Source organism: Cytobacillus sp. FSL M8-0252, assembly GCF_038007345.1.
Classification (GTDB): Bacteria; Bacillota; Bacilli; order Bacillales; family Cytobacillaceae; genus Cytobacillus; species Cytobacillus kochii.
The window spans coordinates 1,843,655-1,958,997 of record NZ_JBBOWZ010000001.1; the positions used below are offsets into that span (position 1 = coordinate 1,843,655).

Annotated in this window: 122 protein-coding genes (2 of these 122 running past the window's edge); 88 read left to right on the forward strand and 34 right to left on the reverse strand. The window is 35.6% G+C overall.

Translation table 11 applies throughout. The annotated features are described in order from the left end of the window. A protein-coding gene (locus tag MKX83_RS09510) for an aspartyl-phosphate phosphatase Spo0E family protein (protein ID WP_095369720.1) crosses the window boundary here: on the forward strand, window positions 1-132 show its 3' portion. Its footprint begins 105 nt before the window's first position; the window shows 132 of its 237 coding nt (coding positions 106-237); its start codon lies beyond the left edge, outside the window; the stop codon is at window positions 130-132. Window positions 133-134: 2 nt separating this feature from the next. On the opposite strand, the gene MKX83_RS09515 is transcribed toward MKX83_RS09510, so the two are convergent. The 3 genes from MKX83_RS09515 to MKX83_RS09525 form a co-directional block, all read right to left on the reverse strand. Beyond that, on the reverse strand, window positions 135-869 hold the full coding sequence (locus MKX83_RS09515; RefSeq protein ID WP_095369719.1) for a ZIP family metal transporter: 735 nt from the start codon (window positions 867-869) through the stop codon (window positions 135-137). A gap of 154 nt (window positions 870-1,023) precedes the next feature. Then, entirely contained in the window at window positions 1,024-2,247 is a 1,224-nt protein-coding gene (locus tag MKX83_RS09520; protein ID WP_095369718.1) for an MFS transporter, read from the reverse strand. Between the two features lie 390 nt (window positions 2,248-2,637). Beyond that, window positions 2,638-4,134: an ATP-binding protein gene (locus tag MKX83_RS09525; RefSeq protein WP_328197224.1), complete on the reverse strand. Its 1,497-nt coding sequence runs from the start codon at window positions 4,132-4,134 to the stop codon at window positions 2,638-2,640. Window positions 4,135-4,274: 140 nt separating this feature from the next. On the opposite strand from MKX83_RS09525, the gene MKX83_RS09530 reads away from it, so the two are divergent. Together MKX83_RS09530 and MKX83_RS09535 are read left to right on the forward strand one after the other, a co-directional pair. Then, window positions 4,275-4,709: a MarR family winged helix-turn-helix transcriptional regulator gene (locus MKX83_RS09530; protein WP_095369716.1), complete on the forward strand. Its 435-nt coding sequence runs from the start codon at window positions 4,275-4,277 to the stop codon at window positions 4,707-4,709. A 254-nt stretch (window positions 4,710-4,963) separates the two neighbouring features. Next, the gene (locus MKX83_RS09535; RefSeq protein WP_095369715.1) at window positions 4,964-6,658 is read left to right on the forward strand and encodes a M3 family oligoendopeptidase; all 1,695 of its coding nucleotides are present in this window, start codon (window positions 4,964-4,966) and stop codon (window positions 6,656-6,658) included. A gap of 60 nt (window positions 6,659-6,718) precedes the next feature. On the opposite strand, the gene MKX83_RS09540 is transcribed toward MKX83_RS09535, so the two are convergent. Further along, window positions 6,719-8,860, reverse strand: a complete 2,142-nt coding sequence (locus MKX83_RS09540) for an ATP-dependent Clp protease ATP-binding subunit (RefSeq protein ID WP_341055195.1) — start codon at window positions 8,858-8,860, stop codon at window positions 6,719-6,721. Window positions 8,861-9,045: 185 nt separating this feature from the next. Here MKX83_RS09540 and MKX83_RS09545 point away from each other — a divergent pair, with 185 nt between their 5' ends. Continuing rightward, complete coding sequence (locus MKX83_RS09545) at window positions 9,046-10,089, forward strand: YkvI family membrane protein (protein WP_233435265.1); 1,044 nt, start codon at window positions 9,046-9,048, stop codon at window positions 10,087-10,089. A 17-nt stretch (window positions 10,090-10,106) separates the two neighbouring features. On the opposite strand, the gene MKX83_RS09550 is transcribed toward MKX83_RS09545, so the two are convergent. From MKX83_RS09550 to MKX83_RS09560, 3 genes are all read right to left on the reverse strand, one after another. Beyond that, window positions 10,107-10,763 carry a hypothetical protein gene (locus MKX83_RS09550; protein WP_307314705.1) on the reverse strand — a complete coding sequence of 219 codons (657 nt, stop codon included), beginning with the start codon at window positions 10,761-10,763 and terminating at the stop codon, window positions 10,107-10,109. A gap of 149 nt (window positions 10,764-10,912) precedes the next feature. After that, window positions 10,913-11,524: a CPBP family intramembrane glutamic endopeptidase gene (locus MKX83_RS09555; protein ID WP_307314702.1), complete on the reverse strand. Its 612-nt coding sequence runs from the start codon at window positions 11,522-11,524 to the stop codon at window positions 10,913-10,915. Window positions 11,525-11,866: 342 nt separating this feature from the next. Next, a complete protein-coding gene (locus MKX83_RS09560) occupies window positions 11,867-12,049 on the reverse strand; it encodes a YkvS family protein (RefSeq protein ID WP_095369711.1) in 183 nt (60 codons plus the stop codon). A 248-nt stretch (window positions 12,050-12,297) separates the two neighbouring features. Here MKX83_RS09560 and MKX83_RS09565 point away from each other — a divergent pair, with 248 nt between their 5' ends. The 3 genes from MKX83_RS09565 to ptsP all read left to right on the forward strand — a co-directional run bounded on the left by MKX83_RS09565 (window position 12,298) and on the right by ptsP (window position 14,588). Then, the gene (locus tag MKX83_RS09565) at window positions 12,298-12,492 is read left to right on the forward strand and encodes a hypothetical protein (protein ID WP_307314814.1); all 195 of its coding nucleotides are present in this window, start codon (window positions 12,298-12,300) and stop codon (window positions 12,490-12,492) included. Between the two features lie 111 nt (window positions 12,493-12,603). Continuing rightward, on the forward strand, window positions 12,604-12,870 hold the full coding sequence (locus MKX83_RS09570; RefSeq protein WP_095369710.1) for a phosphocarrier protein HPr: 267 nt from the start codon (window positions 12,604-12,606) through the stop codon (window positions 12,868-12,870). Then, on the forward strand, window positions 12,870-14,588 hold the full coding sequence (gene ptsP / locus MKX83_RS09575) for a phosphoenolpyruvate--protein phosphotransferase (protein ID WP_445293160.1): 1,719 nt from the start codon (window positions 12,870-12,872) through the stop codon (window positions 14,586-14,588). The genes MKX83_RS09570 and ptsP overlap by 1 nt, the downstream gene beginning before the upstream one ends. A 271-nt stretch (window positions 14,589-14,859) precedes the next feature. Here ptsP and MKX83_RS09580 read toward each other — a convergent pair whose 3' ends face one another. Continuing rightward, window positions 14,860-15,084 (reverse strand): sulfurtransferase TusA family protein, encoded by a 225-nt coding sequence (locus tag MKX83_RS09580; RefSeq protein ID WP_095369708.1) that lies wholly within the window; start codon window positions 15,082-15,084, stop codon window positions 14,860-14,862. A gap of 12 nt (window positions 15,085-15,096) precedes the next feature. After that, window positions 15,097-16,164 (reverse strand): YeeE/YedE family protein, encoded by a 1,068-nt coding sequence (locus MKX83_RS09585; protein WP_341055198.1) that lies wholly within the window; start codon window positions 16,162-16,164, stop codon window positions 15,097-15,099. 171 nt (window positions 16,165-16,335) lie between these two features. On the opposite strand from MKX83_RS09585, the gene MKX83_RS09590 reads away from it, so the two are divergent. Together MKX83_RS09590 and MKX83_RS09595 are read left to right on the forward strand one after the other, a co-directional pair. Beyond that, window positions 16,336-16,785, forward strand: coding sequence for a hypothetical protein (locus tag MKX83_RS09590; protein ID WP_341055200.1), 450 nt, complete (start codon window positions 16,336-16,338; stop codon window positions 16,783-16,785). 73 nt (window positions 16,786-16,858) lie between these two features. Further along, on the forward strand, window positions 16,859-17,734 hold the full coding sequence (locus tag MKX83_RS09595; RefSeq protein ID WP_307314695.1) for an NAD(P)-dependent oxidoreductase: 876 nt from the start codon (window positions 16,859-16,861) through the stop codon (window positions 17,732-17,734). A 53-nt stretch (window positions 17,735-17,787) separates the two neighbouring features. On the opposite strand, the gene MKX83_RS09600 is transcribed toward MKX83_RS09595, so the two are convergent. Then, window positions 17,788-18,936: an aminotransferase A gene (locus tag MKX83_RS09600; RefSeq protein ID WP_322909196.1), complete on the reverse strand. Its 1,149-nt coding sequence runs from the start codon at window positions 18,934-18,936 to the stop codon at window positions 17,788-17,790. 330 nt (window positions 18,937-19,266) lie between these two features. Here MKX83_RS09600 and MKX83_RS09605 point away from each other — a divergent pair, with 330 nt between their 5' ends. Continuing rightward, window positions 19,267-20,583, forward strand: a complete 1,317-nt coding sequence (locus tag MKX83_RS09605; protein ID WP_095369703.1) for an MFS transporter — start codon at window positions 19,267-19,269, stop codon at window positions 20,581-20,583. Window positions 20,584-20,667: 84 nt separating this feature from the next. Continuing rightward, a complete protein-coding gene (locus MKX83_RS09610) occupies window positions 20,668-21,561 on the forward strand; it encodes a chemotaxis protein CheV (RefSeq protein ID WP_095369702.1) in 894 nt (297 codons plus the stop codon). A gap of 284 nt (window positions 21,562-21,845) precedes the next feature. On the opposite strand, the gene MKX83_RS09615 is transcribed toward MKX83_RS09610, so the two are convergent. From MKX83_RS09615 to MKX83_RS09625, 3 genes are all read right to left on the reverse strand, one after another. Next, complete coding sequence (locus MKX83_RS09615; RefSeq protein WP_180316977.1) at window positions 21,846-22,337, reverse strand: YkyB family protein; 492 nt, start codon at window positions 22,335-22,337, stop codon at window positions 21,846-21,848. Window positions 22,338-22,423: 86 nt separating this feature from the next. Next, complete coding sequence (locus tag MKX83_RS09620) at window positions 22,424-22,918, reverse strand: L,D-transpeptidase family protein (RefSeq protein ID WP_307314687.1); 495 nt, start codon at window positions 22,916-22,918, stop codon at window positions 22,424-22,426. A gap of 156 nt (window positions 22,919-23,074) precedes the next feature. Then, a complete protein-coding gene (locus tag MKX83_RS09625) occupies window positions 23,075-23,941 on the reverse strand; it encodes a metallophosphoesterase (protein WP_445293182.1) in 867 nt (288 codons plus the stop codon). Window positions 23,942-24,201: 260 nt separating this feature from the next. Between MKX83_RS09625 and MKX83_RS09630 the strand changes: the two genes are divergently transcribed. Further along, window positions 24,202-25,419, forward strand: a complete 1,218-nt coding sequence (locus tag MKX83_RS09630) for an EAL domain-containing protein (protein WP_322909197.1) — start codon at window positions 24,202-24,204, stop codon at window positions 25,417-25,419. Between the two features lie 86 nt (window positions 25,420-25,505). Next, complete coding sequence (locus MKX83_RS09635) at window positions 25,506-25,736, forward strand: hypothetical protein (protein WP_095369698.1); 231 nt, start codon at window positions 25,506-25,508, stop codon at window positions 25,734-25,736. Between the two features lie 53 nt (window positions 25,737-25,789). Here the strand turns inward: MKX83_RS09635 and MKX83_RS09640 are convergent, their stop codons facing one another. Next, window positions 25,790-26,029 (reverse strand): glutaredoxin family protein, encoded by a 240-nt coding sequence (locus MKX83_RS09640; protein ID WP_095369697.1) that lies wholly within the window; start codon window positions 26,027-26,029, stop codon window positions 25,790-25,792. A gap of 208 nt (window positions 26,030-26,237) precedes the next feature. Here MKX83_RS09640 and MKX83_RS09645 point away from each other — a divergent pair, with 208 nt between their 5' ends. From MKX83_RS09645 to MKX83_RS09680, 8 genes are all read left to right on the forward strand, one after another. Continuing rightward, window positions 26,238-26,474: a YkuJ family protein gene (locus tag MKX83_RS09645; RefSeq protein WP_095369696.1), complete on the forward strand. Its 237-nt coding sequence runs from the start codon at window positions 26,238-26,240 to the stop codon at window positions 26,472-26,474. A 553-nt stretch (window positions 26,475-27,027) separates the two neighbouring features. After that, entirely contained in the window at window positions 27,028-27,477 is a 450-nt protein-coding gene (cbpB, locus tag MKX83_RS09650; protein ID WP_095369694.1) for a cyclic-di-AMP-binding protein CbpB, read from the forward strand. 106 nt (window positions 27,478-27,583) lie between these two features. Then, window positions 27,584-28,468 carry a LysR family transcriptional regulator gene (locus MKX83_RS09655; protein WP_341055207.1) on the forward strand — a complete coding sequence of 295 codons (885 nt, stop codon included), beginning with the start codon at window positions 27,584-27,586 and terminating at the stop codon, window positions 28,466-28,468. A gap of 85 nt (window positions 28,469-28,553) precedes the next feature. After that, window positions 28,554-29,264, forward strand: a complete 711-nt coding sequence (gene dapD, locus MKX83_RS09660) for a 2,3,4,5-tetrahydropyridine-2,6-dicarboxylate N-acetyltransferase (RefSeq protein ID WP_095369692.1) — start codon at window positions 28,554-28,556, stop codon at window positions 29,262-29,264. A 74-nt stretch (window positions 29,265-29,338) separates the two neighbouring features. Further along, a complete protein-coding gene (locus MKX83_RS09665; RefSeq protein ID WP_341055209.1) occupies window positions 29,339-30,469 on the forward strand; it encodes an N-acetyldiaminopimelate deacetylase in 1,131 nt (376 codons plus the stop codon). Window positions 30,470-30,705: 236 nt separating this feature from the next. Beyond that, window positions 30,706-31,248 carry a peroxiredoxin gene (locus MKX83_RS09670; protein WP_095369690.1) on the forward strand — a complete coding sequence of 181 codons (543 nt, stop codon included), beginning with the start codon at window positions 30,706-30,708 and terminating at the stop codon, window positions 31,246-31,248. A 114-nt stretch (window positions 31,249-31,362) separates the two neighbouring features. Next, window positions 31,363-31,818 carry a TlpA disulfide reductase family protein gene (locus tag MKX83_RS09675; RefSeq protein WP_095369689.1) on the forward strand — a complete coding sequence of 152 codons (456 nt, stop codon included), beginning with the start codon at window positions 31,363-31,365 and terminating at the stop codon, window positions 31,816-31,818. A gap of 147 nt (window positions 31,819-31,965) precedes the next feature. After that, on the forward strand, window positions 31,966-32,625 hold the full coding sequence (locus MKX83_RS09680) for a potassium channel family protein (protein WP_095369688.1): 660 nt from the start codon (window positions 31,966-31,968) through the stop codon (window positions 32,623-32,625). Between the two features lie 35 nt (window positions 32,626-32,660). Here the strand turns inward: MKX83_RS09680 and rnjA are convergent, their stop codons facing one another. Together rnjA and MKX83_RS09690 are read right to left on the reverse strand one after the other, a co-directional pair. Continuing rightward, complete coding sequence (gene rnjA, locus MKX83_RS09685) at window positions 32,661-34,328, reverse strand: ribonuclease J1 (RefSeq protein ID WP_307314671.1); 1,668 nt, start codon at window positions 34,326-34,328, stop codon at window positions 32,661-32,663. A gap of 3 nt (window positions 34,329-34,331) precedes the next feature. Next, on the reverse strand, window positions 34,332-34,544 hold the full coding sequence (locus tag MKX83_RS09690; protein WP_095369686.1) for a DNA-dependent RNA polymerase subunit epsilon: 213 nt from the start codon (window positions 34,542-34,544) through the stop codon (window positions 34,332-34,334). Between the two features lie 731 nt (window positions 34,545-35,275). On the opposite strand from MKX83_RS09690, the gene MKX83_RS09695 reads away from it, so the two are divergent. After that, entirely contained in the window at window positions 35,276-36,043 is a 768-nt protein-coding gene (locus MKX83_RS09695) for a Cof-type HAD-IIB family hydrolase (protein ID WP_307314667.1), read from the forward strand. A gap of 66 nt (window positions 36,044-36,109) precedes the next feature. Here the strand turns inward: MKX83_RS09695 and def are convergent, their stop codons facing one another. Both def and MKX83_RS09705 read right to left on the reverse strand, forming a co-directional pair. After that, complete coding sequence (gene def / locus MKX83_RS09700; RefSeq protein ID WP_095369684.1) at window positions 36,110-36,667, reverse strand: peptide deformylase; 558 nt, start codon at window positions 36,665-36,667, stop codon at window positions 36,110-36,112. A gap of 213 nt (window positions 36,668-36,880) precedes the next feature. Beyond that, on the reverse strand, window positions 36,881-37,021 hold the full coding sequence (locus MKX83_RS09705) for a YjcZ family sporulation protein (protein ID WP_341055211.1): 141 nt from the start codon (window positions 37,019-37,021) through the stop codon (window positions 36,881-36,883). A gap of 262 nt (window positions 37,022-37,283) precedes the next feature. Between MKX83_RS09705 and MKX83_RS09710 the strand changes: the two genes are divergently transcribed. The 7 genes from MKX83_RS09710 (at window position 37,284) to MKX83_RS09740 (ending at window position 44,993) form a co-directional block, all read left to right on the forward strand. Continuing rightward, window positions 37,284-37,946 carry a YkyA family protein gene (locus MKX83_RS09710; RefSeq protein WP_095369682.1) on the forward strand — a complete coding sequence of 221 codons (663 nt, stop codon included), beginning with the start codon at window positions 37,284-37,286 and terminating at the stop codon, window positions 37,944-37,946. A gap of 621 nt (window positions 37,947-38,567) precedes the next feature. Beyond that, on the forward strand, window positions 38,568-39,683 hold the full coding sequence (pdhA, locus tag MKX83_RS09715; RefSeq protein WP_095369681.1) for a pyruvate dehydrogenase (acetyl-transferring) E1 component subunit alpha: 1,116 nt from the start codon (window positions 38,568-38,570) through the stop codon (window positions 39,681-39,683). Window positions 39,684-39,686: 3 nt separating this feature from the next. Further along, on the forward strand, window positions 39,687-40,664 hold the full coding sequence (locus tag MKX83_RS09720) for an alpha-ketoacid dehydrogenase subunit beta (RefSeq protein WP_095369680.1): 978 nt from the start codon (window positions 39,687-39,689) through the stop codon (window positions 40,662-40,664). A 65-nt stretch (window positions 40,665-40,729) separates the two neighbouring features. Then, window positions 40,730-42,085, forward strand: coding sequence for a dihydrolipoamide acetyltransferase family protein (locus MKX83_RS09725; RefSeq protein WP_095369679.1), 1,356 nt, complete (start codon window positions 40,730-40,732; stop codon window positions 42,083-42,085). Between the two features lie 3 nt (window positions 42,086-42,088). Then, complete coding sequence (lpdA, locus tag MKX83_RS09730; protein ID WP_095369678.1) at window positions 42,089-43,498, forward strand: dihydrolipoyl dehydrogenase; 1,410 nt, start codon at window positions 42,089-42,091, stop codon at window positions 43,496-43,498. 342 nt (window positions 43,499-43,840) lie between these two features. Continuing rightward, window positions 43,841-44,092: a hypothetical protein gene (locus tag MKX83_RS09735; RefSeq protein ID WP_307314655.1), complete on the forward strand. Its 252-nt coding sequence runs from the start codon at window positions 43,841-43,843 to the stop codon at window positions 44,090-44,092. A gap of 34 nt (window positions 44,093-44,126) precedes the next feature. Further along, window positions 44,127-44,993 carry a polysaccharide deacetylase family protein gene (locus tag MKX83_RS09740; RefSeq protein ID WP_341055214.1) on the forward strand — a complete coding sequence of 289 codons (867 nt, stop codon included), beginning with the start codon at window positions 44,127-44,129 and terminating at the stop codon, window positions 44,991-44,993. On the opposite strand, the gene MKX83_RS09745 is transcribed toward MKX83_RS09740, so the two are convergent. Together MKX83_RS09745 and MKX83_RS09750 are read right to left on the reverse strand one after the other, a co-directional pair. Further along, window positions 44,990-45,340: a hypothetical protein gene (locus MKX83_RS09745; RefSeq protein WP_095369676.1), complete on the reverse strand. Its 351-nt coding sequence runs from the start codon at window positions 45,338-45,340 to the stop codon at window positions 44,990-44,992. The genes MKX83_RS09740 and MKX83_RS09745 overlap by 4 nt on opposite strands. A 34-nt stretch (window positions 45,341-45,374) precedes the next feature. After that, window positions 45,375-45,815 carry a DUF1885 family protein gene (locus MKX83_RS09750; protein ID WP_307314650.1) on the reverse strand — a complete coding sequence of 147 codons (441 nt, stop codon included), beginning with the start codon at window positions 45,813-45,815 and terminating at the stop codon, window positions 45,375-45,377. 143 nt (window positions 45,816-45,958) lie between these two features. Between MKX83_RS09750 and MKX83_RS09755 the strand changes: the two genes are divergently transcribed. Next, window positions 45,959-46,231 (forward strand): SAV0927 family protein, encoded by a 273-nt coding sequence (locus tag MKX83_RS09755; protein ID WP_095369675.1) that lies wholly within the window; start codon window positions 45,959-45,961, stop codon window positions 46,229-46,231. Window positions 46,232-46,426: 195 nt separating this feature from the next. Further along, window positions 46,427-46,552 carry a GapA-binding peptide SR1P gene (locus tag MKX83_RS09760; RefSeq protein ID WP_095369674.1) on the forward strand — a complete coding sequence of 42 codons (126 nt, stop codon included), beginning with the start codon at window positions 46,427-46,429 and terminating at the stop codon, window positions 46,550-46,552. A 180-nt stretch (window positions 46,553-46,732) separates the two neighbouring features. Here the strand turns inward: MKX83_RS09760 and MKX83_RS09765 are convergent, their stop codons facing one another. Further along, window positions 46,733-48,202, reverse strand: coding sequence for an aminotransferase class I/II-fold pyridoxal phosphate-dependent enzyme (locus MKX83_RS09765; protein ID WP_095369673.1), 1,470 nt, complete (start codon window positions 48,200-48,202; stop codon window positions 46,733-46,735). A 337-nt stretch (window positions 48,203-48,539) separates the two neighbouring features. On the opposite strand from MKX83_RS09765, the gene MKX83_RS09770 reads away from it, so the two are divergent. After that, window positions 48,540-48,809, forward strand: a complete 270-nt coding sequence (locus MKX83_RS09770) for a UPF0223 family protein (RefSeq protein WP_095369672.1) — start codon at window positions 48,540-48,542, stop codon at window positions 48,807-48,809. 84 nt (window positions 48,810-48,893) lie between these two features. Here MKX83_RS09770 and MKX83_RS09775 read toward each other — a convergent pair whose 3' ends face one another. Next, a complete protein-coding gene (locus MKX83_RS09775) occupies window positions 48,894-49,511 on the reverse strand; it encodes a YktB family protein (protein WP_341055215.1) in 618 nt (205 codons plus the stop codon). A 230-nt stretch (window positions 49,512-49,741) separates the two neighbouring features. Here MKX83_RS09775 and MKX83_RS09780 point away from each other — a divergent pair, with 230 nt between their 5' ends. Both MKX83_RS09780 and MKX83_RS09785 read left to right on the forward strand, forming a co-directional pair. Continuing rightward, the gene (locus MKX83_RS09780) at window positions 49,742-49,936 is read left to right on the forward strand and encodes a hypothetical protein (protein ID WP_095369670.1); all 195 of its coding nucleotides are present in this window, start codon (window positions 49,742-49,744) and stop codon (window positions 49,934-49,936) included. A gap of 148 nt (window positions 49,937-50,084) precedes the next feature. Beyond that, complete coding sequence (locus MKX83_RS09785; protein ID WP_341055216.1) at window positions 50,085-50,885, forward strand: inositol monophosphatase family protein; 801 nt, start codon at window positions 50,085-50,087, stop codon at window positions 50,883-50,885. Between the two features lie 76 nt (window positions 50,886-50,961). Here MKX83_RS09785 and MKX83_RS09790 read toward each other — a convergent pair whose 3' ends face one another. Further along, complete coding sequence (locus tag MKX83_RS09790; RefSeq protein WP_095369668.1) at window positions 50,962-51,147, reverse strand: YlaF family protein; 186 nt, start codon at window positions 51,145-51,147, stop codon at window positions 50,962-50,964. A gap of 217 nt (window positions 51,148-51,364) precedes the next feature. On the opposite strand from MKX83_RS09790, the gene typA reads away from it, so the two are divergent. From typA to MKX83_RS09810, 4 genes are all read left to right on the forward strand, one after another. Further along, window positions 51,365-53,200, forward strand: a complete 1,836-nt coding sequence (typA, locus tag MKX83_RS09795) for a translational GTPase TypA (RefSeq protein WP_095369667.1) — start codon at window positions 51,365-51,367, stop codon at window positions 53,198-53,200. A 78-nt stretch (window positions 53,201-53,278) separates the two neighbouring features. Next, the gene (locus MKX83_RS09800; protein WP_095369666.1) at window positions 53,279-53,593 is read left to right on the forward strand and encodes a YlaH-like family protein; all 315 of its coding nucleotides are present in this window, start codon (window positions 53,279-53,281) and stop codon (window positions 53,591-53,593) included. A 28-nt stretch (window positions 53,594-53,621) separates the two neighbouring features. Continuing rightward, complete coding sequence (locus tag MKX83_RS09805; RefSeq protein WP_307314810.1) at window positions 53,622-53,903, forward strand: hypothetical protein; 282 nt, start codon at window positions 53,622-53,624, stop codon at window positions 53,901-53,903. Window positions 53,904-54,442: 539 nt separating this feature from the next. After that, window positions 54,443-54,997: a nucleotidyltransferase family protein gene (locus tag MKX83_RS09810; protein ID WP_095369664.1), complete on the forward strand. Its 555-nt coding sequence runs from the start codon at window positions 54,443-54,445 to the stop codon at window positions 54,995-54,997. A 42-nt stretch (window positions 54,998-55,039) separates the two neighbouring features. On the opposite strand, the gene MKX83_RS09815 is transcribed toward MKX83_RS09810, so the two are convergent. Then, window positions 55,040-55,240 carry a YlaI family protein gene (locus MKX83_RS09815; protein WP_095369663.1) on the reverse strand — a complete coding sequence of 67 codons (201 nt, stop codon included), beginning with the start codon at window positions 55,238-55,240 and terminating at the stop codon, window positions 55,040-55,042. Between the two features lie 82 nt (window positions 55,241-55,322). Next, a complete protein-coding gene (locus MKX83_RS09820; RefSeq protein WP_095369662.1) occupies window positions 55,323-55,925 on the reverse strand; it encodes a YhcN/YlaJ family sporulation lipoprotein in 603 nt (200 codons plus the stop codon). 181 nt (window positions 55,926-56,106) lie between these two features. On the opposite strand from MKX83_RS09820, the gene MKX83_RS09825 reads away from it, so the two are divergent. Beyond that, window positions 56,107-57,453 (forward strand): PhoH family protein, encoded by a 1,347-nt coding sequence (locus tag MKX83_RS09825; RefSeq protein WP_380043141.1) that lies wholly within the window; start codon window positions 56,107-56,109, stop codon window positions 57,451-57,453. A gap of 70 nt (window positions 57,454-57,523) precedes the next feature. On the opposite strand, the gene MKX83_RS09830 is transcribed toward MKX83_RS09825, so the two are convergent. Then, window positions 57,524-58,021 (reverse strand): hypothetical protein, encoded by a 498-nt coding sequence (locus tag MKX83_RS09830; protein ID WP_095369660.1) that lies wholly within the window; start codon window positions 58,019-58,021, stop codon window positions 57,524-57,526. A 145-nt stretch (window positions 58,022-58,166) separates the two neighbouring features. On the opposite strand from MKX83_RS09830, the gene glsA reads away from it, so the two are divergent. The 4 genes from glsA to pyc all read left to right on the forward strand — a co-directional run bounded on the left by glsA (window position 58,167) and on the right by pyc (window position 64,536). After that, window positions 58,167-59,105: a glutaminase A gene (gene glsA, locus MKX83_RS09835; RefSeq protein ID WP_095369659.1), complete on the forward strand. Its 939-nt coding sequence runs from the start codon at window positions 58,167-58,169 to the stop codon at window positions 59,103-59,105. 94 nt (window positions 59,106-59,199) lie between these two features. Further along, window positions 59,200-59,481 carry a YlaN family protein gene (locus tag MKX83_RS09840; protein WP_095369658.1) on the forward strand — a complete coding sequence of 94 codons (282 nt, stop codon included), beginning with the start codon at window positions 59,200-59,202 and terminating at the stop codon, window positions 59,479-59,481. Between the two features lie 377 nt (window positions 59,482-59,858). After that, window positions 59,859-61,073, forward strand: coding sequence for an FtsW/RodA/SpoVE family cell cycle protein (locus MKX83_RS09845; RefSeq protein ID WP_095369657.1), 1,215 nt, complete (start codon window positions 59,859-59,861; stop codon window positions 61,071-61,073). A 19-nt stretch (window positions 61,074-61,092) separates the two neighbouring features. Then, window positions 61,093-64,536, forward strand: a complete 3,444-nt coding sequence (gene pyc / locus MKX83_RS09850; protein ID WP_341055218.1) for a pyruvate carboxylase — start codon at window positions 61,093-61,095, stop codon at window positions 64,534-64,536. A gap of 64 nt (window positions 64,537-64,600) precedes the next feature. On the opposite strand, the gene MKX83_RS09855 is transcribed toward pyc, so the two are convergent. Then, complete coding sequence (locus MKX83_RS09855; protein WP_322909200.1) at window positions 64,601-65,560, reverse strand: COX15/CtaA family protein; 960 nt, start codon at window positions 65,558-65,560, stop codon at window positions 64,601-64,603. 1,055 nt (window positions 65,561-66,615) lie between these two features. Between MKX83_RS09855 and coxB the strand changes: the two genes are divergently transcribed. The 7 genes from coxB (at window position 66,616) to MKX83_RS09890 (ending at window position 73,001) form a co-directional block, all read left to right on the forward strand. Further along, a complete protein-coding gene (coxB, locus tag MKX83_RS09860) occupies window positions 66,616-67,674 on the forward strand; it encodes a cytochrome c oxidase subunit II (RefSeq protein ID WP_095369654.1) in 1,059 nt (352 codons plus the stop codon). 34 nt (window positions 67,675-67,708) lie between these two features. Next, window positions 67,709-69,574 carry a cytochrome c oxidase subunit I gene (gene ctaD, locus MKX83_RS09865; protein WP_095369653.1) on the forward strand — a complete coding sequence of 622 codons (1,866 nt, stop codon included), beginning with the start codon at window positions 67,709-67,711 and terminating at the stop codon, window positions 69,572-69,574. Continuing rightward, window positions 69,574-70,203: a cytochrome (ubi)quinol oxidase subunit III gene (locus tag MKX83_RS09870; protein WP_095369652.1), complete on the forward strand. Its 630-nt coding sequence runs from the start codon at window positions 69,574-69,576 to the stop codon at window positions 70,201-70,203. The genes ctaD and MKX83_RS09870 overlap by 1 nt, the downstream gene beginning before the upstream one ends. A 3-nt stretch (window positions 70,204-70,206) precedes the next feature. Then, window positions 70,207-70,539 carry a cytochrome c oxidase subunit IVB gene (gene ctaF, locus MKX83_RS09875; RefSeq protein ID WP_095369651.1) on the forward strand — a complete coding sequence of 111 codons (333 nt, stop codon included), beginning with the start codon at window positions 70,207-70,209 and terminating at the stop codon, window positions 70,537-70,539. A 268-nt stretch (window positions 70,540-70,807) separates the two neighbouring features. Further along, window positions 70,808-71,710 carry a cytochrome c oxidase assembly factor CtaG gene (gene ctaG, locus MKX83_RS09880; RefSeq protein ID WP_095369650.1) on the forward strand — a complete coding sequence of 301 codons (903 nt, stop codon included), beginning with the start codon at window positions 70,808-70,810 and terminating at the stop codon, window positions 71,708-71,710. Window positions 71,711-71,894: 184 nt separating this feature from the next. After that, window positions 71,895-72,362 (forward strand): DUF420 domain-containing protein, encoded by a 468-nt coding sequence (locus tag MKX83_RS09885; RefSeq protein WP_095369649.1) that lies wholly within the window; start codon window positions 71,895-71,897, stop codon window positions 72,360-72,362. A 309-nt stretch (window positions 72,363-72,671) separates the two neighbouring features. After that, the gene (locus MKX83_RS09890; protein WP_095369648.1) at window positions 72,672-73,001 is read left to right on the forward strand and encodes a hypothetical protein; all 330 of its coding nucleotides are present in this window, start codon (window positions 72,672-72,674) and stop codon (window positions 72,999-73,001) included. 26 nt (window positions 73,002-73,027) lie between these two features. Here MKX83_RS09890 and MKX83_RS09895 read toward each other — a convergent pair whose 3' ends face one another. Beyond that, entirely contained in the window at window positions 73,028-73,387 is a 360-nt protein-coding gene (locus tag MKX83_RS09895) for a YugN family protein (RefSeq protein ID WP_095369647.1), read from the reverse strand. Window positions 73,388-73,882: 495 nt separating this feature from the next. On the opposite strand from MKX83_RS09895, the gene MKX83_RS09900 reads away from it, so the two are divergent. Further along, the gene (locus MKX83_RS09900) at window positions 73,883-74,965 is read left to right on the forward strand and encodes a CAP domain-containing protein (protein WP_095369646.1); all 1,083 of its coding nucleotides are present in this window, start codon (window positions 73,883-73,885) and stop codon (window positions 74,963-74,965) included. 46 nt (window positions 74,966-75,011) lie between these two features. Here MKX83_RS09900 and MKX83_RS09905 read toward each other — a convergent pair whose 3' ends face one another. After that, on the reverse strand, window positions 75,012-75,500 hold the full coding sequence (locus tag MKX83_RS09905) for a PaaI family thioesterase (RefSeq protein WP_095369645.1): 489 nt from the start codon (window positions 75,498-75,500) through the stop codon (window positions 75,012-75,014). 201 nt (window positions 75,501-75,701) lie between these two features. Here MKX83_RS09905 and MKX83_RS09910 point away from each other — a divergent pair, with 201 nt between their 5' ends. The 5 genes from MKX83_RS09910 (at window position 75,702) to MKX83_RS09930 (ending at window position 77,787) form a co-directional block, all read left to right on the forward strand. Then, window positions 75,702-76,106, forward strand: a complete 405-nt coding sequence (locus tag MKX83_RS09910; RefSeq protein ID WP_095369644.1) for a YlbD family protein — start codon at window positions 75,702-75,704, stop codon at window positions 76,104-76,106. 16 nt (window positions 76,107-76,122) lie between these two features. Continuing rightward, entirely contained in the window at window positions 76,123-76,362 is a 240-nt protein-coding gene (locus MKX83_RS09915) for a YlbE-like family protein (RefSeq protein ID WP_191812444.1), read from the forward strand. An 89-nt stretch (window positions 76,363-76,451) separates the two neighbouring features. Further along, the gene (locus MKX83_RS09920) at window positions 76,452-76,883 is read left to right on the forward strand and encodes a hypothetical protein (RefSeq protein ID WP_095369643.1); all 432 of its coding nucleotides are present in this window, start codon (window positions 76,452-76,454) and stop codon (window positions 76,881-76,883) included. Between the two features lie 65 nt (window positions 76,884-76,948). Next, window positions 76,949-77,389: a YlbF family regulator gene (locus MKX83_RS09925; RefSeq protein WP_095369642.1), complete on the forward strand. Its 441-nt coding sequence runs from the start codon at window positions 76,949-76,951 to the stop codon at window positions 77,387-77,389. A gap of 122 nt (window positions 77,390-77,511) precedes the next feature. After that, a complete protein-coding gene (locus MKX83_RS09930; RefSeq protein ID WP_095369641.1) occupies window positions 77,512-77,787 on the forward strand; it encodes a YlbG family protein in 276 nt (91 codons plus the stop codon). 50 nt (window positions 77,788-77,837) lie between these two features. On the opposite strand, the gene MKX83_RS09935 is transcribed toward MKX83_RS09930, so the two are convergent. After that, a complete protein-coding gene (locus MKX83_RS09935; protein WP_095369640.1) occupies window positions 77,838-78,227 on the reverse strand; it encodes a DUF7147 family protein in 390 nt (129 codons plus the stop codon). 131 nt (window positions 78,228-78,358) lie between these two features. Between MKX83_RS09935 and MKX83_RS09940 the strand changes: the two genes are divergently transcribed. The 3 genes from MKX83_RS09940 (at window position 78,359) to coaD (ending at window position 81,168) form a co-directional block, all read left to right on the forward strand. Further along, window positions 78,359-79,741, forward strand: a complete 1,383-nt coding sequence (locus MKX83_RS09940; RefSeq protein WP_341055219.1) for a hypothetical protein — start codon at window positions 78,359-78,361, stop codon at window positions 79,739-79,741. A 357-nt stretch (window positions 79,742-80,098) separates the two neighbouring features. Continuing rightward, a complete protein-coding gene (gene rsmD, locus MKX83_RS09945; protein WP_095369638.1) occupies window positions 80,099-80,662 on the forward strand; it encodes a 16S rRNA (guanine(966)-N(2))-methyltransferase RsmD in 564 nt (187 codons plus the stop codon). Window positions 80,663-80,685: 23 nt separating this feature from the next. Then, the gene (coaD, locus tag MKX83_RS09950) at window positions 80,686-81,168 is read left to right on the forward strand and encodes a pantetheine-phosphate adenylyltransferase (protein WP_095369637.1); all 483 of its coding nucleotides are present in this window, start codon (window positions 80,686-80,688) and stop codon (window positions 81,166-81,168) included. Between the two features lie 71 nt (window positions 81,169-81,239). On the opposite strand, the gene ylbJ is transcribed toward coaD, so the two are convergent. Continuing rightward, complete coding sequence (gene ylbJ, locus MKX83_RS09955) at window positions 81,240-82,454, reverse strand: sporulation integral membrane protein YlbJ (RefSeq protein ID WP_095369636.1); 1,215 nt, start codon at window positions 82,452-82,454, stop codon at window positions 81,240-81,242. Between the two features lie 311 nt (window positions 82,455-82,765). On the opposite strand from ylbJ, the gene MKX83_RS09960 reads away from it, so the two are divergent. The 3 genes from MKX83_RS09960 to MKX83_RS09970 all read left to right on the forward strand — a co-directional run bounded on the left by MKX83_RS09960 (window position 82,766) and on the right by MKX83_RS09970 (window position 84,977). After that, window positions 82,766-83,554, forward strand: a complete 789-nt coding sequence (locus MKX83_RS09960; protein ID WP_307314603.1) for a patatin-like phospholipase family protein — start codon at window positions 82,766-82,768, stop codon at window positions 83,552-83,554. Beyond that, window positions 83,551-84,570, forward strand: a complete 1,020-nt coding sequence (locus tag MKX83_RS09965) for a SepM family pheromone-processing serine protease (protein WP_095369634.1) — start codon at window positions 83,551-83,553, stop codon at window positions 84,568-84,570. The genes MKX83_RS09960 and MKX83_RS09965 overlap by 4 nt, the downstream gene beginning before the upstream one ends. 173 nt (window positions 84,571-84,743) lie before the next feature. Then, window positions 84,744-84,977 (forward strand): hypothetical protein, encoded by a 234-nt coding sequence (locus MKX83_RS09970; RefSeq protein ID WP_095369633.1) that lies wholly within the window; start codon window positions 84,744-84,746, stop codon window positions 84,975-84,977. A gap of 89 nt (window positions 84,978-85,066) precedes the next feature. Here MKX83_RS09970 and MKX83_RS09975 read toward each other — a convergent pair whose 3' ends face one another. Beyond that, window positions 85,067-86,281 (reverse strand): nucleotidyltransferase, encoded by a 1,215-nt coding sequence (locus MKX83_RS09975; RefSeq protein ID WP_341055221.1) that lies wholly within the window; start codon window positions 86,279-86,281, stop codon window positions 85,067-85,069. 230 nt (window positions 86,282-86,511) lie between these two features. On the opposite strand from MKX83_RS09975, the gene MKX83_RS09980 reads away from it, so the two are divergent. The 4 genes from MKX83_RS09980 to MKX83_RS09995 all read left to right on the forward strand — a co-directional run bounded on the left by MKX83_RS09980 (window position 86,512) and on the right by MKX83_RS09995 (window position 89,142). After that, window positions 86,512-87,033 (forward strand): YceD family protein, encoded by a 522-nt coding sequence (locus tag MKX83_RS09980; RefSeq protein WP_341055223.1) that lies wholly within the window; start codon window positions 86,512-86,514, stop codon window positions 87,031-87,033. A 149-nt stretch (window positions 87,034-87,182) separates the two neighbouring features. Continuing rightward, window positions 87,183-87,356: a 50S ribosomal protein L32 gene (gene rpmF / locus MKX83_RS09985; RefSeq protein ID WP_095369631.1), complete on the forward strand. Its 174-nt coding sequence runs from the start codon at window positions 87,183-87,185 to the stop codon at window positions 87,354-87,356. A 347-nt stretch (window positions 87,357-87,703) separates the two neighbouring features. Beyond that, window positions 87,704-88,465, forward strand: coding sequence for an enoyl-CoA hydratase/isomerase family protein (locus MKX83_RS09990; RefSeq protein ID WP_095369630.1), 762 nt, complete (start codon window positions 87,704-87,706; stop codon window positions 88,463-88,465). A 92-nt stretch (window positions 88,466-88,557) separates the two neighbouring features. After that, window positions 88,558-89,142: an RsfA family transcriptional regulator gene (locus MKX83_RS09995; protein ID WP_095369629.1), complete on the forward strand. Its 585-nt coding sequence runs from the start codon at window positions 88,558-88,560 to the stop codon at window positions 89,140-89,142. 112 nt (window positions 89,143-89,254) lie between these two features. Here MKX83_RS09995 and MKX83_RS10000 read toward each other — a convergent pair whose 3' ends face one another. Continuing rightward, window positions 89,255-89,740: an N-acetyltransferase gene (locus MKX83_RS10000; RefSeq protein WP_095369628.1), complete on the reverse strand. Its 486-nt coding sequence runs from the start codon at window positions 89,738-89,740 to the stop codon at window positions 89,255-89,257. A 264-nt stretch (window positions 89,741-90,004) separates the two neighbouring features. On the opposite strand from MKX83_RS10000, the gene MKX83_RS10005 reads away from it, so the two are divergent. From MKX83_RS10005 to MKX83_RS10015, 3 genes are read left to right on the forward strand one after another with little or no spacing between them, the layout of a single operon-like run. Next, window positions 90,005-91,351 (forward strand): acetyl-CoA carboxylase biotin carboxylase subunit, encoded by a 1,347-nt coding sequence (locus tag MKX83_RS10005; RefSeq protein WP_341055231.1) that lies wholly within the window; start codon window positions 90,005-90,007, stop codon window positions 91,349-91,351. 23 nt (window positions 91,352-91,374) lie between these two features. Beyond that, window positions 91,375-91,587, forward strand: coding sequence for a biotin/lipoyl-binding carrier protein (locus tag MKX83_RS10010; RefSeq protein ID WP_095369626.1), 213 nt, complete (start codon window positions 91,375-91,377; stop codon window positions 91,585-91,587). A gap of 13 nt (window positions 91,588-91,600) precedes the next feature. After that, a complete protein-coding gene (locus MKX83_RS10015; protein WP_307314581.1) occupies window positions 91,601-93,142 on the forward strand; it encodes an acyl-CoA carboxylase subunit beta in 1,542 nt (513 codons plus the stop codon). Between the two features lie 87 nt (window positions 93,143-93,229). On the opposite strand, the gene MKX83_RS10020 is transcribed toward MKX83_RS10015, so the two are convergent. Beyond that, window positions 93,230-93,676 (reverse strand): PH domain-containing protein, encoded by a 447-nt coding sequence (locus MKX83_RS10020; protein WP_095369625.1) that lies wholly within the window; start codon window positions 93,674-93,676, stop codon window positions 93,230-93,232. A 287-nt stretch (window positions 93,677-93,963) separates the two neighbouring features. Between MKX83_RS10020 and MKX83_RS10025 the strand changes: the two genes are divergently transcribed. The 19 genes from MKX83_RS10025 to ftsA form a co-directional block, all read left to right on the forward strand. Beyond that, entirely contained in the window at window positions 93,964-94,878 is a 915-nt protein-coding gene (locus tag MKX83_RS10025; RefSeq protein ID WP_341055233.1) for a 2-dehydropantoate 2-reductase, read from the forward strand. Then, window positions 94,875-95,264 (forward strand): DUF3397 domain-containing protein, encoded by a 390-nt coding sequence (locus tag MKX83_RS10030; RefSeq protein WP_095369623.1) that lies wholly within the window; start codon window positions 94,875-94,877, stop codon window positions 95,262-95,264. The genes MKX83_RS10025 and MKX83_RS10030 overlap by 4 nt, the downstream gene beginning before the upstream one ends. 165 nt (window positions 95,265-95,429) lie before the next feature. After that, window positions 95,430-97,064 carry a bacillithiol biosynthesis cysteine-adding enzyme BshC gene (bshC, locus tag MKX83_RS10035; protein WP_341055235.1) on the forward strand — a complete coding sequence of 545 codons (1,635 nt, stop codon included), beginning with the start codon at window positions 95,430-95,432 and terminating at the stop codon, window positions 97,062-97,064. A 394-nt stretch (window positions 97,065-97,458) separates the two neighbouring features. Beyond that, window positions 97,459-97,890 (forward strand): division/cell wall cluster transcriptional repressor MraZ, encoded by a 432-nt coding sequence (gene mraZ, locus MKX83_RS10040; protein WP_095373480.1) that lies wholly within the window; start codon window positions 97,459-97,461, stop codon window positions 97,888-97,890. A gap of 72 nt (window positions 97,891-97,962) precedes the next feature. Continuing rightward, window positions 97,963-98,895, forward strand: coding sequence for a 16S rRNA (cytosine(1402)-N(4))-methyltransferase RsmH (rsmH, locus tag MKX83_RS10045; protein ID WP_095369621.1), 933 nt, complete (start codon window positions 97,963-97,965; stop codon window positions 98,893-98,895). 30 nt (window positions 98,896-98,925) lie between these two features. Next, window positions 98,926-99,288, forward strand: coding sequence for a cell division protein FtsL (ftsL, locus tag MKX83_RS10050; protein ID WP_095369620.1), 363 nt, complete (start codon window positions 98,926-98,928; stop codon window positions 99,286-99,288). Then, on the forward strand, window positions 99,288-101,525 hold the full coding sequence (locus MKX83_RS10055; protein WP_095369619.1) for a penicillin-binding protein: 2,238 nt from the start codon (window positions 99,288-99,290) through the stop codon (window positions 101,523-101,525). The genes ftsL and MKX83_RS10055 overlap by 1 nt, the downstream gene beginning before the upstream one ends. An 86-nt stretch (window positions 101,526-101,611) precedes the next feature. After that, on the forward strand, window positions 101,612-103,558 hold the full coding sequence (locus MKX83_RS10060) for a stage V sporulation protein D (protein ID WP_095369618.1): 1,947 nt from the start codon (window positions 101,612-101,614) through the stop codon (window positions 103,556-103,558). 305 nt (window positions 103,559-103,863) lie between these two features. Beyond that, the gene (locus MKX83_RS10065; RefSeq protein ID WP_307314562.1) at window positions 103,864-105,342 is read left to right on the forward strand and encodes a UDP-N-acetylmuramoyl-L-alanyl-D-glutamate--2,6-diaminopimelate ligase; all 1,479 of its coding nucleotides are present in this window, start codon (window positions 103,864-103,866) and stop codon (window positions 105,340-105,342) included. Window positions 105,343-105,455: 113 nt separating this feature from the next. Further along, window positions 105,456-106,430 carry a phospho-N-acetylmuramoyl-pentapeptide-transferase gene (mraY, locus tag MKX83_RS10070; RefSeq protein WP_095369616.1) on the forward strand — a complete coding sequence of 325 codons (975 nt, stop codon included), beginning with the start codon at window positions 105,456-105,458 and terminating at the stop codon, window positions 106,428-106,430. Next, a complete protein-coding gene (murD, locus tag MKX83_RS10075; RefSeq protein WP_341055238.1) occupies window positions 106,430-107,782 on the forward strand; it encodes a UDP-N-acetylmuramoyl-L-alanine--D-glutamate ligase in 1,353 nt (450 codons plus the stop codon). Before mraY ends, murD begins: the two co-directional genes overlap by 1 nt. 110 nt (window positions 107,783-107,892) lie before the next feature. After that, window positions 107,893-108,993 (forward strand): stage V sporulation protein E, encoded by a 1,101-nt coding sequence (gene spoVE, locus MKX83_RS10080; protein WP_095369615.1) that lies wholly within the window; start codon window positions 107,893-107,895, stop codon window positions 108,991-108,993. Window positions 108,994-109,269: 276 nt separating this feature from the next. Continuing rightward, entirely contained in the window at window positions 109,270-110,367 is a 1,098-nt protein-coding gene (gene murG, locus MKX83_RS10085; RefSeq protein WP_095369614.1) for an undecaprenyldiphospho-muramoylpentapeptide beta-N-acetylglucosaminyltransferase, read from the forward strand. 65 nt (window positions 110,368-110,432) lie between these two features. Then, window positions 110,433-111,341: a UDP-N-acetylmuramate dehydrogenase gene (murB, locus tag MKX83_RS10090; RefSeq protein WP_095369613.1), complete on the forward strand. Its 909-nt coding sequence runs from the start codon at window positions 110,433-110,435 to the stop codon at window positions 111,339-111,341. A 162-nt stretch (window positions 111,342-111,503) separates the two neighbouring features. Continuing rightward, window positions 111,504-112,304 carry a cell division protein FtsQ/DivIB gene (locus tag MKX83_RS10095; protein ID WP_341055241.1) on the forward strand — a complete coding sequence of 267 codons (801 nt, stop codon included), beginning with the start codon at window positions 111,504-111,506 and terminating at the stop codon, window positions 112,302-112,304. Then, the gene (locus MKX83_RS10100) at window positions 112,270-112,983 is read left to right on the forward strand and encodes a DUF881 domain-containing protein (RefSeq protein ID WP_095373479.1); all 714 of its coding nucleotides are present in this window, start codon (window positions 112,270-112,272) and stop codon (window positions 112,981-112,983) included. Before MKX83_RS10095 ends, MKX83_RS10100 begins: the two co-directional genes overlap by 35 nt. 57 nt (window positions 112,984-113,040) lie before the next feature. Beyond that, entirely contained in the window at window positions 113,041-113,772 is a 732-nt protein-coding gene (locus MKX83_RS10105) for a DUF881 domain-containing protein (protein WP_307314552.1), read from the forward strand. Beyond that, a complete protein-coding gene (locus MKX83_RS10110; RefSeq protein ID WP_095369611.1) occupies window positions 113,772-114,134 on the forward strand; it encodes a small basic family protein in 363 nt (120 codons plus the stop codon). Before MKX83_RS10105 ends, MKX83_RS10110 begins: the two co-directional genes overlap by 1 nt. A gap of 148 nt (window positions 114,135-114,282) precedes the next feature. Beyond that, window positions 114,283-115,343, forward strand: the 5' portion of a protein-coding gene (gene ftsA / locus MKX83_RS10115) for a cell division protein FtsA (RefSeq protein WP_095369610.1). The gene runs 223 nt beyond the window's last position; only the first 1,061 of its 1,284 coding nucleotides appear in the window; its start codon is at window positions 114,283-114,285; its stop codon lies beyond the right edge, outside the window.

Here is a 115,343-nt window from a genome sequence, read left to right on the forward strand (position 1 = left end):
CATAGTCAGGAACTAGACATGCTTATATATGAATATCAGAAGGCAAAAATAAACTCCGAGCCCCGTAGGACCCGAGAATTTAAGTTAAATATTAAACAATACCATGTAAATATAAAAACAAAAGCTGTATGAAATTAAAAAAGGTCAATTAATAAGATCATGAAAAGTAAACCAATGATAAAAGAATAGGTAGATGTTCTTTCATGACCATCTCCATGGCTCTCTGGGATTAATTCCTTATAAATAATAAATAGCATGGCTCCTGCGGCAAATGAGAGCCCATAAGGGACAAGTGAAGCAACATAAGAGGTTAAATAAAATCCTAATAAGCCTGTGAAAATTTCAATTGTACCTGTTAAAGTGGCAACAATAAATGCTTTAAGTCTACTAATTTTTTGGTTGACCAAAAATAAAGCAACTAAGAATCCTTCAGGTGCATTTTGCAAACCAATGGCAAATGCAATTAAATTACCAGTGTCTCCTCCGTTTTCGGACGCATAACTAACACCAACAGAAAGTCCTTCTGGAATGTTATGAAGTGTAATAGCAGCAACAATTAACATCGCTTTTTCATCAAATTCAATCCCTTTTTTGTTATGAGCGATGTCAATATGTGGAATGTTTTTTTCTAGCAATGTTAAAGTTAAAACCCCTAGAAAAATTCCTACGACTAATGGTAAAAACCCTCCTGCATTTAATGCCTCTGGAATAAGACTCATTGTTGAAGCAGCCATCATAATACCTGCAGTAAATGCGAGTAATATATCACGCCATTTATGTGTCATCGATTGGCCAATAAACAAAATAATCAATGCACCAAGTCCTGTAGACATAGCTGAAAGGATTGTTCCATATAGCACTTCTGTCATTTTATAAATCACCTCTTTAGAATCATCCCTGATTTTTATCAATAAGATGCAGTAATCATTTAGCCTAGTATATGCATAATTAAGGAAAGAGGTCATATAAAAAATGTGACCTCTTCTTTAATGTCAATTATGAATAGTAACTAACATTCATTAATCATTCATTCCATTCAGCAATTTTTTGATCTGATGGTAATGATAGGGTGAGGAACCCGATTAAAGGAAGTAACCCAGTGAACATCATCGTCTGGTTTATACCAACCCAGTCACTTAAATAACCTAATGCAATCGATCCAATTGCACCCATTCCAAATGCAAATCCAACTGTTAAGCCAGACATCATACCGATTTTACCAGGTACTAATTCTTGTGCATAGACAACTGTTACAGAAAAGCTAAGCATCAGTATAAAGCCTGTAAGTGCCAAAAATACAAACGCAATACTAGCTGGCACAAATGGAATGAGTATGGAAAATGGACAAGATAGGGCCAATGATAAAAATATAACTGTCTTACGTCCAAATTTATCTGCTAAAGGTCCTCCGAAGAAGGTACCAATAGCACCAGCTAATAAAAATACAAATAGCATTGTTTGTGCGCCGCTGATAGAGAATTCATAATTCTCAATTGCGTAAAAGGCATAAAAGTTTGTCATCCCAGAAACATACCAAGATCGGGCAAAAATAAGAATGAGCACAATAGCTAATGCTATTTTTACTGATTTAGTAAGTGGTTTATGTGCAGCTACCTTTTTCTTTGCCTTTTTATTAGCTGCTTGCAATCTTAGATTTTTAGCATACCAAATGGCAATATAGGCGAGAAAACAAACAGCTAAAAAAGCGGCAATAGTAAACCATAAAGCTCCTTTTTGTCCAAAAGGAACGAGTACCAAGGCGGTAATTAATGGGGCTAGCGATTGACCGCTATTTCCACCAACTTGATAAATGGATTGGGCTAATCCTCTTCTTGGACCAGCGGCCATGTAAGCAACTCTTGAGCCCTCAGGATGAAAAATAGCAGATCCTAATCCTATAAATATGACGGAAATGATAATCCATTCATACTTAGGCGCAAAAGCCAATCCAATGATACCGAATAAAGTAATGGTTAACCCAATGGGTAAGGCAAAAGGCATTGGTTTTTTGTCTGTCATGTTGCCAATAACAGGTTGAAGAACAGACGAAACAATATTTAATGCAAATGCAATCATCCCTAATTGGGTGAAACTTAGTCCCATTGATCTTTCTAAAATAGGGAACATTGCGGGGATTATCGCCTGAATGGCGTCATTTAGCAAATGACAAAGCCCAATAATAAATAAAATACGATAGCTAGTATTTCCTTGTTTAGGAAGGGCTTTAAGAGAAATAGCTTGGCTCATTGGAAGGACTCCTTTTATGTAATAATAATTCAATATACGAAATAATTATTGGAGTTAAATGAACAAAAATCAAGTCTTTCTTTAAAAAAATTGAAATATTCTAAAAGACATCCTTTTCAGTTACCATTTGTACTTCTATCCTCAAACATTAGTTGTATGTGAAATTACAACTATTTTTCATCCTTTTTTATTTCTTATTGCTTGAAAGACTACGTATGTTAGAACTTAGTCGAATCCTATGACATTTAGCTATCATATAAAAAACAAAAAGTAGGAAATGGAAAAAATATAGGTTAATTCCTTTTTTATTAGCCTTTCCAGCAGAAGGAAACATATCCATCTTATAAGGGAAGCAAATCTTTTATAAGGCTTCCCTTATGATTGATATGTTTATGAATCAAATGAATGAGAATCTAGCGGTAAAATGATCGTCACAACTGTACCGTTAGAAGCACTACTTTCGATTGTGATTTCTCCCTTATTTGCTTCGACAATCCTTTTGCATACAACAAGTCCAAGACCTGTACCATAATCTTTAGAAGTGTAAAAAGGTTCAAAGATTCTGTCCATCTCTTTCTTTGGTATACCTACTCCAGTATCCTTAATGGTGAGATAACAATGATGAGCGCTTGTTGTGAGAGATATAGACAAATATCCATTACTACTCATTGACTCAAGAGCATTTTTGGCGATATTTAAAAACACTTGCTTCATTTGATCTTTGTTGCAATATATTCCTACGGGTTCTTCTGGTAAAGAATCTTCATAGTGGATATTGGCTAAGTTGGCTTCAGATTTAATAAGTGGTTCTAGTTCACGTATAATGTCTTGTACATAAATATGTTCTTTCTTTTCAATTGTCGGTTTCCCAAGAATAAGAAACTCACTAACGATTTCATTGATACGACTGATTTCATTATTTATAATAGAGAAATAATACTGATCTTCTTCTTGTTTATGTTTCTCTGATAATAATTGGATCAAACCTTTCACACCAGTAAGTGGATTCCTGATTTCATGGGCTGTACTTGCAGCTAAATTTCCCACTAGCTCTAGTTTCTGTATTTCATTTTCTTTCTCAGCATTTTTGGCATGTTTTTTTAACATGAAATATTTTATAAAGAAAAAGAAAATATGAAGTAATATAAAAAGGGGAAAGAAGAAGATTGCTGTACGCTTAAGTAAATTACCGCTAGCGACATCTGAAACACTCACTTCAATATTCCAAGGCAGACGATCAATTGGTAAAGTATAAACTTGATCATTCTTACCTATACCACCATTCATATTCATTATTTGCTTACCACTAGAGTTCGTAATGGAGATGGAAGCATCAGGAGTAAGCATCCTCATAATATTTTGCATGTAATCTACTCTTAAATGTGCACCTACAATTCTTTCTAGTTGGAAATTAACATCGAGAATAGGGTTTGCAATCCCGATGACCTGTTGTTCAGGTGTTAATGTTTCCACTTCTTCGGATATAATTAAATCATTCGTGCGCATAATTTCTTGGATATACGGATCATTATTAAAGTCATGATCCTTTAATAATTCTGATGTTCCTGTTTCGAAGGTACCTGTTGCGTCAAGGAGAAACATGCTGCCATATCTCATGTCAGTTAATTGTGTGCTTCTTACTACTTCTCGAACAGTTTCCATATCATTTTGAGCGTCAATTGATAATGCTAAAATATCTAATGTGGTAACTGTTTCAGAGATGAATTGATCCCAGTTTTTTTGATGAATGGTTGCAATCCACTTTGCGTCATTTAATCTTTCTGTTTCATCACGGTCTGTTACATAATGATAAATAGTAAGCATTCCTAGAATAGACGGCATAATAACTATAATTACATATAGGAAAAAATTATTCTTTCTTTTCATTTTCTTTTTCTTCTCCATAAAATCGGATCCATGAGTATTTTTAGTAAAAATATAGAAATTGACAGTATGCTGTTCGTTACTTATAATTAGTTTGAATTCAATAATCTCTATTTTAAATTATTTTTAGGAGGATTGGAGACATGACAGAATCTAGCCAATCACTCAAACTATATATTGTGCTTTCAAGAGCGAATAGAGCGATTAATGAAATTGTTAATCGTAAAATTCAAACCTATGGATTAAATCCAACTGAATTTGCTGTACTAGAATTACTATATCATAAAGGTAATCAACCTTTACAGCAAATAGGTGGTAAAATTTTGCTTGCTAGTGGAAGTATTACGTATGTAGTTGACAAATTAGAAAGTAAAGGGTATTTGCGAAGAGTTGCATGCCCGAATGATCGAAGAGTGACTTATGCTGAAATATCGGAAGATGGTAAGGCGTTTATTGAAGACGTATTTCCAGGCCACGAAGAGTATATTCATGAATTAATGAGTGAATTAGATGCAGAAGAAAAAGAGACAGCTATAAAATTAATAAAAAAACTCGGGTTATCTATTAGTAATCGATAAAAACGGTTCATACAGAATCGTTTTTTTCTTTTATTATAGAGTTTTGAACTTTAGTGAAGTAATTCTATGTTAAAAGAAAATTGAAAATTTCTAATTAAATTTAATCATTGTTGGCCGCTACTTAAGTCCTGAGCATAATTTAATAATAAATATGCAGGATTTTATAATCTATTATAGAAAGAGTTAACTTGCTTAAAATTTTTTTCTTCATGAAAAACATACAAATTAGCGATTATTACTTGGAGGTGTAGGGAATGAAATTTCCTGAATATGAATACAAAAGGCCGCAAATGGACAAAGCAAAAGTTCAATTTGATGCTGCACTACTGGCATTTAAACAAGCAAAAACAGCTGAGGAACAAATAGAAGCGATGAAAAAGATTAATCGTATACGAAATAAATTGTATACGATGTTAAATTTGGTTATGATCAGGCATTCGATTGATACGAATGATGAATTTTATCAACAAGAACAAGATTATACAGATGAGATAGGCCCAGAGATAGAAGGACTTAGTACACAATTTTACGAAGCACTAGTGCAATCTAAGTTTCGCGAAGAGCTCGAAAACAAATGGGGCAAACAGTTATTTGCTTTAGCAGATAGTGAATTGAAAACTTTCAAGCCGGTAATTGTACCATTACTACAAAAGGAAAATAAACTGACAAGTGATTATAATAAGTTGATCGCTTCCGCAAAAATAAATTTTGATGGCAAAGAATTAACATTAGCGCAGCTAGATCCATACATAGAATCGAAAGACCGCCAACTAAGGAAAGAAGCGAGTGCGGCTAAGTTCCAATTTTTGGCGGATAACGAACATAAACTAGACCAAATCTATGATGACTTAGTTAAAATAAGAACAGAGATTGCTCATCAATTAGGGTATGAAAACTTTGTTGAACTAGGGTATTATCGAATGCTTAGAATTGGATATGATGCCAATATGGTTGCAAAGTTTAGAAAACAAGTGGAAGAGTTTATTGTCCCGATGGTCGCTAAATTAAAAGAAAGACAGCGCGTAAGAATTGACGTGGATTCATTAAAGTATTTTGATGAACCGTTTAATTTTCTTTCTGGCAATCCAATGCCTAAAGGCTCTTCCGATTGGATTATTAATAAAGGGCAAACGATGTATCAAGAACTTTCACCAGAGACAGGCGAATTTTTTGATTTCATGATTGATAATGAATTAATGGACTTACTCGCGAAGAAGGGGAAAGAAAGTGGAGGCTATTGTACATTTATTGAGGATTACCAAGCACCATTTATCTTCTCTAATTTTAATGGGACATCAGGGGATATTGATGTTTTAACACATGAAGCAGGTCACGCTTTTCAAGTTTACGCAAGCAAAGGTTTTGAGATTCCTGAATATATATGGCCAACACATGAAGCGGCAGAGATACATTCAATGAGTATGGAGTTTTTCACTTGGCCATGGATGGATACGTTTTTTAAAGAAGATGGAGACAAATATCGCTTTGCCCATTTAAGCAGTGCCCTAATTTTCTTGCCTTATGGCGTAGCTGTTGATGAATTTCAGCATTGGGTTTATGAAAACTATCAAGCTACTCCAGCGGAAAGAAAAGCAGCATGGAGAAAGATTGAGAAAAAGTATATGCCTTATAAAGATTATGAAGACAACGAGTATCTAGAAAGAGGCGGTTATTGGCAAAGACAGGGCCATATTTATAGCTCGCCATTTTATTATATAGATTACACGTTAGCGCAAATTTGTGCCTTTCAATTTTGGCAAAAATCACAAGAGAACCATGAAGAAGCTTGGAATGATTATCTTCATTTATGTAAACTTGGCGGTAGCCAATCATTTACAGGATTAGTATCTGAAGCAAATCTGATTTCTCCTTTTGAAGATGGTTGTGTAGAATCCGTTGTTGGATCAATTGAGAAGTGGCTGAATCAAGTCGATGATAAAAAACTTTAAAGAATGATGTGAAAAAAAGGAGAGGCAACAAACCTCTCCTTTTTTGATGAAATTATCCTTTTATCGAATGACAATCATATCTTCTTTTAAAACTGCGGTTAATTCGCTTTGTTCTTCCTCATCAATAATTTTGTCTGCAATCTTATCTTCTAATTGTTCCTGAATGACCCTTCTGAGAGGGCGGGCACCGAATGCAGGGTGATAACCTAATTGTGCCAATTTTGCTTTTACCTCATCTGTCACACTTAGGTGTATATTAGATTGTGCTAAGATTAAATTCAATTCTTCTAATAGTAAATCAGTGATAATAAGAAGATGCTCTTTGGTTAATGATTTAAATTCAACAATATTGTCAACTCTGTTTAGAAATTCAGGTTTAAAGAATTGTCCTAATGAGTCGAGTATACTTGCTTCATTCCAAGCGTTGTTATCCGTTGCAAAGCCGACTTGGACTTCTTTTGTTTGAACACCGGCGTTACTTGTCATAATAATAACGGTTTCGTTAAAGTGTACAGTCCTACCTTGACTATCTGTTAAGCGACCATCTTCAAGTATTTGTAGAAAAAGGTGCTGCACATCGGGATGTGCTTTTTCAATCTCATCTAATAGGATAATGCTATACGGATTTCTACGTACTTTCTCTGTTAATTGTCCTGCTTCTTCATGACCAACATATCCTGGAGGAGAACCAATAATTTTCGCTACACTATGTTTTTCCATATATTCACTCATATCAAGTCTTATCATAGATTCTTTTGTACCGAATAATTCTTCAGATAATGTTTTCGTTAATTCTGTTTTACCAACACCTGTTGGTCCGACAAATAAAAACGATCCGATAGGTCGATGTTTAGATTTAAGACCTGCACGACTTCTTCTAATAGCTTTTGCTACTTTTTCGACTGCTACTTCTTGGCCAATAACTTTACGGTTTAGATTTTCTTGTAAATGTTTCATCTTAGATTGTTCATCAGTCATTAATTTTCCGATTGGTATACCGGTTTTATCTTCAATGATTTTTTGGATATGTTCGACTTCTACTTTCGCTCTTTCTCTTGTGTTTGAACCAAGAGTTTTCTCCAATTCTGTTTCTTTATCTCTTAATTGAGCTGCTTCTTCATACCTTTCTTCTTTAAGCAACTGTTCTTTTTGCTTTGCTATTTCTTTTAAACGCAATTCAATATCCTCATCAGATGAAACACCTAATGTTAGGTTTAATTTTGAGCCAGCTTCATCCATAAGGTCAATTGCTTTATCTGGTAAGAAGCGGTCTTGAATATATCTTGACGATAGTTCTACACAAGCTGTGATGGCTTCCTCTGTATAAATAACATCATGGAAGCTTTCATAATTGTCTTTTAATCCTTTGAGGATATGTCTTGCTTCCTCTAAACTTGGTTCTTTGACGTGAACTGGTTGGAATCGTCTTTCTAATGCTGCATCTTTTTCTATTTTTCTATATTCAGAAAGAGTAGTTGCCCCAATTAATTGCATCTCACCACGTGCTAGTGCAGGTTTTAAAATATTGCTAGCATCCATTGATCCTTCAGCTGAACCCGCACCAACTAATAAATGGATTTCATCAATAAAAAGGATTATGTTTTTTCGTGTTTGTACTTCATTTATTAGTTGTTTCATTCTTTCTTCAAATTGACCTCTAATACCTGTATTCGAAACAAGGGAGGCCACATCTAACAAGTAAACTTCTTTATTGAGTAATTTCTTTGGTACATCACTATTAGCTATTTTTAGTGCAAACCCCTCAGCGATAGCTGTTTTCCCCACACCGGGTTCACCGATTAATACTGGATTGTTTTTACTTCGTCTATTTAGTATTTCAATTACTCGTGCTATTTCTTTATCTCGACCAATCACGGGATCAATGAGACCCGCTCTAGCCATTTGCGTTAAGTTTTTAGCGAATTGATCAATGAATCCACCACTACCACTTTGTTTTCTTTGAGATGGTTCATTCGGTTGTTGACTTTGATGATGAGCATTTTGCTCATTTGTCAATTGTTTAAAAAGATCATCGAATGGTATAAAACCTGAGAAACCATTCATCGTCGGACCAAAGGCAGGAAGAGATTGTTTTTCATTCTCGTAACAGCTTTGACAAAGACGAATGGTTGTCTCCTTACCATTAATCGCATATCTCATATTGACATTCGCTTCATTTTGTTTGCATGCTTGACATTTCATTAAAGTTTCCTCCTTTTGACTTTGACTAACTTTGACCTTATGAATACAGTATACTTTGACCTTATTTGACTTTCAAGTATTTTGATTATCTTTTTTATTAAAATTAGAAAAAAGGTATTCCGTAAGAAAAAGCTCGTCTTTGTTTGTCCTTCTTTACATATATTGTGGAGAAGGAGGAGATCGACTTGACGAAAATTAATTGGGGAGCTTCCTTTCAAATCGCAGCAGTTTATGTAGGGACTGTTGTTGGCGCAGGGTTTGCAACTGGGAGGGAAATCGTCGAATTCTTTTCGAGATTTGGTTTTATTGGTTTAATTGGGATTTTAATGAGTGGATATATATTTGTGTTTTTAGGATCAAAACTAATGATCATTGCTGCAAAAATAAATGCAAGATCTTTTCAAGAGTTAAATACACATTTGTTTGGAAAGCATTTTGGTTTAATTATCAATGGATTAATGCTCATCATGTTATTAGGTGTCTGTGCTGTTATGCTTTCAGGTGCAGGTGCTGTGTTTGAAGAACAACTAGGGTTATCTAAATCAATTGGTGTGGTATTTACAATTGCTTTATCAATTATAACAATGCTTGTAGGTATAAAAGGATTATTTGCCGTAAACGTTGTTGTCGTTCCTATGATGATCAGTTTTAGTTTCATCTTATTGTTTTTCTCTATTCAACAGCCTTTCTTTTTAGAAAATATTTTATATATTCCTTTTGCTGAGGATGGTTGGAAATCAGTTGTATCTCCATTTACGTATGCCGCATTTAATTTAATGTTAGCGCAAGCTGTGTTAGTTCCAGTTGCTTCGGATATTAAAGATATACATACGATTAAATGGGGAGGATATTTTGGTGGGATTGCACTAACAATGATTTTAGTTTCTAGTCATTTGTCATTGGTGAATATTCCTAATTTAGAAAGTTATGAAATCCCTATGGCAGCTATTATGAAGTCACTTGCGTCTTCAATATATTGGATATTCGTATTTGTTATTTATGGTGAAATATTTACTTCAGTAATTGGAAACGTTTTTGGAGTGGAAAGGCAAATTCGGCAATATTTTAATATTCCTACGGTTGTAACAGTGATTGGGATTTTTACCATCTGCTATTTCGGTTCATTCATTGAATATGGAGAACTGCTTTCCTATTTATATCCTTTATTTGGTTATATTAGTTTAACATTTATCATCTTATTATGGATGAAAAAAGAGACTGACAGCTAGGACAGTCTCTTTTTTTATTAATTTGTATGAATCGTTTTTGCCATTTCTATAAAAGCATCTTTATAGTTAGTATCTTCATTCTTATTAAATAAAGTCAGCTTTACTTGGGCTGAATCATTGTGGATAATAAATGCCGTTACTGTATCGGTTTCAGATGAAGCTTCCATCATAACAGCATCTTTGAAAAAGTCATCTTGAGGAAGAGAAGGATGCTCTACTTCTTCGTTAACAGATTGAAGTTGGATCATTGTATTCTCCTCAAGTTGTTTCATGTCTACTTCTTCAGGAAGTACCTCAATTCGCATAAACACCTCAGATTGATCATTTAAATGAAGGATATCTTTATTTGGTTCCTCTGCAGTTAAGGTGAAATCAGGTAAAACATGTAAAGAAAACGCTTGATTGTCACTTTCTTTAAGAAAAGCAGTTTCTTCTTTTGTTTCACCGTCTATTTCATATGATAAATTTTCCTCCATCACGCGAATTTCATTTTCACTTTTTTGGCTATCTTCTTTGTTTTCATTTTGATTTTGATCTTCATCTTCATCTACTTCTTCATTTGGTGGATTACTATTATTATTTTCACCATTGCCATTGTCTGTTTCTGTTGTTCCGCATGCTGCTAATAGAAAGATAGCTAAGGGAACAGTTAACAATTTTAAAAAGTTCTTCAAAACAAATTTCCTCCCTAAGTTACGTGATCAAAGCATTAGACGAGAAATGCTGCGTACTTGTTACAATTTTCCTCTAATAATTTTGGATGGAGCTAATAGCTAAGAAATAGTAAATATATGCTTACGACTATTTTACAAAATCTTTCTGGTTATACTAGAGGAAAGAATACAAAAAGGAGCAAGGAAAATATAATATGTGAAGTGATAAGTAAAACAATGCTTCTTTTCCAAAGGTAAATGGTTCCCCAATATAATCCTGCTATTAATGCTGCCAGTACCAGAGCCCATGAGCCTGAATAAAACTGTACAGAAGCAAAAAGAATAGAAGAGATGCCAACAGCAAGAAAACCATTGGTATAGTTCATTACCCTCTTTTGTACAAATCCACGCCAGAAAATTTCTTCACCTGGAGCGAAAAGAACTATTAATAACAAATACTGCCATATATTCTTAGCTCCATAATAACTATAGAGCTTTGCAACAGGTTCTGTGATCGAGAGGCCAATAAAACTTAATCCTGTATAACCTAACCAAAAAATGCCATATAGAAAAACCCCTGATAAAGTACCCCATAATAAGTTTTGGGTAAAGGTTTCTTGATGATCTAGTTCTATACTTATAATGGCAAAACTAATAAGAAATAACATGGTGGCACTAAAGATATACCAGAAGATTGATTTGTCCTCAAATGTGAAATACATTAGTACATGTGCAAGGACGATCCCGACAATTAAGCGAATGTCAGGTGAATTCTTACGCATTTCATATAACCCCTTTCATGCAAGCCAATCATTATTCTATCAAAAAAGCAGTAAAAAAAATATGATTATCTCATTTGAGGATTATATTTATGACGAATATATGTCAAAGAGAAAGAAAAGGTTGAGTATATAGGTAGAACTGGAGTAGAGAGATGGTATGGGTGATAACTATATATTCTGTCTGAAGGAACTAGATGTTAGCATCGCAACTTTCATTGATGTAGGAGTAGCAGAAACAAAAAAATCCAAACAAATCTGAATTCTTATGAAGGAATTCACTTTGTTCGGACTTTTCTTTTTAATGAAATGTCGATTATTTTATAGTTATTTCTCGGATTTATATTAATTTTCTTGGACAATTTTATAGTTTTTATGATTTACTACTGTCCTGTGTTCTAATTCTAAATCTCTGTAGTTTTCCATATAGCTCAAGTCAACGATGACGGAGTTCTCATTTACTTTTTCGACAATGCCTCTTAAGCCATCTCTAAATTCAATAATGTTTCCAACTTCAGCTTTTTTCACATAAATTGCCCCTTTTCTTTCCAAATTTTTTGTTAATAACCATTTTGCACTAAAACTGTTTATTCGTAAAGGAATTTACACTAATAATACGAAAAATACAAACCCTTTTGTGTGACGCGTCTACATTTTCCACCTTTGCTGTCATCCATAGTTCTTACGTTGATTTATAGATATAACCTAAATCTATTTGATTCTCTTTAAAAGAGCGCATTTTTTTTATAAAATAGAAGGAAGCAGAGGTGAATAATATGGATGCATCATCAATAGATGAAATCATAAACAAATTAAAGAACAAAGAGATTGAAGAGTACTATGTGAAAAAAGAAGATTTTTTAACTTTTCGCTCCGTCATTGTAAAAAGGGAAGATTTTAAATACATTAGAGGAATTGCACAAAGAGGTGGGGATGTTATTTATCAATATTTAACTGAACCTAGAAGTTAAAAAAGGTTTGTTTTTTATACATGTGATATAGTAAAAGAATCCTAAAAAATATGTTATTCTAATGGATATCTATATTACATATAAGAGTGATGAAAAAGGAGATCGATGAAAATGATAGAGAAAAAATTTATTGTAACTTCACCAACAGGAATTCATGCTAGACCAGCCACACAATTGGTGCAAACAGCGAGCAGATTTACTTCAGATATTCAATTAGAGTATAAAGAGAGAAAAGTAAATCTAAAATCGATTATGGGTGTAATGGCATTAGCAGCTGGCAAAGGTGCGGAAATTACTATTATCGTTGATGGTAACGATGAAGAGGCAGCTATTGAACAACTTGCTACAATGCTTAAAGAAGAAGGTCTTGCGGAATAATGGCTTTCTTACAAGGGATACCTGCATCAGAAGGAATCGCTATTGCAAAAGCTTTTCGCTTTGAGCCAATTGATGTGAAGATCGAGTGTAAAAAGGTCGAAAACAGTACGAGAGAAGTTAACCTTTTTTATGAAGCACTCGAAAAAACCGTTGATGAACTAAAGCAAATTAAAGAGCATGCGAGTACCGAGGCAGGAATTGAAAATGCTACAATTTTTGATGCACATCTTCTTGTTTTGAGGGATCCGGAATTAATTGAACCAGTGATAGATCGGATAATGAAGAAACAGTATAATGCAGAATTTGCTGTGAAAGAAATAACCGATCACTATATTCATTTATTATTACAAACTGAGAACGAGTATTTAAAAGAAAGAGCAGCAGACATTAAAGATGTTGCCAATCGATTGCAGGCACATCTTTTAGGGATACCTGTTTTTGACCCAGCCATGGTGACGGAAAATGTAATTATTGTATCCGAGGATTTAACACCATCAGACGCAGCACTTTTGAATCCTAGCAAAGTGAAAGGGGCAGTGACAAATGTGGGAGGTAAAACCTCTCACGCTGCCTTCATTGCCCAATCACTTAATATTCCCTCTGTTGTGGGTACAAAAACGGCCTTAGGTGATATCGAGAATGGTGATGTACTTGTCGTTGATGGGTATACTGGTATCGTTCATATTAACCCGACGCCTGAATTGATTGAAGAATATGAAAAGAAACAGGAACAGACTTTAAGAGATTTGTCCGAACTATCTTGGTTAGCAAAAGAAAGAACGATTTCACTCGATGAGCAATATTTCTCTATTGTTGGAAATATCGGTAGTATGGAGGAAGCAAAAGGGGTTATCGAGCATGGGGGAGAAGGAATCGGCTTATTTAGAACCGAGTTTCTTTTTATGGAAAAAAAGCAATTACCGACTGAGGAAGAACAATTTCACGTTTATAAATCGGTTCTAGAGTCTATGGATGGCAAACCGGTAGTTGTTCGAACTATTGATATCGGTGGCGATAAAGAACTGCCATATCTAAAATTATCAAAAGAAATGAACCCTTTTTTAGGCCTACGAGGAATACGCTTCTGTTTAGGTGAACAATCAATTCTACGGACACAGTTACGCGCATTAATAAGGGCAAGTGCGTTTGGAACATTAAAGATTATGTTTCCTATGGTTGCTGTAATTGAAGAGTTTAGACAAGGCAAGCTTATGTTCAAAGAAGAATGTGAGAAACTGATAGAAGAAGGGGTAGAGATTGGTCATATAGAACTTGGTATGATGGTCGAAATTCCAGCTACGGCACTAATGATTGAGGCATTTGCAAAGGAAGTTGACTTTATCAGTATTGGTACAAATGATCTCATTCAGTATACATTGGCTGCCGATCGATCTAATGAGCAGGTTTCGTATTTATATCAACCTTACCACCCTGCTATTTTACGACTCATCAAAAATGTCATTGATGCTGCCCATAAAGAAGGGAAATCCGTCAGTATTTGCGGTGATATGGCGGGCAATGAGGTCGCAATACCATTATTAGTGGGAATGGGCTTAGATGAGTTCTCTGTTCACTCAGCAGCCATTATTAAGACCAGAGCGCATATACGTAAGTTAAATAAGGCAGAGATTGAGAAAAAAATAGATATTCTCCTTAATTTGCCGAATGCTGTTGAAATTGAATCGGCACTAGAGAATTTTTTCTATAAAAAGTTATAAAAAATGGTTTAGGTTCTGACTGATGCGGGTAATTCTTAAATATGCACTTAAGAAAACCTTAAGTCAGCTAAATCATTCTCATTTTCCCCTTATTAGCTAGCCGATTGGCTAGCTTTTCTTTTGTTCTAAATATGGTGTATTAGGGTAATTATGTGAGGATATTTTTTATCTCGTTCAATAAGAGTATATGGTAGATAAAAAAACCGAACAAAGGTATTGTTCGGTTCAATAATTTTGCTAAAAACTTATTAGTTACAACGATTTTATTGATTTATTTCTTTTGAATTGTGATTGTCCAAGCTGCATCTCCAAGTTGTTCATAGTTGGTTACTTGGTGACCAGCTTCTGCAGCCCAGCGTGGAAGACTTTCAGTTGCTTGTGTACAATCAAATTGAATAATTAGTTCATCTCCTGATTGGATCGATTCAATTGCAGACTTTGCTTCCACTAATGGAAATGGACAAACTTGACCCATTACTTCTAATGTTTTTTGCATGTTTGTTTCCCCCTATACAGCTTGTTGTGATGTCGTACTTTGAGAAGCACGTCTTTTCTGTGGTCTAACATAGACAAAGTAGGCAGCGGTCCAAGTACCTAAAATAATAAATAAGAGACCGATCCATCCTTGCCATGTCATCATTGAAGTCATTACTAGTCCATTGCCTATTGAACAGCCACCGGCAAGGCTAGCTCCAAACCCCATCAATAATCCACCAATAAAACTATTTATACCTGTTTTTTTATCAGGCATTCTAAAACGAAATTCTTTGCTGACTTTGGCTGCGATAAATGATCCTATGAAGATTCCTAATACAAGAAACACTCCCCAGTTAATAAATGCAGCATCACCAATCACTAAATATTGTAGAATGTTAGCAGATGGTGTTGTAATGCCTAAACCAAACATTCTACCTGTAGCAGCGCTTAGTGGCCATGCAAGGAGAGCGATTAGCCCAACAAGAATTGCAGTGACAAATGGATGCCATCTTTTTTCAAACAATAAATGGCTAAGTCCAGTACGTTTAGGTTTTAAAGATGGTATCGCAATTTTTGGCTTTCTAAGCTCTCGATAAACAAGACCGCCAGTTATAAGTAATAAAGCGATAATGAAAATCCAGTTGCTTATACCAAATGTAGCAGCAATTGAGTTTTCCGGTAAAGTAATTGAACTTATTTCTGTATTTAAAGGTGCGAGTACGCCTGTTTTCATAACCGCAGCCATTACCATATAAGCGAACAGAGCAATCCAGCTACCTAGTAAACCTTCTCCCGCTCGATACCATGTACCAGTCGCACAACCACCTGCTAATACGATGCCGATACCAAATACAAAAGAACCAAAGATAACTCCTAACCAAGCGAAATTACCAGCAGTGAAATCGATGATTCCTAATTGAATAAGAGTAAACACGCCAATACTTTGCACGCAAATAGCAATGAGTAAGGCATAAAACATTCGATTATCTTTTGCGATGAACATATCACGGAAGCCCCCTGTTAAACAGAAGCGCCCACGTTGCATAACAAAGCCTAATAACGCACCGCAAATCAATCCAGTTATTAACATTTGTATCATATTTATCCCCTCTAATTCCGAGTAAACTTATAAGCCTTTACGAATTATGATGATAAAGGATAGACAGAAATATTGTCAAGGGTTTTTTAAATAAATGAAAATAGATGTATGAATAATTGTTGTTAAGTTTGACAATAACTGGATTAATCGTATCTGGAAGGGGAGTAGAAAATGTTGAGTCGTCGAATATTTATCGTATGCTTTCTCTTTTTTCTTAGTGGATGTACGAGTAATGATCAGCAATCAATTATTAATCATCACGCAGATGCTTTATTGACGAAAACAAATGAATTACAATTTAGATTTCAGTTAAATGATAAAGTGTTATTAGAAGAAGAAGCTTATGTCATTAAAGTCAATATTCATAATAAAGAACTAGCCTTAGCTTTAGGGGCAGATGAAATCTTTTATGGTAATGAAAACGGGCAAGCGGTAGAAGTGATTGAACCTGAAGGGAATAAAGATTTCTTCATCTATATGGAACCCATACCACTACAAAAAGATTTACATGTTTTTGACATTGAAAATATGATTGAGAATCAAGCAGTTTCTATCGAAATAATCAATAATGAGCATAGTGTGGCGAAGGGTTATTTAACTCATTTTTCTTCACAACTTTGATAAACCGTTATCTTTCAAATAGTAAATATAAATGATAGAATAATCAATATATTTATTTTGAAGGAGAGAGAGAATGAATAAAGAAGAGACGAAGATTGGTTTTATTGGTACAGGAGTGATGGGGAAGAGTATGGCTCTCCATTTGATTAAAGCAGGCTATACAGTCCTGGTCTATTCACGTACAAAAGAAAAAGCAGCTCAATTAATATCTCAAGGGGCTAGTTGGATTCATTCACCTAAAGAATTAGCCAAGCAAGCAAACATTGTTATTACTATGGTTGGCTATCCTGATGATGTGAAATCAATCTATCTAGGTGAAGAAGGATTAATTGAAAATGCAAATCCACATACTTATTTAATCGATATGACAACGTCAACGCCTACTCTTGCGAAAGAAATTGCTGAAAGGGCAAAACAAAAAGAGATTTATGCAATTGATGCGCCTGTTTCAGGTGGAGATATAGGTGCTAAAAGTGGAAAATTGTCTATTATGGTGGGTGGTGAAGCTACTGCCTATCAGGCAATTTTACCAATTCTAAAATATATGGGCGAAAACATTGTCTATCAAGGAGTTGCTGGAGCTGGACAACATACAAAAATGGCCAATCAAATAGCAATAGCCTCGAATATGATCGGTGTTTGTGAGGCGATTATTTATGCAGAAAAAGCAGGATTAAATAGTGAGAACGTATTAAAAAGTATCACTAGTGGGGCAGCTGGGAGCTGGTCACTTTCTAATCTTGTCCCACGAATGATTTCTGGTGATTTCTCTCCAGGTTTTTATATAAAACACTTTATTAAAGATATGACAATTGCCTTAGATGAAGCGGAAAAAATGGGAATGGAAACACCTGGCCTAAGGTTAGCGCGAGAAATGTATGAAAAATTAGCTGCTGAAGGAGAAGGGGATAGTGGAACACAGGCATTATATAAATATTGGGAAAGATAGTTTTTTATAAAAAGAAAAGCTTTGTCGGCAGGAAGTGGGCCGACAAAGCTTTTTTATTGTTTTTCAAGAAAAGAAGCTAATCGATTTAAACCCTCTTCCAATGTAGTCATTGAATAGGCAAAAGATAATCTAAAATAACCTTCCCCGTAAGAGGAGAAAGCACTGCCAGGCACGACAGCGACACCTGATTGCTTCACTAATTGTAAACAAAAATCGAATGAGGATATTTGTTTCGATGGAATTTTTACAAAAAAGTAAAACGCTCCGTTCGGTTTAACCACCTCAAGATTCATCGCTTTTAGGCGCTGAAAAACATAATCCCGTCTTTTCTTATATTCTTCCTTCATGGGGAGAGCATCATCTATCCCTTTTGTTAATGCTTGTAGCGCAGCCATTTGCGAGATAGATGAGGCGCAAGTCACATTATATTGATGAACTTTTAAGATATGCTTAGCTATTTTCTCTGGAGCAAATAATAACCCGATTCGCCATCCAGTCATGGCATGTGATTTTGATAAGCCGTTAATGACAATGGTTTGCTCTTTTAATATTGAGCCAATGGAGAAATGTTGCGAATCAAAGCTTAACTCACTATAAATTTCATCTGCAACAATAAAAATATCTTTTCCTCTTATTAGATGCGCAATCTCTTCGATTTCACCTTTAGATAAACTGACACCAGTTGGATTTGATGGGTAAGGTAAAATAATTGCTCTTGTGTTTTCATTGATAAGAGGAAGTATGACGCTTGCTGTCATTTTGAATTGATTTTTTGTTATATCTGCATAGACGGGTGTTGCCCCGCAGAGGCGAATAATAGGCTCATAGCCGGGATAAACCGGGCCAGGAAGAATAACCTCACAATTTTCATCTAATATTGTTCTTAAAGTAATATCTATTGCTTCACTAGCTCCTGAAGTAACAATCACTTCAGTTGATTCATCATAATCTAACTGATATTTTTCTTTAACAAAATTAGTTGCTGCTGCTCTTAATTTCAAATCGCCCGCATTATGTGTATACGATGTATAATCTTCATCAATCGCTAATTTAGCTGCTTCTTTTACATGTGTGGGTGTGGAAAAATCAGGTTGTCCGATAGTCAAAGAAATCATATCTTTTGTATCTGAGACCATATTAAAGAATTTTCTAATACCCGAAATTTCAATGGATTTAACTTTTGGATTAACTAAATGTTCCAATGGATTCACCTCAAATTAAAAATAATGAGAACGGTTCAAACATATTTATATGTAGTGTAGTTATACAAACCATTTGCGAAAAAAGATTTATTTTAATTGATTTTGTTGTCTTTCTACATTGATTCTTTTCCGAATACATGGTTTTATCTCTTTATTGTACAAAAGTTTTCCTATAGGATAAACCTTTTTCTTATGTAGCTTTATTTACAATTTCTTAACTGCTAATAAATAAGGTTTTAGAAAAAAGAGATAAAATAAATTCTAAAAAATGGTATGATGAAAGAAAAAATTACCTAATTTTAATTTGCAAATGTAGAGGGGAGAATGAGAGTGGAAATAGAAAGAGGATTAAAAAAGAAAAAAGGAAATCAATCGTGGAAGGCATATTTAACCTTACCCATTATTTCATGGGCATTATATGATTTTGCCAATACGATTTTTTCCTCCAATATTAATACCATTTTTTGGCCATTTTATATGCAGGAAATTATCGGGAATAATGAAGTACAAGAACAATTAGCGAATACTTTTATTGCTTACGCGAATTCAATAGCCAGTTTTTTATTGGTGATTTTTAGCCCATTGTTTGGTGTCCTCATTGACAGAACAGGGAGAAAGAAAAAATATATCGTTATCTTTACCTTGTTATCTGTAAGCTTTACCATTTTAATGGGCATATTTGCAGAGGTAAATTTGACAAGTACCATCATGGGTGTTCCTTTGTATTTAGCCCTCGTAATAGTCTCATTTATTATAGCGAAGTTTTTCTTTCATTCAAGTCTTGTTTTCTATGACACGATGATAGCTGATTTAGGGAAAAAAGAAGATGTTCCTCTTATATCTGGATTTGGTGTTGCTATAGGATATTTAGGTACATTACTAGGGTTAACTGTATATTTATATGTAGGAAACAGTGATTTCCATCATGCTTTTATTCCAACTGCCATTTTATTTTTATTATTTTCATTACCTTTATTCTTTTTTATAAAAGATAATCCGAAAAAAGTACAGGTCGAAAACAAAGCTTCTTTCTTGTCAGGATATAAGGAGATTTATAAAACTTTTAAAGAAATAAAATCACATCGGGTAATTTTTACATTTATGATTGCTTACTTTTTCTTAAATGATGCCTTAGCAACAACAATCGCAATGATGGCACCTTATGCGAGCACCATTGTTGGCTTTTCTGCAGGAGAATTTATCCTACTGTATTTAGTTTCAACTGTATCAAGTATTATTGGCTCTTTTATTTTCGGTTATATTACCAAATCAGTTGGTGCTTATCGGGCCATTAGATATGTGAGTCTGCTCCTATTAGTTGCTTTAATAATCGGTACTTTTGCCGTTAATGCCTGGATGTTCTGGATAGCTGGTAGTATGTTTGGAATCGCTCTAGGATCCATGTGGGTAACATCGAGAACTTATATTGTCGAACTTACACCAGAAGATAAGAGAGGCCAGTTTTTTGGATTATTCGCGTTTTCCGGCAAAGTCTCATCGATTATTGGCCCGTTTATTTTCGGAACGATTACGTATCTGCTTGCTTCTCACGGTAGTATAGCTAGTAGGTTTGGGATGGGCTCCTTAATCGTCTTAACGCTAGTGGGATTATTCTTCTTAAATAGGATTAAGCCTGAAGAGAACTAAAAATCTACTTCTTCTTATCTATACTTATTGTTTTTAGCCGATATAAGCTAAGGGTAAGAAAAAGATTGAGAGGAAGACGTTTATATGATTTCAGAGAGACAATCAGTTGTAGAAAGCGGCATGAATGAACTAGAAATAATTGAATTCAAAGTAAATAATCAACATTATGGAATGAATGTTTATAAGGTGAAAGAAATTGTTGCACCATTGGCGATTACGCCTATTCCACATGCCCATCCATTTATTTTAGGGATTACACAACTAAGAGGTGAAGTTTTGCCCGTTATTAGCTTAAGAAATGCATTGGTTTCCAATCAAGACTCGTATACACAAATTGTTAAAGATGACAGTAGTTTTCTCATTGTAGAGTTTAATAAGCAAAAGGTAATATTTCACGTAGATGAAGTAAGGCAGATTCATCGTCTGTCATGGGATCAAATTGAAAAACCTGATGATATTTATAATAATGATAATAGTTATACACTTGGCGTAGTAAAACAATCAGAAAATATGATTCTAATGCTTGATTTTGAAAAAATCCTGACTGATATCAATCCCAATATTGGTTTCTCCAAAGATGATTTACAAGCGGATATTGCTGGTGATAAAAAGAATGCGAGAATTGTTATTGCTGAAGATTCCCCAATGCTACGCAGTATATTAAAAGAAACATTAAATAAGGCTGGCTTTCAGCAGTTACTTTTCTTTGAAAATGGAGAAGAATGTTATAACCATTTAGCATCTGATAAAAATAAAGTCGATCTTGTTATTACTGATATTGAAATGCCATTAATGAATGGTCATTTTCTGACAAAATATATTAAGCAAGATAGTAAACGGCAATCCACACCTGTAGTTATTTTTTCATCGCTTATTACGGAAGATCTTCTACATCAGGGAAAGAAGGTTGGTGCAGATGCACAAGTAAGTAAGCCTGATATCCAAAACCTTGTAAACGTCATTTTAGAGTTATTGTAAATAAAGTGACAGGTGCACATTATTGCTTGGCATTTTCTCATTTACTTGTTTGTTTAAGCTTAGAATTTAATTAGATTCCATTTTTATCTCTAGTAGAATTGGATTTTCTCCAATATAAAAACCGAACCATTTGCTGTGACCTCACGTAAGTAGACAGGTTAAGATATCTGAATACTTACGGGAGAGCGCCAATTGGTTCGGGTTTTTTGGTGTATAGCTTTGTTTAGGTAGAATAAACTAGACTTCAATCACTTCATTTTTATTTAAAAAGGTAAGGTACTATTTTAGAAGTAGGATTCCCCTAGTTTTTTAAATACAGGTTTTTCATATTTATTTGATTTACGATTATTTGGATGATGTTGGCCTTCTTTTAAACCGGTATAAGTCATGAGTAGCTTTTTGGCTTGGCTTAAAGAAATAGAGGAGCGTGGATTTCTTACTGACGAGTCCAGGTTTCCTAAATGGGGCAACGCTGTAAAATCCATTTTTGAAGGTGGTAAGTGAAAGGTGTAGGCACCACACTTAATTAATACGTCTGATTGTTGTTGGCTATTTTTTGGGTTTCGTGAATAATGTAGACCAATCTTTTTTGCTTTACCCTCCTTCAGAAGTTTTTGTAGCGAATCATGTTTCACTTTATATAAAAACTTCGGATTTGGAGCCGTTTTGGCGTGACGGTTAACGGTGAAGATTGCTTGTGAGAGGTTTTCTACCGTTGGTTTTAACTGAGGGTGGTGCTCATTGCTTGCAGAGTTCAATTGAAGTACTCCTTTCATATTTTAGAAAAAATTAAATTATTAGTATACATTATACCCCTTTTTAAGGAAATACAAAAGGGTAAGTTCAAATACGCTATAATTTATTAAGTAATAACGACTGAAGTTCCATTGGGAACTAAACTAGCTAATTCAAGCACATCACTATTATGCATTCTAATACATCCTTTCGAAACAGCTTTACCTATTGAACTCGGGTCGTTTGTGCCGTGAATGCCGTATCCCTTCTTAGAGAGTGATAGCCATAATGCCCCAAAAGGACCTCCAGGGTTTGGTTCACGGTTAACGATAACGAATTGACCTACAGGTGTAGTTGTTAACATCTTACCAACTGCAATCGGATATGTTTTCACTAATTGTCTGTTTTTGTATAAGGAAAGCGTTCTTTTTTCTTTGGATACAACAATAGAATAGGGAATATCTGATGAATTAGGGAGTCCAGGAATTATTATTTGTTGCCCGATATAAATAACTGATGGATTAACAATAGCAGGGTTTGCTAATAGTAATTGGTGATAGGGTATACGGTAATTTGCAGCAATCAGCTGCATCGATTCTCCAGGTTGAACAATATGATACATTTCCGATCCATCCTTTCTAGAGAAGGGTACCATATATATATGATAGGAGAAGTTGTAACATACATTTTTTTAAATGAATAGGAATGTGGTGGATTATTTTTAAGGTGAGCTTTCATTTTAATGAATAACTCACCCAATATAATAAAAAAAACGATGTTATTGACTTTTCAAAGTAAAGATTGTTAGTTCGGGCCGACAGAGAAAACGAAAAGGTAGTCTTGTTGTCCCAATTCCTCTATTAACGTATAATTTAAGTGGTTTTTCATCCCCTACATCATAAAAACCTTCATAATAAACTTCTCCAAAGGGTGGCTTTACCAGTGCACCAATGAAGGGGATTTGAATTTGTCCACCGTGACTATGGCCGCTAAATTGAAAGTCTACATGATATTGACTTGCTTCATCAGCTAAGTCAGGGGCATGTGATAGAAATATATGATACCCGTCATTAGGTATGTCCGCAAAAGTAGTTTGGAAATTTGGTTTACCGAGCATCGCATCATCAATGCCTGAAATATATATGCTCTCATTATTAATGGTTACTTTTTTACTCTCGTTAAGTAAAACCTCAAATCCCGACTCTTCCATTATCTCTCTGTAAATATCAGAACCATATCCACCGTGATCATGATTGCCATAGATAGCAAATTTACCAATCGATGCATGAAGTTTTGATAATATGGGACTAATTTGATTGATGTAAGGATACTCATTAGGTTTGTCCATTAAATCTCCAGTGAAGAGAATTAAATCAGGCTGGAATGAGTTAATTTTATTCATTAATTTTTTGAGTTCATTTAAGTCATAATGAAAGCCTAAATGTGTATCACTGAATTGTACAACTTTTAAATTATGAAAAGAGTGGGGTAATTGAGGTTTGATGATGTTATGATGAATTACTTGTAAATATTTCGGCTCAATATCACGTGCATAAAAAAAGCCACCAGTACCGATAGCGGCTAGAGCTACGAAAGATCCCATACTTTTTTTAAAAAAACTTCTCCGAGTCATTTTATCTGCCATTACATTATACCAACCAATCTCTTTAATATACTCTCTCATACTATCAAATATATGAACGAAAAAACAGCAAAGACCAATATTTCCAATCATTGATAACAATTTGTAATAATTAACTAGAAAAAATTGTAAGGGTGTATAGGTTAATAGTTTTTACACACATATATATAATTTTAATTTTCGACCTATTGGCAATATGTAGGGGAGAATATGATATAATGGGATATCGTATTAAAAGTTCAGATAAATGGGAGTGCCACTTTATGGAACCATTAGAAATCTTACAAGACAGCAAACATATTATGCCGTATTTTTTTCCGATATTTAGTGCGGATGAGCATAGAATTATCGGTTATGAAGTGATTGGTAAGTTTATAACTGAAAATAATGAGATTGATTTGAAGTCATTTTTAGCTGACGATTCCATACCAGAAGAATATCGTAATAAAGTCGATGATATTTTGCTGGAAAAAGCGTTAGAGCATGCTATTCAAATGAAAGATGATGTAATGATATATATTAATCGAAATGTTGATTTGCTATTAAATCAAGATAGTGAGCATCTACTGAATATTTTAAAACAATATGAGGATCAAGGTATTGCGTTAGATCGAATTGTCATCAGTATGACGAAAAGAACACCTATCGATGATGATTTTGACTATTTGGATCATTTCATTAGTTATTATCGTACATATGGCATTAAAATTGCCATCGATAATTTAGGAGAAGCGAATAATAATTTAGAGCAGATTGGGAAGTTAGCACCAAATATTTTAAGAATTGATTTAAAAGCTTTACGTTCTTCATCAAATAATCATCATTATCAAGAAATTCTTTATTCTCTATCGATGTTAGCCAGAAAGATTGGTGCAACATTATTATTTGAAAATATTGATATGGATTTTCAGTTACAGTTTGCTTGGAGAAATGGTGGGAGATATTACCAAGGAGACTATTTACATAAAGCTGGAAGTGTATTTGTTGATCGAGATATCTTGAAGGAAAAATTAAAAGAAAAATGTCATCAATTTATCACCTATGAAAAGAAAAAATTGCACTCATTACACACGATAACTGAAAAGTTTAACGAAACGATGACAGAATACTTACAGAAAAACCATGTATATGAATCTTATGTGCCATTCCTGACAAAACTAGCAACGAAGTTAGATCATGTTGCCTTTAGGTTATATATTTGTAATGAAGATGGTTTTCAACAAACACCAAATATTTTTAAGAAAAATAAGAATTGGATACAACAAGATGAATACATGCATAAAAATTGGAGCTGGAGACCATATTTTTTAGAGCATATAATGAGAATGAAAAGTAATAAAAAAGGTTTATTGTCAGATTTGTATACAGATATTGAGACGGGAGAAACAATTAGAACTTTTTCTTTTCCGTTAACAGCAACAGAGTATTTATTCGCAGATCTTTCCTATGATTTTTTATATGAGAGAGACGGGCTATTATAGGTAAAGGCAATATCAACCAGCATAATTCATACTTTAGCGCACATCCTATCTTTACTAGAACGTATTATGTAAAGGAGTGAAATAGGGTGAGCGGCTGGTTAATTGCTTTAATAGTTATTTGTTTAGTTCTCATCGTTTGGTCATTGATATCCACTTCATCTATATTAAAGGAAAAAGCATCAACGAATAAGGAACTGGATGCAGACATCCCCGATGAGGTGAAGAAAAGACCTTATTTATTCAATCCTATCCTTGTCGTCTATGTTGTTTTTTTTGTTGCCTTAGCAGCCATTACAATCTTTTACGTTTTTCGATAATTTCGTCTAAAAAGGCTTCCTCTTTTGACCTGGAAGCCTTTTTTATTCATTGATTATTCTTCTATATCTAATAATTCTTTTAGCTTTTCTAAATTAAATCCGCTAATCACTTCGTTTTCGATAACGACCGTTGGGGTTGAGTAGGAATGATATGTTTGTGTTAGTTCTTTCATTGCTTTAGGGTCTTTTTTAATATCTTTTTGTTCAAAAGAAAATCCGTAGTCTTTTAAAAACATTTTAGTAATTTCACACGGTGGGCATTCTGGTTGTGTATAAATAGTAATTGATTTCACGTACAATCATTCCTCCTGAAAAGTCGAACTTTGAAAAAATCTGGACTTTTTTTATTCTTTTACTTGTGTAATCATACCATATTAATTATCCTGTTAATATTGGCATGTGAAAAAAACGGTTTAGTAACCGCTTTTTTAGAAGTAGGATAAAAACATGCCTAGAGAGAAACCTTAAGTTAAAGGGTTGTTTTGGAAAGGAGATAAACAATTGTCACAATTACAAGGCATATTGACTAGATTAAAGAATTTACAAGAGCAGGCAACTGGCTCAGAACCCACACAGAGATTTTTTGAGGTGAATGGTGAAAGAAAATGCCAAGTTACTTATCATCCGAAAAACGAAACATTCGAATTGGAAGTTTACAATGACAAAGAGAAGCCTAAACGTTATCAATTTGATAATGTTGATATGATAACAATTGAAGTGTTCGAGCTCATTCAGTAATCATACCCTTATAAGCGGAGAGACCAACTAAATGGTCTCTTTTTTTTATTTGATATAAAAATTACGGGTAAGGAAGGCAAAACTTATCACCACACCACCTGCTCTTGCTTACGTAGGGATACAAAAAAGCTAACATTCAAGATGATATTCAATCCTCCAAAATACAATGAGGGGCTAATAAATGAATGAAGCAACAGATAAATTATATTTAGAGAGTAAAACATGTTATCGAGTTAAATAAGGATTTGTTTTCTTCATTCCCATCGGCTAAATAATTTCATCGTTCTTCGGTCATTCTATAAAAGAGGTGATGTTGATATGGTACCAGAGGTTATTTGTCCAAACTGTGATAGAAGAGCGAAGATGGATAAAACACTTACTGCGCAATCAAACCAAAACTTGATTTTTCATTGTCCTTACTGTCAATATCGTAGTAGAAATATTCATACAAGTAAAGGATAGGTTTATGGGGTAAATATAAGGCAGATATGAGGAAACTATGATAAAATCATAATTGAATACAAATCATTAAAGTTTGAGGAGTTTTCAAATTATGATCAGTCTCCACAGTGAAGAGTTTTTAGAAATTGATATTAAAGACTTGCTCATTCCTTCAGAGCGAGTGGCACATGTTCAAATCGGCAATAATTTAGAGCACACCCTTTTAGTTTTGACGAAAAGTGGTTACACAGCTATTCCTGTCTTAGATCCTCACTATAAGCTCCATGGATTGATTAGCACTCCAATGATTATGGAATCTATTCTTGGGTTACAGAGAATTGAATTCGATCAATTGGAAGAAAAGCGTGTAGAAGAATTTATGAATCATGATGTACCACGCCTAAATATTAATACTTCTCTTAGAAATGCCACAGGACTATTAGTCGATCATCCATTTATTTGTGTTGAAGATGATGAAGGGTACTTTGAAGGTATTCTTACCCGTAGATCCTTATTAGTTCAACTGCAAAAAGCATTGCATAGCAAAAAGAAGAAGGACTAAAGAGCTCCCAAAAGATATTGGGAGCTTCCGTCTGTCAAGATTATTCCCCCACTTGCCCGAATGTGAAGGTGAGTGGTGTGAGTTTTAGAGGTGGTGAACGTCAAAAGTGGCTTCTCTATCGGAAATCCATATGTTAAGTGTACTTGCACAAGAAATGAATATGCGTAAAGCAGCTGAACGTTTGTTTGTATCACAACCAGCTCTTTCTCAAAGGTTACAAAATATCGAGAAAGAATGGGGAAGTAGATTATTCGTACGATCTCAAAAGGGATTGTCCTTAACACCAGCAGGTGAAATGGTCATCAAGTTTGTAAATGAGGTCGTGATAGCTGAGGAAAAGGTAAAAGAATCGATTCAGTCTTTAAATACTGAAGTATACGGGACATTGAAAATTGCTGTAGCTTCCATTGTCGGGCAAAATTGGTTACCTCAAGTATTAAAGAAATTTGTTAATACCTATCCTCAAGCGAAAATATCCTTGATTACAGGCTGGAGTAGTGAAATTTTAAGGTCACTTTATGATGACGATGTACATATTGGGATTATTCGCGGTACACCAGATTGGAAAGGTGTTAAGATACCTTTATTTAAAGATAGTCTGTATCTTGTTGATACAGAGATTAAGGATACAAATCAAATATTAGAAACCGATCGGCCCTTTATTCAATTCAAAAGTGATTCAAATTATTATCAAGAGATACAAGACTGGTGGCTAAGGAAATTTAAGACACCACCGAAAAGGACGATTGTAGTCGATCAAATTGAGACCTGTAAACAAATGACCTTAAACGGGATAGGTTATGCGATATTACCTGCCATTACATTAACGGGGATGGAGAAAAATATATTTATTAGTCCCCTAGAGGATGAAAACGAACAACCTATTAGTCGTGATACATGGTTACTTGGATATGAATCAGCTTTTGAGCTGAAGCAAGTACAAGCATTTGTCGAATTAATTAAGCAACATATAGCTGAAGAACAAAAATGATAATATTACTTGTTTTCAATGCGTTAGTTTGTTAAATTAATTCTAGTTAGTTTATACATATATGAACATCAAAGGAGGAATTACAATGAAAATGATGGATGCAAATGAAATCATTTCTTTTATTCAAAATAGTACAAAATCTACACCTGTAAAAGTCTATATTAAAGGTGATTTAGAGAATATCGATTTTGGTAGCTCAAGTCAATCTTTTCTGAATGGTCAAAGCGGTGTTGTTTTTGGTGAATGGGCTGAAATTGAACAAGCAATTAAAAATAATGAAGCGAAAATTGAAGATTATGTAATCGAAAATGATCGCCGTAATTCTGCTATTCCATTATTAGATATGAAAAACATTAAAGCACGTATTGAACCAGGTGCAATCATTCGTGATCAAGTTGAAATTGGCGACAATGTGGTCATTATGATGGGTGCTTCTATTAATATCGGTGCTGCTATCGGAGAAGGAACAATGATCGATATGAATGTTGTTCTTGGTGGACGAGCAACTGTCGGTAAAAACTGCCACATTGGTGCAGGTTCCGTATTAGCAGGTGTGATTGAACCCCCTTCTGCAAAACCAGTTATTGTTGAGGATGACGTAGTAATTGGGGCAAATGCAGTTATTTTAGAAGGCGTAACAGTTGGTAAAGGTGCTGTTGTTGCAGCGGGTGCAATTGTCATTGATGATGTAGCACCTAATACAGTTGTAGCTGGTACACCAGCAAAGGTCATCAAACAAATTGATGAAAAAACAAAATCAAAAACAGAAATTAAGCAAGAACTTCGTCAACTTTAATCATAAGGTAAAATGAATATAGAAAAAGCGTGGAAGTTTATTTCCACGCTTTTGTATATGGAGGAGAATGGTAGTTGATTGATAATCTATTTGTGAGAATACGTCGAGACTTGCATAAAATACCGGAACTAGGATTTCAAGAAGTGAAAACACAGAAATATTTATTAGAATATATTGCCTCATTGGATCAAACGCGAATGGAAGTAAAAACGTGGAGAACTGGTATTATCTTAAGGATTAAGGGCTTGAATCCGTCCAAAACGATTGGTTACAGGGCAGATATAGATGGTCTGCCAATTGATGAAGAAACAGACTATCCTTTCCAATCTACGCATAAAGGAAATATGCATGCCTGTGGTCACGACTTTCATATGGCAATCGCACTTGGTGTAATAACTAATATCGTCAATCATCCAATTAATGATGATATGGTATTTATTTTTCAACCTGCTGAAGAAGGACCAGGTGGAGCCAAGCCGTTATTAGAATCAGCAGAATTTCAACAATGGAAACCTGACATGATTTTCGCTTTGCATATTGCACCAGAATACCCTGTTGGTACAATTGCTGTGAAAGAAGGACTGTTGTTTGCTAATACGTCAGAATTGTTTATCGATTTAAAAGGCAAAGGTGGCCATGCAGCGTATCCTCATCAAACAATAGATATGGTCGTAGCAGCATGCTCTTTAGTTAATCAACTTCAGACCATTGTTTCAAGAAACATTGACCCTCTTGATAGTGCTGTTGTAACAGTAGGAAAAATCACTGGTGGTACAGTACAAAATATTATTGCTGAAAATGCAAGAATAGAGGGAACGATCAGAACGCTCTCACCAACATCGATGAACAGAGTAAAACAAAGAATTGAGGCGCTTGTACAAGGAGTAGAAGTGGGCTATGAATGTCAAACAACAATCGATTATGGAAGTAATTATTATCAAGTATACAATGATGAAGTGTTAACAGCCGATCTCATACAATTCACAGAAGGCCATAATGAAGCAAACTTATTTATTTGTAAAGAAGCGATGACTGGTGAGGACTTTGGTTATATGCTACGTGAAATTCCCGGTTTTATGTTTTGGCTAGGAGTTAATTCTCCTTTTGGTTTACACCATGCACGTCTTAAGCCGGATGAGGGAGCAATTAATTTAGCGATTAACTATATCGTTGATTACTTGAATTATAAAGGGAATAGGGCGTAATCATTTCACATCAATCGAGCGCACGCTCAATTATTTTCATCGCCTAGCTCTTTTTGATAATATAATAATATAGATAATAAATTGAATAATTTAGAATAAATCCTAATTTAAATTCATTTTAATTTACCTTGACTATTATCAATAAGAAATGTATAATTATTATCGATGAACAAGTTGCAAATGAGAATATACATATCAATTCTTGTTTAGTACATAATTACTGGAGGGAATTAATCATGGCAGAACGTATGGTAGGAAAACAAGCACCAAGATTTGAAATGGACGCTGTATTGGCTAATAAGGAATTTGGTAAAGTAAGTCTTGAAGAAAATATGAAGAATGATAAATGGACAGTTCTTTTCTTCTATCCAATGGATTTCACTTTTGTTTGCCCAACTGAAATTACTGCAATGTCAGATCGCTATGATGAATTCGAAGATCTTGATGCAGAAGTAATTGGTGTATCAACAGATACTATTCACACTCATTTAGCATGGATTAATACTGATCGTAAAGAAAATGGACTTGGTGATCTTAACTATCCATTAGCTGCGGATACAAACCATGTTGTATCACGTGACTATGGTGTCTTAATTGAAGAAGAAGGTGTAGCACTTCGTGGGCTATATATCATTAACCCTGAAGGAGAGTTAATGTATTCAGTAGTAAACCATAACAACATTGGCCGTGACGTTGATGAAACCCTACGTGTGCTTCAAGCACTTCAAACGGGTGGCCTTTGCCCAGCTAACTGGAAACCAGGTCAAAAAACTCTATAATTCATTTAGAGTCTTATAAACCCATTGTTGGGTTACATAAGAAAAGAGGCCTAACATTCGTTTGTTAGGTCTCTTTTCTTCAGAGTTATATATTCATGAAGGGAGATTGACTATATGAAATTACGTGCGCCAATGCCTGAATTAACGGGAGCAACAGAATGGTTAAATGGACAAGTGACAAAAGAGGAGCTTATTGGTGAAAAGCCAACACTTATTCATTTTTGGTCTATCAGTTGTCATCTATGTAAAGAAGCCATGCCTCAAGTGAATCAATTTAGAGATGAATATAATGGAAAGTTAAATGTGATTGCTGTTCATATGCCAAGGTCTGAAGATGATCTAGATTTAGAAGAAATCAAGAAAGTGGCTGCAGAACACGATATCACACAACCAATTTATGTTGATAGTGAACATAAATTGAATGATGCCTTTGAAAATCAATATGTCCCTGCTTATTATGTATTTGATAAAGAGGGTGTTCTTCGTCACTTCCAAGCGGGTGGTAGCGGAATGAAAATGTTAACAAAGCGCGTTAATCGTGTGTTGGATGAAATGGAGAAAGCTGAATAAAGGGTAGCTTAAAAGCTGAGATTCATAAATCTCAGCTTTTTTTATTGAAATCGAAAAGATAAAATGAATCACTACATTTATGGCTTTTCCATTCATAAATGTGGTAGAATAATGTTCGTTAATAGGTGATAATTCGGAGGTTTACTTATGAGAAAAAACTTTGTTGTCATTGGTCTAGGTAGATTTGGTGGTAGTATTTGTAAAGAGCTAACGGAACAAGGGATGGAAGTAATGGCCATTGATTCGAATGAGGCAAGAGTGAATGAGTTTTCAATTATTGCCTCTCACGCAGTAGTAGGTGATACAACAGATGATGCTGTTATTAAAAGTTTGGGTTTACGTAACTTTGATCACGTAATTGTAGCCATAGGAGACGATATTCAAGCAAGTATACTGACAACATTAATGTTAAAAGAAAATGGCGTTAAAAAAGTAACTGTTAAAGCTCAAAATGATTATCATGGCAAAGTATTAAGTAAAATAGGGGCAGACGTCATTGTGCACCCTGAAAGAGATATGGGGATTAGGATTGCTCATAAGTTAGCCTCCAATAGTATACTTGATTATTTAGAGTTATCTGATGAGCATAGCATCGTTGAAATTGAAGCAAATGAAAGAATTGGCGGTCATTCGATTATTGATTTGGATATAAGAGCGAAGTATGGTGTGAATATAGTAGCAATCAAACGCAGGTCAAGTATTATTGTCTCGCCACAAGCTACGGAAATTATACAATATAAAGATGTACTTATTGTTATTGGGGCAGATAATGATATTAATCGTTTAGAGAAAAAGATGTTAAGCTAAAAAAAAGCATTCGAGGTAAACTCGAATGCTTTTTATCATACTTCCATAATGATAGGTAGTATCATTGGACGGCGTTTTGTTTTTTCATATAAGAACGGAGCAAGTGTATCAGTAATTTCATTTTTAATCTCAGACCATTGTGTTGTTTTTCTTTCCATCACTTTATTTAAATGTTTAGCGATTAAGGATTGTGCATCATTGATAAGGTCTCCAGATTCTCTCATGTATACAAATCCTCTAGAAATTAAGTCTGGGCCAGCAGAAATCTTAAACTCTTTCATGTTAATACTAACAACAACCACAACTAGTCCTTCTTCTGATAGAATGCGGCGGTCACGTAGAACAATATTTCCTATATCGCCAATACCATTACCATCGATATACACATTACCCGATGGGATTTTCCCTGCAACTTGAGCAGTCTGATCACTGAGGGCTAGCACATCACCATTGTCCATGATGAAAATATCTTCTTCATTCACACCACAATCTATAGCTAGGCCAGCGTGCATTTTTTGCATGCGATATTCACCGTGTATCGGCATGAAGAACTTTGGTTTAATTAATCTTAACATAAGCTTTTGCTCTTCTTGTCCACCATGTCCTGATGTGTGAATATTATTTAATTTACCATAAATCACTTCGGCACCAGCGCGTGAGAGACGATCAATTGTTCTACTTACACTAATCGTATTACCAGGTATTGGTGAAGAAGAAAAGACAACAGTATCACCAGGGTGAATCTGTATTTGGCGATGTGTACCATTTGCGATTCTTGAAAGTGCTGCCATCGGTTCGCCTTGACTTCCCGTACAAAGGATAGTGACTTGGTTAGCAGGTAGACGATTAATTTGCTGTGCATCAATAAATGTATCTTTTGGTGCAGTAATATAACCAAGCTCTTGACCAATATTAATTGCAGCTTCCATACTTCTTCCGAACACTGCGACCTTTCTTCCGTTCCTTACAGCTGCTTCTGTTACTTGCTGAAGACGATGAATGTTCGAAGCAAAGGTAGCAAAGATAATTCTACCCTCTACTTTACGGAAAATATCTTGAATGCTATCTCCGACTTTTCTTTCAGACATCGTAAATTCAGGAATTTCACTATTTGTACTATCTGAAAGTAAGCAAAGGACACCTTCTTTACCAATCTCAGCGATTTTAGTTAAATTAGCAGGTTCGCCAACTGGCGTAAAATCAAATTTAAAGTCTCCAGTATGAACGACTTGACCTGGAGGAGTTTTTACAACAATCCCATAAGAATCAGGGATACTATGCGTTGTTCTAAAGAATGTCACAGAAGTTTTTCTAAATTTAATGATATCATCTTCCTGAATCTCATATAACTTCGTCTGTCTTAGTAAACCATGTTCTTCAAGCTTATTTTTTAATAAGCCTAGTGCTAGTTTTCCACCATAAATGGGGATATTTATCGTTTTTAATAAATACGGAATCCCGCCGATATGGTCTTCGTGTCCGTGCGTAATAAACAAACCTTTAATCTTATCTTCATTCTTTTGTAAATAAGTGTAATCAGGAATAACATAGTCAATCCCTAATAATTCATCTTCCGGAAATTTAATTCCCGCATCAATTAGGATAATCTCATCTTGGAATTGTACTGCATACGTATTTTTTCCGATCTCTCCAAGACCACCAAGAGCGAATACAGCAGTCTGGTCATTTTTAACAAATTTCATAAATTATTCAATCTCCAATACTTTAAAATCTTGATGGTCTTGCTCATAAGCTAAGTAGTCACCTTCAACTGCTGTAACAAACTCAATATTGATTGGACGCGTTTTTAGTTTAGTTCGGACGTCCCTTTCATTTTTACCTTCTACATACACGGTTTTTGTGTGCTCACGTACAGGCACTTCTTTCGCGGACTCTTGATAGTAAACTTTAAATAACATAGGGTATCTCTCCTTATTCCGTAGTCTTTATCTATATTTTTAAAAAGTAACATGAGATATAGGATAAGAGATCGTCACATGTAAGTATATTAAGGAAAAAAGACTGCTCATACATTGACTAATTATTTATTCTTAGTATGGTTACCTACCAAGGTAACAAAGACCTTTTTTAAGGAATCAATGTTTAGCATTACTTACTCGACTTTACATCGTATGTTTAAATAATTTATAGACTAAGCCAAATAGTTGTCTTATATACTTAACATCGTTGGATTTCTTAACACAATCTTATGTATTTACTTAGTTAAAGCGTTAATTGTATAATAAAATTAAATCAGTCTAGAGGCTTTCATCATCATGCCCATTCTTATTTATGTCTAAAACAGTGACTTTTTATTTTACGAATTGCTATTTCATTTCTGAAGTCATGTATGTAATTAAGTGTATTGATTATAAATTTACAATAATGAAGGAGCCCTTCGCAAGTTTGAAGGGCTCAAAATCCGTTTTCACTACTATTTGTCATACTTTAAACACTCTTCGATTCAATTCCCTTAATCCTATTGTATACGATATGTCTGTAAAGTAAAGCCTTCGGTTAGAGTTTTAGTAAAAAATGTTATTGACTGTAGTTGTTTGACATATTAAACAAGAAGGTTATAAGGTTTTAGTGGTGGAAATCGTAATAAACCGAAATCATTTATCATGTAGGTAGAAAAAGGAGTTATAAAATGAAAATTGTATTTTTTGATATAGACGGGACTTTGCTCAATAAAGAAAATGTTATACCTGATTCAACGAAAAAAGCGGTCAAGCAGTTACAGGAAAATGGCATTTATGTAGCGATTGCTACAGGAAGAGCTCCATTTATGTTTAAGCATATTAGAGAGCAATTAGATATTGAGTCTTTTGTTAGTTTTAACGGTCAATATGTTGTGTTTGAAGGAAACGTCATCTATAAAAACCCATTAAATAAGGTCCAGTTAAGACAATTAGAGAAACATACACATAAAAATGGTCATCCGATGGTTTATTTAAATGAAGAGACAATGAAGTCATCTGTTTCTCATCACCCATATATTCAAGAAAGTATGGATAGCCTAGATTTTCCACACCCTGAAGAAGATGCTATTTTCTATGAAAAGAAAGAGATTTATCAGGCACTTGTTTTCTGTAAACATGAGGATGAAAGCCTATATTTAGATGGTTATGACGAGTTTGGCTTTGTAAGATGGCATCGTGTATCTACTGACGTTGTCCCAACTGGCGGTACAAAAGCAGAAGGGATAAAAGAGATGATTAAGAGACTAAACATCAGTATGGAAGATGTATACGCTTTTGGTGATGGTTTAAATGATATTGAAATGCTTGAGGCCAGTGGTGTCGGTGTTGCTATGGGAAACGCTTTTCCAGAAGTTAAAAAAGTCGCAAATATGGTGACAGAACATGTAGATGAAGATGGGATATGGAAGGGTTTAAGAAGGCTGGAATTAATATAACGAAAGACCTGGGTAAAGATTAAAATGGAGGGGAGTAATCATACTCTCCTCCATAACTCAAGTACTTTACATTCTTTCTATCGCAATAGCATTTTCAATCGGTTTGAAAGGGTCTTCTTGATTTATATGGTCATAGAACATCACACCGTTTAAATGATCAATTTCATGTTGAAAACAAATAGCAGGCAAGCCTTTTAATCTTATTTTAACTTCCTCATTGTCAATGTTATACCCTTTAACTGTAACTCGTGCATACCTTGGAACAAACCCTTCAATCGCCTCATCCACTGAAAGACAGCCTTCACCAGCTGTTAAATATGCCTTCTCAACTGAATGGCTAATAATTTTGGGGTTGAAGAGTGCGTAACTGATTAAGTTGTTTTTTTCATCCGAACAATGAACGGCAATCATTCTTTTTGATACATTTATCTGTGGAGCTGCTAACCCTATTCCTGGCCTTAATCCATATTGCTCCGCAATGACAGGGTTTTGACTATTTTGTACATACATCATCAAATCGTTTAATAGTTTCTTGTCCTCTAAAGAAGCTGGTAAAATAACATCTTCGGCTACTTTCCTTAACACAGGATGACCATCCCGGACAATATCATTCATCGTTAACAAAATCTCAACACTCCTTGAAAAGGTAAATATCATGTTTTTGTATTTTTTAAGATTTATTGAAAAGTTTTAGTGAAATAAGGATGTCTTATGTTCCCTATCTTTTCAATTGAAAAGGTAATGAAATAAGTTTACCAAACAAAATTGAAAAAGTTAATCTAATCATTGACTTATTCTGTATGTAAAGGTGTAGATAGTATCTACACCCTCCTAATACTAGTTCCAAAGAGCTGCCCCTACGATAATCAATAAAATAAAGAGAACGATAATTAAAGCAAATCCGCTTCCACCACAACCGTTTCCACAACCAGCATTACCGTTTCCACAACCAGCATTACCGTATCCATATCCATACATATGTTTATACCTCCAGCATTTTTCATTTTCATCCTTAGCGGACGATTAGTATAGGCTATGACCATGAGAAGCAAATTGTATGGGCCAGCGCCTAAAGCATAGTTCAAAATAACAAGAATATATATAGTACTAGTTAATAATTGTAAAATGTTTAAAGTATCGATATAGTAGAAGTGATAAACGACAAATATTTTTATAATTAGACAAGTTTATGCAAAGAGAGATACATAATGGTCTAGACAAATTTATGTGGAGGGATAGGATGTATAAGAAAGTAAAACTCATTGGACTAACAATGGTCGCAAGTATCATATTCCTAGGTGGTTGTAGTCAAAGTCCAAAAGAAGAGATGCTCAATACGTTAGAGGAAGTTGCGCAAGCTGAACAAGAATTCAAAAATCAACAGGAGCCTCTTGTAGAAATTGAGAAAAAAGAAAAAGAAATTTATGATCAAATCATTGCTTTAAGTATGAAAGAATTCGATCAAATTAAAGAACTATCAAATGAGGCGATTGAACTTGTTAATGAACGACAAGAATTAATGAAAAACGAAGAAGGTAGCATTAAAGCTTCGCAAAAAGAGTTCGAAAAAACGGAGAAGCAAATAAATAAAATAGAAGATGAAGATTTAAAAAAGTCAGCTGATGAATTATACGATGTTATGATGCAGCGTTATGATGTACACAGTGAATTATATAATCATTATATGAATTCAACTGAAATGGACATCGAATTGTATGAGCTATTTAAAAAAGAAGATGTTACATTAGAACAGCTTGAAACCCAAATTGAGAAAATTAATCAATCATATGAGAAGATTGTAGAAAATAATGAAACATTTAATGAGAAAACGAAAGAATATAATGATAAGAAGCTTGCGTTTTATAAAGATGCTGGTATAGAAATGGAAGAGAAAAAAGAATAGTATACGTTAAAAGAGTATATGTAACGAGCAAATTCAATAATATGGATTTGCTCGTTGTTTGTTTATATAATTATTTTCCTTAAAAAAGTGATCTTTTGATTAATAAAACTTTAAAAGTTACAATCTGTTTTTGTGAGGGAGATCAATATGTGCTCAAAGATTTTGGTAGAGTTTATTCAGACTAGTATACTGGAAAGTTTCGAAAAAGCGGATTATAAAATAATGAAAATAGTCTAATTATATCTCTTTTTATGAATATTACCTTTATTATAACAGATGGATAAAACCTCTCTTTTATATAGTACAGATTAAGACAGTTAAAGTTTTAAATTTTCATTTATTATTATTTGAAATGATTTAAAACCAAAAAAATAAAGGTTTTCACAATTGACGAATGAAAAACCTTATATTAAAATAAATGCAAACGAAGAAAAGTGTGTCATTCATTTTTGTGATACAACTAGTACAGTTTGAAGAAAAGAAGTTATAATAATAAAGACGTTTTTTTTGTTGGTATTTGTGGAAAACTATACTATGTGTTGTCATCAGACAAATATAAACGTGATATTCTCCATTTGATAATCAATTAAGCGTTTTTAAAATAAGAAAGGGTGACTTTTTATGGCTTCAAAAACGAAAAAGGCTAGTTTAGATGTAAAGAAGCAACTTGAAAAAGTAGAAGATCAATTTGAAACACTGCAAATTTTAGATGAAGAAGGTAAAGTTGTTAATGAATCAGCAATGCCAGATCTAAAAGATGAGCAATTACAAGAACTAATGAAACGGATGGTGTACACACGTATTCTTGACCAACGTTCCATTTCTTTAAATAGACAAGGTAGACTGGGCTTTTATGCACCAACTGCTGGACAAGAAGCATCTCAACTGGCTTCACAATTTGCTTTAGAGAAAGAAGATTTTATTTTACCTGGATATAGAGATGTCCCTCAAATCATTTGGCATGGCCTTCCGCTTGCTCAAGCATTCTTATGGTCTAGAGGTCATTTTGAAGGTGGAAACATCCCAGAGGACGTCCATGTGATTGCACCACAAATTATTATTGGTGCACAATACATTCAAACTGCAGGAGTAGCATTAGGAATTAAGAAACGTGGCGAAAAGAAAGTAGCGATTACTTATACTGGTGATGGTGGAGCTTCACAAGGTGATTTCTATGAAGGAATTAACTTTGCTGGTGCCTTCAAAGCACCTGCTATTTTCATTGTTCAAAACAATCGCTTTGCCATTTCAACACCTGTAGAGAAGCAATCTGCTGCTAAAACAATTGCACAAAAAGCGGTTGCTGCAGGAATTCCTGGTATTCAAGTTGATGGTATGGATGCTCTAGCTGTTTATGCTGCTGTTAGTGAAGCACGTGAGCGCGCTATTAATGGAGAAGGACCAACATTAATTGAGACATTAACTTATCGTTACGGTCCTCACACAATGGCTGGCGATGACCCGACGCGTTACAGAACAAGTGATCTTGATAATGAATGGGAAAAGAAAGATCCACTTGTTCGCTTCCGTAAATTCCTAGAAGGCAAGAAGTTATGGAATGAAGATATGGAAAACGAGGTCATTGAAAAAGCAAAAGAAGATATAAAAGTGGCTATTAAAGAAGCTGATAGCACACCAAAACAAAAAGTAACTGACTTAATTAATATTATGTATGAAGAAATGCCTTATCACCTTAAAGAACAATATGAAATTTATAAAGAGAAGGAGTCGAAGTAAGCCATGGCGCAAATGACAATGATCCAAGCAATCACTGATGCACTTCGTACAGAACTTAAGAATGACCCGAATGTATTAGTATTTGGAGAAGACGTAGGCGTAAACGGTGGAGTGTTCCGTGCTACTGAAGGTCTTCAAAAAGAATTCGGCGAAGAGCGTGTGTTTGATACACCATTAGCGGAATCTGGAATTGGCGGTCTTGCAGTCGGACTTGGTTTACAAGGCTATCGCCCAGTTCCTGAAATTCAATTCTTTGGATTTGTTTATGAAGTAATGGATAGTATTTCCGGACAGCTTGCTCGTATGCGCTATCGTTCTGGAGGAAGGTATAATGCCCCTGTTACTATTCGTTCACCATTTGGAGGCGGTGTACACACACCAGAAATGCATGCTGATAGTTTAGAAGGATTGATGGCTCAACAACCTGGTTTAAAGGTCGTTATTCCTTCTTCTCCATATGATGCAAAAGGTCTTTTAATTTCTGCGATTCGAGATAATGATCCTGTCATCTTCTTGGAGCATATGAAATTATATCGTTCATTCCGCCAAGAAGTACCTGAAGAAGAATATACAATTCCACTAGGTAAAGCTGAAGTGAAACGTGAAGGTAATGACATTTCAATTATTACTTATGGTGCAATGGTTCATGAAGCTTTAAAGGCGGCTGACGAATTAGAAAAAGAAGGACATTCAGCAGAAGTGATTGACCTTCGAACAGTTAGCCCAATTGATATTGAAACAATTATTTCTTCAGTTGAGAAAACAAACAGAGCAATTGTTGTGCAAGAAGCACAAAAACAAGCTGGTGTTGCAGCAAATGTTGTGGCTGAAATTAACGACCGTGCGATTCTTAGCTTAGAGGCACCTGTATTACGTGTAGCAGCACCTGATACTGTGTTTGCTTTTCCACAAGCGGAAACAGTATGGTTGCCGAACTATAAAGACATTATTCAAACTGCAAAAAAAGTAATTGAATTTTAAATAAAATAGGGAACGTGACCCCTAATTTTTTTAATAACTATGATACAATAGGATGGTGAATTTAATTGGCATTTCAATTTAGATTGCCTGATATCGGTGAAGGTATCCATGAAGGCGAAATCGTCAAATGGTTTGTAAAAGCTGGTGATGAAGTTCAAGAAGATGATGTTCTTTGTGAAGTTCAAAATGATAAAGCGGTAGTTGAAATACCTTCTCCTGTAAAAGGGAAAGTAGAAGAGATTCACGTAGAAGAAGGTAGCGTAGCCACTGTTGGACAAGTACTTATTAGCTTCGATGCACCTGGTTATGAAGACTTAAAGTTTAAAGGTGACCATGAAGAAGAAGAGTCTGAGGAAAAGAAAGAAACAGAATCTCAAGTTCAAGGAACTGCTGAAGAAGGAGAAAGTGTAGAAAAAGAGAAAACAGCTCCTAAAGATGAAGACAAGAAAGAAGGAAAAGTCATCTCTGAAACAAACACTGATTCTAATCAGCGTGTTATTGCTATGCCTTCAGTACGTAAATACGCAAGAGAAAAAGGTGTAGATATTCAACAAGTAAGCGGTAGCGGAAAAAATGGACGTGTGGTAAAAGAGGATATTAATCTATTCTTAGAAGGTGGAAATGAGCAACAAGCTGACACTGAGCCTCAACAACAAGACGCTTCGGTTGAAAGTAAGGAAGAGGAGAAATCCCAAACTCAGTCTATTCCTGAAGGAAGCTATCCTGAAACACGTGAAAAAATGAGTGGTATTCGAAAAGCGATTGCTAAAGCAATGGTTAAGACGAAGCAAACAGCTCCACATGTGACATTAATGGACGAAATCGATGTAACAAAATTAGTTGCTCATCGTAAGAAGTTCAAAGAAGTTGCCGCAGAAAAAGGAATTAAATTAACCTTCTTACCTTATGTAGTAAAAGCATTAACAAGTGCATTACGTGAATATCCAGTCCTTAACACTTCTCTAGATGAAGAAGCGGGAGAAATCGTTCACAAGCATTATTACAATATTGGTATCGCTGCTGATACTGATAGAGGGTTACTTGTACCAGTGGTTAAAGATGCTGACCGTAAATCCATATTCACTACGTCAAATGAGATAAATGAATTAGCTACAAAAGCAAGAGATGGAAAACTTTCAGGAAGCGAAATGAAAGGTGCTTCTTGTACGATAACAAATATCGGCTCTGCTGGTGGTCAATGGTTTACACCACTTATTAACCAACCAGAAGTAGCTATTTTAGGTATCGGTCGAATTGCTGAAAAAGCAATCGTCAAAGATGGAGAAATTATCGCAGCACCAGTTCTAGCATTATCATTGAGCTTTGATCACCGCATCATCGATGGCGCTACTGCTCAAAATGCACTAAATCACATCAAGCGTTTACTAAATGACCCAGAATTATTGCTAATGGAGGCGTAAGAAATGGTAGTAGGAGATTTCCCAATTGAAACAGATACTATAGTAATTGGTTCAGGTCCAGGAGGATATGTGGCAGCCATTCGTGCCGCACAAACAGGACAAAAAGTAACAATCGTAGAAAGAGGTGAAGTAGGGGGCGTATGCTTAAACGTTGGATGTATTCCATCTAAAGCATTGATCTCTGCTGGTCACCGTTATGAAACGGCTAAAGAATCAGAATCAATTGGTATTACAGCTGAAAACGTAAAAGTTGATTTCTCTAAAGTCCAAGAATTTAAAGCTGGCGTAGTTAAAAAGTTAGTAGGCGGTGTTCAAGGCTTACTTAAAGGGAACAAAATTGACATTGTTAAAGGTGAAGCGTATTTTGTCGATGCCAACACGTTACGTGTAATGGATGACAATTCCGCACAAACATACACTTTCAAAAATGCGATTATTGCAACTGGTTCAAGACCAATTGAACTACCAGCATTTAAATATTCTAAACGTGTATTAAATTCTACAGGGGCGCTAGCGCTTGAGGAAATTCCAGAAAAAATCGCTGTTATTGGCGGCGGTGTAATTGGTGTCGAGCTTGGTGGTGCATACGCAAGCTTTGGTTCTCAAGTAACTATTCTAGAAGGTGCAGATGATATTCTTCTAGGTTTTGAGAAACAAATGACAACACTTGTGAAAAAGAACTTAAAGAAAAAAGGTGCAGAAATTATTACTAAAGCATCTGCAAAGTCAGTTGAAGAAACTGAAAATGGTGTAAAAGTAACTTATGAAGTAAAAGGTAAAGAAGAAGTTTTAGAAGCTGATTACTTATTTGTTATGGTTGGTCGTCGTCCTAACACAGATGAACTTGGCCTTGAGCAAGTAGGTGTGAAAATGACTGATAAAGGCGTCATTGAAGTTGACAAACAATGTCGTACAAATGTAAATAGCATTTTTGCTATTGGTGATGTTGTGGCTGGACCTCAACTAGCACATAAAGCTTCGTATGAAGGTAAAATTGCTGCTGAGGCAATTGCTGGTGAACCGTCTGAAATTGACTATCTTGGCATTCCTGCTGTTGTATTCTCAGAACCTGAACTTGCAACTGTAGGCTATTCAGAAGCCCAAGCAAAAGAGGAAGGTCTTGAGTATACAGCTGCTAAGTTCCCATTTGCTGCAAATGGTCGTGCATTGGCTCTTGATAGCACAGATGGTTATGTGAAGTTAATTACGCGTAAAGAAGATGGATTAGTAATCGGTGCGCAAATCGCTGGTGCAAATGCATCTGATATGATTGCTGAGCTCGGCTTAGCAATTGAAGCGGGAATGACTGCAGAAGATCTTGCGATGACTATTCATGCTCATCCAACTTTAGGTGAGATTACAATGGAAGCAGCTGAGGTTGCTCTAGGTACACCTATTCATATTGTAAAATAATTATTTTACAAATAGCTGTTTATATGATGAACTGCACCACAAATGTTTGCTACATTTGCTGGTGCAGTTTTTTTGCATAAAAGTGGCTGTTTAAGATAAAATTCCCGGAATGCAAAAAAAATTCAGATTATTGATAAGAGTGACTTATGTTATTTTTCATAATGTAGGATAACCCAGATCTCACAACGACTAAAATTCTACATGAAATTAGCACTTTTTTCACTTAATTGGAAATAATACGGAAGTTTTTGGTATATGTTGTATGGTACAATGGAAATATCGTTCTGTTCGCATGCATACAATGATAGAAATAAAAGTGCAAATTTTCAGGACGGTGAGGGTATGAGGCTATATACGGTCGTTATTTTACAGTTAATCATATGGAGTGGTTATACATTTGTTGAATGGTTATCAAGATATGACAAATTAAGTATGAAGGTCATCATCCTGCTTATATTTGTTTATTTTGCTATGGTATTGGGTAATCATTTATTACATTCAAAAATGAGAACAGTATTAGCTACTTCTATCAGTATTACCGTATATTTATTTTTCTATTTCATTATGTTCTACATAGATGATCTAATAAGATAACTTTTAACAAAAGAATTACTTGAGAGGAATGAATGTGCTGAAGAACAGTTTTTTTATTTTTTTACTTAGTCTTGTTTTAGTTGTTACAGCATGTGGTAATGAAGAAAAAGAAACAACGAATGAGCCAAAAGGCGATGAAGCGATAGAAGAAACAGAGCATGAGGAAGAAACGGCACAAGAAGAAGAAAAGGCACAAGAAGAAGAAAAGGATGAAGAAGTAACTGAAGAGAAAGAAGATTTGGCAGAAGTTGATGTCCAACCATCATATATCGTTAATGAAAAAACATGGAAGGTTGAGCCGATAAAAGATGCTAAAGATAAAGTTGTATTGTTAACGATTGATGATGCACCGGACAAGTATGCATTGGAAATGGCAAAAACATTAAGGGAAAAAAATGTGCCTGCTATTTTTTTTGTCAATGGTCATTTCCTGCAAAGTGAAGAAGGTAAAAAGACATTGAAAGAAATAGCTGATTTAGGTTTCCCGATTGGTAACCATACATATCACCATGAGAACTTAACTGAGATTTCAGAAGATAAGCAAAGAGAGGAAATCATTTCTTTAAATGATTTAGTCGAGGAGATCATTGGAAGTAGACCACAGTTTTTCAGAGCTCCGTTTGGGGCGAATACAGACACTAGCTTGAGAATTGCTAAAGAAGAGAAAATGATACCAATGAATTGGACTTTTGGGTATGATTGGGAAGTAGATTACCAGTCAAAAGATGCATTAGAAAAGATCATGGTAGAGAACCCTTATTTGAGTAATGGAGCTATTCTATTAACACATGATCGTTCATGGACCAATGAAGCATTGGAAGGAATTATTAATGGCATACAAGAGAAGGGCTATGAGTTTCTAGATCCAAACAAAATACAAAAAGAAAAAGAGGCAGCTTAAGGCTGATCCTCTTTTTCTTTTCTTGTTGCCCGCCCATTAATAAATCGTGAAGTAATGGAGTAGATCGAGAAGAATAATAGAAAGTAGCTTAAAATATTTAAAAGAAATGGAACCCATTGGATACTCGTCTCAGCGTCAAGGGGTGAGGTGAATTCTATTACTTTCGGGTAGGATGATGTATCGTCTGAAACGGTTACGCTCTGTTTGGCATATGGAAATGGCCCCCCAAACAAAAATGATTGTTCTAATGGTTCTGGTACATCTTCGAGATATTTACTAAAAATAAAAGGCGAGATGAATGTGAAAATAAGTGCAATGATTAAAGTAATTATGACTGGTTTTCGCATGAAGATTATAACCCCTCTAGCTGAAGTATTTTTTTCATTGTAGTTTTCTTTTGTAGTAGTACATGACTCGTCCATTGAATAGATGAAGCTCGGCTTGTAGTTTTTTAGCGAGAAATTTGCAATATTCATTTGCTTTTCCTTTATCCCCGAACGTCGCTACTTCAGGCAATGTAAAGCAAATATTTGTTTGAATCCTCGGTGTATCATCATTATCCATTATTTTTTCTTTTTGAATAGAAATAAGGATGGCACGATATCTTTCATTTTCAGAATAGAGAGTAATTTGTTCCCCTTGTTTCTCATTAGAATCAATGATCTCATATGGGAAAGCAGCTTGACTATAGGCCCAATCCACCTGATTTCCAGTTTTCGCAGTGATGTCTTTATAATATTGGAAATAACCTCTTAGTTCAGTTGTTGTAATTGTGTCAATCTTGGATGCAGGCACTAGCTTAATCGATGCATATGCATTCATTTAAAAAAGCCTCCATTCAAAAATCCTTAGGGTATACACTATATCTATTCTATCACCAGTGAAATATATGTGACAATGAAAATGTTGCATAGAGATCAAAGGTAAATTATAATAATATTCAAATTATTTAAAGGAGGGTGGATATGAAGTTTTTAAATCAAATGTATGATGATTTAGAGGATGTACATGCCAGATTTGTTGGCTTTTCTTCTTCTATTACTCGCTACGATTTTGCCATTTTTGCGGTCCCTTTCTTTACAAAACCCCTTGTGGTTTGCTTGCAGACGAGTTGTTCTACTCTCCTCGATATAAAAGATCTTGATGATCGCCATTACCTCCAAAAAGCTTTTCAAATTGAAAGTAATGAACAAACAGCTGAACTTATTCAATTTTTTAAGCTTGAATTAAATAAGTAAGGTTGTAGATAAATCAAGGTTAATAAGGTACAAGAAATCAGTTAATGTGCTGATTTCTTTTTCTTTTGTGAGATTTAGTATGTCTTATTTTATCGTTATTAGTTAAAAAAAGGGCTTGATAAGTTAAATAGTATGTATTATTATAATATATATGATGAAAACGATTACAATGAATGATGAAAGGATGGATGAAGAATGGGTACCATCGTTTGTCAAATATGTGACGAAACTATTGAAGTTTTTGAAGATGAAAAGGTGACAGTTTTATACGGTCAATGTGGATGTAAAAACGAGCATAGCAAGATGCACATTGAAGAATAGATGATATATTAAACTATTAATCTTTATAATAAACAGAGTGCAAATGCCATAGATTAAATCTATGGCATTTTTTATTGGGTTCTTATCATAATAATTTTCCATAAAAAATGCGAATCAAATATGTCATTTGATTCGCGATAGAAATGTGAAACTAAGCCAATTATCATTTTATCTCGAGTTTTATTTTATCGCTTTATGTTCTTTAATTACTCGAATATATTTAAAATCATAATCTTCTGGTCCCTGGACTGGCAGTCCGGCTTCCATATTTGTTTTGATATAGTTAAGGTTTTCCTTTGTAATAATCTCCCCAGGAGTAAAGATAGGAATACCTGGTGGGTATACCATAATGAATTCAGCAATAATTCTACCTTCTGATTCATCAAAAGGAACAAGTTCACTATCAGCATAAAATGCATCTCTAGGAGATAGTGCTAATAATGGAATATTGGGTAATAACACTTGCGGGTTTACTTTCGCTGCTTTCCCGTGTCTTTCTTTAGATAGCTCTTTCAAGGCATGAATAAGCTTATCTGCATCAGTTCTATCATCACCAGCTGTGATGATACAGAGAATATTATATAGGTCAGATAATTCAACTTCGATATTGTAATGCTCTCTTAACCATACTTCTACATCAAACCCACTTATACCTAAATCTTTCACAGATATGATTAATTTTGTAGGGTCGTAATTAAAGGTTGCATTTGTACCAAGAATTTCTCTTCCTACACAATAAATATGTTCAATTTCGTTTAATTCTTTCCTCATATATTGAGCAAGCTCAATAGTTTCCTCGATAATTGCTCTTCCTTCAGTGGCTAAACGTTTTCTAGCAACATCTAATGAGGCAAGAAGTAAATAAGAGGTAGAGGTAGTTGTTAGCATGCTAAGTATGGACTGTACCCTTTTTGCTGACACTCTCGTACCCTTTAAGTTAAGAATGGAGCTTTGTGTCATAGAACCACCTAGCTTATGGACGCTCGTAGCAGCTAAATCTGCACCAGCTTGCATGGCAGACAATGGAAGCTCATCATGAAAATGAATATGAACACCATGTGCTTCATCTACTAATACAGGAATATCGTACGAATGGGCCAAATCAACAACTTCCTTTAAGTCACAGGCAATACCAAAATAAGTAGGGTTAATAACAAGTAACCCTTTGGCATCTGGATGTTGTTCTAACGCTTTCTCAACAGCATCAGTTGTAATACCGTGTGAGATACCTAACTCTTTATCAACGACAGGGTGGATAAAGATAGGGGTTGCGCCAGCAAAGATAATGGCAGACATGACAGATTTGTGCACATTTCTTGGTACGATAATTTTTTCTCCAGGACCACAAACAGCCATAACCATCGTCATAATAGCACCACTCGTACCTTGTACGGAAAAGAACGTATGGTCAGCACCAAAGGCTTCAGCTGCTAAGTCTTGTGCTTCTTTTATGATGCCTGATGGGCGATGCAGGTCATCTAGTGGACCTATATTTATCAAGTCAATAGAAAGTGCATTTTCTCCAATGAAATTTCTGAAATCAGGATCCATCCCTCTTCCTTTTTTATGTCCAGGAATATGAAATTGAATCGGTTCGCGTTTTGCGTGGGAGAGAAGTCCATTAAATAATGGTGTTTCTGTTTGAGACAATTAAATTCACACCTCTTTAAACAATCAATTTTGCAAACAAACAAGTGAATTATAGCATTTATCCTTCCTCCTGCATAGAAAGATAAACAAAAATTTTTATTGCGCTAACTTTGCACTCCATTCGTTAGGATAGATAGTTAACACTCCATCATCTTTATAGGATTCAATTATCCGTATGAAATGATTCATTTGAGTGGATTCTTCCCATACTAAGATATATGCATATCCACTAAATAATCTTGTCTATGTTTTTTTAGATTCTAAAATTTAGCATATGCTTGCTCTTCTTCGTTAACTCCCGTACAATCAGCATGTAATCTAAGTGAGAGGTGTTTATATGGAGTATCAATATCCAATGGAAAGCGATTGGTCAACAGAAGAAATTATAGATGCGATTGCTTTTTTTCAAGCAGTCGAAAAAGCTTACGAAAAAGGTATTCAACGTGAAGATTTCATGGCTGCTTATCGTCGTTTTAAAGAAATCGTACCGGGCAAAGCACAAGAGAGAAACCTTTGTAATGATTTTGAAGAAATAAGTGGGTATTCTTCTTATCGCACGGTTCAAATGGCAAAAAAAGCAGATGAGAGTAGTAAAATTAAAATGTAATAAGAAAAAGCAGTAAGAGACGGTTTGAACCAGTCTTCACTGCTTTTTTCTTTTTATAAAATGATTAAACTTTACAGAGGTTTATTACAATTTATAGAGGGGTATAACTTTTTTAAAAACACTCTCTGTGTAAGTAATAAATTCAGAAGCAGAAAGTTTAATTGCTTCTTCTTTTGTCATATTTATACCACAGAGTAACTCTGCTTTTTTGACATTCTGTAGTCGAACAAACATGTTTTCTAGCTCATCCTTTGTAAGGTCGCTATGTTTGATCACTTCTGGTTTCGTGTGATCTAATGACCAAACGAAGTCTTGTGGGATATCATCATAGATTTTATCTATTTTGGTTTGCAATTTTTCAGCAATTTCAGCTTTATTCGGTGCTTCATAAATAATGGCAAACCAGACAAATACATGCGTTTCCCACAGACCAATCTGAAAGTGAGGAAGCATCTTATAGCCTCTTGTATTATTGGCGAAAGCGACCCAAGTATCATTTGGTGGATTTTTTGTCCTTCTCGCATGCTTAGCCACATGAGGAATCATTTCATCACCTGTTTCTGCAGAGAGAAAAGGGGAAAATGTTTCTCCAAGTGCTTCAAGTTTGGGTCTTACTGTTGCAATTAAGGCTTCCATTCTTTCTTCTAAACCATCAATTGTAAAAACATCGAAATCTTCTTTCTTAAATCCATTAAATGTCATATGTAAACACTCCTTAAACCGTTTTACTATGTCGCATATTGTAGCATAAAACCGGGAGAGAGAACCAATTTTGTACACCAAAATAATAATCAATTGGGTAAAATCATCTTCTTCATAGGTAAACGTACAATTTTGTTGCACTGTGAAAAGAAGCTTCATATGATAAAAGTAAAAATAATCAGAAAACTTTTCTTGTGAAATTACTAAAACGAAAAGGGGTGCACTGTCTAATGAAGCAGCTAATTAATTCAATCAAAATGGCTACATTTGAAAAAGAAAGAACGGCAGTATTGCGATTAGAGATGGATTATGAGTTAGCAACACTTTTTGAAGCTTTAGAACTGAAAGATGAAGAGGAAGTAAAATCTACAAAGAAAAAGCTTGAAAAAATCAGACAGGAACTTCTCAAGCTTAATGCATTTTAAGTTGTGATGAATAAAGATGTTAAAGCGAACTTAACAGCAAGCAGTTAAGTTCGCTTATTGCTTTTTAAAGCTGTTCACTTGAAGTATTGCTATTTTTTCGATAAGCTAATGGTATTTTATACCGCTTAATAAAGAGTGGAGGATGAAAATGACTAATTGGAATGAAATACATAGATTAGCCACCACATGGGTGAAGGAAGCTGGAGAGAGAATCAAAGCATCATTTAGTGAAGAATTAACCATTGCAACAAAATCTCATCGCAATGACCTTGTCACGGATATGGACAAAGGAACCGAGCAATTTCTTATTGGTAAAATACATGACCATTTTCCATCACATCGCATCTTAAGCGAAGAAGGTTTTGGTGATGATTTTGCGGATGTAGGTGGGATTATTTGGGTGATTGATCCCATTGATGGCACCATGAATTTTATTCACCAACAAAGAAATTTTGCCATTTCCATTGGTGTATTTCATGAGGGAGTCGGTAAAGTCGGGATGATTTATGATGTGGTACATGATGAAATGTATCATACGATTAGTGGTGAAGGTGCATACATGAATGACACGAAGCTGAAGCCATTGACTAATGGTGAAGTAAAAGATGCAATAATTGGCATCAATGCCACTTGGGTAACGAGTAACAAGCGTATTGACGCTAGTTACCTTGCTCCATTAGTAAAGGATGCGAGAGGAACAAGATCGTATGGTTCTGCTGCGCTTGAAATGGCCTATGTTGCTTCTGGTCGCCTAGATGCTTATATAAGTTTGCGACTTGCTCCATGGGATTACGGTGGCGGTATGATTTTAATCAATGAAGTAGGAGGAAAAACGACTAATTTAAAAGGGGAAGCCTTGATGATTACACCTCAAACTTCAGTATTTGTTGCAAGGCCGGGTGTACATGAAGAAATTCTTCAGCAGTATTTAAACAGTGGAAATTGGTAATAAAAAAATGGTGCCAAGCTTGTCCAATTCAGGATAGTCGGCACCATTTTTCTTACTTGAGGTTGTGATTTAGCCTTTATAATTCTCCGTTTTCTCTCATTTTTTTCTTCAGCGTAAAGCCGTATCCCATAACAGCAACGATACCTACGATACATAGAAGAAAACCAAGAATACTTCTTTCTCCGATAGCAATACCAATTCCGCCTATACATATAGCCGCAGCAATCGCACAAGCTAATAATGGCCATTTAATATTTTTCATTTTAATCCTAACCTCCAATTTTGTACATTGGATACCATAATCGTCCACAGAACTTATTTTACACAAAAAGAAGTTAGTTTTCTACAATATATGTGATATAATGTATCAGTTATAGTATGAAGGCAGTGATTTTTAGTCAAAAATGAAAAGAAAATAAACTGATTATATATCTTCACATAGTAAGAAGGTTTACACAATCAGCTAGGAGGAAACATAGTTGAAACATAGAGATGATATACGTAATATTGCGATTATCGCCCACGTTGACCATGGTAAAACAACTTTGGTTGACCAATTATTAAAGCAGTCTGGAACATTCCGTACAAATGAGCATGTAGAAGAACGTGCAATGGATTCCAACGATATCGAGAGAGAGCGTGGAATTACAATCCTTGCTAAGAATACAGCTATCAAATATCAAGATACGCGTATTAATATACTTGACACACCAGGGCACGCTGACTTTGGTGGGGAAGTAGAACGTATTATGAAAATGGTTGATGGGGTATTGCTTGTAGTCGATGCTTATGAAGGTTGTATGCCACAAACACGATTTGTATTGAAAAAAGCATTAGAGCAAAACTTAACACCAATCGTCGTTGTCAATAAAATCGATAGAGACTTTGCTCGTCCTGAAGAAGTCATTGATGAAGTTATTGATCTATTTATTGAATTAGATGCAACGGAAGAGCAATTAGAATTCCCTGTTGTTTACGCTTCTGCTATTAATGGAACAGCTAGTCTAGATCCACAAAAACAAGATGAAGATATGAAATGCTTATATGAAGAAATCGTCAATAATATCCCAACACCAATTGATAATAGTGAAGAACCTTTACAATTCCAAGTAGCACTATTAGATTACAATGATTATGTTGGACGAATTGGGATTGGTCGTGTATTCCGCGGAACGATGAAAGTAGGCGAACAAGTTGCGTTAATGAAGCTTGATGGGTCTGTTAAACAATTCCGTGTAACAAAAATGTTTGGTTTCTTTGGCTTGAAACGCCTTGAAATTCAAGAAGCAAAAGCAGGAGATTTAATTGCTGTCTCTGGAATGGAAGATATCAATGTCGGGGAGACAGTTTGCCCAGTAGATCACCAAGACGCTCTTCCTGTATTACGAATCGATGAACCAACATTACAAATGACCTTCCAAGTGAACAATAGTCCATTTGCTGGTAAAGAAGGAAAGTATATTACTGCAAGAAAGATCGAAGAACGTTTGCATGCGCAATTACAAACAGATGTCAGCTTAAGAGTTGAAGAAACGGATTCTCCTGATGCATGGACTGTATCTGGTCGAGGAGAGCTTCACTTATCTATTTTAATTGAAAATATGCGTCGTGAAGGCTTCGAACTTCAAGTATCTAAGCCAGTTGTTATTATAAAAGAAATTGATGGCGTTAAGTCTGAACCAATTGAACGCGTTCAAATTGATGTTCCTGAAGAGTATACTGGTGCCATTATGGAATCTATTGGTGCGCGTAAAGGTGAAATGCTAGATATGGTTAATAACGGGAACGGTCAAGTGAAATTAATTTTCCATGTCCCAGCTCGTGGATTAATTGGTTATACAACTGAATTCTTAACACAAACTCGTGGTTACGGAATCATTAACCATACTTTTGACAGCTATCAACCAATGATGCAAGGTCAAGTAGGTGGAAGAAGACAAGGGGTTCTAGTTTCCATGGAGAGTGGAAAAGCATCTACTTATGGTATCATGCAGGTAGAAGACCGTGGTACAATATTTGTAGAGCCAGGCACAGAGATTTACGAAGGTATGATTGTTGGTGAACATACACGTGAAAATGATCTAGCTGTTAATATTACAAAAGTCAAGCATGCAACGAATGTTCGTAGTGCAACGAAAGATCAAACGTCAACAATTAAAAAGCCTAGAATTATGACGCTTGAAGAAGCACTAGAATATTTAAATGATGATGAGCTTTGTGAAGTTACACCTGAATCGATTCGTCTTCGTAAAAAAATTCTAGATAAAAACGAACGAGAAAAAGCAGCTAAAAAGAAAAAATACGCTGAAGCTTAAGCAAACATAGTCACTCGAAAAAGAGGAGGTAATTCATATTGCCTCCTTCCTTAATACATACTAAGGAGGATTTGGAGCATGATTGAAGATCGCCTTTCCTTTTTTGCAGCACTATATAAAGTTCATGAGAATTCAGATCTTGGGATGTGGTTGTTGTATCTCACCATTGTTGCGCTCTGTATTATTGTCTTTAAATTAGGATTTGCTAAAAAGCTCCCTTTACTAAAATCAATAATTATATATGCGTTCTTATTTATGGGATGTACAATGCTAACTTTCTTAGGGGTATTTTTACCAATTGCAGAAGGACTTGTCGTTGCTGCTGTCATATTAATTATATATAAAATCCGTCTTCATCAAGAAAAGAAACAACAAAGAGCCAGCGCGGAATAATGAAGAGTGGGGGAGATTTTAATTGAACGTGCATGATACCATTTATAATTGGCTTACCATTAAAGTTGTGACTGATGCCAGACCAGAGGATGAAGCAGCAACCGAAACAGAAGAAATGTTTTTACAAATGTTGAAAAATGATCATGGAATTAACGAAATCCAATATGAAAAAGCTGATCTATTCTATCATGTCTCTTATAGGGATAATGAAGATAGTAAATCCACAAAATATCCGATTGAATTAATAGAAGTGATGTTAAAACAAATATTAGCAGAACCTGAAAAATACAAAAACTTCCCCACGATATAAAAAAACGTCACCCGATTGTGACGTTTTTTTATATTGTAGTAGTACAAAGGAAAATAGTGCGCCTTTAAAGATTTGACGATGGGGCGAAGATTCAATCGCCTCAGAACTGAGAAAGAATAGGAGTGATAGGCTAGAATCTTGATTAGACGTGAGGAAAAAGGGTACATTATTATTTGTTCAAAACGGCTCTACCGGATTGAAGAGTATTTCGTTCATGAACATATTTTGAAGATAATTTCTTAAACCACCTTGGACAATGATAGTGCATTTTGTACAATTAATATCTTATGTACAGCTCTCTACTTTATCGATAAAATAAAGGTACTAAACAGTGCGCCTGCAAAAGTTAGTGAATGAAAGCTTTATTTTATATCGAAAAGGTAATTGTCGAGTTTGTCCCTTTTGTTTGGAATTGATAGTATGCTTCAGAAATTTTTCCATTGATTGAGCTAGACAATTTCATGGAACTTGTTATGGTTTGGCGTTTAGTGGTGAGTGGGTTATTGAAGGGATTGGAGAAAGCTTAGGGGAGGAAATAGATGATTCGAAATGAAGGCGATATTTTACAGTTAATTAGAGATGATAAAGAAATGATGGCCATATTAAAAGCCGCTAAACAACTTCATTTACCTGATTGGTGGATTTGTGCTGGTTTTGTTCGATCAAAAGTATGGGATACCCTCCATCATTTTCAAGAAAAGACGCCATTGCCTGATGTTGATGTAATCTATTATGATGATCAGCAATTGAGTGAAACCATTGAAAAATACTATGAAGAAAAATTACATAAAATACTACCGCATATTCCTTGGTCAGTTAAGAATGAAGCTAGAATGCATTCTGTTAATGGCCTGCTGCCTTATCAATCCTCAGAGGACGCTATTGCGAAATTTCCGGAGACGGCCACCGCTATTGGCGTAAAGTTAGATAACGAAAATCAATTAGTCATAACGGCACCATGGGGCATAGAAGACCTTATTCATTTTCGTATTAAGCCAACTCCTTTTTTTGCAGCTTCGAGGAAGAGAATGCAATTATATCAAAGCAGGATTATTTCAAAAGGTTGGAAAAAAAGATGGCATTTTGTTAACTAATATGAAATCCCTCCGTTTCATCTCTAACGGAGGGATTTTAAATTACCATTCTTCTTCTTCTTGCTTACTTCTATACAATTTAAAGTTGCCTGTAGCTGCTCTTTCATTCGTCTTCGTAGTTATTCTGTCATTGCATTCAACACACATATATGTGTGAATAGGTCGGTTTCTTAACCGTTTTGCTTCATAAGATTCATTATCAATTGATTCAATTTTATCACAAATAACGCATTGTACTTTCATTTATATACATCCTTTTCTAATAAACAAGCATTTTCCTTATTATAAACTAGCTGTTTTTGAAATGAAAGGATGCTGTTGTGAATTACTTATGATAATTCGATTGTTCTTCTTGATGTTTATTTAATTTTTTTGATTCTGTTTCATTAAGCTGTTCTTTTGATTCTTCCGTTTCCTCTGATTTATTCGGTTCAATGATATCACCAGGTACTTCTGGCATCATTCGACCAGAAATATCAGCTAACTCATTTAAAATCCCTTTTATCGGATGACCATTTTCCACATCCTCTTTTACTTCCTTAAGTCGGGCATATAAATCAGGATCGGCAATAATTACAGCGTTCGCACCGTAGGGGTCATGCTTTAAGCTTTCAGCAACTGCATATTTTATTGAGCCAACCTCAGACCGCTCAACATCTTCATCAATATCAATACCTACGATGCAATAGTCACCTAATACGACAGCAGTTGCATCGTTCACACGACGATTATCAGAAGCTAATGTGGCTAAGTGCTTAGAAGTCTCTTGTCCAGTCAATACTTCTTGTTCAGATATGGTACTATTTTTTACATTAACTGTATGAGGTGTACCTTTCTCATTTTGTGAAGATTGTGCGTTATTTTGTGCACCACACCCCGTTAAGTTGAGTACGATAAATAATGATAGTAGAACGTGAAAGTACTTCATTATACTACCTCCATCAAGATTAAACTTTAATAAAAGTAAATGTTTACAACTAGTGTGCGAAAGTTCTTCTATCTTTATGCGATAAATCATATATTTTAGCAAAGTTAGATTTGTCCATGTTGATATTTGAAAATGTTGAAACTAACAAGCAATGAACTATTTATGCACTAATGTATTTCTAATGGCGGGAGGCATCGGGTTGAGTAAAATATACGTGTTAGATACAAATGTCTTATTGCAGGATCCAAATTCCATTTATTCTTTTGAGGATAATGAAGTCGTTATTCCAGCTGTTGTGTTAGAAGAGGTAGATTCGAAAAAAAGGTATATGGATGAAATTGGGAGGAATGCAAGGCAAGTATCAAGAATGATTGACAGTATGAGGCAGTCCGGGAAATTGCATGAGCAAATCCTTCTTGAAAATGGAGGAAGCTTACGCATTGAACTAAACCATCGTTCTTTTCACCAGCTCCAAGAAATTTTTGTTGAAAAAACGAATGATAATCGGATTTTGGCTGTCGCTAAGAACCTCTCATTAGAAGAAGAGACAAAAGAAGGTGGTAGACCAGTTATTCTTGTGAGTAAAGATGCACTTGTAAGAGTAAAGGCAGATGCTATTGGTTTACTAAGCGAAGATTTTTTAAGCGATCGTGTGATTGAAAATGAACATATATATACAGGTTTTCTTGAAGTATATCTCCATTTAGATATGGTGAATGAATTTTACAGTCAAGGAGAATTATCACTAAATAAAGTAGGGAACCATTCATTCTATCCTAATCAATTTGTCATTCTAAAAGATGCGCTTGGTTCATCAGCTTCTGCACTTGGCATTGTTGATCAAACGAAAGGGAAGTTGAAAAAACTTATTTTTGATTATGATCATATTTGGGGAATTAAACCAAGAAATGTACAACAAACGATGGCATTAGAACTGCTTTTACGCAGGGACTTGCCTCTTGTGACTTTAATTGGTAAAGCAGGAACTGGAAAGACGTTACTCGCGCTAGCTGCAGGCCTAATGCAGACTGAGGATTTAGGAGATTTCAAAAAGTTACTTGTCGCTAGACCAATTGTCCCAGTTGGTAAAGATTTAGGGTTCTTGCCAGGAGAAAAAGAAGAGAAATTACGGCCATGGATGCAACCGATTCATGATAATCTTGAATACTTATTTAATGTTAAGAAGCCGGGGGAATTAGATGCCATTTTGGCAGGAATGGGTTCAATTGAGGTTGAGGCTCTTTCTTATATAAGAGGGAGAAGTATACCTGACCAGTTTATTATTATAGACGAGGCACAAAATTTAACAAAGCATGAAGTAAAAACGATTTTAACAAGAGTTGGCGAGGGTAGTAAGATTGTCTTAATGGGGGATCCTGAACAAATTGACCATCCATATTTAGATGCCTATAATAATGGTCTTACTTACGTTGTCGAAAAGTTTAAAGATCAGAAGATTGCCGGCCATTCCAAATTGATTAAAGGGGAAAGGTCAGGGCTAGCTCAACTCGCTGCTGATATCTTATAAGGAAACTCTTAAATAACTCTATATAAAAAAGACTGAACGAGCATAGTTGCTCTCGATTCAGTCTTTTTTTTTATATAATATGGAAATCTTGTACGTTTTTAATTGGCTGAAGGCGATTGCTTCCATCTTTATAATAAATATGCACTGGACCATCTTCTTTCAAAGGTTTACCCTTTAAAGAAAAGGCGAGAATGAGGCTTTCTGCCTCTGTCATAGGGATACTGACTGTTTCATTCTCACAATGTACTTCTATTGTCCTCGATCCACTATTTGGCTCGGCATTTGTAAGAAAAGGCAAGAAGGGAATCCCAAAAGTACCGGTTAAGACACGAACTTTTTCAAATTTCTTCTCCGTTTTAAGTGTTGGTGGGTAAACTGCACCTTCCATTATTTCACGATCCCAATGTTTAGAGGCTGCTTTCGTATATTCCTCCTTTTCATTCGGTAATTCTTCTTGATTCTCAAAATATGTATCAAGGTCAATTTTTCGATCATCAAAAATCCATACACTTGGATCGAGTGTAATTGTATATTTGACGTTGCCTGTAATATGGATGATATCCTTCATTTGTCATACCCCCTGCTTGTGTCACTAATATCTAATGTTCCTTATAAAGTATAACGCTTTTAACTGCAAATGTCATTTCAACTCGAATGGAATGTTACTAAATGTATTAAACTATAAGGAAATATTGAAGGAGAGTAGGGGTGTTATGGGTTGTCAGACTGATCAAGAATTGTTAGGAATAATTGAACGAGTAAAACCGCTTGTTGCTAAAGGTAAAGTAGCAGATTATATCCCGGCTTTGAAGGCTGCTGATCAGTCAAATGTTTCAGCAGCTGTCTTTCATATTACTCGAGGCAGTGATGTTTGTGTTTCAGCTGGAGATATTGAACAAAAGTTCACATTACAAAGTATTTCAAAAGTGCTTGTTCTAGCACTAGCATTAATTGATCAAGGATACACAAATGTGTTTCAAAAAGTAGGTATGGAACCAACTGGGGATCCTTATAATTCAATGATTAAGCTTGAGACGAGCTCACACTCTAAACCTCTGAACCCAATGATCAATGCAGGAGCATTGGCGGTTACAAGCATGGTAAATGGTAATTCTCCCGATGAGAAATGGCGCCGTATTCTCCACTTTGTCCAATGCTTATTAGGTGGTAAAGCCATCGGTTACAATAAAGAGGTAGCAGATTCGGAATATAAGACAACGGACTTAAATCGTTCATTATGTTATTTTATGAAACAACATGGAGTGATTGATGGAGATGTAGATGAGTTAATTGATATTTATACGAAACAATGCGCGATTGAAATGAATTGTTTAGATTTGTCAAGAATTGCAGCTGTATTTGCCAATAATGGTCGTGATCCGCAAACAGGAAACATATTAATTGAGGAGGAAGTTGCAAGAATATGCAAAACATTCATGGTAACTTGTGGTATGTATAATGCTTCAGGTGAGTTTGCAATTAAAGTGGGAATTCCTGCGAAAAGTGGTGTATCGGGTGGTATAATGGCAGTTGTGCCAGGGAAGTTAGGTATAGGCATTTTCTCTCCTGCCCTAGATGAGAGAGGGAATAGTATTGCCGGTGCAGAAATTTTGAAGATTATGGCAGAGGAATATCATTTTAGTATTTTTTAATCAGCGGATATCCCCTGATTATCCTTGCTTTTTTTTTCACTTAAGTTTAAAATTTATAGATAGGATAATCGCTCGGAAACGGGGGGATTGAAAGTTGGCTTCTGAAATGGTTATTGATCATAAAGAAAGAGCTAATGCTCTATTACAAGCAGATGCTGAAAAAATATTAAAATTAATCAAAGTCCAAATGGATAATTTGACTATGCCTCAATGTCCATTATACGAAGAAGTACTTGATACGCAGATGTTTGGCTTATCTCGTGAAATTGATTTTGCTGTGAGACTTGGATTAATTGCTGATAAAGATGGAAAAGAAATTCTTGATAAACTTGAGAGAGAATTATCCATTCTACATGAAGCATCGGTAAAAAAATAAAACATATTAAAAACTCAAGCTAAGGATATTAGCTTGAGTTTTTTTATTTATTAGAACTTGGTTAAGGGGAGAGAAGAGAAGAGTAGAGAAAAAATAAGAAGAAATAATATGTTATGCTGCTTTAAAATTAATAGTCAATATTATGCTAATCTATACAATTGATTCTATGAATTAAGCATATATAGTAGACAAATAAATAATTATGATGTATAAATATATTAATTAGTATGTCACATTAAATGAAATAATACAGAACAATGATGTAATCATTTAACGAGTTACGTTTTAATTACATTCCTTTTTATCTTTATTTTGGCAGGAAAATCAATGCTATAGTAGAATAAATATACTACTTAAGAGAATAAAGGAAGAGGCATATGTTTAAAAAAATTCTGAAATCTTATGATTATTCATTGATCGTTGTATTAGGTCTACTATGTATTTTTGGACTGGTTATGGTCTATAGTTCAAGCATGGTGACTGCTGTCCAACATAATGGAGTTGCTAGTGACTACTTTTATGATAAACAAAGAACACATTTAATTCTCGGTACGATTGCGTTTATTGTTGCTGCTCTATTCCCATATAAAGCATATAAAAGTAACAAGTTTCTCATTCCAATCGTCTTCTTTTCATTTTTTGGATTGTTACTTGTATCGATTATCGGGAACGCGGTTAATAACGCACAAAGCTGGATTGATTTAGGTACCCGTTCTATTCAACCATCGGAGTTTGTAAAGGTTATTGTTATTGTTTATTTGTCTGCCGTTTATGCAAAGAAACAATCGTATATTAATGAATTTAATAAGGGCGTTGTACCACCGCTTGTTTATTTGATTCTCGTTTGTGGCCTGATTGCGATGGAACCAGATTATGGAACGGCAGGAATTATCTTTTTAATTGGTCTAGCGATTATTTTATCTTCTGGTATGAATATGAAAAACCTATTAAAGTTAGCTGGTATTGGTGCTATTTTTTTAGTTCCAATGATGCTTATTTTAAGAGATAAAATCTTTACAGATACTAGGCTAGCAAGATTCGATTTCCTCCATCCGTTTGAAGCTGAAGGGGGATATCAATTGTCCAACGCATTTATCGCCCTTGGTAATGGTGGATTAAGTGGTTTAGGATTAGGACAAAGTATTCAAAAAATGGGCTACTTACCAGAAGCTCATACAGATTTTATTATGGCTGTTATCGTTGAAGAACTGGGTGTTTTTGGTGTGATGTTTGTGCTTTTTGCTTTAGGTTTTATCGTACTGAAAGGCATATTTGTCGCACTCAAGTGTAAAGATGCATTTGGAAGTTTATTGGCTATAGGTGTTTCTAGTATGATTGGCATTCAAGCATTTATTAACCTTGGCGGTATATCAGGAGTCATTCCTTTAACTGGGGTACCTTTACCATTTATAAGCTATGGTGGATCATCTTTATTAGTACTTATGGTTTCAATGGGCATTTTAGTGAATGTATCAATGTTTGTAAACTATGAAAAGAAATATAAAGATAAAGAAGAACAAGATGTAACGACTGACAAACCAGTAAATACAACAGCAAGTATGGGTGGTCGTTTTACATATAATAGACGATAAAAATATACGGGGTGTTATTATGGGTCAAAAGATTAGTAAGGTATTAGTCGCCAATCGAGGAGAAATTGCCATTCGCGTTTTTCGTGCCTGTACGGAATTAAATATCCGTACAGTTGCGATCTATTCAAAGGAAGACTCAGGGTCGTATCATAGATACAAAGCAGATGAAGCATACCTTGTTGGTGAAGGTAAGAAGCCGATTGATGCTTACCTCGATATCGAGGGTATCCTTAAAATCGCAAAAGATAGCGGAGTTGATGCGATTCATCCTGGTTATGGCTTTTTATCAGAAAATATTCAGTTTGCTAGAAGATGCGAAGAAGAAGGTATTAAGTTTATTGGGCCTGAATCTAAACATTTGAATATGTTTGGAGATAAAGTAAAGGCGCGGTCACAAGCTCAAAGTGCGAATATTCCAGTTATTCCTGGTTCTGATGGTCCGGTGCAAGCTGTTGAGGAAGTAGAACAATTCGGAAGAGATTACGGCTACCCAATTATTATTAAAGCCTCACTTGGTGGTGGCGGTCGTGGAATGAGGATAGTTAACAGTGGCGAGGAAGTGAGAGAAGCATATAATCGCGCGAAATCTGAAGCAAAAGCGGCATTCGGAAATGATGAAGTGTATGTCGAGAAATTCGTACAAAATCCGAAACATATAGAAGTGCAAATTATTGGGGACCAACATGGCAATATTATTCACCTGTTTGAACGGGATTGTTCTGTACAAAGACGTCACCAAAAAGTTGTCGAAGTCGCACCATGTGTATCGTTAGATGAGGAATTAAGAGGACGTATTTGCGAGGCAGCCGTACAATTAATGAAGAACGTCGATTATATTAATGCAGGAACAGTTGAGTTCCTTGTTTCAGGAGAAGAGTTTTATTTCATTGAAGTAAATCCTCGTGTCCAAGTTGAACATACAATCACTGAAATGATAACTGGTATTGATATCGTTCAAACACAAATTTTAGTTGCTGAAGGATATGAATTACACAGTCAAAAAATTGGTATACCTGATCAAGCAGATATCAAAACAATGGGATATGCGATTCAATCTCGTGTAACGACAGAAGATCCTTTGAACAATTTTATGCCTGATACAGGAAGACTAATGGCTTATCGTAGTGGTGGAGGGTTTGGTGTTCGTCAAGATGCAGGTAATGCTTACCAAGGTGCAGTAATCACACCCCATTATGATTCTTTATTGGTGAAACTTTCAACTCATGCAATTACCTTTGAACAAGCTGCATCAAAAATGGTTAGAAATTTACAAGAATTTAGAATCAGAGGGATAAAAACCAATATTCCGTTTTTAGAGAATGTTGTTAAACATAAAAACTTTTTGACAGGTGAATATGATACATCATTTATTGATCGTACTCCGGAACTGTTTATTTTCCCAAAAAGAAAAGACCGGGGAACAAAAATGCTTTCATACATCGGTAATGTAACTGTTAATGGTTTCCCTGGAATCGAAAAGCAGAAGAAGCCAGCATTTGATCAACCAAGAATGCCTAAAATTATTTTACCTAATGAGTATCAGTCTGGTACAAAGCAAGTACTTGAAGAACGTGGTGCAGAAGGGCTTGTGTCATGGATTAAGGAACAAAAGAATGTTCTATTAACAGATACGACGTTTAGAGATGCTCATCAATCCTTACTAGCGACAAGAGTCCGAACGAAGGATTTACAAAATATTGCTGAACCGACGGCCAAACTACTTCCGCAAATGTTTTCTTCAGAGATGTGGGGCGGTGCGACTTTTGATGTGGCTTATCGCTTTTTGAAAGAAGATCCTTGGGAAAGATTATTAACATTACGTCAGAAGATGCCAAATATTCTCTTACAAATGTTGTTAAGAGCATCTAATGCCGTTGGTTATAAAAACTATGCGGACAATGTTATTCAAGAGTTTGTAGAAAAGTCAGCACATGCAGGTATCGATGTCTTCCGAATTTTCGATAGTTTAAACTGGGTAAAAGGTATGGAGGTAGCAATAGATGCTGTTAGACAGACAGGCAAAATCGCTGAGGCAGCCATTTGTTATACAGGTGATATTTCTGATAAAACAAGAAAGAAATATGATCTAGCGTATTATAAAGAGTTGGCAAAAGAACTCGAGAATCAAGGTGCCCATATTTTAGGGATTAAGGATATGGCTGGATTATTGAAGCCGCAATCAGCTTTTGAGCTCATCTCAGAATTGAAAGAAACTGTAGATATTCCTATTCATTTGCATACGCATGATACTAGTGGCAATGGAATTTTCACTTATGCAAAAGCAATCGAGGCGGGCGTTGATATTGTTGATGTTGCCTTAAGTACAATGGCTGGATTAACATCACAACCTAGTGCAAATACATTATATTATGCGTTAGAAGGGTCAGAAAGACAACCTGAGATGAGTGTGGATGCATTAGAACAGCTTTCTTATTATTGGGAAGATGTACGTAAATATTATCAAGAATTTGAAAGTGGTATGAAAGCACCTCATACGGAAATTTATCAACATGAAATGCCTGGAGGGCAATATAGTAACCTACAACAACAGGCAAAAGCAGTTGGTCTAGGAGAGAAATGGGATGATGTAAAAGGGATGTATTCCCGCGTCAATCAAATGTTTGGTGATATTGTCAAAGTTACACCATCATCAAAAGTTGTAGGAGATATGGCTCTATACATGGTACAAAATCAATTAGATGAAGAAGCGGTCATTCAAAAAGGTGCTTCACTAGACTTCCCTGATTCTGTTGTCGAGCTGTTTGAAGGTTATTTAGGGCAACCGTATCAAGGATTCCCTAAAGATCTACAAAAGGCGATATTGAAAAATAGAGAAGCCATCACTGTTAGACCTGGAGAACTGCTAGAACATGTTGATTTTGATGAAATAAAAGCGACTTTATATAAAGATTTAGGTAGAGAAGTGACAAGTTTTGATGCAATTGCCTATGCACTTTATCCTAAGGTGTTCATGGACTACCACAAAACATATACGCAATTTGGTGATGTTTCTGTTCTTGATACACCTACATTCTTATACGGTATGAACTTAGGTGAAGAAATTGAAGTGGAAATTGAAAAAGGAAAAACGCTTATTGTTAAATTAGTGTCAATTGGTCAAGCGCGGGCAGATGGAACGAGAGTGATTTATTTCGAACTAAATGGACAACCTCGTGAAGTGGTGATAAAAGATGAAAGTATTAAATCTTCCGTTGCAACGAAAGTAAAGGCAGATCCTCACAATGAAACACATATTGCTGCGACAATGCCTGGAACAGTTATTAAGGCAGTAGTAAACAAAGGTGACGTCGTTAATCAAGGTGACCACTTGATGATTACTGAGGCGATGAAAATGGAAACAACTGTACAAGCTCCATTTACTGGTACGGTAAAAGAAATTTATGCAGCTGATGGTGAATCGATTGCTACTGGTGATCTTTTAATTGAATTAGCGCGATCATAATAAAAAAAACTTTTCCTCTTAAATAGAGGAAAAGTTTTTTTGCTTACTTTAATCAAAAGAAAATTTATGATAATGGAACGTTTTTGTCTTTTTTATTGTCCGTTTTCTTTGATTGAGTCAATTCATTTGCTTTGCTTCGTGTTGTGAGAAGGATAAAGTAGCTTAACACCCCAAACAAGCAAGAAATAAAAAATGCATGGGCGAGCGCAATGTATAAGTTTAATTGGGTAATTACAACTAGTGCACCAGCGATGACTTGCAAACTGACTAAAATAAACGAGATAATCCAGCCGATATAAATAACTGGCTGATGCTTATAATGTTTCAGTGCCAGTATCATGATATAGGTAATCCAAATAAATATGATACCAGCTGCTGCACGATGTCCCATCTGAATCCATTCATACATATTTAGGGGAAGACCGATGGCGTCATTCCTACAGAATGGCCAATCGATACAAACGAGACTAGCATTTACATGTCGTACGAGCGCACCTGTATAAACAACGATATAACTGTAGAGTGTAACCCCGATAATGTGGCGCTTCATTCGTTGATCGAGAACAAGTTTTTCTGCTTGGAACTTCTTATCCACTTCGAAAATTAACAAAGTAAGTAATAGAACAGCGGCAAATGATATTAATGAAATACCGAAATGGAGTGCCATCACAAAATCAGATTGTCCCCACATGACTGCAGCTGCACCGATGAGTGCTTGCAATACTAGAAAGATGACAGATGAAATGGCTAGAAATTTAGTTTCTCTTACATGACCAATCTTTTTCCATGACCAAATGGCTAAAATTAGAACCATAAATCCGACAGAACCTGAAACAAGTCTATGCGCGAGCTCAATAATTAATTCGGGTGAAATATTGCTTGGGATAAATTCACCGTGACATAATGGCCATGATGCCCCGCAGCCGTCTCCCGAATCTGTCTTTGTAACTAATGCCCCGCCTAATAGAATGAGTAGCATGCCTATTGTTGTTAGGACAGCGAACCATTTTAATGATCGTTGCAAATCTTTCACCTTCTTCTGAATGTATAGGTATGTATGAGCGCTATGGCTATAAGAATATAGGTTTACGCGGCGCGTGATTATACTTATAAATACCATTTAAATGCTGATATTAGTCATATTGTATAACCAAAAAATTGTGTTCATTATGTTTATTTACTTCATTTTATTCGGATAAGTTATGATTGAAGTAAATGTGAAAAAAATACGTCTATGTATACTCACTTTTTTGATACTACAGGATTCATCAAAATATTACAATACTTATAAAAATTCTTCCGTATTCATCCTTATTTCCCTTGAAAACATAAGTTTTGTCTGCTAGAAATATAGTTGTCATGTAAATATTTCTAAAAAGCATAAGTTGTGTTATTACCTTAATTTATCATTTAATGAAAAAATTATTAACTTAATTATCTCAGAAAAGTGATGAATATATAATGGAAAACAAACTTCTGACACAAATTAGTCATAATTAATTCTAGAAAATTTCACAAAATAACTAAAAAATGTGATTTAATATACAGTGAATGCATCACACTTGTTTTGTGTGGAATTGTAAATGATTTGGAATTAATTATTTTTACTGCTTTGGTGAATTTAATGACAAATATGGTAATGTAAACTAATTTGCTTTATAGTGGAGTTAGTGCTTAACTTTTAATCTGTCATTAAATGCTTTCCAGTATCACATACTAAAAGGGAAATAGGATGAAAACGTAAAATTAGCTTGAAATCTGTCTGAGATTTTTTTAATAATCTGGATATTATGTTTACTCATAAATACATAGCAAACACAATGAGATACTTACATATTTAAAAAAGTGAACATAATAGTAAGGAAGACAAGCTTTTTAAGAAAGTTGTTTTCTAAGATAGGAATACCTTTTCCAAAGTTTGTAACAATATGATTAGAAGTATGTGTTGGGCTTTACTTAATTTTACTGGTGGGTAGCTCATTTTTCATTTGTTGGGAGATTCTCTCTTGTTGAGAGATTTATCCATATTAAGTTTTAGCACTCAAAGAAATTTTCACGAAAGAGGGGTATGAATAAGCTATGAAAAGGCTTGCAAAAGGGCGTCTGCTATTTATGTTAGCTGTAACGACGTTATTTCTAGCCGGCTGTGGTGAGCCATTTATATCGGCACTACAACCAGCGGGTGAAGTTGCGCAAACACAATATGACCTTATGCTATTGAGTACATTCATTATGGTTGGTGTCATTATTGTCGTGACAGTCATTTTCCTTATCGTACTGTTTAAGTTTCGTCGTAAAGACGATAAGATTCCTAAACAAGTTGAAGGAAGTCACAAATTAGAGATTATCTGGACTGTTATACCAATTTTATTACTTCTAGTTTTAGCTGTACCGACTGTTGCAGCTACGTTTGACTTAGCTGATGTTTCTCCTATGGAAGATAAGAATGAAGAGGGGAAAACGGATGTAACGGTGGTAAATGTTAAAGCGAATCTTTATTGGTGGGAGTTCGAATATCCGAATCAAGGTATTGTAACTAGCCAGGAGCTAGTAGTTCCTACTGACGAAAAAGTATATTTCAATCTACTATCAACAGATGTGAAACATTCATTCTGGATTCCAGCTGCTGGTGGTAAGCTTGATACCAATACTGAAAATACGAATAAGTTTTGGTTAGAATTTGATAGTAAAAAAGCTGATGAAGTAGGTAATATTTTTTATGGGAAATGTGCTGAGCTTTGCGGACCATCACATGCATTAATGGACTTTAAAGTAAAAGCTATTTCAAAAGATGATTTTGATGCTTGGGCTGAAGACTTGGCTTCTATGGAAGAAGCAGCTCAACCTGAAACTGCGTCTGCAGAACAAGGGCAAGAAATCTTTAATCAAAGCTGTATTGGGTGTCATGCAGTTACACCTACAGGAGCAAATGCTGTTGGTCCTAACTTGACAACTTTTGGTGACCGTACGCATATAGCTGGATACTTAGAGCATACAGAAGAGAATCTGAAAGCTTGGATAAAAGATCCAGAAGAATTTAAGCCTGGAAATAAAATGACAGGTCAGTATGGTGACCTTTCAGATGAAGAAATCGATGCATTAACAGATTACTTAATGGGCCTTAAAGTTGAGGATTGATAAGGCGATTTGCGTTTAAGAAGGAGGTAAAATTGTGAGTACCTATGCTCAGAAAAAAGGTGTTGGCGCCGTTTTATGGGATTACTTAACAACTGTTGACCATAAAAAAATCGCCATCCTTTATCTAATTGCTGGTGGATTTTTCTTCCTAGTCGGTGGACTAGAGGCAATGTTTATCCGTATCCAGCTAGCCGTACCAGGCAATGATTTTGTAAGTGCTGGAGTATACAATGAAATACTCACTATGCACGGTACAACAATGATTTTCTTGGCAGCGATGCCGTTGATATTCGCATTTATGAATGCGGTTATGCCACTACAAATTGGGGCACGTGATGTTGCATTCCCTTTCCTTAACTCTTTAGGGTTCTGGTTGTTTTTCTTTGGTGGTGTATTTCTAAACCTTTCATGGTTTTTAGGAGGAGCTCCTGATGCTGGTTGGACTTCTTATGCGTCCCTTTCACTTGCGTCAGAAGGTCACGGGATAGATTTTTACGTACTAGGATTACAAATCTCAGGTGCGGGTACATTAATAGGGGGAATTAACTTCCTTGTAACGATTATTAATATGCGTGCACCAGGAATGACTTATATGCGTATGCCATTATTTACATGGACAACGTTTGTAACGTCAGCATTAATACTATTTGCATTCCCTCCACTAACTGTGGCACTTTTCTTAATGCTTTTTGATCGTTTATTTGGAGGAAATTTCTTTAACCCAGATATGGGTGGTAACACAATTATTTGGGAGCATTTATTCTGGATCTTTGGACACCCAGAAGTTTATATCTTAGTATTACCAGCTTTTGGTATCTTTTCGGAAATCTTTGCGATTTTCTCAAGAAAAAGATTGTTTGGTTATTCATCAATGGTGTTCGCTACTGTGTTAATCGGGTTTTTAGGTTTCATGGTATGGGCTCACCATATGTTTACAACTGGATTAGGTCCGATCGCTAATGCCATTTTCTCTGTGGCGACAATGGCAATCGCTGTTCCGACGGGGATTAAAATATTTAACTGGCTCTTTACAATGTGGGGCGGTAGCATTAAATTTACAACCCCAATGTTGTATGCTATTGCGTTTATACCAACCTTTACAATGGGTGGAGTAACAGGTGTTATGCTTGCGTCAGCTGCACAGGATTATCAGTACCATGATAGTTACTTTGTTGTTGCTCACTTCCATTATGTTATCGTTGGTGGAGTTGTCTTCGCATTACTTGGCGGTTTACATCTATATTGGCCGAAGATGTTTGGCACAATGTTGAATGAAGCCCTTGGAAAAGTAACATTCTGGTTATTTTTAATTGGGTTCCATTTAACCTTCTTTATTCAACATTTCTTAGGTTTAATGGGGATGCCGCGTCGTATCTTTACGTTTAACAGTGGTCAAGGATTTGATATGGCAAACATGGTAAGTACTGTTGGTGCCTTCTTTATGGCGGTAGCAACAATCGTATTATTAATTAATGTGGTTATGACCATTGCGAAGAATAAAAAAGTTGGTGGCGATCCATGGGGTGACGGACGTACACTTGAATGGGCAATACCATCACCACCACCGTTTTATAACTTTAAACAGCTTCCGCTTGTACGTGGGTTAGATGCTTACTGGATTGAGAAAATGGAAGGTAATAAAGAGATGACTCCTGCTGAGCCAATAGGTGACATCCATATGCCTAACAATTCATTTGTTCCATTTGTTATTTCAGTAGGATTGTTTATCGCGGCATTTGGTGCAATGTACCATAATGAACATTCATGGGGCATCCCAGTACTTATTATCGGCATGTTGGTTGTCTTTGGTTCTATGTTCTTTAGATCAGTGAAAGATGACCACGGATATCATATTCATAAAGAGGAATTAATGGATGATGATAAAGGGGGTAAGGCATAATGAAGGCAGATGAAAAATTCACATATGAAACATGGCCTGCAGCGCCTGAAAAGCAAACCCTCGACGGAAAGAATAAATTTTTAGGTTTCTGGCTATTTCTTGGTGGTGAAACTGTTTTATTTGCGACTTTATTTGCGACTTATTTAGCATTAAAGGATCGTGTACCAAACAGTGACCATTATTTAGCAAAAGACCTTTTTGAAATACCATTAGTGTTTGTTATGACAATGTTGTTATTAACAAGCTCACTAACAAGTGTTTATGCAATGTACCATATGAAGAATTTCAACTTCAAAAAAATGCAGTTATGGTTAGGCATTACCGTATTACTCGGTTTAGCTTTCCTTGGTTTAGAAGTTTATGAATTCAACCATTATGTACATGAATACCATCATACATTTACAAGTTCAGCATTTGGTACAGCTTTCTACACACTTGTAGGCTTCCATGGTGGTCACGTTGCATTTGGTCTTGCATGGATCATTACATTAATGGTACGTAATGCAAAACGTGGATTAGACCTTTATACAGCACCAAAGTTTTATGTTGCAAGTTTATACTGGCACTTTATTGATGTTGTATGGGTGTTTATCTTTACGGTTGTATATTTAATGGGAATGGTGGGATAACTGATGGCAAATGAAGAATTAAACTCAGGTAACCCAAAAGTTGACATTGAATATCGTCGCAGAAAAAGCGCAGAGGAAATGAGATATCAGGTTGTTTCATTTGCAATGATGATCTTTTTAACATTTGTGGCTTTCATTGCTGTTGGCTATGATATTTCCGGATGGTTTACCATTCCGTTTATCTTAGTACTAGCAATCGTTCAAGTAGGCTTCCAACTATATTATTTCATGCATATGAGCCATAAAGGACATGAAGCTCCTGCATTGTTCCTGTATTCAGGTGTCTTTGTAGCTTTCATTACTCTGCTGGCATTCATGACAATTATTTGGTGGTAAAATGAAAAACGGCTGATAAATTTCAGTCGTTTTTTTGTGGGTTAAAAATGGTTAAAATAGATTGCTAATTAATTCATGTAATAGATGAATAACAAAATTGAGCTACAATTCTTAAAAATTTATGACAGTTACAACAATCATGGTAAGATGTTGACACCGATTCCATAAAGTGGGTTGCCACGGTCTTTAAGACAAGCGTATAATAGACATTGATATCAGAAACAATAATGATGGCCTGTAGTATTACATAAAATGAGGTGACGTAAGAATGCCACTTAGTATTTTTGGATTTAGAGCATTATGGAGTCCGTATTTTCTTCTAGCATTGGTCTTGTTGTTAATTTTGTATTTTTTAGTGACCGTTAAGTTTCGCCACCGTTTTGCAAATAGTGAACCATTACATAAGAAAGAAGCGCTATTCTTTTCCAGTGCAATCTTAGTCTTATATCTGATTAAGGGATCTCCGCTTGATCTAATGGGACATTTGATGTTTTATGCACATATGATTCAAATGGGTGTACTCTATTTAGTTGTGCCAATCTTGTTTATTTACGGAATTCCTAAATGGATGTGGCGTTCCTTTATTGCCTTACCAATCATAAAACCATTGTTTCGCTTTTTTACAAAACCATTAATTGCTTTAATCTTTTTTAATGGCTTATTTTCTTTTTACCATATCCCATTGATTTTTGATGTAATTAAAGTAGATATGACTTTGCATACAGTTTATACAATCATCTTATTTCTCTTTGCTATATGTATGTGGTGGCCACTTATCACACCGTTACCTGAGCAGCAAAGAATAAGTGGGCTAAAAAAAGTCGGTTATATTTTTGCAGATGGTATTCTATTAACACCGGCTTGTGCACTGATCATATTTGCAGACGCACCGATGTATGCAACGTATTCTGATCCACATGCATGGGGACAAGCATTAGCTCTCTGTGTTCCCACAGGAACCCTCGCAGGATTAAATTTAAGTGGACCAGAAATGTTTAATAGTATGTCTCTACTGCATGATCAGCAGTTAGGCGGCGTTATTATGAAAATTATACAGGAAATTGTTTATGGCTATGTTTTGGCGCTTGTATTTTTTGAATGGTATCGCAAAGAACAGTCAGAGGAGAAAGAAGCTGAAAATCAGCTCATGAACCCAAGAACAGTGGAATAAATCTCGAGCCTACCTAGCTACTAAGGTAGGCTCCATTTTTGAACAATTAAAGAACTTTTACGAAAACCATTCAATCATGGTTGAAAAAGAAGGAATACTTTTATAAAATGAGCATAGCTTCTTCATGTAATTATATGAAGAATAAAGTACATATAGGAAGTTTGATAAGAGAAAGGAAGTTACTATGGAGCATTCATTGCCTGTCTTACCAACAATCAGTACAACCTTTATCGTGTTAAGTGCCATTATGGTGGCAATTGGTTGGGTTCAAATTAGTAAGAGAAAAATTGACGCACATAAAAAATCGATGACATTAGCTGGCATTTTTGCCATCATATTCTTTATTATTTATGCTAGTCGAACAATCTTTATCGGAAATACATCATTTGGTGGCCCTGATGATATAAAAATTTATTATACCCTTTTTCTTGTCTTTCATATTACATTGGCCACATCAGGAGCGGTACTTGGAATCATTAACTTGTATACGGGATATAAGAATAAGTTAAAGCTTCATAGAAAGATCGGTCCCTTTACAAGTATTATTTGGTTTGCAACTGCCATTACGGGGGTAGCCGTTTATTTACTACTATATGTTTTTTATCATGGCGGAGAAACAACATCATTAATCAAAGCGATATTCGGATTCTAAAAAGTCCAAAGTCATGTAAGTCCGAGCTTATTCGAGTGCTAGTATCATTCGAATAGGTTCGGACTTTTTTTGCTTGCTTGTATTTCCATGTCAATACTTGACACAGTAATACATAAAACTGTAAATGAAGAAAGAATAAATGAGAATAAAGTAAGTAAGACCATCAAATAGTAAGAAACAAGAAGTTTTTAGGTTACTGTCTAAAGAGTACTTTTTGTAAACATAGCAGAACAAAATGAGATCAAACTGCATTAACTATAATATCCTTTACTTAATAAGGTTGAATTCAGAAATGAATGGATGATTCAATTGGAAAAGCGAGATGTGGAAAAACAAAAAGTACGCAAATTTATCATTTCATCCATTGTAGAATCCAATATACGCTATCTTCAAATGGATGGTGCAGAGGAAAAGGTAAGGTTAATTAGAAGAAGTAGTGAAGATATTATTACGCGATTAGATGATCAGGTGATAATTGAAGTAAGATTAAGTATTAGACCTTATAAAGAAGTATTAACAGATTTGATGATTTTACAAAAACAAATTATTGAAGATATTCGATTATTGACTGGACTTCGCGTTGGTAAGGTGGTTTTGAAAATAGAGCATTGCTCTATCGACTCGATAGAAAAAACGTGAAGATTTGTTCTTCACGTTTTTTTTGCTTACTTAAGTATTTGTTCTAAATCATTATTAATGTCTGTTAGGATCTTTTCAGATTGCTTAACAAGTGATTGTGGAAAGTGTTCGCCATCCCCATATTCTACTCCATGAGGATAATAATGTTTGCCTAATAAAGGAGTAAGTAATTGAATCGTCGCCTTTCTAGCGCCAACGTCCCCTTCGACTGCATGTCCAAATACACGAAGATAGTAGATTCCTTCTTTTAATTCAAATTTTCGATCGTATGTAACTCTTTCATAATCCCACTGTCCTGCACGTACTAACTGATAAGAATCCATTAGGTCATCTAGTCGCTTTAGTTCAACTTGCTTGTTTTCTAAACCCGTATTTTCAAGCTTCATAATAATCAATCCCTCCTGAAAAAAACAATTGGTAAACAGAACCAATATTGAATCATCTCAAATTTAATAATAGTTGAAAAATGGACAAGTTGCAATCTTTTTCAAATGGATCATTATATTCACCTAACACTAGTATTCCCAACATCCTTCATATATGTATAATGAAAAAATTAGTGAAAAGAATGATACATATAGAGGTTAATGATATAAAGTTCATTTCCATGTATAATAAGATGTATAAACCTTTAAATCGAGATTTTTAAACAATTTAAATTAGCTTCTTTATTGAAGCGTACCTTATAGTTGTTGTAAAGGTTTTCTTAATTCATAAACAACTTGCTATTATCCATTTCTATGTGATGATATACTATATTTAAACATATGTTATAAAAAATACTTTTTCGTGTATTGGAAAGATTGGGAGTTATGTGATTCTTAACGATACTCATGTTTATGACATGGATATAATAGAAGTGTCCGGGTTTAAAAGAAGTCATGGGAGGTGCAAGTTCTCTGAAGAGTGTATTACGCGTATTTGTACTGATATTGGCTCTTACCGTTATATGGTTATACTTAGATTTTAGTAGTGAAGATCAACTGCTGTTGAGTGATGAGGGTACAGAAGTTGCTCAAGATGAGACGATAGGTAATCAACAGGATGAAGAGTCAATGGTTGCTGAGATGCCTGAAGAAGGGTTGCTTACTTTAATGGGGTCAAAAGCTTCGGATATAAAGAAAGAGTTTGGTGAACCGGAACGGATTGATCCTACACTTCAAGGCTATGAATGGTGGATTTATCCGAATGGCAACCATGAATATATACAAGTCGGTATATGGGAAGGGAAAGTTATTTCCATATATGCCACAGGTGAAGAAGTGGATGTTACCCCTTTTAAAATAGGACAACCATCAGGAGAAATTTATTCTTCGTTATATGCAGAAACAAATATAGAAATTGAATTCGAAGGTAGTGTTTATCGCTTTGAGTTATCAGAAGCGGACATGAATATGAGACCAATTATTAGAATTGGCGATTATTATGCATTACTTTATTTAGATAAATTTACAGGTACGCTTTCTAGTGTACGTTTTCTAAATGATGAGTCTTTCGTGATGTTAAGGCCTTATGAATTAGTTTATAGGGGCGAGTTATTTGTCGTAAATGATATAGAAGAAGAGGAAGAAGCCGCTATCAATCGAGGAATGGAGCAGCAGATTATTGATATTACAAACGTAATGAGAGAAAGATATAATGTGAATGAGCTTAGCTTAGATGAGCAGACCCAAGAAGTAGCATATAACCACAGTGTGGATATGTATGAAAGTGAAGCCTTTTCGCATACGTCGGATGAATATGGTGAACTGTCAGATCGCCTAAAAGCGGGCGAGGTTGCTTATCTATCTGCTGGTGAAAATATCGCTGCTAATTATGTAGATGCACCTTCAGTAATGGAGGGATGGTTAAATAGTAGTGCGCATCGTGAAACTTTATTGAACGAACAATTTACTCACATTGGTGTAGGTGTTCATAAGAAGCACTTTACACAAAACTTTATTGAAAAATGGGAACAAGAATAAAGACGTGGCATACTCATTGTATGATGAGTGCACGTCTTTTTTTTGTTCACTTTCCGATAACAAAAAAGTTAGAGGAAGCAGTTGCAACCTTCTTACCGTCGTCTCTTTCAACGACTGCAGAGAGGACCATCATACGACTTCCTTTATGAGTGATTGTTGCATGACAAGTAAGGTTGTTGCCTTTAATTGCAGCTAAATAATGAATGTTTAATTGTGTAGTCACTGCCACCTTATCTAACGGAGCTGCTTCATTGCTTAGAGTACCCATTGCAGTATCAATGAGTGTAGCAATCATACCTCCGTGAACAATACCAAGCGGATTATAAAGTAGAGGTGTAATAGGGATGGAAATTGTAACAGCATCATCTTCTAACTGTTCTTCTACATTCATAAATGCTTCAATATATGAACGATTAGCCCCATTTTGCTCTCTTTCTAAACTATCCACAATACTATCGATTAACGCTAAATCTTTGTCATTAGTCTCGGCAATAATTTGTGAAAACTTTTGAAGTAAGAAATCTTTCTTTGTCATAATTTGTGAAACTCCTTGTTATATCATTAACTTTAAGCATAAACCGTTTCATCCTCATTCCAATAAAATGAAGTTTTGTATATGTGCTTATCTTTATCGTAACAGAAACCTAACCAATAGAAATATAGAAATTTATCACTATTATGGAGGTGCACTCATACAATAAAGTAGGCATTTGTAACGAAAACGAGGTGAATAATAGTGGCACAGAAACAATTGCACCCAACTGTGGAACGGTTTAAGTCTTATGTGAAAAAGAATCCATCAGTACTAAAAGAAGTGAGGTCCGGCAAAAAGTCGATGCAGCAATTGTATGAAGAATGGTACCTATTGGAAGATGATGAGCAAGATGTGCGTGATCAGAAGAGTGATTCTTCCGAAACCACTACTGAAAACAAACAAGATTGGATCAATCAAGTGATGGGAACTGTAAAAAACATGGATGTTAATCAAGTACAAGGTTATATTACAAATATGAGCCAGGCTCTCGGAGCAATTCAAGGGGTGTTATCACAATTTCAAGGAGGAGCTACATCCTCTAAAAGCTCTACTAAATCAAATTCAATTGCTCAAAAGCCAAATCCATTTGCATTTAAAAAAGATTAAAAGAAGGTGAAAATCTTTGCGTAAAGATATAAGAGAGTATATTCAACAAAATGAAGAATTAAAAAAGTTCGTTAGAGAACAGCCACAGTGGTATCGAACGTTATCGCGAAACCCAACAGAAATACAGAAATTAGAAGTAGCGTCTTTACATTATCATAAAAAAACAATTCCTCATCATGTAGAAAAGTTTTCTAATGGGGTTCAGATGGCATCTATGATGATGAGCATGTTTCAAGCAATGAACAGTCAATCATAAATGGTCTTCTTCGCTTAGGAAGAAGGCTATTTTTTATGAGTAATTATTATGTAAAAGCAAATAATACATAATAAAAAGGGTTGATGAGCTTGCAGAAAATATATCAATACTTCTCGCTTTGTATTTTATTCATCTTATTAGTAGCTTGCACCAAAGATATTCCAGAGCCAGAAACAAATAGCATACTAGCTCCTGTTAAGGGGCTTGAAATTAGAGAATCTATTCCGGTAACAACGGCCATGGCAAAAGGGCCACAAGATTTCTTCGTCAAGCATTTAGTGGAAGGTAACGATGTATTTATTGAATGTATTGTTGATGGGATAACATTTAGAGAAGATCGACAAGGGGTGAAGGGAAAGTTTATTGTTTATGTTGATGGGGAGAAAACAGAAGAAATCAACCGCGCAGCTTTCAAAATAAAAGGGTTGTCACAAGGGAAACATCATATCAAACTAGAAGTAGTGAGTAGTGATCCCGCGCTTTACTTTTTGACAAAAGAATTTATCGTACAAGTGGAATAATTCTTCTCAGTACTTTAGATTTTAGGTATTCCATGATATGATGAAAAGTGGAGGTGAGCTTCCAGATGCTTGCTACTTTAGAAAGATTAGAGATATTGGACGTAGCCGATGAGATTGTCACGATGATTGTCAAGTCTGAGGAAGCTACTCAATACAAGCAATGCCTCAAGGAGATGCAATCAAATCCTGAAACTCAGGAAAAGATTCGTCAATTTGTTGAAATGAAAGATCTTTATGAGGATGTACAACGATTTGGTAAGTATCATCCTGATTATAAAAGAGTTACGATGTCTATACGTCAGTTAAAGAGAGAAATGGATATGGATCCGTATGTTGCAGCGTATAGGCAATCGGAAACAGAGTTACAGAGTTTGCTTGACGAAATTAGCGTCATTATAAGTCACTCTGTGTCTCAACATATTAAAGTCCCAACAGGTAACCCATTTTTTGATAATGCTTGTTCGGGTGGTTGTGGATCAGGCGGAGCATGTAGCTGTTCTGCTTAACAGTGCGGTCATGACCGCACTGTTTTTTTAAAAGATAGAGAATGAAAAAATCAATCACATTGTAAAAATAATGAAATATATGCTAGACTAATAACAATCATTTGAACAAAAGGGGAAGTATTATGCTTGGAGAGAGGCAAGGTTTAATTGTTTGGCTTTATTCATTAAAGCAAGCGAAAATGTTACGTCGCTTTGGGAACGTTCATTTTGTATCGAAACGGTTAAAGTACGTAGTTGTTTATTGTAACATGGAGGATATCGACGCTTTAACTGAAAAGATTAGTTCATATTCGTTTGTTAAAAAAGTTGAACCTTCATACAAACCTTTTTTAAAAACTGAATTTGAAAACGCAAAACCAGATAAAGCAAAAGAGTATGATTATAAGATGGGCATTTAACAACTTAAACAAACCTAGGCACATATAGTAAATATAGTGCCTAGGTTTGTTTAAGTTAGTGCAGGTAAATAGTGATTTAACCTGAAAATAGCGATTAAATGTTGAAAATATAAGTCTTTCTCAGAGAAAAGTGTCGAAGGTTTCACATTGAATTGGATGAGTTCTTTATTTAACTCTTTCGCTGTATCCGCAAATAATTGAAAGCGTTTATTAGGTTTGATTGTATGATTTGGCACGCCTTCTCTGCATATATATATAGGTTGGAATTTACCTTCAGCAGGTGGGTTTAATATCACGATAAGTGAACTCATCGCCTTGTCATTTATGGTTGTATGTAAAACCATCATATGTTTAAGGCGGTCATCATTCCTTTTCGCTATCTCTATCAATTCATAAATGTCAGAAAACCCTTCTCCGAGTTCAATAAATCTTTGAATCATATTTGTTCTCCTTTTATGTTTAATCAACACTTCCCTACTTTATCATTTTTTTTTATTGATTAGAAGGATATTCGGTGTTTATATATAATTAGGTACAATTATCTCTTGAATGAGTAGTAAGGGAGCAAAAGATGAAAAAGGTCATTTCTATTCTTTTTGTTATCATTATTCTCTGTATATTTTTTAACCAATGGGACCAATTCATAACAGATGAGCAAACTGTCAATGCACAAGAAAGTGCACAAACAAATGTTACCATTCATTCAGATGAAAAATCTGTGCAAGTCTTTCAAACGATTTCTAGTTTATCTGACAAATCCATTTACGAAATAATCGTACCGGAGAAAGCTTCAAATTGGACATGTACATATAATGATAAAGATGAGTGTAAGAGAGTTTGGCGAGCTGAAAATATAATTGAAACTAAAGGTAGTCAGTTACATATTACCTATAGTTTGCCTCTAAATAAAAAGACTAACACTTTGATTCGTGATTGGTTATTTCAATTAAAGGGTGTCACTATAGATCATGTGGAATTAAAAATCATTGAATCTCACCATCGAAATGGAAAGTGGCTGGCTGGTATTCCTTTATCTGGGTTCGTAAAAGAGGATCTAATAGATTATTACTTCTTTTCTGGTAAGACCAACAATCCGGCACTGCTTTGGTATAATGAAGAAATAAACACCGAGCGAAACGAAACGCAGTATTCGTACTATGGTAATCACTATCCTGAGATCAAAGAACTGATACAAAAACATGAAGAAAAGGTAAAAGAAGCAAACTTTTTAAGTATCATTACAACTAATCAGTTGAAAAGTGGTCTATTTGGAGGCATTCTCATTTTACCTAGTGGAGAATTATTAGAAAGAGAATTAGTAGACTCTCTCTATTTCCATTCTATTGAAAGTGAAGAAATAGAATGGTTATTGGATTTGTTAACCTCATTTATTATTGATGAAAATCCTCGGTTTGATTTAAGTATGTATGCTTTTAACGAACTAAAAGAAAAGCTAACTTCAAGTGAGTTGGAACAGCTTGTTGCCAATATTTCCGACTTGGATGAAAGTTTCGTACCAGAAGATATGGATGAGATACTTTATCAAATAACGGGAAAACAAACGAACTTCTTTGCTGAATTATTAAGGAATAAACAACCGGTTTCTTTAGAATTATATACAATGAAAGATTATCATTGGAATAATAAAAAATTAACTGTGAAAGTAATTGAAATTGATGGAATAGAGTGGGTACCTCTACAAAAGACAATGTCATTCCTCGAGTTTGAAACAGAGCGTTTATCTGAAACGGAATGGGCAATCTTTAATGACAAAGATGTTTATCGTCTATATTCAGACCAGTCGATTTTTATAAGAAACGAAGAGGTTTTTGGCTTGTTAGAACATCCACTGAAAAAGATGAATGGAGAGTATTATTTAGAAAAAAAATGGCTCCAGTCTATTTTTCATATAAACTTCAGAGAAGAGGGTAATAAAGTTTATTTTGACATGTAAAAGGAAAGCATATGTGGAATGATAGAATCATTCCTATTTGAATGAGTTCACCGTCGATAAAAATAAAAAAATCCCTGTAGCAAAAACCTACAGGGTCCTTCCAACCATCTAATAGGCAGAAGGTAAAGGGAGAGGAGAAACCGGAGGAAGAACTTATGGGGAAACGTAAGTCTTCTCCGCGGTTGGCAACAACATCGTTTAGATGCTGTTAATTTCATTATCTCCATATAAGACATTGTTATACATTTTTATTCGACATCTCTTGAAATACTTAGGAGAATATGAGTTTGTTTCCTATAAAAAGTATGGTAGGATGATGAAGAAAAATTGAATTTAGAATAAGTGGTGAGTAGTAGTATGCGGGTAGTATCTGGTCAATATAAAGGAATGCAACTTAAAGCCGTTCCTGGCAAATCAACAAGACCAACAACTGATAAAGTAAAAGAAGCAATCTTTAATATGATAGGACCCTATTTTGATGGTGGCATTGCACTTGATTTGTTCGCTGGAAGTGGCGGCCTTGGGATTGAGTCATTAAGTAGAGGTGTAGAAAAAGCGATTTTCGTTGATCGTGATAGCAAAGCAATACATACAGTACATGAAAATTTACGAATTTGTAAAATCGAAGAAGACGTTGAAGTTTATAGAAATGACGCAGAAAGAGCTTTAAAAGCCATTATGAAAAGGGAGTTGCAATTTGATTATATCTTCCTTGATCCACCTTACAAAAAGCAGCAACTCGTTAAATTGTTAGAAATCATTAGTCAACAGAGGTTACTAAAGCAAAGTGGCATTATAATGTGTGAACATAGCTCGGATATACAATTACCCACATTATGCGGGGACTTAGAACAAGTAAAGTATGAAAGCTATGGTATCATTGCTGTTTCCATTTATCGTTATATTGTACCTAATGAATAAATTAGAAAGCAGGGGGAATAAAAATGAGCGGGATTGCCGTATGCCCAGGAAGTTTTGATCCAATTACTTTTGGCCATTTAGATATTATTAAAAGGGGAGCAAAAGTATTTGATGAAATACATGTCGTGCTACTTAATAATTCTTCTAAGAATCCACTCTTTTCTGTTGAAGAAAGAATTCATTTAATTGAAGAAGTGACGAAAGACATTCCTAATGTCAAGGTTGGGACTTTTCAAGGTTTATTAGTGGATTATGCAAAAAGTGTAAATGCAAAAGCAATCATTCGCGGTCTAAGGGCAGTATCTGACTTTGAATATGAGATGCAAATCACATCGATGAATCGCGTATTAAATGATGAGATTGAAACATTCTTTGTTATGACGAATAATCAATATTCCTTCTTGAGCTCAAGTATCGTAAAAGAAGTGGCAAAATATCAAGGAGATATTTCTGACCTCGTTCCAGCTGTGGTACAAGATGCGCTACATAAAAAATTCGCTAAGTAAAATAAAGAGGCAGATCAACTCAGGGAGTGTCTGCCTTTTTTTATACAATCTTTTAGTTTTAAGGTCGTGTACTAATGGGAAAGAAAATGCCTACGATAGTAGATGAAAATATATAAAATAAGAGAAAATAAAGTAATGAGAGGTCCAAGTGTTATCATGTAATCATATATGGTAAAGGCTTCGCCTTGAAAAACGGGTATGGCGTTAGATGGTTGCTCAAATGACACACGGTCGTAGAGTAAATGCCAAAAAAGGTAGGCGTAAAAAGCAGCAATAAATGAATGAATAATACGAGCGATGAAAAATGGCTTAAAACGAATATCGGATTGAGCGATAATGCTTGCGACTTGTGATTGAACACTAAATCCACAGAAGGCCAAGATAGCACTGGCGATCATTACTTTTTGTAGCAACGGAACATGATCGACTTGAGCAGTCATCTGATTTCCTTGAGTCAGTTCAAATATGCCAGAAAATAATGCTTTACTAAAATCAGGGGAGATTTGGAAAATAGATAATAATAAACCGAGCCCATGAGCGAAAAAGTCTGTAATGCCGATGTGGAATAATAATTTATTTATGACCGAAAATAAAATAATAAAGCCACCGATCATTAATAAAGTATGAATAGAAGATATTACAGCATCACCAACAAGTTTTCCTAATGGACGCTGTTCTTGTAATCTTGTTTCATGTAAGACATTAAATGCTTCCTTAAATGAAAATTTTCGCGCGGGGGGCGTCGCTATCTTAGTGTTCTTCTTTTCTTCCTTTCGTCCGTAAAACCGCATGATTAAACCTACAGTTAAATTACCAAGATAATGGGCTAAAGCAAGGATAATCCCTAATTTTGTATTATGAAAGAAACCAACAGACACTGCGCCAAAAATAAACAAGGGATTGGAACAGTTAGAGAAGGAAACAAGTCGCTCTGCTTCCAGACGTGATATTTGTTTCTCTTGTCTTAATCTTACAGTGAACTTTGCTCCAGCTGGATAACCAGATGCCATTCCCATGGCTAACACAAAGCCACCTACACCTGGAACTCTGAATAGTGGTCGCATGAGTGGTTCTAATAGTACACCAATAAATTTTACTACACCAAAACCGATTAAAACCTCGGCTATAATAAAAAACGGTAAAAGTGAAGGAAAAACAATCTCCCACCACATTTCGAGGCCCCTTCTCGATGCATCAACGGATTCTTGTGGATATAATATAAGTGAAACGGCGATTAATGATGCCGAAAGTGCAAGCATGACTGTTTTTAACTTTGAACGTGACACGAACGAGCCTCCCTTATGTAATACGGCTGGAACACAATGTAAGCATGTCCTTCTTCTATTGAATATACGACGACAGATGAAAAATTAGACCATTGATTTCAAAATGACATTTACTTACTATTGATGAATCTTCATTTTAAAAAGATTCGAACTTTACAAAAAAGTATGGAAATATCTGAAAATGAAATCATTCGTCTGTTAACTAAAGCAACTATTTATACATAAGATAATAAATAGTATTTTGTTGTTTGATATCAATACATTAAAGAAGAAAGACAATCATTTTATGAAAGGGATTGGAGGGAAAGATTTTGGTTCGACCAAAAATAGGTCTTGCTCTCGGATCTGGTGGTGCGCGTGGGTTTGCACATCTTGGTGTAATAAAAGCGCTTGTGGATGAAGATATACCAATTGACATGATTGCAGGGAGCAGTATGGGGGCAATGGTAGGCTGCTTTTACGCTACAGGAATAGATATTGAAACATTATATAAATTTTCCACTGTTTTTAAAAGAAAGTATTATTTAGATTTTACGGTCCCTAGAATGGGATTTGTCGCTGGTAATCGAGTGAAGGAATTCATCCGTGTATTCACACAAGACAAGAAAATAGAAGATTTAAATATTCCTGTTTCTGTAGTCGCAACTGACATCCAGAAGGGAGAAAAGGTTATTTTTCAAGACGGGCCAATAGCAGAAGCTGTTAGAGCAAGTATATCTATTCCTGGTATTTTTGTACCTGAAAAGGTTGAAGGACGGCTACTAGTTGATGGAGGGGTTATTGACCGTGTGCCTGTTTCAGTTGTAAAAGATATGGGCGCAGATATTATTATTGCTGTTGATGTCTCAAGAGTAAATGTTCAGACAGAGATACACTCCATTTATGATGTTATTATGCAGAGCCTAGATATTTTACAAATGGAGAATGTGATTAACCGTGAAATAGCATCCAATGTGATGATTCGACCAAGTGTAGAGATGTATAGTTCAAAAGCTTTTACAAATATAAATGAAATAATTAAGATAGGAGAAGAGGAAGCGCTCAAATATATCGACACAATAAAAGAAATTATCAAAAATTGGAAGGAGCCAAATGAATGAAAAGAAAAATTTGGGCTCGCTCCTTCTTCGTCTTAGCATTACTCGTCCTTGTTACTTCTTTTATACAACTTCCTTATTATGTCTCAAAGCCAGGTATGGCGAAAGAATTAGAACCAATCATTGAAGTTGAGAATGGTGACAGCGCTACAGGTAGTTTCATGCTTACGACTATAAGAATGGGCAAAGCTAATATTTATACTTATTTATGGGCAAAATGGCAAAAATATCAACATATTTATCCTATCGAGGATATTCGAAGAGATGATGAAACAGATAGAGAATATCAGTTAAGGCAATTATACTTAATGGATAACTCCAAGCAGTCAGCCATAGAAGTGGCATATCAACATGCTGGATTAGATGTGAATTACAATTATCAAGGTGTGTATGTACTTAATATTATGGAAGGTATGCCAGCAGAAGGGAAACTTGAAGCATCAGATAGGGTAACAAAAGTAGATGGAAAATCTTTTCAATCTTCGGAGCAATTCATTGATATGGTTTCATCAAAATCGGAAGGTGATAGCATATCCCTTACGTTTGAAAGAAATGGGGAACAAAGAGAAACCGATATCGAACTAGAGAAAATTGCTGCGACTGGGAAGGCTGGTGTGGGCATTACTTTAGTGGATGATAAAGAGATATCAGTAGATCCAGAAGTGGCGATTGATACAAGTGAAATTGGAGGTCCATCAGCTGGCTTTATGTTTTCATTAGAAATTTATAATCAGTTAGTTGAGGGAGATTTAACAAAGGGTTATGAAATCGCTGGAACTGGCACAATCTCACCAGATGGCACAGTAGGGCGCATCGGTGGAATAGATCAAAAAATTGTGGCTGCAGATAATGCCGGCGCAGACATTTTCTTTGCACCGAATGAGAATAATAGTAATAAGTCAAACTACAAAGAAGCTGTTAAAACAGCTAAAGATATTGATACTGATATGAAAATCATCCCAATTGACACTTTTGCTGATGCCGTGAAGTACTTAGAAGGGCTAGAAAATAAATCATAGATCCAAGGACCTGTCGTGTGGGGCATGTAATGTATAAACGGAGAGATTCTGCTCAATCATCAGAAATTCTCCGTTTTTTTTATGAGATTTATTTCTGCTTAGTTATAAGTAACACCAAATTATACAATCTATGTAAATTTATTCGAATTCTATTGCCTAGGTGTACAAGTAGTGTGAAGAATGAAGAGGAGAAGGACCTAGCTCGGTCAACTAGAAATAGCCAATCAAAGGAATTTATATGTACATCTGGAGTGGAAAACTTCAAGATAGATAAGCAAAACGGTCTTGCGCGTCCATCCAGAATTAAAATGATAAAGATAGCAGAACAAAAGGGAAAAGTGCGTCTATCCGTAGTGAAAAAAGCCAAGATAGCAGTCACAATCGAATTTCGCGTCCATCCAGATTAAAAAAATGAGAGATAGACGAGCAAAAGCAGTTTTATTCGACCATCTCTCAAACATTGTTTTTCGCAGTAAACATTCGGCACGTATCTATATCATTTGTCATAAATGATTGGTGGTTGGCTAAAGTCAAGTTTTAAAAGCTCCTGCTGTTGTGGAGAATTAGCTGCAAGCGCATATATTCTAGTTGCTTTAAGATCTAGTGCTAATGACTCTCGATTTTTGTCTGAGACCTTAGAAATGAGAGGAAGCTTAAACTCGCCTTTATATTTATTTAAGTAAACCCTTCCTTTTTTGGACATACCAAGGAGGCGAAGGTATGGTGCTTGTTTTAAATGTGACATAGATTGTTTACCTGCATTGATAAGTATATATAAACAAATTCTCTGGATGCGTGTCCAAGTATATCGTTTTGTTTTCACTGCTTCCATAAATGTTTGAAAAGAAGTTGAAGCCTTGCTCGCTTCGATTAAACGGAATTCGATTCCTTCTTCAACCTCATAAATTTCTCTAAGTTGAGCAGGTGACGAACTGAGCAAGCGGTATTGTAGCATAGGCCAATACAGTTCCCAATGATGCAGAACTCCAAACTTTTTATAATACGAATGCAAGGCTTCATATGAGGTTCTCGGCATATATTTAAAAGTTTCTTCTATATTTGCTTCTTGAGAAAATATCTTTTTTCTTATGCTAGTTGCACTTGCTATGGTTGATGAGTTAAAGTCTTCATCATGGTACTCGGCATTCTTTCTTGCGATGGTTGTTGGCTCCATTTTCGCATTTTGTTGCTTTATAGCTTTTATGTATTGGAAGCCAAGAATATTATTTGGTTTAGTTAGGTCCACTATTTCTTCATCGATGGTCAATTGTTGGAAAGCAAGAGATGCAGATTTAGGATAACTATAGCCTTCTTTACTATAATTTCTAATCAGTTGGTTATACTTCTTTTCATGTTGATGTAACTGACGATAAGTTGATAAAAAGGGCTGTATACTACCTTGCTCACTACCAAATGATAAATATTGACACAGAGTGGCATCGAGTATTGAAATGGCTCCATTTGCAAATATATCTGCTTGAGATGTCGCAAATGAAAAAGGAAGTTCAAAAACAAGGTCACAACCACCAGCCAATGCCATTTCAGCCCGTGCCCATTTTGATACGATTGCCGGCTCTCCTCTTTGCAGGAAATTACCACTCATCACACAAATCACCACGTCTGCACCTGTTTCTTTTTTTGCTTGCTCTACTTGATAGGCATGCCCATTATGAAAAGGATTATATTCAACGACAATACCAACAGCTTTCATCTGTTAACCACTCCTTCTTAAATCTTAATTATAAATGAAGAAATAAAATTTCACTAATGCTTACATAAATCGACGATAAAGGTTTGCAAATTGAACAAAATTGGTTACAATACTAAGAGAAAATGAGATAAATGAATCTCTTTTCAATAACCTTCTGACTGTAAAGAAAAAATATTGACAAATAATTATATGAAAGCTATAATTACCTTTGTTGCCTTGGGGTGATTTATATGAAATGGACTTTAAGTCAGTTACAGAAATATCGAAGCAAGGACTTCTCTTTTGATGAAATCGTCAATGTTGATGAAGTAATCAAAATGGATGCTGAAATCAGAGATGCATCGCCAATGAGAATTACTGGTCGAGCAGATATTGATTCTGAGAAAGTGATTGTCCATTTTAAAATGGAAGGTCATTTGATTCTCCCTTGTTCTCGCACATTAGTTGACGTTAAATATCCAATTAGTGTGGAAACAATTGAAACATTCCTCTTGAAAGATAGTGATTATGAAACTGAAGAGGAAGTTCATCAAGTGCAAGGTGATGTAATAGACATGATGCCTATTATACATGAACTGCTTGTGCTTGAGGTCCCTATGCAAGTATTCTGCGATGATAGCGGTGAAGAGGGCGCTCCTCAATCAGGAAAAGATTGGGAGGTCATTTCCGAGCAAGAGAAAACGGAAAAGATTGATCCACGTCTTGCTGGACTTGCTCAGCTACTTAATCAAAAGGATTCTTCTGATTCATAACTGGAAGAAAACAGTGAAAGCTGGTCTTAATAATTTTTTCTTCATAGTGTATGTTCAAAATATAGAGAGGTCTTTTCTACTCTATTTTATTAATAGAAGTTAATCCTCAAGTTTGAACGACTCTAAATCTCTATAAGGAGGTGGGAATAATGGCTGTACCTTTTAGAAGAACATCTAAAACTGCAAAAAGACAACGTCGTACCCATTTTAAATTACAGGTTCCTGGTATGGTAGAATGCCCAAATTGTGGTGAAATGAAACTTTCACACCGCGTTTGTAAAGCTTGTGGAACTTACAAAGGAAAAGAAGTTGTAAACAACTAATTTTTCATATGACAAAACGCTGGAGCAATAAAAGCTTCAGCGTTTTTTCTATTGTCAATTTAGCTGGCAAAAGTAGATATGTTATGCAGTGGAGTATTCTTGAGCACCCGTAATCACCTATTACGCATCTACAACTTGAGAAAAGGTTCATACTAGAGCGAGAAAGAACTGCATTTCGAAGTGGAATCTTATTAGGCTGAATCAGTAGGAATAATGGATTTAAACCCGTCAAACATAAAAATGATAATGAAAAACCAAGGTATAAGCCCAATGGACCTAAATGCTTTGCAAAACGGATTCCTAATTATTTTAGTTAAATTATACTTTTTAAAGGAGATTTGATGATAATGAGCAGTTATTCAATACATAAAGAAGAAAATTTGCTTGTATTCATGATTACTAGAGAACATAAGAGAAATGCCATTAATTATGAGGTAATGGATGGCCTACTTAAAGTAATTAAAATGACTAAACAAGAAGCAAATATAAAAGGGTTGGTCATCACTGGAGAAGGAGAGAGTGCTTTTTGCTCTGGTGGTGACTTATCCGCTTTTCAAAATTTGATCACTGCAGAAGATGCCTATAACATGCTATCTAAAATGTCAAAAATTTTATATAAGCTCACTACACTCAACAAGCCGACAATTGCCCTTATTAATGGAACTGCAGTAGGTGGTGGTTGTGAACTAGCTACAGCATGTGATTTCCGCATCGCTAAAAAAGGAACGAAAATGGGCTTTATTCAAGGTACTTTAGCCATTACTACAGGTTGGGGCGGAGGTAGCCTATTGTTAGAGAAGTTGGAGAACGAAGTCGCTTTAAAGTTACTGATGGAAGCTAGGCCACTCCCGGCAGAAGACTTGTATAATAAAGGTTTTATTCATGCTATTTATGATCAAGTGAGTATGGAAGTAGTGCAACAATTCTTTGCCAACATTAATAGAATTCATACAAATGTTTTATCTGCCTATAAAGAGATCCTTGTTCGTAAGTGGAAGGTCACACAATTAGAAAAAAGAATGGAAGAAGAAGTTCGCACTTGCTCGACCCTTTGGAGTATGGAAAGTCATCATCAAGCGGTAAATAAATTTTTAACAAAAAATAAGTAAATAAAGAAAACGAGTGAATATCCCATGTTTAAGTCTATCTTTTCTAGTATAAGCATAAGATGAAATAAAAACACTACTAGGAGGGGTTAGGGATGTCTTCTACTCGTCAAGATGCGTGGTCACAAGATGAAGATGTTTTGCTAGCTGAAGTCGTTCTTCGCCAGATAAGAGGGGGAGGAACACAACTTCAAGCATTTGAAGAAGTGGGTAAAAAGCTATCAAGAACAGGTGCTGCGTGTGGGTTTCGTTGGAACTCTTATGTAAGAAAGCAATATAAGAAAGCGATAGATGTAGCAAAGAAACAACGGAAAGAATTAAAGAACCGTAAAAAGGACCCAGAACTAACATCATTGGTTGTTGAAGAGGTGGCAAAAGATAAACATGTTTCAACAAGCCACCCGCAATTAAGCTTTAATGAAATTGTAGAGAGCCTTAAATCTGTATTTGAACAAGCGGAAAACGCCAATTCTGCTGAAAAAAACTCATTATCTCAGTATGAGGGGAAAATTATTTCTTTAGAAAAACAAACATTTTATTTAGCTGCTGAAAATGAAAGGTTATTAAAAGAAATACAAACATTGGAGCAGGATTATAAGGCGCTTGTAGAAATAATGGAGAAGGCAAGAAAAATGGTTGTACTAAAAACGGACGATCGCGAAAAGAATGTTCGTGTTTAGTTTCTATCCTACAATTTATTGATACTATTTATACTTAAATTTCCTTATCCATTTTTATTTTAAATTATAAACATAAAAGAGCACTCCATCCTAATGGAGTGCCTATTTATGTTTATTCGTCTTCTTTTAAAGATTCCTTTACCATACCTTCGGGAAACCATAGAACGGGATTTTCCCCTAAATCCCTATCCATATCATATTGGGCTGAAGTGAAGCCCATCTTTTCCCAGAATTCCTTTGACTTAATTCTTGTGTTTGTCTTAATAGGTAGGTTAAAGCTCTTGGCGAAGTTAACAAGTGCTGTTCCATAACCTTTTGATTGATAATCCTTCAATACTTCAAGCTTCCAAAGTTCTAAATAATCATGAGAAGGTTGGAAGTAACGGTCGAATTTAGCTTCTACTTTATAAAGACTCATGCGGGCAACAAGTAGGTCCCCAAAGTAAATGCCATAAAAAGGCGATTGGCTTCCGTTTTCTATTATATTGCCTTCGAGATCCTCGAGCATTGATAATTCTTGAAGACCATATTCTTTAAACTTTTTAAAATCTTCTAAGGTTCTGTAATTTACTTTTAGTCTTTCAACTTTATAGCTCATGATTCATCCCCCTAAAACACCTATGTAATTTATTGAATGCGCTTACTCTATATCATTATATAACAATATTAAGAAAATTTCTTTAGTAAACTGTCATTCTTTTATCATTCAAGACATAAAAATGTATTGTTCAAAAATAAACGTAAGCGTTTTCAATAAAAAAGAAGGAAAAAGAGCGAACCTTGTAGAAATAGGGAATATTGCGATAAATTAATTTTATTTGCATTTGGTTAATGTAACAACGAACGAAGGGAGAATAAATGATTGCAGAAAATTTTAATTGCCAATAGAGGAGAAATTGCCTTAAGAATTATTAAAACTTGTAAAGCACTGGGGATCGAAACGGTAGCAATATACTCAGAGGCAGATGAAGGGATGCCTTTTGTTATTGAGGCAGATCAAGCATTTTTAATTGGACCACCACCGGTCAATAAATCTTATTTAAATGTTGAGAAAATCATTCAAATAGCTTTAGCAGAGAAAGTTGATGCCATTCATCCAGGCTATGGTTTCTTATCGGAAAATGCAGAATTTGCTAGAAGAATTCATGCAGCAGGTATTATCTTTATCGGTCCAAACCCTGACACAATTGAAAAAATGGGAGATAAGATTATATCTAGGCAAACGATGGAAAAAGCGGGTGTACCTATTGTGCCCGGTAGCAATAGTGGTGTTGTAACAGTTGAAGCTGCTCTGGCTTTAGCTGAAACATATGGTTACCCTATTATGCTTAAGGCAAGTGGGGGCGGTGGTGGAATCGGTATGGTGCGCTGTGAAACTGAGCAAGCGCTCAAAAATGCCTTCTCCTCGACAAAATCAAGAGCGAAAGCATATTTTGGCAGTGATGAAGTATTTGTAGAAAAGTGTATAGAGGGTAGTCGTCATATTGAGGTACAAATATTTGGTGATGATAAGGGACAAATTGTTAGCTTATTTGAAAGAGATTGTTCTATTCAAAGAAGGCATCAGAAAGTCATTGAGGAATCGCCTAGCCCTTCTCTTTCAATGAAAACGAGGGATAAGATGCTTGAGACTGCTATTAAAGCAGGAGAGGCAGTAGGTTATAAAAATGCTGGTACCGTTGAATTTATCGTCGATGCGGATGAGAATTTCTACTTCCTTGAAATGAATACACGTCTCCAAGTCGAGCATCCTGTCACAGAACAAATCACCGGGATTGACCTTGTAGAATGGCAAATTGATATTGCTAAAGGAAATGAACTTCCCCTTAAGCAAAGTGAAATCAAATCAGTTGGACATGCGATGGAGTTCCGCCTGTATGCGGAAGACCCCGTTACATTTATGCCTTCACCTGGTACGATTAGTAAACTAAAATGGGGAAACCTTGATGGTATCCGTATTGATTATGGCTATGTTGAAGGTTCTAAAGTAACTCCGTTTTACGATCCAATGATAGCGAAATGTATTATAAATGGCGAGAATCGAGAGGAAACATTACAAAAGGCAGCACAATTTTTTAATGATCTAGAAATTTCTGGTATTAAAACGAATGCTCCGTTGTTTGTAGAAATTTTAGCTGATCAAGATTTTAGTAAAGGTAAATATACAACTGATTTTTTGAAAAATAAATCTTTAATAAAAAAACAGTAATACCATCCAAGGAGGAAAAGAAAATGAAAGAAATCGTAGCAAATATGGCAGGTACAGTTCTTAATGTGTTAGTTGCAAATGGTGATGAAATTACTGCAGGGCAGGAAGTGCTTGTCTTAGAAAGTATGAAAATGGAAATTCCTGTTGAGAGCAATGAAGGCGGTAAAGTAGCTGAATTAAAAGTTAATATCGGTGATTTTGTAAATGAAGGCGATTCTTTATTAGTTTTAGAATAAGGAGAGATAAATCATGACAACGATACAAACATTAACAGACGATTTAAAAGAGAGACGAAAGAAAATTGAAGCAGGTGGTGCACCTAAATACCACGAAAAGCTTGAAGGCCAAAATAAATTATTTGCACGAAAGCGTTTGGAACTATTATTGGATGATGGTTTTTACGAAGAAGATGGTAAGTTTGCTAACTGTAGTGAAGAAGGATTGCCAGCTGATGGAGTCATCACGGGAGTAGGAAAGATTAATGGGCGCACAGTTTGTGTGATGGCGAATGATTCTACTATTAAAGCAGGTTCATGGGGAGCTAGAACAGTTGAAAAGATTATTCGAATTCAAGAAACAGCTGAAAAACTTAAAGCTCCATTGCTATATTTAGTAGATTCAGCCGGTGCAAGAATAACTGATCAATTAGATATGTTTCCAAACCGTAGAGGTGCTGGGAGAATTTTTCATAATCAAGTAAAACTTTCAGGTGTTGTACCACAAGTTTGTTTACTATTTGGACCATCTGCAGCAGGCGGCGCGTATATTCCCGCATTTTGTGATATTGTCATTATGGTAGACGGGAATGCTTCTATGTATTTAGGATCACCAAGAATGGCGGAAAAAGTGATTGGGGAAAAGGTTTCCTTAGAAGAAATGGGCGGAGCAAGAATGCATTGTTCTGTTAGTGGTTGTGGCGATTACTTAGCATACAGTGAAGAAGAAGCGATTACGGTTGCACAAAACTATTTATCTTATTTTCCGGGGAATTTTCAAGAGTTACCTCCAACTAAAGAACCTGTAGCGCCTAAAGCTGGTAAGTCTTTAGAAGAGATCATTCCTGTGAATCAAAATGCCCCATTTGATATGTATGAATGTATTGAACAACTAGTTGATGAGAATAGTTTTTTTGAAATGAAGAAATTATTCGCTGCTGAACTTATTACTGGAATAGCGAGAATAGATGGAAAGCCAGTCGGGATTATAGCGAATCAGCCAAAGGTTAAGGGTGGCGTTCTTTTTGTTGACTCGGCTGATAAAGCAGCAAAGTTTATCTCACTATGTGATGCTTATCATATTCCATTGTTATTTCTAGCGGATGTTCCAGGGTTTATGATTGGCACAAAAGTAGAAAGAGCAGGTATTATTAGACATGGTGCGAAGTTAATTGCTGCAATGAGTTCCGCGACAGTACCGAAGATTTCAGTTATTGTCAGGAAAGCTTACGGTGCGGGATTGTATGCGATGGCGGGACCTGCTTTTGAACCGGATTGCTGTATTGCCTTACCAACTGCTCAAATAGCCGTTATGGGACCTGAGGCTGCAGTTAATGCTGTTTATTCTAATAAGATTAATGAAATTGAAGATATGAAAGAGCGCATTGCGTATGTACAAGAAAAACAAAAAGAATATAAGGAAACAATTGATATTTATAAATTGGCATCGGAACTCATTATAGATGATATTATCGCTCCAGGCGAGCTTAGAAGTGCCCTTATTAACCGCTTTGAGTTATACGCAACAAAAGATATACCAATCGTTTCTAGAAAACACCCAGTAAATCCAGTTTAAAGACCCTACCCTGACCTTTCTTAGGAGAGTAATCAGGGTTTTTTCTTTTATAGATATTGATTGATTGAATTTCTGGAAATGTACAATCTACCAATTGATCTTATCGGTGCTAATGTTTAAGTTTTGCTTTCTCAGTTGATTGATAAACTCAGTTTTGTTTTTAGGTGAAATGGCAATTGTTTTGAACTTCCCATAATTAATTTCAAGTTTATCAATAGACAAAGCAGGATCTGTAAACGGGTTTTTCGTTTCCGTAACGCTGTGTATTTCAGCTAACTTGATTGTCCACCTAAAAGGGCCATATTGAATAGTAAGAACATCGCTTTTAATTGTATACCCTGTCTTAAACCAAATCCACAGCAGACATAATCCAATGAGCGATAAAGTAGAGATTTTTATCCATTGTTTATCTAGGAACGATGGGCTTATCCAAACACCGAAGTTTGGAAAGAAGATGGGTGGAATAATAAAAAACAATGCACATAACCAATAGATTATTGACAACCATAAATCTTTCTTTGATGGAAAATACATATCATCATTTCCTTTCGTTATTATGCATACGCTTTTCTTGTTTAATCGGTTTCGTAAATGTTGAAAAATTCACAAGTATGTTCGTATTACCTCATTTCATTATTTATTTTAAAAGTGAAACGAATGTACTCTTTTAGATCTATATTGTTTATTTGCATGTAGAATTTTTAGTAATAATTATGTTATACCTAGTCAAACAAAAAAGAAAAATAGATGAAACTTTCAAGAAAAAAAGAATCGTCTCACCTTTCAATAGCGAAATTTGCTAAAATGAGACTAAATACATTGTGAGTGAAGTGATAATGATGAAAATTGGGATTATTGGCGGAGGTTCTATCGGACTATTATATGCCTTCTATTTAAATAAACAACATGAGGTTACTCTTTATGTGCGTTCAGATGAGCAAAAGGACATTATCTCCTTAGAAGGTATCTTTTTAAATACGAAAGAAAATCGGAGGAATGAACGTATTCATGTTGAATATATACATAATTGGAAAGGGCAAGATGAGATTACCTTTGTTGCTGTAAAAGAATATCACCTTGACACACTCCTTGCCACTCTTAGCATACATACAAAAACGTTATTTATCTTCCTGCAAAATGGTATGGGTCATTTAGAAAAGCTCGAACGGTTAAAAAATCAACAAGTCTATATTGGTACAGTTGAACATGGTGCACTAAAGGTAAATAAAAATGAAGTGAATCATACGGGGTTAGGAGTAACAAAGCTTGCTCCTTTAACGGAAAATGCTGAACCCATCCAACTTTCAAATGTAATGGCTAATAGCGAAGATTTTCCATTCATGCTTTATCAGAACTATGAGGACATCATGCTGAAAAAATTAGTTGCAAATGCTGTGATTAACCCTTTAACAGCCATTTTAAAGATTCGAAATGGTTTACTAATTGAAGACCCATCTTATTTTAAAGTATTTAAAATCTTATTTACAGAAGTAACAGCTGCGCTTTCAATTAAAGATAGTCAAGAGATTGAAGCATATGTTGTATCAATTTGTAGGAAGACTGCTCATAATCAATCATCTATGTTTAAAGATATTGTTGAAGGCAGGAAAACAGAAGTTGATGCAATTGTTGGTTACTGTCTTACCCAAGCAAATAAAAATCAAGAAAGTGTACCATTATTAACATCTTGTTATTTTATGATCAAGGGGATGGAGAAAAAGGGGGAGAAAGATTGAGTGTATTTTTATCCTCGATGATTGCGACATTTATTACTATACCATTTCTAGGGTATTTACTCGTTTTTATCATTTGTAAACAAGTGACGAAAAAGCATAAGAAATCTGTACATCTAGCTCTTGATTTTAGCACATTGTTGCTCATTCTCTCTGTCCATTTTATGATTGCTTCAATTTGGAATCGCTCATACATTTGGTTGATTTTTCTTTTCCTTATTAGTACTGCTATACTTTATCTATTGTATTATTGGCGGGTTAAGCAAGAAATAGATTACGGTAAATTGTTCAAAGGATATTGGCGCATTAATTTTTTGTTTTTTCTCACTGCTTACTGTGTTTTAATAGCAATTGGTATTTTTAACAGAATTAGTCATTTGATGTTTTAAAAAAGACTCTTTAGTTGACTAAGGAAATATATTATCATTATGAATGATGAAATCAAAAGAAGTTAAAATCTAGCCCATCATAAGCAAAGTTTTTTTCTTTTCTTTTCTGACAATGCTATACTCATAAAGATACTTGGAAAATGTGTTTAGAAAGGAAGTTCATAGATGGAGATTTTGCATCTCACAATACCGGCCACTAATCGGTTTGCAACAGAGTATACTGCTCAAGATGAGAAAATTCAGCCATACTTCCACTACCGTTATAATCATATTAGTGATTTAAAGAGACGTATAGAAGAACTTGGTCAGAGAAATTTTTCACGAGATAAGCTAGTAAGTCATATAAGTGATTTCATGAATGGCTTTCCAACATCTGAGAAGGTACAAGAATCTCTTAAAAAGCTAAATGATGATAAAAGTGTAGTTGTTATTGGAGGGCAGCAGGCAGGTATAATGACTGGACCTCTTTATTCCATACATAAAGTCATTTCTATCATTGCCTTTGCTAAGGAAAAAGAGCGGGAATTAAATATTCCTGTTGTACCTGTTTTTTGGATTGCTGGTGAGGATCATGATTATCAAGAGGTAAACCATATTTATCGTTATGAAAACAACCAAATGAAAAAGCTGGTTTATCCAGAATCACCGAATGATAAAAAGATGGTATCAAATATCGCTATTGATTCAGATGTTTGTATCAAGTGGGTTGACGACATCATTGAGTCATTTGGTGAAACCGCATTTACAAAAGATATTATGTCATTCATTCATAAGGCTATAGAACAATCGAAAACATATGTAGACATATTTGCTCATTTAATTATGGGGATGTTTAAAGAACATGGTCTTTTATTGGTTGATTCAGGTAATGCGCAATTAAGACAATTGGAAAAGGGCATATTAGCTGAGCAAATCAAAGCTGCGACAAAAATGACAACAGCTGTGCTTGAAAATCAACAGAGATTACAAGCTGATGGTTATGCAAAAATGCTAGAAATTAGTGAAAATGCTGCTAATCTCTTCTATTATGATGAAGTTTTTAAAGAGAGAATCCTACTTGATTACAATCATCAAACCCAATGTTTTGTGAATACAGATGCTAAAATAAGCTTCACATTAGAAGAAATGTTAACGATGGCTGAAACAACACCCGAGAAACTGAGTAATAATGTTGTTACCAGACCTTTAACACAGGAATTACTTTTCCCCACATTAGCGTTTATTGCTGGACCAGGGGAAATCGCGTACTGGGCTGAACTGCAAAAAGTGTTTGAGCAGTTCTCTTTAAAAATGCCGCCACTTGTCCCACGCTTGAATTTCACGATTTTAGAGAGAGCAATTGAATCGGAAATGACAGAGCTTGGATTACAATTAGAAGACGTATTAATGAATGGTACTGAAGAACGAAAGAATAAATTTCTTCAATCAGTCCAAAGTAAAGAACGAGATGAAATCTTAAGCGAATTACAAGCGAAAATTGAAGAATCTTATAAACAGTTGTTAGCTTATACTTCAGAGAAAGAAAAGGGTATGTACCCACTCGTAGAAAAAAATCAAGCACTTGTACAAAAGCAAATTGCATTTATACAAACTAAATTTAAACAATCGACTGAGCAAAAATATACAAATATACTCTCGAAATTTGATCGTATCCAATCTTCCGTAAAACCAGACGGTATCCCACAAGAAAGGGTTTGGAATGGACTTTATTTTATCAATAAGTATGGTTTATCATTCTTCTCCCGGATTCTCGATCATGAACTACCTTTTGATGGTACGCATAAAGTGATGAAGGTATAAAGCAAAAGACTTAAATACTTCTCAATATTAGAGGAGGATTTAAGTCTTTTTTTGTGCACAAAGTAAAATAATAGGCACATAAAAGGTGGGAGAGGTTTAGGCTAGCCAAACGACAAGGGAAGATTTTGTAGTTGTCCGTAAGAATATGTCTTTGTCGATTTTTAAAATGTGTGACTAACGAATCTTCTTCTTTTGACAATTCTCTTTCAGCTTAATTCAAAATGAAATGGATAAGGTAAAAAAAGCAAATATTTTTGTAAAAAGATAGCGAAAGAAAAATATTTGAAAAATAAAAAAACAGCAGGAATTTATTGGACGTGAGCGAATCATTTAAAATAGTGGAGGAAAGTGGGGGAATGTGGTACATTTGTGTTAGAAAGTGGGTGAAGCGGGTATGTTTATGGGAGAATACCATCATAATGTTGATACAAAGGGCCGCTTAATCGTACCTGCTAAATTTCGTGAGAACTTAGGAGAGACATTTGTATTAACACGAGGTTTGGATCAATGTTTATTTGGTTATCCCTTAACAGAATGGAAAGAGCTTGAAGAGAAACTTAAAGCTTTACCCATGACAAAAAAGGACGCCCGCGCTTTTACCCGATTTTTCTTCTCGGGTGCAACAGAATGTGAAATTGACAAACAAGGACGAGTAAATATCGCTTCCCCACTAATGCAATATGCAAAATTAGATAAAGAATGTGTCGTATTAGGTGTTTCCAACCGAATTGAGATTTGGAGTAGAAGCCTTTGGGAAGAATATTTTGCAGAGTCAGAAGAATCTTTTGCTGAAATTGCAGAAAATATGATTGGCTTTGATATTTAAACAAGGCCTAACCCGAATGAATACATAAGGGGACTTTTACACACAATTACAGGTTGGGAAGGATGAGCAACAATGTTTAATCATACAACAGTACTTTTAAAAGAGACCGTAGATGGACTAAATGTGAAAGAAAATGGGATATACGTGGATTGTACTTTAGGTGGAGCTGGGCATAGTGAATATTTATTATCACAGCTCTCAAGTGAAGGAAGGCTATTCTCTTTTGACCAAGATGAAACGGCAATTGAGAATGCGAAGGAGAAACTTGCTAAGTACAGTGGGCAAGTGACACTGGTAAAAAGTAATTTTAGTCATTTAAAGGAAGAATTGAATGCAAGAGGGATTTCTGAAGTGGATGGTATTTTGTATGACCTAGGTGTTTCATCTCCTCAATTGGATACACCGGAAAGAGGTTTTAGTTATCATCATGACGCTCCGCTCGATATGAGAATGGATAAGCAAGCGGAGGTTTCAGCCTATGATGTTGTCAACCATTGGTCATATAACGAACTTGTGAAAATCTTTTTTAAATATGGTGAAGAAAAATTTTCTAAACAAATTGCAAGAAAAATTGAGTTAGCAAGAGAAAAAGCGCCGATAAAAACAACAGGTGAATTAGTAGATTTGATCAAGGAAGGCATACCTGCCCCAGCTAGAAGAAAAGGGGGTCATCCAGCTAAGCGGATTTTCCAAGCGATACGCATTGCTGTTAATGATGAATTAGGGGTATTCGAGCAGTCATTAGAGCAAGCGATGGGCTTGCTAAAAAGTGGTGGGAGAGTGAGTGTTATTACATTCCACTCGTTAGAGGATCGTATTTGTAAAGCGGCTTTTAAAGAGGCCAGCTCAACACCAGATCTACCACCGGGACTGCCGGTTATTCCTGATGAATATCAACCTAAGATGAAATTAGTGAACAGAAAACCTATTATTCCATCTGAAGAGGAGTTATCCCATAATAATCGATCTCGTTCAGCTAAACTCAGGATTATAGAAAAAATATAAAATAAAAGAGACACACTCAGGAGGGGAAATATGGAGAATGTAGCTCGTAAACTACAGCAAGAACAACATGTATCTAATCAGCCGGCTCAAGCGCCAAAAAAGAAAATAAAAGATCGTAAATCATTGCTCTCGCCTGGAGAAAAAATAATGGGTATCGTATTTGCGGGTGCAGTTTTCTTTGGCGCCACAACAATTATTTCAAATCAAGCAGGTTTATATGAAGTAAATGCGGAAATTCAAGACACGCAAAAAGCAATCACTGAACAACAGAGTGTGAATAGTGATTTAAAAATGCAAATCGAGGAATTAAGTCGTCCAGACCGTGTAAAACAAGCAGCTGAAAAATCTGGCTTTGAAATGAATGAATCTCCTAAGGTTGTTGGTGGTGAGTAATGTATAAGAAGCAAAGAAATATGAATGTTGGAGCAGCGATATTGTTTATGATATTCAGTCTGCTCTTTTTTGTCTTGCTTTTCCGGTTTATCTCTATTCAAGTGTCTGGTGAAGCGGGTGGTAAAGTCATTGCTGCACAAGCTGAACAGTTGTACCAAGGTTCAACAACCATTGAATCTAAACGTGGGACAATTTACGATCGTAATGGCAATGTCATTGCTGAGGATAGTACAGCTTACACTTTAGTTGCCGTCTTATCAGAAAAAATGACCAAGAATAAAGATAATCCGAAACATGTGGTTGAACCAGATGAGACGGCAAAGCAATTAGCTGAAGTCATTGATATGGAAGAGTCTGAAATCTACGAAAGATTAACAATCAATGAGAGGCGAGGCAAGGATGAACAGTTATTCCAAGTGGAATTCGGTCGTGCAGGTCAAAAATTAACAGTTAGTCAAAAGAAGAAAATAGAAGAGTTAGAGTTGCCAGGTATTGTTTTTCAACCGCAAACCATCCGTTTTTACCCTAATGGAACTTTTGCCTCGCATCTTATCGGGTATGTTGATTCCGTAGAAGGTGAAGATGGAAAACTCGAAGACAAAGGAATTATGGGCTTAGAGAAGAGCTTGAATGATTTAATGTTAGGGGAAGATGGCAAGTTTTCTTATGAAAAAGATATTTGGGGATACTTATTACCAAATGGTGAAGAAGTCGTAGAAAAAGCAGAAGACGGAAATGATGTATATTTAACAATCGATAATAAAATTCAAATCTTTTTAGAAGAAGCAATGAGCAAAGTAAGTGAAAAGTATGACCCAGAAAAGATGGTCGCCGTTGTCGCTGACCCGAAAACAGGCGAAATTCTTGCGATGAGCCAACGACCTACATTTAATCCAGAAACACGGGAAGGCATTGACCAAACATGGCGTAATCTCGCTATTGAGGATTCGTTTGAACCAGGTTCAACAATGAAAGCTTTTACGTTAGCAGCGGCAATTGAGGAAGGGGTATTTACACCTAATGCAACCTTCGAATCTGGTACGTATAAAGTTACGGAAAAATCTCCACCAGTAAGAGACCATAATAATGGACAAGGATGGGGTTCAATTACGTATTTAGAAGGCATTCAACGTTCTTCTAATGTAGCGATAGCGAAAATGGTAAAAGATCAACTAGGCTATGAAACATATCGAGAATACTTGACGAAATTTGGTTTTGAAGAACCAACCGGAATTGATTTACCTAATGAAGCTGGAGGGAAAATCGTTTACGAATGGCCATTTGAAAAAGTAACAACGGCTTATGGTCAAGGAACCGCTATTACACCCATTCAACAAATACAAGCGGCGACTGCTATTGCTAGTAATGGGTCTATGAAGCAGCCTCATGTAATAAGTGAAATAATTAACCCAAACAATGATAAAGTGGTAAAAGAAGCAAAAGAAGAGATTAAGGGTCAACCGATTTCTGAGAATACAGCCAAGGAAGTTAGAAAGGTATTGGAAACGGTTGTCTCTTCTGAGAATGGGACAGGCCATAACCATTATCAAATTGATGGCTACAAAGTAGCTGGTAAAACAGGAACAGCACAAATACCCAAAGAGGGTGGTGGCTATATTACAGGGCGAGAAAATTATGTGTTCTCCTTTTTAGGAATGGCACCTGCTGAAGACCCTGAATTACTAGTATATGTGGCTGTTCAGCAACCGGAGCTTGAAAATACAGAAACAGGCAGCGATCCTGTTTCAGAAATTTTTAAACCGGTTATGAAGAATAGCTTAAGTTATTTAAGTATTGAACCTACTGACTACGATAAACTTCAAGTGAGTAAAGGATTGAATTTTGAAGGAAAATCTGTTGAAGAAGCGAAGAAGTCATTGGAGAAAAATGGTATGCAGCCAATTATTATCGGTGAGGGTAAAAAGGTTGTAGAACAATCACCAGGCGCTACAGAAAGTGTGTTAGAAGGTGAAAAGGTTATTCTTAAAACGGATGGGAAGCTTACTGTTCCAGACTTAACTGGTTGGTCGATGAGAGATGTGATGAAGTTCGTTAAGCTATCTAATCTTAAGCTTAACAGTGTGGGCAACGGTTTTGCTGTCAAGCAAAATCTAGCTCCAGGAAGCGCTATAAAAGAGAATGAATACTTAATCGTAGATTTTCAACAAAGTGGAAAGAAAACCTCTACTAATGAGGGAGAAGAACTGAAAGATGATAAAAGTGCGAGCGAACAGTAGAAGTTAAAGACGAGCTTCTGTTCTAAAAATAATGTACAAGCATAAAATGGAACGAGCCAGATAAAAAAGGAGGGTTCGTTCCATTTATGCGTGTATCTAATGTAACCGTTCGAAAAAGATTAATTGCTGCATTATTTATTGGGTTATTTGTTTTTTTAATTATTGATGTTCGCTTGGGCTATGTCCAATTTTTTATAGGAAATGTTCTCACAGATGGAGCCAAAGAATTATGGAGTAGGAATATCCCCTTTGAGCCTGAAAGAGGGGAAATTGTTGATCGGAACGGAGTCGCTTTAGCAACCAATGTAAGTGCTCCAACGGTTTACGTCGTCCCGAGACAAATTACCGAGCCTGACGATGCTGCTGAAAAGTTAGCCGCTACGCTTAATTTATCTAAAGAAAAAGTATTTGAAGAAATTACAGAGAAACAATCGAGTGTAAGAATTACTGGTGGCAGAAAAATCACCCATGAAAAAGCAAAAGAAGTAAGGTCATTAAATATAGATGGTGTATATATCGGTGAGGATTCTAAAAGGCATTATCCGTTTGGTGATTATCTATCCCATGTGCTCGGTTTTGCTGGCGTTGATAATCAAGGGTTGATGGGTCTAGAATTATACTACGATAAAGAACTAAGTGGAGAAAAAGGATCGGTTAAGTTTTATGCAAATGCAAAAGGACAGAGAATGAATGATATGGCTGATGATTATCAAGCACCCGTTGACGGTGATACATTAAAGTTAACTGTTGATACAAAAGTACAAACAATTATTGAAAGAGAACTTGACAATGCAGAGGCTAAGTATAATCCAGATGGATTAATAGCGATTGCGATGGATCCGAATACAGGAGAAATTCTCGGAATGTCTAGTAGACCGACATTTGATCCTGCAAATTTTCGTAATGTATCTGCAGATGTGTATAATCGTAATTTACCTATTTGGAGCTCCTACGAACCAGGATCAACTTTTAAAATTATTACATTGGCAGCCGCATTGGAAGAGGGGAAAGTTGATCTAGATCATGATCATTTTCACGATCCAGGTTATGTAGAAGTAGGCGGAGCCAAGCTTCGCTGTTGGAAAAAAGGTGGACATGGTTCACAAACCTATTTAGAAGTGGTACAAAATTCTTGTAACCCAGGTTTCGTTAATCTTGGTGAACGGTTAGGAAAAGACACTTTATTTAAATATATTCATGATTTTGGTTTTGGAGAAAAAACGGGGATTGACTTACAAGGGGAATCTACAGGAATACTATTTAACTTAGATAAAGTAGGACCAGTAGAGCAAGCGACAACGGCATTTGGTCAAGGGGTATCAGTCACACCCATTCAGCAAGTTGCTGCCATTTCTGCAGCTATAAACGGTGGAACATTGTATACACCATATATTGCTAAAGAAATCGTGGATTCTAAAACAGGCGATGTCCTAAAACAAGTCACACCTGAAGCGAAACGAAAGGTAATATCAAAAGAGACATCAACTGAGATTCGCAGAGCATTAGAAACCGTAGTTGCTCAAGGGTCAGGTAAGAATGCATTTGTTGAAGGGTATAGAGTAGGAGGTAAGACAGGAACAGCCCAGAAGGCTCAAGGTGGTAAATATCTAGAAAACAACCATATTGTTTCCTTTATTGGCTTTGCACCAGCTGACGACCCTGAGATTGTCGTTTATACAGCTGTTGATAATCCGAAAGGCACGGTCCAATTTGGTGGTGTTGTAGCTGCTCCGATTGTTGGTAACATTATTGGTGATAGCTTACGAGCTATGGGAGTTGAACCTAGGAAAGATCAAGTAGAAAAAGAGTATGCTTGGCCAGATACACCGCTTTTAGAAGTACCTGATTTAGTAGGTATAACAAAATTGGAGTTAGGTGAGATGATGATTAACCTTCAAATTGAAGCTAGTGGACAAGGAGATACAGTTGTAAAACAATCGCCTCTTCCTGGTACAAAAATCAAAGAAGGTTCCACCATACGCCTCTATTTCAACGATGAACAGCATGATGACACTGAGGAAGGCGGCGATTAAAAGCCGCCTTTTTCTAAGTTTATGATTATAATCAATCAGCATATGTAACAAAGGAGCTAGAGGTTGAGTCCAATAATTAGTAGGGTTTAAATAGCGTATAATGGATGATAAGAAGGCTTTTGGCGGATCAAGTGCTATTATTTTTATAAAAAAAACCGTTTAAACGAGGCAATTATAAGAAACTCATAGAAAATTATCGCTGAATCATGTAAAATATTATACGCCTATCATCTTTAACGCATAGGTTAGACAAAATGATCGTAAAAATGTTTTATGAGAAGTTTGTATGAGAGGAATGGAGTTTTATGAAATTACATACGTTGCTACAAAAGTTGCAACCTTATCTTCAATATAATGATGTAGACAATATTGAAATTCAATCAATTGAAAATGATAACCGTAAAGTAGAAGAAGGTAGCTTATTTGTTTGTATAAAAGGCTACACAGTTGATGGTCATGACTTTGCTGCTTCAGCTGTCGAAAAAGGAGCAGTAGCCGTTATTTCTGAGAAAGAGCTCTCCTTAAAGGTACCCGTGATTGTTGTGAAGAGTACAAGAAGAGCACTATCTTTACTTTCAGATGCCTTTTACGGGCAGCCAAGTCAACAGTTACACTTAATAGGTGTGACAGGTACAAATGGGAAAACAACGACAACACATATCATTGATAAAATTTTATCAGATGCTGGTCAAAAAACGGGTCTGATGGGCACAATGTATACTAAAATTGGTCAGCAAAAATATGAAATTAAAAACACTACGCCTGAGAGTCTTACTTTACAGAGAACATTTAAACAAATGAAAGATACTGGCGTCACATCAGCAGTGATGGAAGTGTCATCTCATTCATTAGATGAAGGTAGAGTACATGGTTGTGATTTTGATGTAGCTGTATTTACAAATTTAACGCAAGACCACCTAGATTACCACCATACTATGGATGAATATCGTCGTGCTAAAGGCCTTCTGTTCGCACAACTGGGGAATGCCTATCATTATGATCGACCGAAATATGCTGTTTTGAACGTAGATGATCCAGCGTCATATGATTATGAAAAATCAACTTCCGCATATATACTAACGTATGGAATTGATCGAGATGCGGACTTTCGGGCAAGAAATATAGAAATGAATGCTTCTGGCACCACATTTGAATTAGACAGTCCAATCGGAACCTATTCTCTTCATATTCAGTTAATAGGAAAATTTAGTGTATATAATGTATTGGCAAGTATTGCTGCAGCTTTTGCTTCTAATATTTCTATGGAGCAAATTATCCAGTCTGTTGAAAGTGTAGCTGGCGTTGCAGGGAGATTCGAAACGGTAGATGCTCATCAAGATTTCACCGTTATTGTAGATTACTCTCATACGCCAGATAGTTTAGAGAATGCATTAAAAACAGTGCAACAATTAGCAAAGAAAAGAATCTTTACAGTTGTCGGTTGTGGAGGAGATAGAGATCGTACGAAAAGGCCTTTAATGGCTCAAATTACTTGTAAACATAGTACTGATGCTATATTTACATCTGATAATCCCCGTACCGAGGACCCTGAAAGTATTTTGAAAGATATGGAAGCTGGTGTGAAGAACGAATCTTATGTTTCAATTATTGATCGAAAAGAGGCTATACAATATGCAGTGAATCAGGCAGAACCTGGGGATTGTATACTAATAGCAGGTAAAGGTCATGAAACATATCAAATAATTGGTCATGAGCATTTTGATTTTGATGATCGATTAGTAGCGAAGGAAGCCATTGAAAAAAAGAAAACAAGTAGCAAGTGACTAAAAAAATAACATGATCATGAATGATTGAAAGGTTTAGAATATATGATAAAACGATTAAGAAAAAAACAAGTAAAACAATTCTCAATACCCGTTAAAGGTTGTGAACAATAATGATGGAGCAAGTGATATTATTTACAATAATCCTAGGTTTCTTAATTACCGTACTCATTTCTCCGTTGTTCATACCTTTTTTAAGGAGACTTAAATTCGGTCAAAGCATAAGAGAAGAAGGACCAAAATCCCACCAGAAGAAAACAGGAACGCCTACAATGGGTGGCTTAATGATTCTATTTTCAATTACATTAAGTACGCTCATTATGACTGCTAAATTCCAAGGACCGACAAGTACCACTTATTTGCTGCTTCTCGTTACTTTAGGTTTTGGTTTATTAGGATTCTTAGATGATTTTATTAAAGTAGTGATGAAAAGAAACTTAGGTTTAACTTCATTGCAAAAACTAATCGGACAGATTATTATTTCAATAATATTCTTCTTTGTATTAAAGCAAACCGGTTTTAGTACAGAAGTAGCGATTCCTTTAACCGATTTTTCCATTGATTTAGGATGGGGCTATGCCTTATTTATTATTTTTTGGCTCGTTGGGTTTTCAAATGCTGTGAACTTAACAGACGGGTTAGATGGATTGGTAAGTGGGACAGCAGCAATCGCATTTGGTGCATTTGCCGTCCTAGCTTGGAGTCAATCATTATTTGAAGTATCAGTGTTTTCAGTAGCAGTTGTTGGTGCACTTCTTGGATTTCTTGTATTCAATGCACATCCAGCCAAAGTTTTTATGGGTGATACAGGATCACTTGCATTGGGTGGAGCAATTGCAGCGATTGCCATCATGACAAAGTTTGAACTAATCTTACTAATCATAGGCTTCGTATTTGTTATTGAAACATTATCAGTGATTATTCAAGTAGCTTCTTTCAAGACAACAGGTAAACGTGTATTTAAAATGAGCCCATTACATCATCACTACGAGCTTGTAGGGTGGTCAGAGTGGCGCGTTGTTGTGACATTTTGGACAGTAGGTCTTCTTTGTGCCATTCTCGGAATCTATGTAGAGGTGTGGATGTAATGAAAACAGTGAATCATTATCATCATAAAAAAATACTCGTGTTAGGACTTGCTAAAAGTGGTGTCGGTGCGGCATCTCTACTACATAAGTTAGGTGCTTTTGTAACGGTAAATGACTATAAACCTCTAGATGAAAATCCGGAGGCCCAAAGCTTATTACAGCAAGGTATTACCGTAATTTGTGGAAGTCACCCAGTCGACTTGCTTGATGAAGGGTTTGAATATGTGGTAAAAAACCCTGGCATTCCATATAGCAACCCTATTGTCCAAGGGGCGATTGATAGAGGGTTACCGGTTATTACGGAAGTAGAACTGGCTTATCAAATATCCCAAGCTCCATTTGTTGCTATTACTGGTACAAATGGGAAAACAACAACGACAACGCTCATTAATGAAATTTTTCAGGCTGCTAATAAGTCTTCGCTTATTGCTGGTAACATCGGAAAGGTATCTTCTATCGTTGCGGAAAACGCGAAGAAGGAAGATACAATTATTATTGAGTTGTCTTCTTTTCAATTAATGGGAATTGAAGCATTTCGCCCGAAAATTGCTATTTTAACCAATCTTTATGAAGCACATATTGATTATCATGGCACAATGAAAGAATATATCAGTGCAAAAGCGAATATCACAAAAAACCAAACGAAGGAAGATTACTTCATTGTAAATGCTGATCAAGAAGCAGTGATGGAAGTAGCTGCCCATTCAAAAGCAACAATTATCCCGTTTTCTACCACTAGAGAATTGGAAAAAGGTGGATATATCAAAGACGGCATCATTTACTTTAATGAGGAAGCAATTATATCTATTACCGATATTGTTCTCCCGGGGGCACATAACTTAGAAAACATTCTATCAAGTATCATTGCTACGAAATTGTCCGGTATTAATAATGAAGCCATCTATCAAGTTTTAACGACTTTTCAAGGAGTAGCGCACCGTCTACAATTCGTTGGCGAAAAGAATAAAAGGCGTTTTTATAATGATTCAAAGGCAACAAATATTTTAGCGACAACGAAAGCTTTAGCTGCCTTTGATCAGCCGATTGTTCTTCTAGCTGGCGGTCTTGATCGTGGTAATGCCTTTGATGAGCTTATACCAGCACTTACAAATGTAAAAGCCGTCGTAACTTTCGGTGAGACGGCTGAAAAAATTGACGCTGCTGCTGCTCGTGCAGGGATAAAAAGCATCGTACATGCCAATAATGTGGAAGATGCTGTGCCACTGGCTTTTGACCTTTCAAAAGAAGGAGATATTATCTTACTTTCGCCCGCGTGTGCAAGTTGGGATCAATATAAAACTTTTGAAGTAAGAGGAGACATTTTTATAGAAGCGGTGCATAAGCTTAAGTAAAGGGCTTGTCTGCCGGTTCAAATGATCCTATTCCTTTAGCTAAGCTTGATTTTGTTCGGTAGAGGAAACTGCAAACAGCCCTAAAACTTGCATTTAGAGGTGTGTTGACTTTGCCAACTAAAAAAGCCACTCCAGATATGATATTAATTATTGTTACGCTCATGCTCTTAGCTGTTGGACTAACGATGGTTTATAGTGCCAGTGCCATTTGGGCAGATTACAAGTTTGATGACGCTTTTTTCTTCGCGAAAAGGCAGTTACTATTTGCAGTTGTGGGTTTAGTAGCCATGTTCTTTCTTATGAATGTCGATTATTGGACATGGAGAACATGGGCAAAAGTCATCATCATTGTTTGTTTTGTGTTGCTATTATTAGTATTAATACCTGGTATAGGAAATGTTAGAAATGGATCAAGAAGTTGGATAGGGGTTGGTGCATTCTCTATTCAACCTTCCGAGTTTATGAAACTAGCGATGATTGCTTTTCTCGCTAAGTTCCTTTCCGAAAAACAGAAACTCATTACCTCATTTAAGAAGGGGTTAGTACCTTCATTAGGTCTAGTATTTCTTGCTTTCGGCTTAATCATGTTACAGCCTGATTTAGGCACGGGAACTGTAATGGTAGGGACTTGTATTGTAATGATATTCGTGTCAGGTGCAAGAATTAAACATTTCGCATTTTTAGGTTTAATCGGTATAGGAGGCTTTGTTGCTTTAGTGCTCTCTGCTCCTTATCGAATCAAAAGAATTACTTCCTTCTTAGATCCTTGGCAGGACCCTTTAGGAAGTGGATTTCAAATTATACAATCTCTTTATGCAATTGGTCCAGGTGGATTATTCGGTTTAGGTTTAGGAGAAAGCAGACAGAAATTCTTCTATTTACCAGAACCACAAACAGATTTTATTTTTGCTATATTATCTGAGGAATTAGGTTTTATAGGGGGCACATTCGTGATTTTACTCTTCGCTCTTCTTTTATGGAGAGGAATTAGAGTAGCGCTTGGTGCACCAGATTTATATGGTAGTTTTTTGGCAGTAGGAATTATCGCCATGGTTGCCATACAAGTAATGATTAATATTGGAGTAGTCACTGGTTTAATGCCAGTAACTGGGATCACTTTACCATTCTTAAGTTATGGAGGTTCTTCATTGACCCTTATGTTAATGGCAATTGGTGTGCTACTTAATATTAGTCGGTATTCTCGTTATTAATGAAACCCATTTTAGGGTTTCTTTTTTTGCTGATAGGAAAATCGCAAATTAAAAAAGAATATATAGTTAAAGCTTCAATTATGTGGTATTACTTGGTTTAATTTGTTAGTGTAGAACATTCATTTATTTCAAAAGGGAAAGAGATTTTCCAAATTCATTACATTTGCATGACATTGTAGGTTATCATTTCTTCCTTTCAGTGCAAATATAGTAGAATAGGATAAAGTAAGACTAGTAAACAGTAAGGAAACTAACAGCTTTGTTTGAGGTGAAAGCATGAAAATTGCATTAAGTGGTGGTGGCACAGGTGGACATATTTACCCTGCGCTTGCCTTAATTCGAGAAATTCAAAAGCAAGATAAAAACGCAGAATTCTTATACATAGGTACTAAAAATGGGCTAGAGGCATCGATTGTTCCTCGTGCTAATATACCTTTTCAGTCAATTGAAATTTCAGGATTTAAAAGAAGCTTATCTTTAGATAATGTGAAAACGATTTGGCGGTTCTTAAAAGGTGTTCAAGAAAGTAAAAAAATGTTGAAGGAATTTCAGCCAGATGTCGTAATTGGTACAGGTGGTTATGTATGTGGGCCAGTTGTATACGCTGGTGCCAAGTTGGGGGTTCCAACAATCATTCATGAACAAAATAGTGTACCTGGTTTAACTAATAAGTTCCTTAGTAAATATGTTGATAAAGTAGCTGTATGCTTTGATGAAGCTGTGGCAAGCTTTCCTAAAGGAAAGGTAGTTATGACGGGTAATCCCAGAGCAACAGAAGTGCTTGGACAAAATGCCATTAATGGTAAATTATCTGTGGGTCTAGATCCAGCTAAACCATCTGTTTTGATTTTCGGTGGTAGTAGGGGAGCAAGGCCGATTAATGATGCCGTGTTAAAAACATTTACACAGTTAGCATCTAGGCCGTATGAAGTATTATATATCACCGGTGAGGTCCATTATGAAAGTGTAAAGAAAGAGGCTGAATTGGCTGGAAATCCCGAAAATATCAAAATCAAGCCTTTTATTCATAATATGCCAGAAGTATTAGCCGGAACGGACCTTGCTGTAACAAGAGCAGGGGCAACAACCCTAGCTGAATTAACGTCATTAGGCATCCCAAGTATATTAATACCAAGCCCATATGTTACGAATAATCATCAAGAAAAGAACGCGAGAGCATTAAGCGACCATGGCGCAGCAGAATTACTCCTAGAAGGAGATTTGAGTGCGAATAAATTAATTGAATCGATTGACCGGATTTTATTAGATGAGGACAAAATTGTCGCAATGAAATCTGCTGCAAAGAAGATAGGCGTCCCAGATGCAGCCGATCGGTTATATAATGTCATGAAAAAATTAATGAAAGACAAGTAGTAATGTAGCCCATTCTTGATGGTATTAGCATAATATAGAATGACGATACAGAGAGGGCGGATGTTATGCAGAGCGTATTTAGTAAGTTGAAAAACGCTATAAATGGAACGGTGAAAGAAAAAGAACCGCTTGCTTATCATACTACGATGAAAATCGGTGGACCTGCCGATATTTTTATTGAACCTAGGACAATAGAAGATTTGCGTAAAGCGATGGATGTTATTGTCTCGCATAAAATGAAATGGACTGTCATAGGAAGAGGCTCTAATTTATTAGTAGCTGATGATGGCATTGAGGGAGTAGTTATTAAATTCGGTAAAGGCTTTGCCCACCTCGAACTAGAACAGGAACTCCTAAGGGTCGGTGCAGGATACCCCCTTGTAGCATTAGCTACAAAAGTGAGTAAACAAGGGTATGCAGGGCTAGAATTTGCAAGTGGAATTCCTGGTTCTGTTGGTGGAGCAGTCTTTATGAACGCAGGTGCACATCAATCGGATATCGCAACTATTCTTGAGAAAGCGTATATCCTTTTTCCGAATGGTGAAATGCACTGGTTAACAAACGAAGAAATGAAATTTTCGTATCGTACGTCTATTTTACAAAAAGAACGACCTGGCATTGTTGTTGAAGCGATTTTTCGCTTAGTGCAAGGAGAGAAAGAAGCGATTATTGATAGGATGTTACGTAATAAGGCTTATCGAAAAGAAACACAACCATGGGATTCCCCTTGTGCAGGGAGTATTTTTAGAAATCCACTACCACATCATGCTGGTCAGCTGATTGAAGCAGTTGGTTTAAAGGGGCATTCACTGGGAGGCGCCCAAATCTCGCCAATGCACGGGAATTTTATCGTGAATAGTAATCAGGCAACTGCTGAAGATGTTTTGGGTCTGATTCAACATGCGAAGGATACGGTATTAGCAGAGAAGGGCATAGCATTGCAAACAGAAGTTGAAATAATTGGGCGTAAGTAGCGAAAAAGACCAACTTCCATTCCAATTATTGTGATATAATCATTCAATAGAATGATGATAAGTGAATAAAGATTTAGGTATATTATCTCATTATGTTAATATATTAGTTTAATTAACCGAAAATAAGGATATATGCTGTGAGTAACGATGTACGAGGTGATGATGCTGGAACAAGGAAAAATAGTATCCATAGAAGATAGAATTCCTAAATTAAAACAGCAGAGAAAAAAGAAAGCGAACCGTAGACTCATTTTCCTACTTATTTTCTTTTTATTTCTGATTGCCTTAGTAGTTTATTTCCAGTCACCGTTGAGCAATATAAAAGCAATTAAAGTATCAGGTAACACTGTCTTCAGCAATGAAACGATTGTAGATCAAAGTGGATTAACTGAAGATATGAATATATGGAAAGTTGATGAAGCTGAGATTGAGCAAGTGCTTTTAAAACTACCAGAAATGAAAGAGGTAAAAGTAGCAACTGAGTTTCCAAATACAGTCGTTATTTCGGTGAAAGAACATAAACGAGTAGCTTATATTATGGAAGGTGAGGATTATATACCCGTTCTTGAAAACGGTAAAACTCTCTCAGTAAAAGGTGAAAGTGAGTTCCCAGCCAGTGCACCTATTTTATTTCAATTTTCTGAAGGAAATGTGTTAGAGAAGATGATTGCGTCTCTTGGTCAATTACCAGAAGAAGTTCGTAATTCAATTTCAGAAATACACGCGACACCTAAAGAAACAGATAAAGAGGCAATTACGCTATACATGAATGATGGGTATGAAGTAATCGCTACATTAGCTACCTTTGTCGATAAAATGTCTCATTACCCGGCAATTGTCGCTCAACTTGATCCCGAAGTAAAAGGAATTATTGATATGGAAGTGGGCTCTTACTTTAAGCCTTATGGCGAAGGGGGAGCTAATGAGAATGAAAAAGAACAAGAAGAGGAAGTTGAAGAATAATCAGGTTATCTTTTCACTTGTTTTCATTGGATTAGGTTTTCTAATTGCTTATTCCTTTCAATTGGCGAAAGATACAAAGGGTGACAGTAGTATAACGAGTAACCAGTGGGAGAGGGATCAGCAATTAAGACGTGAATTGATTGATTTGGAAGAAAAAAATCTTAGCCTTCAACAAGAATTGTACAAGTCACAAGATGCTCTGCAAAAAATAGAAAAAGAATTCTCTCAAGATGAGCAAGTATATAGTAATCTTGCCGAGGATGCCGATAAATATCGAATGTATTTGGGCAAAGTCAAAGTGAGTGGCCCTGGTGTAAATGTCACTCTCTTGGACGGGGAATACAATCCTCAAGCCGATTCAGCGAATAATTACATCGTACATGAACATCATGTGTTTCAAGTTATTAATGAGTTATACATTGCCGGTGCTTCAGCTGTCGCCATTAATGGTCAGCGCTTAACGCATTCCTCTTATATTGTCTGTAACGGACCAGTCATTGAAGTGGACGGGAAGCAACACCCAGCCCCATTTGTTATATCTGCGATTGGAGATGCGGATGTTCTCACATCGGCACTAAATATTGCTGGCGGTGTTAAAGACTTACTTGTCAATGAAAATATTCAGTTTTCATTAGAGAGTAAATCAGAAATCATAATGGACCCGATAATTGGTAGTTAGTGCTTTTTCTATCATGATAGGTATAATAGTTGATGGAAAAAGAAGATAGGTGAAACGATGAACAAAAAGCAATGGGGTTTTACGATAATTACAGTCTTAATTGGTGTCATGCTAGCCATTCAGTTTAAAACGGTCAAGAATACAGATGTAAGAGATACAAGAGATACATGGCAATTGCGGGAAGATCTGCAAAATGAGGAAGCATTACGGCTTGAGTTGCTAGAGGAAATCAGATCACAAGAAGAAAAAATAGCGCAATATGAAAATAATATAGCTGCTAATAAGGAAGAGATTCTGAGAACAACATTGGATGAGCTCAAAACAGAAGTAGGGTTGACAGAAAAATCAGGTCCAGGTTTGATTTTAACGATACAACCTATTGCTGAGGAATTGATTATCGGCTCACAAGTGGGCAAGGTCACACCCGATTTATTGAAGAGGTTATTAAATGAACTCAACCGTTATGGTGCGAAAGAAGTAGCAATCGGTGGTCATCGGGTAATCAACTCTACTGTGATAAGAGATATTAATAATATAACTAAAATAGATGGTTATTCTATTCAGGCCTTACCGTTAGAATTGAGGGTTATTGTAGAAAATGAGCAGGATGCGGAACAAATGTATAAAAGAATGCAAGTTTCTAAATCTATAGAAGACTTTTTTATAGAAAATTTAACACTCGATATACAACTAGCGGAAAATGAGATTACTGTACCAGCCTACAATGAACCAATTCAAATGACTGATATGAAGGAGGCGGGCAAGAAGAGCGAAGGAGGACATTCATAATGTGGCTACCCATCTTAGGTTTATTTATCGGGTTGTTTATCGGGTTTATGACAGATTTTCAAATTCCTGATGAATACGCCAATTACTTATCAATCGCTATTCTTGCTGCACTTGATACACTTTTTGGTGGTATTAGAGCCCATTTACAAGATGTGTATAGTGAAAAGATCTTTGTATCCGGATTTTTCTTTAATATTATGCTTGCAGCAGGTCTTGCTTTTCTAGGGGTTCATCTTGGTGTAGACTTATATTTAGCAGCTGTATTTGCCTTCGGTGTGAGGTTATTTCAAAACATCGCTGTTATTCGAAGGATTTTATTAGCCAGGTGGACAAGTAAGAATGAAAATTTAGAAAAAAATTGATTTTAAAAAAGGGAATAGTTTAGTTTTGACGAATAATTTTATTAATATCAAATTTGGTTTATCAGTTTAATATATAAAGGTTTTATAATGAAAACTGCAAGAGTAAGTAACTAAAAAAGTAGACTCGCAAAAAGGGAGGTGCCACAGAATGAACAGCAATGAAATATATGTCAGCCTTGACATCGGTACATCCAGTGTAAAAGTAATCATTGGTGAGATGGTCAATGATTCTTTAAACATTATTGGTGTTGGCAATGTAGCTTCCGAAGGATTAAGAAAGGGCTCCATTGTTGATATAGATGAAACCGTTCATTCTATTAGAAGAGCAATTGAACAAGCTGAAAGAATGATTGGCATGGAGATTAGAAGAGTGATAGTAGGTATCACTGGTAACCATGTTATGCTTCAGCCTTCTCACGGTGTAGTTGCCGTGTCAAGTGAAAATAAGGAAATCTCAGATGATGATGTAGCGCGTGTGATGGATGCTGCCCAAGTGGTATCAGTGCCACCTGAGAGAGAAATTATTGATGTTATTCCAAGGCAATTTATTGTAGATGGATTAGATGAAATCAATGATCCAAGAGGTATGATTGGTGTAAGGTTAGAAATGGAAGGTACCATCATAACCGGATCTAAAACTTTATTACATAATACGCTTAGATGCGTTGAACGCGCAGGCCTAGAAATTATGGATATTACCCTTCAGCCGTTAGCAGCAGGTGCTTTCGCCTTATCGAAAGATGAGAAAAACTTAGGTGTGGCACTTGTTGATATAGGTGGTGGTTCAACAACGATTGCTATTTTTGAAAATGGGGTACTAAAGGATACAAGTGTATTGCCTGTTGGAGGAGAACATATCACTAAAGACTTATCGATTGGTTTACGAACTTCAACTGAAGATGCTGAAAAAATTAAGATAAAACATGGGTATGCTTTTTATGATCATGCTTCAGAGGAAGAGGTATTTAGTGTACCAATTATCGGCAGTGATCAACATCAGCAATTTAATCAGCTAGAAATAGCAGATATTATTGAAGCAAGAATGGAAGAAACCTTTGATCTTATTCAACATGAGATAAGAAGGCTAGGGGCATCAGACCTTCCAGGTGGTTATGTCTTATGTGGAGGGGTTGCAAATACGCAAGGGGTATTAGAACTTGCTCAAGTGGTCTTCCAGAATAGAGTGAGAATAGCCGTACCTGATTATAT

Coding starts and splice junctions, on each gene's coding strand:
- ftsL (WP_095369620.1), top strand. CDS start 98,926: ATGGAGAATGTAGCTCGTAAACTACAGCAAGAACAACATGTATCTAAT.
- MKX83_RS10010 (WP_095369626.1), top strand. CDS start 91,375: ATGAAAGAAATCGTAGCAAATATGGCAGGTACAGTTCTTAATGTGTTA.
- MKX83_RS09990 (WP_095369630.1), top strand. CDS start 87,704: ATGAGCAGTTATTCAATACATAAAGAAGAAAATTTGCTTGTATTCATG.
- lpdA (WP_095369678.1), top strand. CDS start 42,089: ATGGTAGTAGGAGATTTCCCAATTGAAACAGATACTATAGTAATTGGT.
- pyc (WP_341055218.1), top strand. CDS start 61,093: ATGGGTCAAAAGATTAGTAAGGTATTAGTCGCCAATCGAGGAGAAATT.
- murG (WP_095369614.1), top strand. CDS start 109,270: ATGAAAATTGCATTAAGTGGTGGTGGCACAGGTGGACATATTTACCCT.
- MKX83_RS09515 (WP_095369719.1), bottom strand. CDS start 869: ATGACAGAAGTGCTATATGGAACAATCCTTTCAGCTATGTCTACAGGA.
- MKX83_RS09565 (WP_307314814.1), top strand. CDS start 12,298: ATGGATGCATCATCAATAGATGAAATCATAAACAAATTAAAGAACAAA.
- MKX83_RS09580 (WP_095369708.1), bottom strand. CDS start 15,084: ATGCAAAAAACATTAGAAGTAATGGGTCAAGTTTGTCCATTTCCATTA.
- MKX83_RS09690 (WP_095369686.1), bottom strand. CDS start 34,544: ATGTTATTTAAAGTTTACTATCAAGAGTCCGCGAAAGAAGTGCCTGTA.
- ctaF (WP_095369651.1), top strand. CDS start 70,207: ATGGCAAATGAAGAATTAAACTCAGGTAACCCAAAAGTTGACATTGAA.
- MKX83_RS09800 (WP_095369666.1), top strand. CDS start 53,279: ATGATTGAAGATCGCCTTTCCTTTTTTGCAGCACTATATAAAGTTCAT.
- MKX83_RS09780 (WP_095369670.1), top strand. CDS start 49,742: ATGAAGCAGCTAATTAATTCAATCAAAATGGCTACATTTGAAAAAGAA.
- MKX83_RS09995 (WP_095369629.1), top strand. CDS start 88,558: ATGTCTTCTACTCGTCAAGATGCGTGGTCACAAGATGAAGATGTTTTG.
- cbpB (WP_095369694.1), top strand. CDS start 27,028: ATGATCAGTCTCCACAGTGAAGAGTTTTTAGAAATTGATATTAAAGAC.
- MKX83_RS09570 (WP_095369710.1), top strand. CDS start 12,604: ATGATAGAGAAAAAATTTATTGTAACTTCACCAACAGGAATTCATGCT.
- MKX83_RS09555 (WP_307314702.1), bottom strand. CDS start 11,524: ATGCGTAAGAATTCACCTGACATTCGCTTAATTGTCGGGATCGTCCTT.
- MKX83_RS09755 (WP_095369675.1), top strand. CDS start 45,959: ATGAAGTTTTTAAATCAAATGTATGATGATTTAGAGGATGTACATGCC.
- MKX83_RS10015 (WP_307314581.1), top strand. CDS start 91,601: ATGACAACGATACAAACATTAACAGACGATTTAAAAGAGAGACGAAAG.
- MKX83_RS09760 (WP_095369674.1), top strand. CDS start 46,427: ATGGGTACCATCGTTTGTCAAATATGTGACGAAACTATTGAAGTTTTT.
- MKX83_RS10105 (WP_307314552.1), top strand. CDS start 113,041: ATGAACAAAAAGCAATGGGGTTTTACGATAATTACAGTCTTAATTGGT.
- MKX83_RS09900 (WP_095369646.1), top strand. CDS start 73,883: ATGGGAGGTGCAAGTTCTCTGAAGAGTGTATTACGCGTATTTGTACTG.
- MKX83_RS09870 (WP_095369652.1), top strand. CDS start 69,574: ATGAAGGCAGATGAAAAATTCACATATGAAACATGGCCTGCAGCGCCT.
- MKX83_RS09680 (WP_095369688.1), top strand. CDS start 31,966: ATGAGAAAAAACTTTGTTGTCATTGGTCTAGGTAGATTTGGTGGTAGT.
- MKX83_RS09845 (WP_095369657.1), top strand. CDS start 59,859: ATGTTTAAAAAAATTCTGAAATCTTATGATTATTCATTGATCGTTGTA.
- MKX83_RS09815 (WP_095369663.1), bottom strand. CDS start 55,240: ATGAAAGTACAATGCGTTATTTGTGATAAAATTGAATCAATTGATAAT.
- MKX83_RS09820 (WP_095369662.1), bottom strand. CDS start 55,925: ATGAAGTACTTTCACGTTCTACTATCATTATTTATCGTACTCAACTTA.
- MKX83_RS10095 (WP_341055241.1), top strand. CDS start 111,504: ATGCTGGAACAAGGAAAAATAGTATCCATAGAAGATAGAATTCCTAAA.
- dapD (WP_095369692.1), top strand. CDS start 28,554: ATGAAAATGATGGATGCAAATGAAATCATTTCTTTTATTCAAAATAGT.
- MKX83_RS09625 (WP_445293182.1), bottom strand. CDS start 23,941: ATGGCAGATAAAATGACTCGGAGAAGTTTTTTTAAAAAAAGTATGGGA.
- glsA (WP_095369659.1), top strand. CDS start 58,167: ATGGGTTGTCAGACTGATCAAGAATTGTTAGGAATAATTGAACGAGTA.
- mraY (WP_095369616.1), top strand. CDS start 105,456: ATGATGGAGCAAGTGATATTATTTACAATAATCCTAGGTTTCTTAATT.
- MKX83_RS10055 (WP_095369619.1), top strand. CDS start 99,288: ATGTATAAGAAGCAAAGAAATATGAATGTTGGAGCAGCGATATTGTTT.
- MKX83_RS09610 (WP_095369702.1), top strand. CDS start 20,668: ATGATTTCAGAGAGACAATCAGTTGTAGAAAGCGGCATGAATGAACTA.
- MKX83_RS09905 (WP_095369645.1), bottom strand. CDS start 75,500: ATGACAAAGAAAGATTTCTTACTTCAAAAGTTTTCACAAATTATTGCC.
- MKX83_RS09535 (WP_095369715.1), top strand. CDS start 4,964: ATGAAATTTCCTGAATATGAATACAAAAGGCCGCAAATGGACAAAGCA.
- MKX83_RS09540 (WP_341055195.1), bottom strand. CDS start 8,860: ATGAAATGTCAAGCATGCAAACAAAATGAAGCGAATGTCAATATGAGA.
- bshC (WP_341055235.1), top strand. CDS start 95,430: ATGGAGATTTTGCATCTCACAATACCGGCCACTAATCGGTTTGCAACA.
- MKX83_RS09705 (WP_341055211.1), bottom strand. CDS start 37,021: ATGTATGGATATGGATACGGTAATGCTGGTTGTGGAAACGGTAATGCT.
- MKX83_RS09745 (WP_095369676.1), bottom strand. CDS start 45,340: ATGCGAAAACCAGTCATAATTACTTTAATCATTGCACTTATTTTCACA.
- rnjA (WP_307314671.1), bottom strand. CDS start 34,328: ATGAAATTTGTTAAAAATGACCAGACTGCTGTATTCGCTCTTGGTGGT.
- MKX83_RS09595 (WP_307314695.1), top strand. CDS start 16,859: ATGAATAAAGAAGAGACGAAGATTGGTTTTATTGGTACAGGAGTGATG.
- coaD (WP_095369637.1), top strand. CDS start 80,686: ATGAGCGGGATTGCCGTATGCCCAGGAAGTTTTGATCCAATTACTTTT.
- MKX83_RS10060 (WP_095369618.1), top strand. CDS start 101,612: ATGCGTGTATCTAATGTAACCGTTCGAAAAAGATTAATTGCTGCATTA.
- MKX83_RS09530 (WP_095369716.1), top strand. CDS start 4,275: ATGACAGAATCTAGCCAATCACTCAAACTATATATTGTGCTTTCAAGA.
- MKX83_RS09785 (WP_341055216.1), top strand. CDS start 50,085: ATGACTAATTGGAATGAAATACATAGATTAGCCACCACATGGGTGAAG.
- rsmD (WP_095369638.1), top strand. CDS start 80,099: ATGCGGGTAGTATCTGGTCAATATAAAGGAATGCAACTTAAAGCCGTT.
- MKX83_RS09935 (WP_095369640.1), bottom strand. CDS start 78,227: ATGATTCAAAGATTTATTGAACTCGGAGAAGGGTTTTCTGACATTTAT.
- MKX83_RS09980 (WP_341055223.1), top strand. CDS start 86,512: ATGAAATGGACTTTAAGTCAGTTACAGAAATATCGAAGCAAGGACTTC.
- MKX83_RS09770 (WP_095369672.1), top strand. CDS start 48,540: ATGGAGTATCAATATCCAATGGAAAGCGATTGGTCAACAGAAGAAATT.
- MKX83_RS09590 (WP_341055200.1), top strand. CDS start 16,336: ATGTTGAGTCGTCGAATATTTATCGTATGCTTTCTCTTTTTTCTTAGT.
- MKX83_RS09750 (WP_307314650.1), bottom strand. CDS start 45,815: ATGAATGCATATGCATCGATTAAGCTAGTGCCTGCATCCAAGATTGAC.
- MKX83_RS09585 (WP_341055198.1), bottom strand. CDS start 16,164: ATGATACAAATGTTAATAACTGGATTGATTTGCGGTGCGTTATTAGGC.
- MKX83_RS09620 (WP_307314687.1), bottom strand. CDS start 22,918: ATGTATCATATTGTTCAACCTGGAGAATCGATGCAGCTGATTGCTGCA.
- murD (WP_341055238.1), top strand. CDS start 106,430: ATGAAAACAGTGAATCATTATCATCATAAAAAAATACTCGTGTTAGGA.
- MKX83_RS09775 (WP_341055215.1), bottom strand. CDS start 49,511: ATGACATTTAATGGATTTAAGAAAGAAGATTTCGATGTTTTTACAATT.
- MKX83_RS09630 (WP_322909197.1), top strand. CDS start 24,202: ATGGAACCATTAGAAATCTTACAAGACAGCAAACATATTATGCCGTAT.
- MKX83_RS09615 (WP_180316977.1), bottom strand. CDS start 22,337: ATGAAAGGAGTACTTCAATTGAACTCTGCAAGCAATGAGCACCACCCT.
- mraZ (WP_095373480.1), top strand. CDS start 97,459: ATGTTTATGGGAGAATACCATCATAATGTTGATACAAAGGGCCGCTTA.
- MKX83_RS09670 (WP_095369690.1), top strand. CDS start 30,706: ATGGCAGAACGTATGGTAGGAAAACAAGCACCAAGATTTGAAATGGAC.
- MKX83_RS10020 (WP_095369625.1), bottom strand. CDS start 93,676: ATGTATTTTCCATCAAAGAAAGATTTATGGTTGTCAATAATCTATTGG.
- MKX83_RS09930 (WP_095369641.1), top strand. CDS start 77,512: ATGCTTGGAGAGAGGCAAGGTTTAATTGTTTGGCTTTATTCATTAAAG.
- MKX83_RS09675 (WP_095369689.1), top strand. CDS start 31,363: ATGAAATTACGTGCGCCAATGCCTGAATTAACGGGAGCAACAGAATGG.
- ptsP (WP_445293160.1), top strand. CDS start 12,870: ATGGCTTTCTTACAAGGGATACCTGCATCAGAAGGAATCGCTATTGCA.
- MKX83_RS09520 (WP_095369718.1), bottom strand. CDS start 2,247: ATGAGCCAAGCTATTTCTCTTAAAGCCCTTCCTAAACAAGGAAATACT.
- MKX83_RS09695 (WP_307314667.1), top strand. CDS start 35,276: ATGAAAATTGTATTTTTTGATATAGACGGGACTTTGCTCAATAAAGAA.
- MKX83_RS09810 (WP_095369664.1), top strand. CDS start 54,443: ATGATTCGAAATGAAGGCGATATTTTACAGTTAATTAGAGATGATAAA.
- coxB (WP_095369654.1), top strand. CDS start 66,616: ATGAAAAGGCTTGCAAAAGGGCGTCTGCTATTTATGTTAGCTGTAACG.
- MKX83_RS09825 (WP_380043141.1), top strand. CDS start 56,107: ATGGCGGGAGGCATCGGGTTGAGTAAAATATACGTGTTAGATACAAAT.
- MKX83_RS09965 (WP_095369634.1), top strand. CDS start 83,551: ATGAAAAGAAAAATTTGGGCTCGCTCCTTCTTCGTCTTAGCATTACTC.
- MKX83_RS09710 (WP_095369682.1), top strand. CDS start 37,284: ATGTATAAGAAAGTAAAACTCATTGGACTAACAATGGTCGCAAGTATC.
- MKX83_RS09735 (WP_307314655.1), top strand. CDS start 43,841: ATGAGGCTATATACGGTCGTTATTTTACAGTTAATCATATGGAGTGGT.
- MKX83_RS09525 (WP_328197224.1), bottom strand. CDS start 4,134: ATGAAAAGAAAGAATAATTTTTTCCTATATGTAATTATAGTTATTATG.
- murB (WP_095369613.1), top strand. CDS start 110,433: ATGCAGAGCGTATTTAGTAAGTTGAAAAACGCTATAAATGGAACGGTG.
- ctaG (WP_095369650.1), top strand. CDS start 70,808: ATGCCACTTAGTATTTTTGGATTTAGAGCATTATGGAGTCCGTATTTT.
- MKX83_RS10110 (WP_095369611.1), top strand. CDS start 113,772: ATGTGGCTACCCATCTTAGGTTTATTTATCGGGTTGTTTATCGGGTTT.
- MKX83_RS09925 (WP_095369642.1), top strand. CDS start 76,949: ATGCTTGCTACTTTAGAAAGATTAGAGATATTGGACGTAGCCGATGAG.
- MKX83_RS10000 (WP_095369628.1), bottom strand. CDS start 89,740: ATGAGCTATAAAGTTGAAAGACTAAAAGTAAATTACAGAACCTTAGAA.
- MKX83_RS10065 (WP_307314562.1), top strand. CDS start 103,864: ATGAAATTACATACGTTGCTACAAAAGTTGCAACCTTATCTTCAATAT.
- rsmH (WP_095369621.1), top strand. CDS start 97,963: ATGTTTAATCATACAACAGTACTTTTAAAAGAGACCGTAGATGGACTA.
- MKX83_RS09720 (WP_095369680.1), top strand. CDS start 39,687: ATGGCGCAAATGACAATGATCCAAGCAATCACTGATGCACTTCGTACA.
- MKX83_RS09940 (WP_341055219.1), top strand. CDS start 78,359: ATGAAAAAGGTCATTTCTATTCTTTTTGTTATCATTATTCTCTGTATA.
- MKX83_RS09895 (WP_095369647.1), bottom strand. CDS start 73,387: ATGAAGCTTGAAAATACGGGTTTAGAAAACAAGCAAGTTGAACTAAAG.
- MKX83_RS09975 (WP_341055221.1), bottom strand. CDS start 86,281: ATGAAAGCTGTTGGTATTGTCGTTGAATATAATCCTTTTCATAATGGG.
- MKX83_RS09830 (WP_095369660.1), bottom strand. CDS start 58,021: ATGAAGGATATCATCCATATTACAGGCAACGTCAAATATACAATTACA.
- MKX83_RS09790 (WP_095369668.1), bottom strand. CDS start 51,147: ATGAAAAATATTAAATGGCCATTATTAGCTTGTGCGATTGCTGCGGCT.
- rpmF (WP_095369631.1), top strand. CDS start 87,183: ATGGCTGTACCTTTTAGAAGAACATCTAAAACTGCAAAAAGACAACGT.
- MKX83_RS10100 (WP_095373479.1), top strand. CDS start 112,270: ATGAAAAAGAACAAGAAGAGGAAGTTGAAGAATAATCAGGTTATCTTT.
- MKX83_RS09885 (WP_095369649.1), top strand. CDS start 71,895: ATGGAGCATTCATTGCCTGTCTTACCAACAATCAGTACAACCTTTATC.
- pdhA (WP_095369681.1), top strand. CDS start 38,568: ATGGCTTCAAAAACGAAAAAGGCTAGTTTAGATGTAAAGAAGCAACTT.